The 115,343-nt window shown below is 31.3% G+C and carries 110 protein-coding genes, 12 tRNA genes, 1 pseudogene and 1 other annotated feature (1 of these 124 only partly in view); of the genes and pseudogenes, 100 read left to right on the top strand and 23 right to left on the bottom strand.

Annotated elements, in window-relative coordinates:
* The first annotated feature begins 94 nt into the window (after window positions 1–94).
* From ACWJKP_RS01210 to ACWJKP_RS01230, 5 genes are all read left to right on the top strand, one after another.
* A complete protein-coding gene (locus ACWJKP_RS01210) occupies window positions 95–1,297 on the top strand; it encodes a BaiN/RdsA family NAD(P)/FAD-dependent oxidoreductase (RefSeq protein ID WP_462961377.1) in 1,203 nt (400 codons plus the stop codon).
* Between the two features lie 109 nt (window positions 1,298–1,406).
* On the top strand, window positions 1,407–1,895 hold the full coding sequence (locus tag ACWJKP_RS01215) for a MarR family transcriptional regulator (protein ID WP_165411751.1): 489 nt from the start codon (window positions 1,407–1,409) through the stop codon (window positions 1,893–1,895).
* 83 nt (window positions 1,896–1,978) lie between these two features.
* Window positions 1,979–3,157 (top strand): ArsA family ATPase, encoded by a 1,179-nt coding sequence (locus ACWJKP_RS01220; protein WP_165411750.1) that lies wholly within the window; start codon window positions 1,979–1,981, stop codon window positions 3,155–3,157.
* Window positions 3,158–3,382: a hypothetical protein gene (locus tag ACWJKP_RS01225; RefSeq protein ID WP_165411749.1), complete on the top strand. Its 225-nt coding sequence runs from the start codon at window positions 3,158–3,160 to the stop codon at window positions 3,380–3,382.
* A gap of 19 nt (window positions 3,383–3,401) precedes the next feature.
* Window positions 3,402–4,595, top strand: a complete 1,194-nt coding sequence (locus ACWJKP_RS01230; RefSeq protein ID WP_165411748.1) for an ArsA family ATPase — start codon at window positions 3,402–3,404, stop codon at window positions 4,593–4,595.
* 208 nt (window positions 4,596–4,803) lie between these two features.
* Here the strand turns inward: ACWJKP_RS01230 and ACWJKP_RS01235 are convergent, their stop codons facing one another.
* The 6 genes from ACWJKP_RS01235 to ACWJKP_RS01260 all read right to left on the bottom strand — a co-directional run bounded on the left by ACWJKP_RS01235 (window position 4,804) and on the right by ACWJKP_RS01260 (window position 9,760).
* Entirely contained in the window at window positions 4,804–5,280 is a 477-nt protein-coding gene (locus tag ACWJKP_RS01235) for a GyrI-like domain-containing protein (protein WP_165411747.1), read from the bottom strand.
* Window positions 5,281–5,352: 72 nt separating this feature from the next.
* Window positions 5,353–6,324, bottom strand: a complete 972-nt coding sequence (locus tag ACWJKP_RS01240) for a helix-turn-helix transcriptional regulator (RefSeq protein ID WP_165411746.1) — start codon at window positions 6,322–6,324, stop codon at window positions 5,353–5,355.
* Between the two features lie 33 nt (window positions 6,325–6,357).
* A complete protein-coding gene (locus ACWJKP_RS01245) occupies window positions 6,358–6,774 on the bottom strand; it encodes a YjdF family protein (protein WP_165411745.1) in 417 nt (138 codons plus the stop codon).
* A 334-nt stretch (window positions 6,775–7,108) separates the two neighbouring features.
* Window positions 7,109–7,264 (bottom strand): hypothetical protein, encoded by a 156-nt coding sequence (locus ACWJKP_RS01250; RefSeq protein ID WP_318038341.1) that lies wholly within the window; start codon window positions 7,262–7,264, stop codon window positions 7,109–7,111.
* Window positions 7,265–7,383: 119 nt separating this feature from the next.
* Window positions 7,384–7,908: a PadR family transcriptional regulator gene (locus tag ACWJKP_RS01255; protein WP_165411744.1), complete on the bottom strand. Its 525-nt coding sequence runs from the start codon at window positions 7,906–7,908 to the stop codon at window positions 7,384–7,386.
* A 316-nt stretch (window positions 7,909–8,224) separates the two neighbouring features.
* The gene (locus tag ACWJKP_RS01260) at window positions 8,225–9,760 is read right to left on the bottom strand and encodes a transposase (RefSeq protein ID WP_224578784.1); all 1,536 of its coding nucleotides are present in this window, start codon (window positions 9,758–9,760) and stop codon (window positions 8,225–8,227) included.
* A 269-nt stretch (window positions 9,761–10,029) separates the two neighbouring features.
* Here ACWJKP_RS01260 and ACWJKP_RS01265 point away from each other — a divergent pair, with 269 nt between their 5' ends.
* Complete coding sequence (locus ACWJKP_RS01265) at window positions 10,030–10,935, top strand: pentapeptide repeat-containing protein (protein WP_165412404.1); 906 nt, start codon at window positions 10,030–10,032, stop codon at window positions 10,933–10,935.
* Between the two features lie 481 nt (window positions 10,936–11,416).
* On the opposite strand, the gene ACWJKP_RS01270 is transcribed toward ACWJKP_RS01265, so the two are convergent.
* Window positions 11,417–11,836, bottom strand: coding sequence for a GyrI-like domain-containing protein (locus ACWJKP_RS01270; RefSeq protein WP_165412403.1), 420 nt, complete (start codon window positions 11,834–11,836; stop codon window positions 11,417–11,419).
* Between the two features lie 77 nt (window positions 11,837–11,913).
* Between ACWJKP_RS01270 and ACWJKP_RS01275 the strand changes: the two genes are divergently transcribed.
* From ACWJKP_RS01275 to ACWJKP_RS01310, 8 genes are all read left to right on the top strand, one after another.
* Window positions 11,914–12,675: an ATP-binding cassette domain-containing protein gene (locus ACWJKP_RS01275; RefSeq protein ID WP_165412402.1), complete on the top strand. Its 762-nt coding sequence runs from the start codon at window positions 11,914–11,916 to the stop codon at window positions 12,673–12,675.
* A gap of 159 nt (window positions 12,676–12,834) precedes the next feature.
* Window positions 12,835–13,503 carry a response regulator transcription factor gene (locus ACWJKP_RS01280; RefSeq protein WP_165412401.1) on the top strand — a complete coding sequence of 223 codons (669 nt, stop codon included), beginning with the start codon at window positions 12,835–12,837 and terminating at the stop codon, window positions 13,501–13,503.
* Window positions 13,500–14,534: a sensor histidine kinase gene (locus ACWJKP_RS01285; RefSeq protein ID WP_165412400.1), complete on the top strand. Its 1,035-nt coding sequence runs from the start codon at window positions 13,500–13,502 to the stop codon at window positions 14,532–14,534. Before ACWJKP_RS01280 ends, ACWJKP_RS01285 begins: the two co-directional genes overlap by 4 nt.
* A gap of 94 nt (window positions 14,535–14,628) precedes the next feature.
* Entirely contained in the window at window positions 14,629–15,396 is a 768-nt protein-coding gene (locus tag ACWJKP_RS01290) for an ABC transporter ATP-binding protein (protein WP_165412399.1), read from the top strand.
* A complete protein-coding gene (locus ACWJKP_RS01295) occupies window positions 15,386–17,464 on the top strand; it encodes an FtsX-like permease family protein (RefSeq protein WP_462961378.1) in 2,079 nt (692 codons plus the stop codon). The genes ACWJKP_RS01290 and ACWJKP_RS01295 overlap by 11 nt, the downstream gene beginning before the upstream one ends.
* 368 nt (window positions 17,465–17,832) lie before the next feature.
* The gene (locus ACWJKP_RS01300) at window positions 17,833–19,851 is read left to right on the top strand and encodes a hypothetical protein (RefSeq protein ID WP_165412397.1); all 2,019 of its coding nucleotides are present in this window, start codon (window positions 17,833–17,835) and stop codon (window positions 19,849–19,851) included.
* Window positions 19,852–19,896: 45 nt separating this feature from the next.
* Window positions 19,897–22,104 carry a glycosyl hydrolase family 18 protein gene (locus tag ACWJKP_RS01305; RefSeq protein WP_165412396.1) on the top strand — a complete coding sequence of 736 codons (2,208 nt, stop codon included), beginning with the start codon at window positions 19,897–19,899 and terminating at the stop codon, window positions 22,102–22,104.
* A gap of 106 nt (window positions 22,105–22,210) precedes the next feature.
* Window positions 22,211–24,070, top strand: coding sequence for a glycosyl hydrolase family 18 protein (locus ACWJKP_RS01310; protein WP_165412395.1), 1,860 nt, complete (start codon window positions 22,211–22,213; stop codon window positions 24,068–24,070).
* A gap of 138 nt (window positions 24,071–24,208) precedes the next feature.
* Here the strand turns inward: ACWJKP_RS01310 and ACWJKP_RS01315 are convergent, their stop codons facing one another.
* Window positions 24,209–24,466 carry a response regulator gene (locus ACWJKP_RS01315; protein WP_165412394.1) on the bottom strand — a complete coding sequence of 86 codons (258 nt, stop codon included), beginning with the start codon at window positions 24,464–24,466 and terminating at the stop codon, window positions 24,209–24,211.
* Between the two features lie 226 nt (window positions 24,467–24,692).
* Between ACWJKP_RS01315 and ACWJKP_RS01320 the strand changes: the two genes are divergently transcribed.
* The 8 genes from ACWJKP_RS01320 to ACWJKP_RS01355 all read left to right on the top strand — a co-directional run bounded on the left by ACWJKP_RS01320 (window position 24,693) and on the right by ACWJKP_RS01355 (window position 32,165).
* Window positions 24,693–25,658: a MerR family transcriptional regulator gene (locus ACWJKP_RS01320; RefSeq protein ID WP_165412393.1), complete on the top strand. Its 966-nt coding sequence runs from the start codon at window positions 24,693–24,695 to the stop codon at window positions 25,656–25,658.
* 150 nt (window positions 25,659–25,808) lie between these two features.
* Window positions 25,809–26,507, top strand: coding sequence for a response regulator transcription factor (locus tag ACWJKP_RS01325; RefSeq protein ID WP_165412392.1), 699 nt, complete (start codon window positions 25,809–25,811; stop codon window positions 26,505–26,507).
* A 1-nt stretch (window position 26,508) separates the two neighbouring features.
* Complete coding sequence (locus ACWJKP_RS01330) at window positions 26,509–27,444, top strand: sensor histidine kinase (RefSeq protein ID WP_165412391.1); 936 nt, start codon at window positions 26,509–26,511, stop codon at window positions 27,442–27,444.
* 160 nt (window positions 27,445–27,604) lie between these two features.
* Complete coding sequence (locus ACWJKP_RS01335) at window positions 27,605–28,528, top strand: ABC transporter ATP-binding protein (protein WP_165412390.1); 924 nt, start codon at window positions 27,605–27,607, stop codon at window positions 28,526–28,528.
* Window positions 28,529–28,532: 4 nt separating this feature from the next.
* On the top strand, window positions 28,533–29,216 hold the full coding sequence (locus ACWJKP_RS01340) for an ABC transporter permease (protein WP_462961671.1): 684 nt from the start codon (window positions 28,533–28,535) through the stop codon (window positions 29,214–29,216).
* 194 nt (window positions 29,217–29,410) lie between these two features.
* A complete protein-coding gene (locus tag ACWJKP_RS01345) occupies window positions 29,411–30,112 on the top strand; it encodes an ABC transporter permease (protein WP_165412389.1) in 702 nt (233 codons plus the stop codon).
* A 44-nt stretch (window positions 30,113–30,156) separates the two neighbouring features.
* Window positions 30,157–31,422, top strand: coding sequence for an MFS transporter (locus ACWJKP_RS01350; protein WP_165412388.1), 1,266 nt, complete (start codon window positions 30,157–30,159; stop codon window positions 31,420–31,422).
* A gap of 47 nt (window positions 31,423–31,469) precedes the next feature.
* Window positions 31,470–32,165, top strand: a complete 696-nt coding sequence (locus ACWJKP_RS01355) for an ABC transporter permease (protein ID WP_165412387.1) — start codon at window positions 31,470–31,472, stop codon at window positions 32,163–32,165.
* A 169-nt stretch (window positions 32,166–32,334) separates the two neighbouring features.
* Here the strand turns inward: ACWJKP_RS01355 and ACWJKP_RS01360 are convergent, their stop codons facing one another.
* Entirely contained in the window at window positions 32,335–32,790 is a 456-nt protein-coding gene (locus tag ACWJKP_RS01360) for a YsnF/AvaK domain-containing protein (protein ID WP_224579096.1), read from the bottom strand.
* A gap of 65 nt (window positions 32,791–32,855) precedes the next feature.
* Window positions 32,856–33,305, bottom strand: a complete 450-nt coding sequence (locus ACWJKP_RS01365; protein WP_165412386.1) for a YsnF/AvaK domain-containing protein — start codon at window positions 33,303–33,305, stop codon at window positions 32,856–32,858.
* Between the two features lie 364 nt (window positions 33,306–33,669).
* Between ACWJKP_RS01365 and ACWJKP_RS01370 the strand changes: the two genes are divergently transcribed.
* From ACWJKP_RS01370 to ACWJKP_RS01460, 19 genes and pseudogenes are all read left to right on the top strand, one after another.
* Window positions 33,670–34,377, top strand: coding sequence for a M15 family metallopeptidase (locus ACWJKP_RS01370; RefSeq protein WP_165412385.1), 708 nt, complete (start codon window positions 33,670–33,672; stop codon window positions 34,375–34,377).
* 117 nt (window positions 34,378–34,494) lie between these two features.
* A complete protein-coding gene (locus ACWJKP_RS01375) occupies window positions 34,495–35,205 on the top strand; it encodes a response regulator transcription factor (RefSeq protein ID WP_165412384.1) in 711 nt (236 codons plus the stop codon).
* The gene (locus ACWJKP_RS01380; RefSeq protein ID WP_187351408.1) at window positions 35,183–36,286 is read left to right on the top strand and encodes a sensor histidine kinase; all 1,104 of its coding nucleotides are present in this window, start codon (window positions 35,183–35,185) and stop codon (window positions 36,284–36,286) included. Before ACWJKP_RS01375 ends, ACWJKP_RS01380 begins: the two co-directional genes overlap by 23 nt.
* A gap of 6 nt (window positions 36,287–36,292) precedes the next feature.
* A pseudogene (locus ACWJKP_RS01385) lies at window positions 36,293–36,523 on the top strand (aldo/keto reductase); the annotation flags it as partial.
* Window positions 36,524–37,397: 874 nt separating this feature from the next.
* Window positions 37,398–38,369, top strand: coding sequence for a D-alanyl-D-alanine carboxypeptidase family protein (locus ACWJKP_RS01390; protein ID WP_165412383.1), 972 nt, complete (start codon window positions 37,398–37,400; stop codon window positions 38,367–38,369).
* 180 nt (window positions 38,370–38,549) lie between these two features.
* A complete protein-coding gene (locus tag ACWJKP_RS01395) occupies window positions 38,550–38,693 on the top strand; it encodes a hypothetical protein (RefSeq protein ID WP_165412382.1) in 144 nt (47 codons plus the stop codon).
* 128 nt (window positions 38,694–38,821) lie between these two features.
* Window positions 38,822–39,646 (top strand): glycopeptide resistance accessory protein VanW, encoded by an 825-nt coding sequence (vanW, locus tag ACWJKP_RS01400; protein ID WP_165412381.1) that lies wholly within the window; start codon window positions 38,822–38,824, stop codon window positions 39,644–39,646.
* Between the two features lie 4 nt (window positions 39,647–39,650).
* Window positions 39,651–40,700, top strand: coding sequence for a D-alanine--D-serine ligase VanG (gene vanG / locus ACWJKP_RS01405; protein ID WP_165412380.1), 1,050 nt, complete (start codon window positions 39,651–39,653; stop codon window positions 40,698–40,700).
* Window positions 40,697–41,908, top strand: coding sequence for a serine racemase VanT catalytic subunit (gene vanT / locus ACWJKP_RS01410; RefSeq protein WP_165412379.1), 1,212 nt, complete (start codon window positions 40,697–40,699; stop codon window positions 41,906–41,908). Before vanG ends, vanT begins: the two co-directional genes overlap by 4 nt.
* Before the next feature lie 347 nt (window positions 41,909–42,255).
* On the top strand, window positions 42,256–43,194 hold the full coding sequence (locus ACWJKP_RS01415; RefSeq protein WP_165412378.1) for a polysaccharide deacetylase family protein: 939 nt from the start codon (window positions 42,256–42,258) through the stop codon (window positions 43,192–43,194).
* A gap of 182 nt (window positions 43,195–43,376) precedes the next feature.
* Window positions 43,377–43,517, top strand: a complete 141-nt coding sequence (locus ACWJKP_RS01420; RefSeq protein WP_462961672.1) for a histidine kinase dimerization/phospho-acceptor domain-containing protein — start codon at window positions 43,377–43,379, stop codon at window positions 43,515–43,517.
* A gap of 177 nt (window positions 43,518–43,694) precedes the next feature.
* Entirely contained in the window at window positions 43,695–44,018 is a 324-nt protein-coding gene (locus tag ACWJKP_RS01425; RefSeq protein ID WP_462961379.1) for a sensor histidine kinase, read from the top strand.
* Window positions 44,019–44,086: 68 nt separating this feature from the next.
* On the top strand, window positions 44,087–44,611 hold the full coding sequence (locus tag ACWJKP_RS01430; RefSeq protein ID WP_165412377.1) for a VanZ family protein: 525 nt from the start codon (window positions 44,087–44,089) through the stop codon (window positions 44,609–44,611).
* A 375-nt stretch (window positions 44,612–44,986) separates the two neighbouring features.
* On the top strand, window positions 44,987–46,036 hold the full coding sequence (locus ACWJKP_RS01435; RefSeq protein WP_165412376.1) for a LacI family DNA-binding transcriptional regulator: 1,050 nt from the start codon (window positions 44,987–44,989) through the stop codon (window positions 46,034–46,036).
* A gap of 1 nt (window position 46,037) precedes the next feature.
* Window positions 46,038–46,688, top strand: a complete 651-nt coding sequence (deoC, locus tag ACWJKP_RS01440) for a deoxyribose-phosphate aldolase (RefSeq protein WP_165412375.1) — start codon at window positions 46,038–46,040, stop codon at window positions 46,686–46,688.
* Window positions 46,689–46,756: 68 nt separating this feature from the next.
* Window positions 46,757–48,082, top strand: coding sequence for a pyrimidine-nucleoside phosphorylase (locus ACWJKP_RS01445; protein ID WP_165412374.1), 1,326 nt, complete (start codon window positions 46,757–46,759; stop codon window positions 48,080–48,082).
* A gap of 337 nt (window positions 48,083–48,419) precedes the next feature.
* Window positions 48,420–49,109 carry a response regulator transcription factor gene (locus tag ACWJKP_RS01450; RefSeq protein WP_165412408.1) on the top strand — a complete coding sequence of 230 codons (690 nt, stop codon included), beginning with the start codon at window positions 48,420–48,422 and terminating at the stop codon, window positions 49,107–49,109.
* Window positions 49,102–50,601 carry a HAMP domain-containing sensor histidine kinase gene (locus tag ACWJKP_RS01455; protein ID WP_165412373.1) on the top strand — a complete coding sequence of 500 codons (1,500 nt, stop codon included), beginning with the start codon at window positions 49,102–49,104 and terminating at the stop codon, window positions 50,599–50,601. The genes ACWJKP_RS01450 and ACWJKP_RS01455 overlap by 8 nt, the downstream gene beginning before the upstream one ends.
* Before the next feature lie 159 nt (window positions 50,602–50,760).
* Entirely contained in the window at window positions 50,761–52,125 is a 1,365-nt protein-coding gene (locus tag ACWJKP_RS01460; protein ID WP_165412372.1) for an MATE family efflux transporter, read from the top strand.
* Window positions 52,126–52,251: 126 nt separating this feature from the next.
* Here the strand turns inward: ACWJKP_RS01460 and ACWJKP_RS01465 are convergent, their stop codons facing one another.
* On the bottom strand, window positions 52,252–52,548 hold the full coding sequence (locus ACWJKP_RS01465) for a zinc ribbon domain-containing protein (protein ID WP_165412371.1): 297 nt from the start codon (window positions 52,546–52,548) through the stop codon (window positions 52,252–52,254).
* A gap of 251 nt (window positions 52,549–52,799) precedes the next feature.
* On the opposite strand from ACWJKP_RS01465, the gene ACWJKP_RS01470 reads away from it, so the two are divergent.
* The 5 genes from ACWJKP_RS01470 to ACWJKP_RS01490 all read left to right on the top strand — a co-directional run bounded on the left by ACWJKP_RS01470 (window position 52,800) and on the right by ACWJKP_RS01490 (window position 55,841).
* Window positions 52,800–53,180 (top strand): hypothetical protein, encoded by a 381-nt coding sequence (locus ACWJKP_RS01470; RefSeq protein WP_165412370.1) that lies wholly within the window; start codon window positions 52,800–52,802, stop codon window positions 53,178–53,180.
* Between the two features lie 155 nt (window positions 53,181–53,335).
* Window positions 53,336–53,851: a peptidylprolyl isomerase gene (locus ACWJKP_RS01475; protein ID WP_462961380.1), complete on the top strand. Its 516-nt coding sequence runs from the start codon at window positions 53,336–53,338 to the stop codon at window positions 53,849–53,851.
* A gap of 31 nt (window positions 53,852–53,882) precedes the next feature.
* The gene (locus ACWJKP_RS01480; protein WP_165412368.1) at window positions 53,883–54,260 is read left to right on the top strand and encodes a DUF3783 domain-containing protein; all 378 of its coding nucleotides are present in this window, start codon (window positions 53,883–53,885) and stop codon (window positions 54,258–54,260) included.
* Window positions 54,261–54,472: 212 nt separating this feature from the next.
* Complete coding sequence (locus tag ACWJKP_RS01485; RefSeq protein WP_165412367.1) at window positions 54,473–55,138, top strand: S24 family peptidase; 666 nt, start codon at window positions 54,473–54,475, stop codon at window positions 55,136–55,138.
* A gap of 37 nt (window positions 55,139–55,175) precedes the next feature.
* On the top strand, window positions 55,176–55,841 hold the full coding sequence (locus tag ACWJKP_RS01490; RefSeq protein ID WP_165412366.1) for a phosphatase PAP2 family protein: 666 nt from the start codon (window positions 55,176–55,178) through the stop codon (window positions 55,839–55,841).
* Window positions 55,842–55,890: 49 nt separating this feature from the next.
* On the opposite strand, the gene ACWJKP_RS01495 is transcribed toward ACWJKP_RS01490, so the two are convergent.
* Both ACWJKP_RS01495 and ACWJKP_RS01500 read right to left on the bottom strand, forming a co-directional pair.
* Window positions 55,891–56,829 (bottom strand): radical SAM protein, encoded by a 939-nt coding sequence (locus tag ACWJKP_RS01495; protein WP_165412365.1) that lies wholly within the window; start codon window positions 56,827–56,829, stop codon window positions 55,891–55,893.
* A gap of 70 nt (window positions 56,830–56,899) precedes the next feature.
* Window positions 56,900–57,952, bottom strand: coding sequence for a YkvI family membrane protein (locus ACWJKP_RS01500; RefSeq protein WP_165412407.1), 1,053 nt, complete (start codon window positions 57,950–57,952; stop codon window positions 56,900–56,902).
* Between the two features lie 268 nt (window positions 57,953–58,220).
* On the opposite strand from ACWJKP_RS01500, the gene ACWJKP_RS01505 reads away from it, so the two are divergent.
* The 10 genes from ACWJKP_RS01505 to ACWJKP_RS01550 all read left to right on the top strand — a co-directional run bounded on the left by ACWJKP_RS01505 (window position 58,221) and on the right by ACWJKP_RS01550 (window position 68,049).
* Window positions 58,221–59,297 carry a hypothetical protein gene (locus ACWJKP_RS01505; protein ID WP_462961381.1) on the top strand — a complete coding sequence of 359 codons (1,077 nt, stop codon included), beginning with the start codon at window positions 58,221–58,223 and terminating at the stop codon, window positions 59,295–59,297.
* A 115-nt stretch (window positions 59,298–59,412) separates the two neighbouring features.
* Window positions 59,413–60,351, top strand: a complete 939-nt coding sequence (gene mnmL, locus ACWJKP_RS01510; RefSeq protein WP_263492425.1) for a tRNA modification radical SAM protein MnmL/YtqA — start codon at window positions 59,413–59,415, stop codon at window positions 60,349–60,351.
* A 276-nt stretch (window positions 60,352–60,627) separates the two neighbouring features.
* Complete coding sequence (locus tag ACWJKP_RS01515; RefSeq protein WP_165412362.1) at window positions 60,628–61,737, top strand: ABC transporter ATP-binding protein; 1,110 nt, start codon at window positions 60,628–60,630, stop codon at window positions 61,735–61,737.
* A gap of 13 nt (window positions 61,738–61,750) precedes the next feature.
* Complete coding sequence (locus ACWJKP_RS01520) at window positions 61,751–62,698, top strand: PucR family transcriptional regulator (RefSeq protein ID WP_165412361.1); 948 nt, start codon at window positions 61,751–61,753, stop codon at window positions 62,696–62,698.
* A gap of 397 nt (window positions 62,699–63,095) precedes the next feature.
* Window positions 63,096–64,109 (top strand): CPBP family intramembrane glutamic endopeptidase, encoded by a 1,014-nt coding sequence (locus ACWJKP_RS01525; RefSeq protein WP_462961382.1) that lies wholly within the window; start codon window positions 63,096–63,098, stop codon window positions 64,107–64,109.
* Between the two features lie 61 nt (window positions 64,110–64,170).
* A complete protein-coding gene (locus ACWJKP_RS01530; protein ID WP_165412360.1) occupies window positions 64,171–65,076 on the top strand; it encodes a PhzF family phenazine biosynthesis protein in 906 nt (301 codons plus the stop codon).
* An 86-nt stretch (window positions 65,077–65,162) separates the two neighbouring features.
* The gene (locus ACWJKP_RS01535) at window positions 65,163–65,480 is read left to right on the top strand and encodes a ClbS/DfsB family four-helix bundle protein (protein ID WP_462961673.1); all 318 of its coding nucleotides are present in this window, start codon (window positions 65,163–65,165) and stop codon (window positions 65,478–65,480) included.
* Window positions 65,481–65,507: 27 nt separating this feature from the next.
* Window positions 65,508–66,035: a VanZ family protein gene (locus tag ACWJKP_RS01540; RefSeq protein ID WP_165412359.1), complete on the top strand. Its 528-nt coding sequence runs from the start codon at window positions 65,508–65,510 to the stop codon at window positions 66,033–66,035.
* A 223-nt stretch (window positions 66,036–66,258) separates the two neighbouring features.
* Window positions 66,259–66,963 (top strand): 2-phosphosulfolactate phosphatase family protein, encoded by a 705-nt coding sequence (locus tag ACWJKP_RS01545; protein WP_165412358.1) that lies wholly within the window; start codon window positions 66,259–66,261, stop codon window positions 66,961–66,963.
* A gap of 36 nt (window positions 66,964–66,999) precedes the next feature.
* Window positions 67,000–68,049 carry a TolB-like translocation protein gene (locus ACWJKP_RS01550; protein WP_411955900.1) on the top strand — a complete coding sequence of 350 codons (1,050 nt, stop codon included), beginning with the start codon at window positions 67,000–67,002 and terminating at the stop codon, window positions 68,047–68,049.
* 146 nt (window positions 68,050–68,195) lie between these two features.
* Here ACWJKP_RS01550 and ACWJKP_RS01555 read toward each other — a convergent pair whose 3' ends face one another.
* Window positions 68,196–69,371: a class I SAM-dependent rRNA methyltransferase gene (locus ACWJKP_RS01555; protein WP_165412356.1), complete on the bottom strand. Its 1,176-nt coding sequence runs from the start codon at window positions 69,369–69,371 to the stop codon at window positions 68,196–68,198.
* A 374-nt stretch (window positions 69,372–69,745) separates the two neighbouring features.
* Here ACWJKP_RS01555 and ACWJKP_RS01560 point away from each other — a divergent pair, with 374 nt between their 5' ends.
* Entirely contained in the window at window positions 69,746–71,302 is a 1,557-nt protein-coding gene (locus ACWJKP_RS01560; RefSeq protein WP_165412355.1) for an ABC-F family ATP-binding cassette domain-containing protein, read from the top strand.
* 47 nt (window positions 71,303–71,349) lie between these two features.
* Here ACWJKP_RS01560 and ACWJKP_RS01565 read toward each other — a convergent pair whose 3' ends face one another.
* From ACWJKP_RS01565 to ACWJKP_RS01590, 6 genes are all read right to left on the bottom strand, one after another.
* Window positions 71,350–72,213 carry a hypothetical protein gene (locus ACWJKP_RS01565; protein ID WP_165412354.1) on the bottom strand — a complete coding sequence of 288 codons (864 nt, stop codon included), beginning with the start codon at window positions 72,211–72,213 and terminating at the stop codon, window positions 71,350–71,352.
* Window positions 72,214–72,362: 149 nt separating this feature from the next.
* Entirely contained in the window at window positions 72,363–72,800 is a 438-nt protein-coding gene (locus tag ACWJKP_RS01570) for a hypothetical protein (RefSeq protein ID WP_165412353.1), read from the bottom strand.
* A 167-nt stretch (window positions 72,801–72,967) separates the two neighbouring features.
* The gene (locus ACWJKP_RS01575) at window positions 72,968–73,621 is read right to left on the bottom strand and encodes an HAD family hydrolase (RefSeq protein ID WP_165412352.1); all 654 of its coding nucleotides are present in this window, start codon (window positions 73,619–73,621) and stop codon (window positions 72,968–72,970) included.
* A gap of 60 nt (window positions 73,622–73,681) precedes the next feature.
* Entirely contained in the window at window positions 73,682–74,206 is a 525-nt protein-coding gene (locus tag ACWJKP_RS01580; RefSeq protein ID WP_165412351.1) for a phosphatase PAP2 family protein, read from the bottom strand.
* Between the two features lie 86 nt (window positions 74,207–74,292).
* On the bottom strand, window positions 74,293–75,639 hold the full coding sequence (locus ACWJKP_RS01585) for a [Fe-Fe] hydrogenase large subunit C-terminal domain-containing protein (RefSeq protein WP_165412350.1): 1,347 nt from the start codon (window positions 75,637–75,639) through the stop codon (window positions 74,293–74,295).
* A gap of 169 nt (window positions 75,640–75,808) precedes the next feature.
* Window positions 75,809–75,884, bottom strand: a tRNA-Pro gene (locus tag ACWJKP_RS01590).
* Window positions 75,885–76,223: 339 nt separating this feature from the next.
* Between ACWJKP_RS01590 and ACWJKP_RS01595 the strand changes: the two genes are divergently transcribed.
* Window positions 76,224–76,844, top strand: a complete 621-nt coding sequence (locus ACWJKP_RS01595; RefSeq protein WP_165412349.1) for a LysE/ArgO family amino acid transporter — start codon at window positions 76,224–76,226, stop codon at window positions 76,842–76,844.
* 72 nt (window positions 76,845–76,916) lie between these two features.
* Here ACWJKP_RS01595 and ACWJKP_RS01600 read toward each other — a convergent pair whose 3' ends face one another.
* The gene (locus tag ACWJKP_RS01600; RefSeq protein ID WP_165412348.1) at window positions 76,917–77,240 is read right to left on the bottom strand and encodes a hypothetical protein; all 324 of its coding nucleotides are present in this window, start codon (window positions 77,238–77,240) and stop codon (window positions 76,917–76,919) included.
* A 330-nt stretch (window positions 77,241–77,570) separates the two neighbouring features.
* Here ACWJKP_RS01600 and ACWJKP_RS01605 point away from each other — a divergent pair, with 330 nt between their 5' ends.
* Window positions 77,571–77,915: a hypothetical protein gene (locus ACWJKP_RS01605; protein ID WP_165412347.1), complete on the top strand. Its 345-nt coding sequence runs from the start codon at window positions 77,571–77,573 to the stop codon at window positions 77,913–77,915.
* Window positions 77,916–77,934: 19 nt separating this feature from the next.
* Window positions 77,935–78,366: a hypothetical protein gene (locus tag ACWJKP_RS01610; protein WP_165412346.1), complete on the top strand. Its 432-nt coding sequence runs from the start codon at window positions 77,935–77,937 to the stop codon at window positions 78,364–78,366.
* Window positions 78,367–78,428: 62 nt separating this feature from the next.
* Here the strand turns inward: ACWJKP_RS01610 and ACWJKP_RS01615 are convergent, their stop codons facing one another.
* Window positions 78,429–79,334: a PhzF family phenazine biosynthesis protein gene (locus ACWJKP_RS01615; protein WP_165412345.1), complete on the bottom strand. Its 906-nt coding sequence runs from the start codon at window positions 79,332–79,334 to the stop codon at window positions 78,429–78,431.
* 183 nt (window positions 79,335–79,517) lie between these two features.
* On the bottom strand, window positions 79,518–80,897 hold the full coding sequence (murC, locus tag ACWJKP_RS01620; RefSeq protein WP_165412344.1) for a UDP-N-acetylmuramate--L-alanine ligase: 1,380 nt from the start codon (window positions 80,895–80,897) through the stop codon (window positions 79,518–79,520).
* A gap of 337 nt (window positions 80,898–81,234) precedes the next feature.
* On the opposite strand from murC, the gene purR reads away from it, so the two are divergent.
* The 40 genes from purR to ACWJKP_RS01820 form a co-directional block, all read left to right on the top strand.
* Window positions 81,235–82,056 carry a pur operon repressor gene (gene purR, locus ACWJKP_RS01625; RefSeq protein WP_165412343.1) on the top strand — a complete coding sequence of 274 codons (822 nt, stop codon included), beginning with the start codon at window positions 81,235–81,237 and terminating at the stop codon, window positions 82,054–82,056.
* Window positions 82,057–82,152: 96 nt separating this feature from the next.
* The gene (gene spoVG / locus ACWJKP_RS01630; RefSeq protein ID WP_165412342.1) at window positions 82,153–82,449 is read left to right on the top strand and encodes a septation regulator SpoVG; all 297 of its coding nucleotides are present in this window, start codon (window positions 82,153–82,155) and stop codon (window positions 82,447–82,449) included.
* 166 nt (window positions 82,450–82,615) lie between these two features.
* On the top strand, window positions 82,616–83,986 hold the full coding sequence (gene glmU, locus ACWJKP_RS01635) for a bifunctional UDP-N-acetylglucosamine diphosphorylase/glucosamine-1-phosphate N-acetyltransferase GlmU (protein WP_462961383.1): 1,371 nt from the start codon (window positions 82,616–82,618) through the stop codon (window positions 83,984–83,986).
* Between the two features lie 243 nt (window positions 83,987–84,229).
* The gene (locus ACWJKP_RS01640) at window positions 84,230–85,201 is read left to right on the top strand and encodes a ribose-phosphate diphosphokinase (protein WP_165412340.1); all 972 of its coding nucleotides are present in this window, start codon (window positions 84,230–84,232) and stop codon (window positions 85,199–85,201) included.
* 307 nt (window positions 85,202–85,508) lie between these two features.
* Window positions 85,509–86,195 carry a response regulator transcription factor gene (locus tag ACWJKP_RS01645; RefSeq protein WP_165412339.1) on the top strand — a complete coding sequence of 229 codons (687 nt, stop codon included), beginning with the start codon at window positions 85,509–85,511 and terminating at the stop codon, window positions 86,193–86,195.
* The gene (locus ACWJKP_RS01650) at window positions 86,196–87,617 is read left to right on the top strand and encodes a HAMP domain-containing sensor histidine kinase (protein WP_462961384.1); all 1,422 of its coding nucleotides are present in this window, start codon (window positions 86,196–86,198) and stop codon (window positions 87,615–87,617) included. It begins immediately after the preceding gene.
* Between the two features lie 52 nt (window positions 87,618–87,669).
* The gene (locus ACWJKP_RS01655; RefSeq protein ID WP_462961385.1) at window positions 87,670–88,602 is read left to right on the top strand and encodes a S1C family serine protease; all 933 of its coding nucleotides are present in this window, start codon (window positions 87,670–87,672) and stop codon (window positions 88,600–88,602) included.
* 227 nt (window positions 88,603–88,829) lie between these two features.
* Window positions 88,830–89,393 (top strand): aminoacyl-tRNA hydrolase, encoded by a 564-nt coding sequence (gene pth, locus ACWJKP_RS01660; protein ID WP_165412336.1) that lies wholly within the window; start codon window positions 88,830–88,832, stop codon window positions 89,391–89,393.
* Between the two features lie 56 nt (window positions 89,394–89,449).
* Window positions 89,450–92,971, top strand: a complete 3,522-nt coding sequence (gene mfd / locus ACWJKP_RS01665) for a transcription-repair coupling factor (protein ID WP_165412335.1) — start codon at window positions 89,450–89,452, stop codon at window positions 92,969–92,971.
* Window positions 92,972–93,045: 74 nt separating this feature from the next.
* Entirely contained in the window at window positions 93,046–94,041 is a 996-nt protein-coding gene (locus ACWJKP_RS01670) for a peptidylprolyl isomerase (protein WP_165412334.1), read from the top strand.
* A gap of 246 nt (window positions 94,042–94,287) precedes the next feature.
* Window positions 94,288–94,839, top strand: coding sequence for a stage V sporulation protein T (gene spoVT / locus ACWJKP_RS01675; protein WP_165412333.1), 552 nt, complete (start codon window positions 94,288–94,290; stop codon window positions 94,837–94,839).
* A 156-nt stretch (window positions 94,840–94,995) separates the two neighbouring features.
* On the top strand, window positions 94,996–96,534 hold the full coding sequence (locus ACWJKP_RS01680) for a putative polysaccharide biosynthesis protein (protein WP_224579089.1): 1,539 nt from the start codon (window positions 94,996–94,998) through the stop codon (window positions 96,532–96,534).
* Window positions 96,535–96,548: 14 nt separating this feature from the next.
* Window positions 96,549–97,994 (top strand): bifunctional methyltransferase/pyrophosphohydrolase YabN, encoded by a 1,446-nt coding sequence (gene yabN / locus ACWJKP_RS01685; protein WP_165412331.1) that lies wholly within the window; start codon window positions 96,549–96,551, stop codon window positions 97,992–97,994.
* A gap of 118 nt (window positions 97,995–98,112) precedes the next feature.
* Window positions 98,113–98,388, top strand: coding sequence for an HU family DNA-binding protein (locus ACWJKP_RS01690; protein ID WP_165412330.1), 276 nt, complete (start codon window positions 98,113–98,115; stop codon window positions 98,386–98,388).
* Window positions 98,389–98,493: 105 nt separating this feature from the next.
* Complete coding sequence (locus tag ACWJKP_RS01695) at window positions 98,494–98,754, top strand: RNA-binding S4 domain-containing protein (RefSeq protein WP_165412329.1); 261 nt, start codon at window positions 98,494–98,496, stop codon at window positions 98,752–98,754.
* 145 nt (window positions 98,755–98,899) lie between these two features.
* A complete protein-coding gene (gene yabP, locus ACWJKP_RS01700) occupies window positions 98,900–99,193 on the top strand; it encodes a sporulation protein YabP (RefSeq protein WP_165412328.1) in 294 nt (97 codons plus the stop codon).
* Window positions 99,194–99,200: 7 nt separating this feature from the next.
* Window positions 99,201–99,605 (top strand): spore cortex biosynthesis protein YabQ, encoded by a 405-nt coding sequence (gene yabQ / locus ACWJKP_RS01705; RefSeq protein ID WP_165412327.1) that lies wholly within the window; start codon window positions 99,201–99,203, stop codon window positions 99,603–99,605.
* Window positions 99,606–99,698: 93 nt separating this feature from the next.
* Window positions 99,699–99,971 carry an FtsB family cell division protein gene (locus ACWJKP_RS01710; RefSeq protein WP_165412326.1) on the top strand — a complete coding sequence of 91 codons (273 nt, stop codon included), beginning with the start codon at window positions 99,699–99,701 and terminating at the stop codon, window positions 99,969–99,971.
* 80 nt (window positions 99,972–100,051) lie between these two features.
* A complete protein-coding gene (locus tag ACWJKP_RS01715) occupies window positions 100,052–100,465 on the top strand; it encodes a S1 domain-containing RNA-binding protein (RefSeq protein ID WP_165412325.1) in 414 nt (137 codons plus the stop codon).
* 143 nt (window positions 100,466–100,608) lie between these two features.
* Window positions 100,609–100,697 (top strand) — tRNA-Leu (locus tag ACWJKP_RS01720).
* Between the two features lie 5 nt (window positions 100,698–100,702).
* A tRNA-Met gene (locus ACWJKP_RS01725) sits at window positions 100,703–100,778 on the top strand.
* Window positions 100,779–100,783: 5 nt separating this feature from the next.
* Window positions 100,784–100,860: transfer RNA gene (locus tag ACWJKP_RS01730), tRNA-Met, on the top strand.
* 213 nt (window positions 100,861–101,073) lie between these two features.
* Window positions 101,074–101,149: transfer RNA gene (locus tag ACWJKP_RS01735), tRNA-Met, on the top strand.
* Window positions 101,150–101,307: 158 nt separating this feature from the next.
* Window positions 101,308–101,383 (top strand) — tRNA-Met (locus ACWJKP_RS01740).
* An 83-nt stretch (window positions 101,384–101,466) separates the two neighbouring features.
* Window positions 101,467–101,555 (top strand) — tRNA-Leu (locus tag ACWJKP_RS01745).
* Window positions 101,556–101,560: 5 nt separating this feature from the next.
* Window positions 101,561–101,636: transfer RNA gene (locus ACWJKP_RS01750), tRNA-Met, on the top strand.
* Between the two features lie 72 nt (window positions 101,637–101,708).
* Window positions 101,709–101,797: transfer RNA gene (locus ACWJKP_RS01755), tRNA-Leu, on the top strand.
* A gap of 5 nt (window positions 101,798–101,802) precedes the next feature.
* Window positions 101,803–101,878, top strand: a tRNA-Met gene (locus tag ACWJKP_RS01760).
* A 5-nt stretch (window positions 101,879–101,883) separates the two neighbouring features.
* Window positions 101,884–101,960: transfer RNA gene (locus tag ACWJKP_RS01765), tRNA-Met, on the top strand.
* Between the two features lie 321 nt (window positions 101,961–102,281).
* Window positions 102,282–104,672 (top strand): stage II sporulation protein E, encoded by a 2,391-nt coding sequence (gene spoIIE / locus ACWJKP_RS01770; protein ID WP_165412406.1) that lies wholly within the window; start codon window positions 102,282–102,284, stop codon window positions 104,670–104,672.
* A 400-nt stretch (window positions 104,673–105,072) separates the two neighbouring features.
* On the top strand, window positions 105,073–106,467 hold the full coding sequence (gene tilS, locus ACWJKP_RS01775) for a tRNA lysidine(34) synthetase TilS (protein ID WP_318038340.1): 1,395 nt from the start codon (window positions 105,073–105,075) through the stop codon (window positions 106,465–106,467).
* 2 nt (window positions 106,468–106,469) lie between these two features.
* On the top strand, window positions 106,470–107,006 hold the full coding sequence (hpt, locus tag ACWJKP_RS01780) for a hypoxanthine phosphoribosyltransferase (RefSeq protein ID WP_165412324.1): 537 nt from the start codon (window positions 106,470–106,472) through the stop codon (window positions 107,004–107,006).
* 88 nt (window positions 107,007–107,094) lie between these two features.
* Window positions 107,095–108,930, top strand: coding sequence for an ATP-dependent zinc metalloprotease FtsH (gene ftsH, locus ACWJKP_RS01785; protein ID WP_165412323.1), 1,836 nt, complete (start codon window positions 107,095–107,097; stop codon window positions 108,928–108,930).
* A 416-nt stretch (window positions 108,931–109,346) separates the two neighbouring features.
* Window positions 109,347–110,126, top strand: a complete 780-nt coding sequence (locus ACWJKP_RS01790; RefSeq protein ID WP_165412322.1) for a type III pantothenate kinase — start codon at window positions 109,347–109,349, stop codon at window positions 110,124–110,126.
* A gap of 8 nt (window positions 110,127–110,134) precedes the next feature.
* Window positions 110,135–111,115 (top strand): tRNA dihydrouridine synthase DusB, encoded by a 981-nt coding sequence (gene dusB / locus ACWJKP_RS01795; RefSeq protein ID WP_165412321.1) that lies wholly within the window; start codon window positions 110,135–110,137, stop codon window positions 111,113–111,115.
* Window positions 111,116–111,186: 71 nt separating this feature from the next.
* Window positions 111,187–112,005: a Rossmann-fold NAD(P)-binding domain-containing protein gene (locus ACWJKP_RS01800; protein WP_165412320.1), complete on the top strand. Its 819-nt coding sequence runs from the start codon at window positions 111,187–111,189 to the stop codon at window positions 112,003–112,005.
* Between the two features lie 274 nt (window positions 112,006–112,279).
* Window positions 112,280–112,762 carry a transcription elongation factor GreA gene (gene greA / locus ACWJKP_RS01805; protein ID WP_165412319.1) on the top strand — a complete coding sequence of 161 codons (483 nt, stop codon included), beginning with the start codon at window positions 112,280–112,282 and terminating at the stop codon, window positions 112,760–112,762.
* Between the two features lie 153 nt (window positions 112,763–112,915).
* Entirely contained in the window at window positions 112,916–114,445 is a 1,530-nt protein-coding gene (lysS, locus tag ACWJKP_RS01810) for a lysine--tRNA ligase (RefSeq protein ID WP_165412318.1), read from the top strand.
* Window positions 114,446–114,603: 158 nt separating this feature from the next.
* A tRNA-Asn gene (locus ACWJKP_RS01815) sits at window positions 114,604–114,678 on the top strand.
* 50 nt (window positions 114,679–114,728) lie between these two features.
* Window positions 114,729–114,894, top strand: a binding site (T-box leader).
* A gap of 187 nt (window positions 114,895–115,081) precedes the next feature.
* On the top strand, window positions 115,082–115,343 hold the start of the coding sequence (locus tag ACWJKP_RS01820; protein ID WP_165412317.1) for a glycine--tRNA ligase. Its footprint extends 1,130 nt past the window's final position; the window shows 262 of its 1,392 coding nt (coding positions 1–262); it begins with the start codon at window positions 115,082–115,084; its stop codon lies beyond the right edge, outside the window.

Here is a 115,343-nt window from a genome sequence, read left to right on the forward strand (position 1 = left end):
TATTTTTCAGGGTGAAACTTACGATGAAAATATTATGAGAATTTTAAAAAAGTGTATTAAAGGACTAAAAAATGAAAATTAGTGAGGTGTGTTTATGCTAAAAGTTATTGTTGTCGGAGGAGGACCTGCTGGTATCATGGCAGCTATCAGTGCAGCAAAAAATAGTGAAGTTATATTAATAGAAAGAAACAAAGAAATTGGTGCAAAGCTAAAACTTACGGGTGGAGGCAGATGCAATATTACAAATAATAGAGATATAGAGGAATTTTTTGATAAGATAGTAAGTAATAAGAAATTTCTATATAGCGCTCTTTATACATTTTCAAATAATCAACTTTTAGAATACTTTAAAGGAATTGGATTAGAATATAAGGAGGAGCTTGACCAAAAGATATATACCAAAAGTAATAGGGCCGATGAAGTTATAGAATTACTGAAAAATGATTTAGAAAGAAATAATGTTAAGATTATGTATAACAGTAAGGTTCAAGGGTTGATAGTTGAAGATGGAGAAATTAAGGGTGTAGTAACGGATGATGGCAAGCGGATTTTAGGCGAAAAGGTAATTGTTACAACAGGAGGAAAAAGCTACCCAGATTCTGGTTCAGATGGTTCTATGTTTGAAGTATTAAGTAAATGTGGACACACTATAACACCTTTATACGCAGCATTAATCCCATTAGTTATAAAGGAAGAGTTTGTTAAGAGTTTACAAGGCGTTGCAATGAAGGATGTTGTAGTTTCAGCTAAGATTAAAAAAAAGAGTATAGAAAAGTTTGGCGATATGATATTCACTCATTTTGGAATATCAGGACCAGCAGTGTTAAAGCTTTCATCTTATATAAGTAAAGCCTTAGGAGAGGGAGAAGTACAAGTTACTTTAGATTTTTTAAGAAATAAGTCTAAGGAGGAAATATCAGAGATTATGTGGAGCAATCCAAATAAGACTGTGCTTAATAATTTAAAAGGCATTCTTCCACAAAATTACTTGAAAGAAATATTTGATATGTTAGGAGTAACAGAGGTTAAGATTAATGACTTAAAGAAGACTGATGAGAATAAGATAATTACTTATATGAAGGAAATGAAACTAACAGTTAGAGAAACTTTATCGATTAAAGCAGCTCAAGTAACTTCAGGTGGAGTTAAAGTTAAAGAAATAAATGCTTCAACTATGGAATCAAAACTTATAAAAAATCTTTATTTTGCAGGAGAAGTTATAGATATTGATGCTGAGACAGGTGGATATAATCTTCAAATGGCATTTTCTACAGGATACTTAGCGGGAAGCAATTAAGCACAGAAGGGTACATGTAATATTTTTCATGCAATTTTATTGACAACAAAATACTTCGGTGATAGAATTAAAATATAATTCGTAACAAGAACTAATTCGGAGGAAGTTTATGGATATAAACAAAATAGAGCAAATTATTTTTAATCATATTGATGAGTTTAAGGTTTTGTTTTTTCCAGAACAGTGGAGTGATATATTCTTAGATTTTTCTAAGAATGAAATATTAGCATTATTATTCTTGCATCGAAAAAAGAATGCTAATATGACGGAAATAGCAGAATACATAAATGCTCCATTAAATACTGCCACAGGGGTTATTGCTAGATTAGAAAAAAAGCTGATGGTAGAAAGAATAAGAAGTGCAGAGGATAGAAGAATAGTTTTAATAACCCTTACGGAGGTTGCAAGTACAGTGATTGACAAGGAAAAGGCTGTGATTACGAAATATCTTATTGAGATTTACGGAAAGCTTACCGAGGATGAAATTTCTTCAGCTTTAAGTATTTATAACAAAGTACTGGGAGTTTTTAAGGAAATTAAAAATCCGGTTAAAGAAGATATTCCTGTTAAAAAATTAAGAAAAATAATTATTGAATAGCTCAGTGCACCTGAGTTATTTTAAGAAGAAATACTTCGTTAAAAGAACTATTCGATTAAAGAATTAAAATTAGGAGGGATGATATGAAAAGGATAATTATTTTTACTGGAAAAGGTGGAGTTGGTAAAACAAGCACCGCAGCAGCTCATGCACTTAAGGCTTCAATGGAGGGAATAAAAACTTTAATTGTTAGCACTGATATGGCACATAACTTGAGTGATATTTTTATGCAACAAATAAAAAATGAGCCTACAGAAATAGGTCAAAATTTGTGGGGACTTGAAATTGATCCTAATTATGAAATGGAGAACTATTACGGAAGTATTCAAGCTGCTTTTAAAAAAATGATGGTTTTTAAAGATGAAAAGCAAGCAGAAAGTTTTGAGGATATTGTTGTGTTTCCAGGAATGGAAGAGCTATTTTGCCTTTTGAAAATTAAGGATTTATATGATAACGGTACTTATGACCTAATAATTGTGGATAGTGCACCCACAGGAGAGACCATATCCCTTTTAAAATTTCCAGAGCTTATGAGTTGGTACATGGAGAAATTATTTCCCGTTGGAAAGGTTGCAATGAAAGTGCTCAGACCTATCTCTAAAATAGCATTTAAGATGGAAATGCCTGATAAACAAGCTATGAATGATATTGAAAAACTTTATATAATGCTAACAGATCTTCAAAACTTATTTAAGGATAGAGAGAGTTGTAGTATAAGATTGGTGACAATTCCTGAAAAAATGGTTATTGAAGAGACCAAGAGAAATTACATGTATTTAAATCTTTATAATTTTAATGTAGATGCGATATATATTAATAGGATAATACCCCAGGATATAGGTAATAACTTTTTTAATGAGTGGAAATGTATTCAAAAAAAACACATGGAAGAAATAGATTCAGTATTTTTGAATTTACCAAGGTTTAAAATTAAATGGTACGAGGTAGATATTAATGGAATTCGCGGCTTAGAAAGAATAGTTGTGGATTCTCTAAATGTTAAGGATATATTTAAGGTTCAAAAAATAACCTTTAACGAAAAATTTGAAAAGGTTGAGGGTGGATATAAGCTACAAGTATATGTGCCATTTGGAGAGAAGAAAGACTTAGAGCTGTATGAAACTGGTTCTGATATATCCATAAAAATAGGTAATTTTAAAAGGAATATTCCCTGTCCAAATTCACTGAGAAAGTACTCAATAAGTAAGGCCGATTTTAATGAGGATTACCTATCTATTTATTTTGATGAGAAGGTGGATTAGATGAATGGTAAAATAATTAAAAAATTGATAAGAATAGAAAAACTTAAATATGAGGTTATAAAAGATGTTTTGCCAGAAAAAATCTTGCACAAGCTTAATAACTTTGAGAAGGAAGCAATTATTGTTATTAAGGATATTGGATTGGATCTTATGAATGAGAGTTATGAAAAAGCGGAAGAGGAAGCAAACCAAGAGATTAAAAAGGTTAAAGTAGATTTTTTATAATTGAATTGGAGGGATTAAAATGAGAATTATTTTATATACAGGAAAAGGTGGAGTGGGGAAAACTAGTGTTGCATCAGCCACAGCCTGCCAGATTGCAAAGCAGGGAAAAAAGGTGCTTATAATGAGCACTGATCAGGCTCATAGTCTTTCCGATGCCTTCGGTGTAAAGTTATCGAATACACCTACCCAAATTTCAGAAAATTTAGAAGCTATAGAGGTAGATGCTCTTATTGAAAATGGAACTATTTGGGGAAATATCAAAGGCTATTTAGAAAAATTGATGTTCTTAAAAAATGCAAAAACCATTGAGGTTGAAGAATTACTGGTTTTTCCAGGGTTCGAGGATCTGATTTCCTTACTTAAAATTAAACAGATTAATGATGAAAATAATTATGAGGTGTTAATAGTTGATTGTGCTCCTACTGGCGAAACTATGTCGCTTTTGAAGTTTCCAGAGCTTTTCAAGTGGTGGATGGACAAAGTTTTTCCTATGAAAAGGAAGATAGCAAAAATTGCAAAGCCAATAATTGAGCATACAGTAAAGATTCCGCTTCCTGATGAGAGAACTTTTGATGAAATAGAAATGCTATATAAGAAAATTGATGAACTCCATAAGTTAATGCTCCAAAAGGATAAGGTAAGCCTTAGAATAGTTACGACTCCAGAAAAGATTGTTATCAAGGAAGCTAAAAGAAATTTTTCTTATTTGCATCTCTATGATTTTAATGTAGACGCAATTATTGTTAATAAAATAATTTCAGAAGAGGGAGGGAAAGGATATTTCGAAAAGTGGATGAAGCTTCAAAGTGAAAACCTTAAAGAGATAAGTGAAAGCTTTAGCCCGGTACCAATTTTTAAAACCGAGTTAATGCATAGCGAGGTTAGGAATTATGAGGTCCTATTAAACATGGGAGAGAGTATATTTAGAGAAGTTTCTGCAGAGAAAGTGCTCTTTAAAGACAGAATTTTTGAAATTGAAAAATCAAGTACAGATGAAAGCTATTATTTAAATATAAATATGCCTTTTGTAGATAAAAAAGAATTAAATTTATTCCAAAATGGAGATGGAATTAGTATTTCCATTAAGAATGAAAAACGAAACTTTATACTTCCACAAAAATTACAATCAAAGGAAATCATTAAAGCCAGTTACGAGGATGGGAAATTAAGAATACAATTTGATTTTAGGGAGAAAAGTGATAGCAAAAAGTGAAATATGTTTAGTAGATGTGAGAAGTTCTGATAATCTTAAAATCAATATTTTAGCTAGGGTAGCAGGTATAATTCGTTATATGAGTTATAAAAAATATTACTTAGCGACATTTCAGAAGGGAAGTCTCCCATTTCTATAAGTGGGGTTTACAGACTATAACAAAAAAAACTTCAGTGGGAGTATAAATCTCCTTCTGAAGTCGTTGATATTACAGCACCGCAGGTGATGATTTAATAGGGACACATACGTCAAATTCTCCATTGTTCATAAATCTCTCGTCGTACAATTCTAGTAGGGGTCTACAATCAAATTCATACCCTGAGGCTGGAATTAATTTGGTAAATATATCATTGTAAAATGCACCTAAATTTTTTATAGGTCCACTATAAGTATAAATCATGTACTTACCCTCTGGGACAACCTTTGTTACCATGCCTTCAGGTACATCAGAAAAGCTGTCTACTTCGGCGCAAGCAGTATAGTGAAATCTACCTTCTGGATCCATTCCACAATCTCCATAATCACATATACCATAAGACAGAATGGACTTGCTTTTTTGCTTTATATCTCCACGATTTTTGTTAAATGAGTCCCAAAGGGTAGCAATTTCACCATTACTATTGTTCCCAAAATAAGGTATACCTACAGCCTTAAATCCTTCAAAGATTACTATTTTTTCTTCCATAATTATTACCTCCATCCATTTATTTGATATCACAATTATATCAAGGAATCCATGCCAACAGTATGTCAGGAATTATGTAGCCCTATATAAATTTGAAATTATATTTGTTTTTCTAATTATGTACGATCTAAGTTCTATAGGCTCTAAAACCTCGATTCTATCACTTAAAGGAAAGATTACATTGCAGGCAGTTTGAAAACTTATCATGTCGATATCATAAAACCAATTATCATTAACTTTCATGGAAGAGAGTACATAAAAGCCTTCAAGAGTCTGTTTCTTTTCCTCATAGAATTTAATTTTAACAGGATATGAAGCATGGTTTACTTTAAGGTAGGATTGTCTCACAAATTGAGGCTTACTATTTTCCCAAAACTTTTCCAGGTTAAATTTCTCAGCCATGCTGAAGTTTTCATCTAGCACTTCAATACTTTCAATTCTGCTGCATTTAAAAATTCTAATCTCGTTTTTTAATTCACAAAACGCTACCACATACCAATCAGAATTTTTTACTACCGCACCATAAGGTCTTAGAACTCTTTCGGATACTTCTCCATCAAATTTTTTATAGTGAACTTTTAACTTCTTTAAATTAAGCACTGATTTTTTAATTATATCTACATTCTGATTTTGTACTCGCGTGCCCCACCAAGGTTGCGAATCAATAAAAAACCTTTCCTTAGCTTTAATAATTTCTTCTCTATGTTCTTTTGATACACTATTTTCAAGCTTAATGAAGGCAAGTTTTAGTTGCTGCGACATTTCAGTGTTCTTTTCTGAGTGAATACCCATACCTGAAAGCAATAGATTAACCACATCGCCGCTCGCTAGGTTATTTGAATTGATTTTATAACCCTCAATAAAAGAAAAACCTCCACTGGGACCTGGAATTGATAAAATAGGAATACCTGATTCGCATAATATATCCATATCTCTGTATATAGTTCTTTCTGAGGTTTCAAGTATTTTTGATAAATTTCCGGCTTTCATTATTCCGCGTGTATTAAGCAACATAATAATTCCGAGTAGCCTGTGAAGTCTCATGAAATCACACCCTTATTCTTAATTTTCAACTAATTAGTGGCCACGATGTTTATCTTTCTTATTTTGTTGTCTTAATTTATATTTTAGTTGCCTTTCTTCTTCTTTTTCTTCTTTTGAAACTATTTTTCTTTCTGTTTTAATTAGCTCATGCTGTAGTTGCATAGCAAGTTGAGCTTTCGTACCTGTACCTTTGTTTTCCATTGCTTTCTTTATTTCTCGTTGGTATCTTTTAGGGTTTATCTTTCTTTTTTCAACGGATTCAGTACGTAAGGGATTACTAAACTTTAAATTATAAAAGGTTGTCAATATAAAATCAAACACCTCATAATCTTTTGGTTCAGCCCCAAATACAATCTTAGATACTTCATATTTCCCATCATAAGCCTTCTCAAATACCCCTACCCAAAATACTCCCTCAAAAAATACATTTAAATTAATGCTAATTTCCATTTCATAATTCCTCCTGTTCAGTAGAATTTGCTAAAGAGAATGGACGACCCCAGGAGGGAAGGATACTGCTATCTATAAAACAATAGATAGGTTCGGACTACCAACCGAAACTGTGATTTTATCTCTATTTGAGCGATATTACTTTAGTTTATAGATTGAAAAAAATATTTTAAATCCCTCTTAACGCTCTCACATAAATCATCTCCTAATTTAGTTGTATTTTAAAAAGTTCATTATATATAATGCTATTCATTATCATATGCATTTACCGCTATTGGCAATGCTTGAATTACTATATTACCTACTGCGGGTAATCCAACTAAAACAGCACTTATTATTTCATCTCTTGTAACTCCAAGTGATTTTGCATGTTTAACATGGAAGGTAGTCCGCCGTCAAGTCTTGCCGAAGCTAATACTGCAATATATGCCAACTCCTCTGTTTTTGAATCTAGTTTACTTGTAGCATCTAAATTTTGTACTGTTTCCATCCATATCTTTTGATATTCTGAGCTTCCTTAATAAAAATTTGGAATGAGTTGCTTACTAATGACATATAATTCATTTTCTTCATCCTCCTAAAATAATATATTAAAATACTTGGCGATTTTTAAAAATTATCAATTATAAACTCTTCAAGCCATAAAATCTCAGTATCTACAAATGCTAATGGCCTTTCGAATAATGCTTTTATATGCGGTCTTTGTCGTGCGGTAGGATGCTGGGCATATCTTTTGAGTAAAAATTCTTTTCTCTTAATCAAATTTTCTTTATGAACAGTTAAAGCTTTCATTAATTCTTCTTTTATTATTAAATAAGAGAACAGCATGCCTATATCAAATTCACTTGGGTCACTGTTATATTCACTTATCATCTTGATAATCTGCTCTTTAATAACTAATTTTGTTTCATCATTGATTGAATATACTTTCCTTTTAGGTGAACCATATTCTTTTTCGTATCTTGAAGCTATATACCCATTTTTTTCAAGTTTATTTAAAGAATTATAGATTGAGGAAAATCCGATATTGGTCCAGCCTCTCATATTTTTTTGTTCTATTACAGTTTCAAATTCATACCCATAATAATCTTTGTCACATAAAAGAGATAGAAGTATGACTTCAATCTGTGTCATTTTTTCCCTCCTTTGCTATTCTGACAATAGAATAGCATTATATAAAATCTTTGTCAATATTAGGGGGAACTGGAGCTACCTTACTATTATCTGTAAATAATACAATGTATATGATATACTTTAAAAGTAAAAAATATTTATATTTTGATAGTATAGTCGGAAAACAATAATTAACAATTTCCATATTTAAGTATTAAAAGTGCTTATTTGAATGAAAAGTTATATTTGAATTAATTACGGATATGACAAAAAGACTTTTTTATACACTATTTTAAAAAAGCCGTAGGCTGGTTATTGAATTGAAATTTATTTTAAATTACGCAGCTATATTTTTAAGAGTTGGGAAAATATCGGCAAGGGCTATTAATCTTTCTGATGCCCAAGCATCTATGAAACAGCAAAATGCACCAAGAAATACCCTTGTTATTCTACACCCAACAGAATAAATAATTGCATCTTCAGCATGAAAATTGTTATTTATTCTATCCCAACATCTTTCAGTAGTTGAACGTCTTTTATAAAGAGATTTCCATTGTTTTGAACCTCTTAATATTGGAGTGAAATACCTTGGGTTGTCTAATGTTTTAGTGTAATAAGATTTATTGCTTTTCATAGGACATTTTTCACAGTTTTCACATTGAACTGGGAATAACCATTTATGTCTATATTGTTTACTAATAATTCCCCAATTACGAAGCTGATGTCCACAAACAGTTCCGTGTGGAATAGCATTCTTATCAAGTTTAACAAATTCACTATTTGATGAAGGTTTTGAAGAACGTGAATTTAAATCAATAATAGGATTTATTCCATAATGCATGCATAAAAGATAAAAAGCATTAGCATCATAAGCAGAATCTAAGGCTACAGAATGAAATTTAATTTCAGGATATAAATCCACAAGTTCTTTAAGTGCATAAACGCCAGTAACAGCATCATGGCGTGCCGCGCTAACAAATTTAATATGGATAGGTAGGCTGTAAAAGCTATCACAGGCAGTAAATCCGTGATAGGTATGACCATAGTAATAATGTTCATTAAAGCTATCCCAACCCCAGCTAGCACTGGGGTCGGTAAACTTTCGATAACAGTCACAATGTTCTCCTGGTTTAAGTTTGCAATCACAAACTTTTTTACCGTAAGGCGAAGCCTGTGTTGGCATACAGGTTCCGTCGCCAGCAATATTTAGTTTAGAAGGATCGCCCAAAATACCCATTGATAAAGAAGGAATAACAAATAATTCTTTAAGTATGTTGTTCATTTTGGATTCGCTTCTGTCAAGGAGCTTTGAATTATCATATTTTAAGATTCTTTTAACTAAACGGTCAACTACACCAGACTTGGAGTTATTCATCTTTTGGTTTTTCTTTTGTTTTTTACGTGGTTTACGTTTAATTTTACGCAGTTTGGATTTATTAAGGATCTTATCCTTATGAATCAGCCTATCCATAAAATCATAAAAAGTACCTACACCAGGAATTCGGTCAACATGTATGCCTTCGGCTTTAGAGTCTGAATAGCAAGCGGGTATAAAGCCAGATAAAATTGAATAGAAAGGGTCTGAACGTAATGTTTTTACCCAAGATGATATACTAGTTTCTTTACAATAAGCCATGATAATAAGTGACCTGAGTAATGCTACCGCATCTTTGGGCGGAGCCCCTTGATTAGATTTAGAGTAAGTACTTTCTATTAGAGGGACAATTCCGGTTAGGTCGGTAGACCAGATTTTAGTTATTTGTGAACTACGCTCAAACAAAGTGATTTGTTGATTGGTTTGAATATAGAATTTTTCTAAAAATGTTTCAAGAAAATATTGATATTGAGAATGAGAAACCTTAACAGTTAACATAAAAACACTCCTCGCAAATGAAATAATGTAAAAAAATATACATATTTAATTTTGCGAATTTTTACTAGCTGTCAAGTCTTATTTCACAATGTTTAAGTAAAAAAGATTAAAAGTAATACGAATAGCTTAAATTTTCTAGGTTATTCGTACAATATGAGGCACCACGAATTTTTGAGGTGAAGTTGATTTTTGAGCAAAATGAATCAAGAGTTAGCAGTACCTTAAGAGTTTCCGAGAGTGCACATTTTGATAATATGAGGTGAATTAATATGATATATCCACATGGAAATAAGGATGATAAAGCATTGTCTGAAAATTATAGAGATTCAGTGTCTTTTCTTGACATGAGTCTCCACAATCTGAGAGGTGACTGTGAAAAATGTTTTGGGTTATGCTGTGTTGCACTGTATTTTTCGGCTTCGGAAGGTTTCCCAATAGATAAAGATGCTGGGAAACCTTGCCCAAATCTACAATTGAACTTTAGTTGCTCCGTTCACAAAAGTTTAAGAAAACAGGGACTTAAAGGTTGTACTGCTTATGACTGCTTTGGTGCAGGTCAAAAGGTCGCTCAAGTTACCTATGGTGGTCACGACTGGAGACAAGTCTCAGAATCCTCGAAGCAAATGTTTGAGGTGTTCTTGATTATGAGGCAACTTCATGAAATGCTATGGTATCTTACAGAATCACTTTCACTACAACCTGCCCGTCCTATCCAAAATGAAATTAGTTCCATGCTTAACGAGACAGAACGCCTTACTCATCTCAGCCCCGATTCTCTTATAGAACTAGATGTGGAATCGCACCGAGATGATGTTAATGCACTACTTCTACATACCAGCGAACTGGTGCGAAATAAAGCCCGTGGCAGGCAGAGGACTCCTTCGAAGCGTAATAAAACCAGTACTCGTGGATTAGATTTCTTTGGAGAAGATATTAGAAGGACTAATCTCAGAGGTGCAAATTTGAGAGGAGCATGCCTTATTGCAGCAGATATTAGAGGAGCCGATTTAAGTGGGGCTGACCTTATTGGTGCTGATTTGCGAGATGCTAACATCAGGGGAACTAATCTCAGGGATAGTATCTTTCTTACCCAAGCTCAGATAAACACTGCGAATGGCGATTCCGATACAAAGTTACCGATGTCACTAGTTAGACCAAAATATTGGTCTAAATGATTAAGTACCTAACAAAAAACATATAATTAATTAGAATTAGAAAAAACTTGAAATACCGTATTATTTAAAAATAATATTGGTATTTTTGTGTCATAATATTCTATAAAGTAGTTAGAGAGTAAGTTTACCCCCCCCATCTAACTGGATCTATGAGAGGAGCTAAAAATATGCCTCTAAATAGTCGTATGAAAAAACCAGTATATAATTCTTTCTTAGCTCTAAAAAAGATATTGAAAATAAATCCAATGACCAGGTAGATAATATACTTACCAATGCAAAGATGCCTAAGTTTATATTTAAATTTTGCTGCAAATACAGGATGGAGATCCATGGCTAAGAAAATAAATCTAAAAGCCAAGGATCTTTATAAAAGAATTTATTAAATTTTATGAGTTATCTGGAAAATAAAATAATAAATAATATATAATATATAATGTTGCGACATAAATTCAAATTCAGATTATGCTCATAATCCCCCAGCCTATATCCTTACCACAGGTATTTGTAACTCGGTAAGCCATTCATCTTCGCTTTCTTTGTTCCAAATACCATCGATATAGTTTTCCCGTGGACTGTCACCAATTATATATCCATTCTCTTCAATCCACTTAAGAGCAAATGCATACGCCTTTGCAAGTCCGGCATATGCTCCCTTGTGCATAACGGAAACCGCAGATACACCTTCAATTTTCTTAAATTTAATATTACTAGTTTCTTTACCCATTTTATCTACCGCTTCGCAGAATTCAATGTTAATATCTTTATCTTTGTATTCATTGTCAAGATACTTTATGAAGCAGTACTCAGGCACAGTACATTTTAATTCAGGATTTGCTGCAGCAACCTCTTCTCCGATTGCCGGTATGATCTCAAAATATGAGTCATAACTTGGTACTGTCATCCTCTTTGAATAGACGATTAACGTATTATGTATTTATGTGATAATATTAGGATATAAAATTAGGAAGGATGTTTTATATGCTTAGAATTAAAGGTTTATATAAAGAACAAAAGAATAATGTGATAAGAGATATAGATATTAATATAAACAAAGGTAGTTCCATAAGTATAGAGTGTAGCAATGAAGTAAGTGATTTGCTGGTGAATTTGATTTTAGGAAACGAAACACCAGCCAAAGGTGAAATATATATAGAAGACGTAAGAAACGACCAGTATATTAAAACTAATATTGGTAGTATCGGAGTTGTATTAAGAGAAGAGGATTTTTACGAGAGGATGACTATAGAGGATTATATGAAGTTTTTCTCTAGTCTTCTAGGAGTAAAAGTAGATTATAAAGAGATAATGTTAAAAGTGGGGCTTTTAGACAGTGGGGATATAAAAATAAAAAATTTGAATTATTCTCAAAGAAGAAGATTAAGATTTGCAAGAGAAAGGTTAAAACAGCCAAAGCTTTTAATTTTTCAGGAGCCAATTCTTAATATGGATAGCAATGGAGCTAAAATAATAGTAGAAAACATTGAAGAATTACGATCTGAAGGAACAGCGGTGCTTATAATTTTTTTGATGATACCAATATTTGCAAAATTAAATAAAACATTAACAAGAATAGCGGAATTTTTACCTAATTATAATATGAACCTTATGCTGGAAAAGGTATTTAAAGGTCAAATTATAGGAGTTGAATCTGCCTATGGCATATTTGTAATTTTGGCTTGGATAGTAATTGCTGCTGGTGCTTTTGCTTACATTTATAACAAAAGAGGATTAGATAAGTAAAGTGAAAGTTTTGTGTTTTGGGATTGGGCTTGAAGTTGTATTTAATGCATTTGCAAATTTATAAGAAGGAAAAGCATATTTTGAAGAAGAATATGACAATAGTTTGCAATTAGTATTATAATAAAGCATAGAAGTTAATCTAAGAATAGAGGGTAATAGATGTTTAACATAATGATAATTGAGGATAATGAACAATTGAAAAATGAAATAGCAAGTCTTTTGATATGCAATGGATATTCTGTTATAAAAGCTAATGAATTTAATAATATTCCTAAATTGGTTAAGGAGAGCGATCCTCATCTAATTTTGTTAGATATTTATTTGCCTTATGATGATGGGTTTAAGATATGTACAGAAATACGTAGTTTTTCAACAGTACCAATTATATTTGTTACAAGTAGAAATACTAATATTGACGAGCTTATGAGTATAACATTAGGTGGAGATGATTTTATTACAAAACCATATAATACTCAAATTTTATTAGCTAGGATAAATTCACTTTTAAAAAGAGCCTACCCTAATGAAAAAACAATGGATGTGGTTGAGTATAATGGCATAAGGTTAAATATATTATCTAGCACCATAGAGCACAATGGTAATAAAGTTGATCTTACTAAAAATGAGCTGAAAATACTTCATTACTTATTAAATAACAGAGGCACGATAGTATCTAGAGTAGATATTATGGAGTATTTATGGGATAGTTCATTATTTGTAAATGATAATACTCTTACTGTAAACATTACTAGAATAAGAAATAAATTTGAAGATATTGGAGTTAAGGATTTTATAAAAACTAAAAGAGGACAAGGTTATATAATATGAGTTTAAGTGATTATTTTAAAGGAATAATTAATGTGATACTACTAAATATTATATCACTTGGTACCTTAGTCATATTTCTCTTTAGTGTAGGAAATACTTTTGATACCATAAAAGTTATAGTAGTAATTTGGATTACAGTGACTATAACATTTTTTACATATGAGTATAGGAAAAGAAAATTATATTTTAATAATATCCTAAATACTGTTAATAGATTGGATAAGAGGTATCTTATTAGTGAAGTGATAGAGGTACCACCATATAGTGATTCAGTTCCATACTATATTCTGATGAAAAAGGCTAGTAAATCTATGCGTGAAGAAATATATAAGAGTAAAGTCCAACGTAAAGATTATAAAGAGTATATCGAGCAGTGGATTCATGAAGTAAAGACACCAATATCATCGATCAAGTTAATAGAAGAAAATAATAAGACTAATACTTCTAGAGTAGTTTTAGAAGAATTAGAGAATATAGATAGATTTGTTGAACAGGCTTTATTTTACGCTAGAAGTGAAGAAGTTGAAAAGGATTATCTTATAAAAGAGATTTCTCTAGAGCAATGTGTAAGCCATGTTTTAATAAGAAATAAACAGATATTCATTTCTAGCGGTATAGATATTGAGCTAATAAGCCTAGATAAAAGCATTTATTGTGATAATAAATGGTTAGAGTTTATATTAAATCAAATAATAGTTAATTCAGTAAAGTATAGGACAAAGGATTTTCCAAAGGTTAAAATATATGCAGAAGATATTAAAAATGGTGTTCAGTTAAGCATTGAAGACAACGGTATAGGGATACCATCTAATGAAATTAATCGTGTGTTTGAAAAAGGATTCACAGGAATCAAAGGTAGGCTGAATAACAAATCTACAGGTATAGGATTATATATTTGTAAAAAGTTATGTGACAAGTTAGGTTTAGTAATAACACTAGAATCAAATGAAAATTTATATACCAGGGTAATAATTGCTTTCCCAAAGGGAAGTTTTAGTAACTCAAATTTACTCCTACGCCATAAGGTGTAGGAATTTTTTTGGTGACAAAGTTGTAACATAAAAGTAAGGTTAAATCGAATTAGATGTAGTGGAAATAATGTACAATAATATTGAGGTGATAGTAATGGATAAGATATTAAGTTTGAAAAATGTTGAAAAGTATTATGGTAACAAGGGTAATGTAGTAAAGGCTATTGATGATGTAAGTTTTGATGTTTTTAGAGAAGAGTTTGTTGGGGTTATGGGACCTTCTGGGTCTGGAAAAACCACACTATTAAACATTATAGCAACTATTGATGAAGTTAGTTCAGGATTCATATATATAGATAATAAGGATTTAACAGAGATAAGTAAGAAGGATATTGCAAAGTTTAGGAGAGAGAATCTAGGGTTTATATTTCAGGATTTCAACTTATTAGATACTTTGACTATTCATGAGAACATAGCTTTAGCATTAACAATTAATAGATGTAAAAAGAATGAAATAGATGGAAAAGTAAGTAAAGTTGCTAGAGAATTAGGTATAGAAGATATACTTTTAAAGTACCCATATGAAGTATCGGGAGGCCAAAAGCAACGCTCTGCATGTGCAAGAGCTTTGATAACAAATCCTAAACTTATTTTAGCAGACGAACCAACAGGAGCATTAGATTCAAGAGCTGCTCAGATGCTAATAGAAATGATTTCTCATTTAAATAAGGAATTAGGAGCAACTATTTTAATGGTAACGCATGATTCATTTACAGCGAGCTATTGCGAGAGGATTCTATTTATTAAAGACGGTAAAATTTTTACGGAACTCGTTAAGGGAGAAAATACACGTAAGCAATTTTTAAATCAAATCTTAGATGTGGTTGCACTACTAGGAGGTGACATAAGAGATGTACGTTAGGCTAGCAATTAATAATGCAAAACGGTCTATTAAGGATTATTTAATTTACTTTATTACAATAACATTATGTGTAAGCTTATTCTATGCATTTACATCAATGTCAAGCTCAAGCTATGAATTAATAACAGAGGATTCTCTTAATTTTGAACTGTTAAAGCAAATATTGAAATATTCCACATATATAGTTACAGCTTTATTAGTACTACTTATAGGATATGTAAACAAATATATGATAAAAAGACGGCAGAAGGAATTTGCTACATATATATTGCTTGGAACTGAGCAGAAAAGCGTCGCATTAATGTTTTTTATAGAAATGCTAATAATTGGAATTGGTTCGATTGTATTAGGGGTTTTTATAGGTACATTATTTTCACAAGTAGTTACTGCAGTAGTTCTCATGACTGCGAAGCAAGATATAATTTTCTCTTTTAAATTATATATGGATACTGTAATTATAACATTCATATTTTTTATAGCTATGTTTTGTATTATTGGATTTTTTAATATGAAAGCTTTGGGGAAAGTTAAGATTATTGATATGATAAATGCACAAAAGAAAACAGAGTTTCAGTTTAAAAGAAGTAAGATAGTATATGTAAGTATATTTATTGTAGCAATAGTACTATATAGTGTTTGTGGATATTGTTCTTATGAGATTTTAAAAACTACAGTTACAAAAGGTGATAAAGCAATTTATATATCAATAGCATTAATAGGGTATATTATAGGAACGTATGCATTGTTTTATTCATTAGCTTATATAATTATTGCTGTTAAGGATAAGTGGATAAATTTTAAATATGAATATACAAACTTATTTTTAATAGGGGCTATAGTTTCAAAAATAAAAACAGCACCTATTTTAATGGCCACAATTTCAATAACATTTTTAGGAGCTGCATTAAGCTTTACACTAACTTTACTGATGTCACAATGGACTTTAGGATTTCTAGATTATAGAGTCCCTTATGATATTTTCATAAACAATGATTATTCTATGATTACAGATACAAGTGATATAGCTAAAATAAGTGATTTACCTAAAATGAATTATAAGAAAATAATAGAGCATCTAAATAATGATGGCTATAATATAGATGATTACTGTCAGGCAGAGAAATATTTCTTGAATATTGATGATTTCAAGGTGAGAGATAAAGGAAAAACGCCTATGTTAGCGATTAGCTTAAGTGATTATAATAAGCTAAGGAAAATGATGGGATATGAGAAAGTAACATTAAATAATAATGAGTTTACCATGCAATGGGCGAAACTGATAGAAGATACTGATATTGGAAATTATATAAAAGAAAATTCTACTATTACTATAGATGGTAATAACTTGAAGATTAGCTCAAATTCATACTATAAAGAGTCTATTGGAGAAGGTATATATAACGGCAATACAAATGCTCTGGTAGTACTGCCTGATGAATGGTGTAAAGAATTAAATTTAGCGGGCACTGATTTTTTCGCAAATACAAAAGAGAAGATTAGTTATGATAAGGCATTAAGCTTAGAAAAACAGTATGTACCACAATGGTTTAAGGAAAACTATAGTAAGGTACTAAGTGAATATAACAAAGATAATAGTCGAGCTTTTTATCCGATTTTTACTAGAGTAAAAGTAGCTGAAGTTAGTGAGATATTAAATGCTACACTAGCAATGAGAATACTAGGAATGTATTTAGGAACAGTTTTATTAATGATTAGTTTAACAGTTCTTGCACTGCAGCAGTTATCAGACTCTATTGAGCATAAAGAAAGATTTAAAACACTAAAGAAATTAGGAATAGACAATAATGAAATCAATAAGATAATATTAAAACAAATAGCATTGTACTTTATTATGCCAATATCAGTAGCCGTAATAGGGTTTGTAATATTTATGTATAATGTTGCAAACATAGGCAGTAAAGTAATAAGCCTTTATGTAGGGGATAGTGTATTTGTATTTAATATAGGTATATCATTGGCGATAATTTTAATTATCTATATATGCTATTTTGTTGCAACCTATTATACATTTAAGAGGAACGTTAAGGGTAGAAGTAAGTCTTGTTAAAGGGTTATTAAAATAACTAATAAATAACTAAAGTTAGAAGTAGGTGTCAGGAATCTGTAAGGTGTTTACAGGAGAATGATACTCTACTTTTAATTTTTTTAAAATAAAAGTTAAAACCTAGTGGGAAAACTGCTCCTGGCAGGATAATAGAGCTAATGTAAATTTTTCAAAAGATTTGCTCCACTATACTCCATGTTTAAACCATTATTGACCATTAATTCAAAAAAAACATCGTTTTAAGTATTAAATCCTAAAAGAAAATGGGAAATAATGAAAAATGTCTAAAAACAGGGAGCGATTTTGGTTGAAACCTGACCTGCTATCATGACATAATAATGGTAATAAATACATATATAAGGGAGAAAAAAATGAAAAGAGGAATTAATAAAAACTCATGCCTATCAGTAATTATAGTAATGTTGTTTTTTATTACTATGATTCCAGCAAAAATTACTTTTGCGTCAGCAGCAGATGCACCAGGGGTAGCATCATTATCTCATGATCAATGGTCAGGTGATTTAGATGGTAATTACAATATTACATTAAGTATGTGGCATGGAAATAATGGGACAAGCTACAAACTTTATGAAAAGATAGGAGGATTAAGTGAATTTAAGGTGGTTGACGAGGGGGATTTAACTGATAACACACCAGCAGCACAATCTAAAGCGATTAGTATTAAAGGAAGAACAATTCCTGCAACATATTTTTATTATGTCGAATTAATTAATAGTTTTGGGAAATCAAAAAGTAATGTAATTGAAGTTTCCGTTGGAACAGCGAATGAAAGTAAAATACTAATTGAGGGCATTGATGGAGATTCTCAAGCGCTTCAAGCAGTAATTACACAGGGTACAAATAAATATAAAGTAGTTAATAATAATACAAAGGAGCCACAATATAGCGTGAAAATAAGTAATTCATCAGTACTTAAAGCGACTATAGACAATGATGGTAATTTAACATTAGAAGGACTTGCGGCTGGAAGAAGTGGACTTCAAATCCATGAAGCAAGCACAAATGAAACTAGATACATAGGAGTAAAAATTAAAGAGGCTAATGGTGACTTACCAGGTATGCCTAAGTATTTATCTTTAGGACAAGTCTCAGAGGATAAAAAAGGAGATTTAGATTTTTGGAAAGATATAGATATAGATAATACAAATAAGAGAATGGATGTTAGATATATATATATAAATGGGGGACCTCTAGCTAATGGGTGGAGGGAGTGGACAACTGTTGATGGAGATAGGGCTAAGAATTATATTAAAGAAAGTTTAAAGCTTGGAATAATTCCATTCTTTGTTTACTATAATATTCCCGATAGCGGAGAAAACTATGAATTAGATTTAGCCCATATCAATAGTAAGGAATATATGGAAGCTTATTTCAAAAATTTAAAATTCTTTTTGGATATATGTGTTGAATATGGACAAGGCGAAACTATAGGAATGGTATTTGAACCAGATTTCTTAGGATATATGATGCAACAATCTAAGAAAAAACCAAATGAAATATCAGCTTTAGTTGAAGCCGCTTATTCATCGGGTGTGCTACAAAAGGGTGTAGACCCAGAGTTTAATAATACGGTGGAAGGCCTTGTTACTTCTATAAACTATACTGTTAATAAATATTATCCTAAAGCATATAATGGATGGCAATTTAATACATGGGCTTATGAAAACGGAGAAATACCAGGACAAGGCTTAATGCATTTAACTGAAAGAGATGGATGGGCAGCGGGAAGACAACAAATTGAAGCAGTGGCGAAAGAGACTGCTGAATATTATTTAGCAGCTGGAATTACAAGCTATGATGCAGAATTTATTTCTATAGATAAGTATGGATTAGATGGAGGTGTTTGCGAAACAGGAGCAGCTGTAAATCCAAAATCTTCTAAATGGTTTTGGAATGCAGACCTTTGGAATAATTACCTGTTATATACAAAAACCCTTCATGAAACTACAAAAAAGCCGGTTATATTATGGCAGATTCCTGTGGGACATATTAATGGAACTGTTGAAAACAGTCCATATACCGGCAAACCATTTGAAACTTTAACTAACAAGGATACGACAGGTGAAGATTCAGCACCATCATTCTTCTTTGGAGATACATTTAAAGCTGGAAATTCTGATAGAGTAGATTATTTTGCTTCAAATGGGGCTAATGATCCTGATATAAAGAGGCAAGGTGACACTATTACTTGGGGAAGTCATATGGGTGAAGCTAGAGATGCGGGAGTAGTATCAATGTTGTTTGGTGCTGGTGTTAATTCTAGTACTGATGCAGTTGGATCACCACCTACTGAAGATTATTGGTGGATTACAAAAGCGCAACAATATTATAAAAACCCAGTTTATTTAAATAAAACTGTAAATCAATAACTTTTATGTAGTGTAAATTTTATAAAAAATAAGGAGGCGTAATAAGTGAAAGTAATCAAATTTAAAAAGGCAATGGCAGCAATTATGGTATCTGTTTTTGCAGTTAGTACATTTGCAACACCGGCGAAGGCAGTTACAAGCGATGAAAAGAGGAAAGACTTAGAAAGAAAGGTTGTTGGATATTTTCCAGAATGGGCTTACAAAAGTGAAGTTCAAGGTAATTTCGATGTAGCTGATTTACAATGGGATTCTTTAACACATATCCAATATTCATTTGCAATGGTTGGAGAAGACCATAAAATTGGATTTGGAGATAAAAAAGCAGCTATAGAAGAGGATTTCGCAGATCATAAATTAGAGCATAATGGGAAGGAGGTAAAGTTGGATCCAAATCTACCATATAAAGGTCACTTTAATGTATTACAACAAATGAAAAAACAATATCCAGATGTAGATTTATTAATATCTGTAGGTGGATGGACAGGAACTAGAGGTTTTTATAAAATGATAGATACAGATTCTGGGATTAACACATTTGCTGATTCTTGTGTTGACTTTATTAGAAAATATGGGTTTGATGGCGTGGATATTGATTTCGAATATCCATCATCAGTAGCTACATCTGGGAATCCTGCGGATGCAGATTTATCAGAACCAAGAAGAGCTGTATTAAATGAAAGATACAACGTTTTAATGAAAACGTTAAGAGAAAAATTAGATGCAGCTTCAAAAGCAGACAATGAAAAATATTTATTAACTGCAGCAGTTACCGCTTCATCTTGGGTGCTTGGTGGAGTTTCAGATAATAGATATGCAAGTTATTTAGATTTTCTAAGTATAATGTCATATGATTTTCATGGTGGATGGAATGAATATGTTGAAAACTTAGCAAATATCTACCCAGATGCAGCTGATAATGAAACTACTGGAATGGCGATGCCGACTCTTAATATGGATTGGGCATACAAGTTCTATAGAGGGGTGCTTCCTCCAGAAAAGATTTTAATGGGAATTCCATACTATACAAGAGGTTGGGAAAACGTACAAGGTGGGAATGGTTCAGGTTTACATGGTAAAAGTAAAACACCTGCCGCAGGAAAGTACAACCTTTGGGGAGATGATGATAATAAAGAGGGAACTCCGGACCCCGCTGGCACTAATCCATTATGGCATGTATTAAACCTTATGGAAAAAGATCCTAACTTGAAAATTCACTGGGACGATGTTGGTAAGGTGCCATATGTGTGGCAAGGAGATAAAAAAGTATTTTTATCTTTCGAAAACGAACAATCAATAGATGAAAGAGTTAAGTACATTGAAGATAAAAACTTAGGTGGGGCTTTAATCTGGGTTATGAATGGTGACTATGGTGTTAATCCTAACTATGTTAAAGGTTCAGATAAGACAAACGAAGGTAAATATACTTTCGGGGATACATTAACTAAAAATCTGAAAAGTCGATTAGATAAAATGGGAAATTGTAAAGAAACAAAAGAAGATATTGGAGATGCTCAAGCAATCGATGTTAAAGTTGATACTATTACTAAATATGATCATCCAAATGGAGAAACCGTATTCACAGTAACTAACAATACTGGAGCAACGATTCCTAAGGGATGGGAGATTCAATTTGATATACCTAAATCTGCTTTATACGTTGGAGCGGAAGGAGGAGCTGGAACTGTTACAGAAGTTGGCGATTTCTATAGAGTAAACTTAAAAACATCTGGTTGGACTGATATTCCAAATGGTGGAACAGCATCAGTTAAGGCTAAGATGAAGTTATGTTTCGCGGGAGTCAGAAATATAAAGATTAATGGGAAGATTCCTGCTAGTCAACCGGTTAATGGTAATCATCTTCCTTCACTTAAAGGTGTTAAAGATCAAGCTATAGTAGAAGGGTCATCTTTTAATATTATGAATGGTATTTCTGCAAATGATGTAGAAGATGGAGATATAACTAGTAGTATAGCTGTATCAGGTGAAGTTGATACAAAAAAGGTTGGAACTTATACAGTAAAATATAGTATTACAGATAAGGCTGGAATGGTAGATAAAAAAGATGCAAAAATATATGTTATTCCTAAAGTTCATTCAAATGCAGCTATTTGGGATGCCGGAACTTTATATACAAATGGACAAGAAGTAGTATATGAAGGTAAGATTTATGAAAATATTTCGTGGTGGACACCTGCTGGAACATTACCAACGAGTGTGTCACATTACAAAGTTATTGTTGATTTATCACTGTAAAGTAATTCAAATAGTGAGAATATCATTGATATATATGACTTAGTTATAGTAGTAAAAGATATGTAATTAAATGAAAAAGTTAAATTTATTAAGGGGGAGAAAAATTATGTCAAAAGAGAAATTATTAAAAAATATCAAATCAGTAATAGCATTAGCTGCAATTGCCACGTTAACAATGACAAGTGTTGTACCAGCAGCTACAGTTAATAATTTAGCAGCACCACCACAGGAGGTCGAGCAAAAAGCATCTACTTCTAAACTTCGTAATGTTATGTATTATGGAGATTGGTCAATTTGGGGAGGAGAAGGAAACTTTTTTCCTAAAGATATACCGGTAGATAAACTAACACATTTGAATCTTGCATTCATGGACTTTACTAAAGATGGTGAATTGGTATTTTGTGATAAGGACGCTAATATTGGACATCCGCTAGGAAATGCAGGTGTTACGTATGGAGATATTAATGGTGGTATCATAAATGAATACCAATCTTTAAGAGAGAAAAATCCGAATTTAAAAATTGGTACATCTTTAGGTGGATGGTCTAAATCAAATAATTTTACATGGGTAGCTAGGAATCCACAAACTAGAGCTAAGTTTATTAAAAATGTATTAGATTTTATGGAGTATGCTAATTTAGATTTCGTAGATTTTGATTGGGAATATCCAGGCGAAGTTAGAGCGGCAGACAAGGTTGATAACAAAAATGATATGGGTAATCCCGATTCAATTCCGGCAGATAAAGAAAATTATATAACGATGCTTAAAGAATTCAGAGTAGCATTAGATGCAAAGGAAAAAATATTAGATAAGAAATATGAGATGTCTGCAGCGTTACCAATGGCGCATGAAAAAACTAATGTTGGTATTAATGTTAACGAAATGTTTAAAATATTAGATTTTGGCAACATTATGACTTATGATGCAGCAGGTGCATGGTCAGATACAAGTGGTCATCAAACTGCTCTTTATGATAATCCTAATGATCCGTTTGCAGGAAAAGGATTCACAGTTGATTCAAGTATTAAGAAATATATTGAACTTGGAGCACCATCAGAAAAATTAGTTATAGGTGCTGCATATTACACTAGAGGCTGGGAAAAAGTTTCAAATGATGTACCAGATAAAAATCTTCCAGGTTTATTTGGAAAAGCAACTCAAATAAACAAAGATTCAGATGGAACGCTTTCTTATGGCGCTACCAATTATGCTCCGGTAAAATCAGGAGACGGTGGTCGTAACAGTGGAGTTTGGGGATGGAGAAATCAAGATGAGTTAAAAGTTAAATATCCAGGAATAAAAGAATATTGGGATGATACTGCAAAAGCACCATACATGTACAATGAAAAGACAGGAGCGTTCTTCACTTATGATAACCCAAGATCAATTGCAGAAAAAACTAAGTATGTTAAGGATAATAACTTAGGTGGGATGATTGCATGGATGGCATCTCAAGATAAGCAAACAGATTCAACTAAGAGAGATGAGTTAACAAAAGCAACTAAAGAAGGTTTATTTGGGAAAGATGAATTACCTACTTATAAAATAGTTCAACCGAAAGTATATGCAAAAGCTTCAGTTACTTCAAGCAAACCAGCATGGGGAAATGGAGGCGCTTTATCTATTGATTTAAAAAATGATTGTAAAATAGAAACAAGCGGCCAAACTATACAACTTACAGAAACAGCTGCAAAAACTTTAAAGCATACTAAATTATATATAAAAACTAATGGAGTTAAAATTACTGGAGGAGAATATCCAGCACCAGCAGTTAAAGAAGAAAATGGATACTATGTCCTTTCATTTGATGGGTCAGAGCAAAAACTTATAAATCCAGGGGCTTCAATAAAGTTTAATTTGAAAACTGATAAAGTATTAAATGGATTAGACGGAATAGTAAGTATTGAAATGACACAAAGAATGTATGCAAATGGTCCAGAATTCAGTAGAGTTACTTTATACTAAGGTGCTGGAGTTGGTGGAACAACAGAACTAGAAACACCCATGGACAGCTTGAAAAAAAGCAAACTAACTAAATAGAAGTAGGGGGTCAAGAAGCTGTAAAGTGCTTACAGGATGAATGACTCCCTACTTTTATTTGTTTTAAAAATGGGAGTATAATAAAATGAAACAAAGATTATAGGTATTTGATATTTCGCGAATCTTATTACAAAAGTAAAATCCATCAAAGTAAGGTAGATTTACATCCATAATAACCAAATTAGGATTTTTTCTAGCAAACTCTGCAGTTATCTTATCAAAGTTATCCACAGGCATTGCATCAAAACCCCACTTTATCAACATTTCATTCATATTAGTGCACAGTGATTTATCGTCTTCAACTATCATTATCTTATACATTTTTTACACCCCTAAAATAAGGTGAAACATCAATGGTTAGTTTCGCCTAATATTATATAGAATAAAAATCTGAAAATTTCCAGTAAAATTTGCCTTGTTTAGTATAATTGTAACATTAATAATAATGAGGGTAAATCTCTAGATTATTTAACAATACTATAAAAAGCATTGACATGTACCTTACTGTCAGGTTTAAAATTGAATTATTATAAGGGAGGGTTGACTCATGAATATAAAAGATGCTGCTGAAAAAACTGGATTAACGAAAAGGGCAATAAAGTATTACGAAGGTGAAGGGTTAATTATGCCTTTAAAAAATATTCAAAATAACTATAGAGAGTACACTTGTCAAGATGTCATAAAGCTTAATTTAATAGGGGCGCTTAGAGTAGTGGGTATTCCCATTGCACAAATCAAAACTGTGATTTCTGGCAACAAAAGTATTCCTGAAGTTATGGCGCAAGCGCTTTCTAGAATAGATAAAGATATTGAAAATTTAGAGAAAAGTAGATTAATTATTTTAAATATTATAGAGAAAAATTTAACTGATTATGATAGTGCGGGAGAACATATAAAGCTGCTTAGGGAAACATTAGAATTGTCCATAGGTGAAAAGAAAGAATATATTTCAAATGCTCTTAGTAGAATATTCCCAGGAATATTTGGTGAAAGTCTTATTATGAACTTTGAACCATTTTTGAATATTGTTATTGATAACGAGGGAAAAAGAAGAGTGTGGTTAAAACTTGTGGAGGAATTGGATGAAATAAATACCGAAGAATTTTTTTTGGATAATAACTATTTTAAGGAACTTGAAAATAAGCTTGAAAATGAAGGTATTTCAGAAGAAGATAAGAGAAGACATTTGGCTGGCATTGAAAATATAATAAATTATGATAAAGCATACATTAAAGGGTATATAAAAAGGATTAAGGACAGTTACCTATTGTTAAAAGAAGATGAAAAAGAAAAGAAACAAGTGAACGAATTCGGTTCATTTTGCGATGATTATTCTAAAGAATTTGGGCGTTTTCACACGAAATTTAGTGAATATTTGACTATTCTTAATGAAGATTATAAAAAATATATAGAAAACATGATAAAAATGACTGTTGAACTAAATAAAAAGATGGAAGACGAAACAGGGATGAATGTAAATGAGTTTACTGAAAGATATATTATAGAAAAATAAATATTTTACATAATCAAATTAGGTGTTAGTCATTGTATTTTCTATTGAAAGAGAGAACAATGAATGTGTAAATTTACAGGTATTTATTTACACTGATAACTAAGTTATAATAAAGTTATAAATATTTATAAAAAAAGAGGTGTCACTTTTATGGAAAATAGAATTCTACTTGTTGAAGATGATATAGCTATTAGTGAAATGGTTGAGAATTACCTAATAAAAGAAGGTTTTAACATAACTACTGCTTTCAATGGGGAAGAAGGGGTAGGTAAGTTTTTAAATAATTCCTTTGATTTAATTGTTCTTGATATAATGATGCCAAGGCTTGATGGAATGGAAGTTATGAAAATTGTCAGAGAAACAAGCTTAATACCTATTTTAATTATGTCAGCAAAGGACAGTGATGTAGATACGGCTGTAGGACTGGGACTCGGTGCTGATGACTATATCACAAAGCCTTTTTCAATGATAGAGCTTTGTGCAAGAATTAAGGCAGGGATAAGACGTGCCAATCAATATGCTAAAAACGATAAGAAAGAAGAAGCGACTATTATTAATGTTAACCACCTTACTGTTAATTTGAAAAACTATTCAGTTACTAAAAAGGGTGTAAATCTACAGCTGACTTCAAAAGAATTTGATATTTTAAGACTATTCATTTCGAATCCAAATAGAGTTTTTACTAAAGCGCAAATCTACAGTTTTGTTTGGAATGATGAATATTTTGGAGATGAGAATGTTATAAATGTGCATATGAGAAGATTAAGAGAGAAAATAGAGGACAATCCTTCAGAGCCTAAATATCTTAAAACCTTATGGGGCATAGGCTACAAATTAGGAGAATTTTAAAATGATTATTTTTTTATTAATAGTAATAGTTATTTTATTAGGTATCATTTACATTCATCATAAATCCAAAAAACATAGAAGTGACAATTTAAAGTACATTCATGAAAAGTTAAACAATATTATAAAAAGCAACACCAGTGAAAAGCTTTTAGTCTTTACTGACGATAAAGAGATTATACCCATTTTAATAGAGATTAATAAGGTTTTAGAACATAATCAAAAAATACTAGCAGATTATTTGAAGGCTGAAATAACAATGAAGAAAATGCTTTCAAATATCTCTCATGATTTAAAAACACCACTTACAGTGGTGCTTGGGTATATTGAAACAATAAAACTGGACAGCAATATAAGCAGCGAAGAAAGAAATTTCTTATTAACAAAGGTTGAAAATAAAACAAAAGAAGTGATGAAGCTCATTAATAAGTTCTTTGACTTAGCAAAGCTAGAGTCAGGGGACACGGATATACCACTAACAAGAATTAATATGAATGAGGTTTGTAGAAAAAACATATTAGCTTTTTATGATATTTTAACAAGCAAAGGATTTGAAGTTATTATTGATATCCCAAAAAACAATATTTATTGTCTAGGAAATGAAGAGGCGCTAGATAGAATTATAAATAATTTCATTTCAAATGCCATTAAATATGGAAATGATGGAAGGGTTTTAGGATTAACACTTAGAAGTGATGAGGAGTATGTATATGTAGAGGTTTGGGATAAGGGCAAAGGCATTAGTGAAACGCATCAAGATAGGGTTTTTGAAAGGATGTACACCCTTGAGGATTCAAGAAATAAACTGTATCAAGGCAGTGGCCTTGGTCTTACAATAACTAAAAGACTTGTAGAAAAATTAGAGGGAGAGATAATCCTCGAGAGCAAACCTTATGAGAAAACGTCGTTTATTTTTAAATTAAAAAGAATAACCTATTAATGATCATGAAAAGCGAGGTGTCCTGTCTATAGTGCCATTATAAAGATAGGGCACCTTTTTTTTAGAAAAGACTTAAGAATTTTGTAAGATTTAAGTAATAAAAAAGAGAAGTTCAATTGCTACAATAGAAATATAGAAAGTGGTTGAAGGGGGAGACAAAATGGAATATATACTAAAAACTAGTAATTTGACTAAAACATATAATGGCAAAGAAGTGGTAGCAAATGTGAATATGAATATTAAAAAGGGTGAAATTTATGGATTTCTAGGACCAAATGGTGCAGGTAAAACAACAATTATGAAGATAATGACAAATCTAGTTAAGCCTACAAGTGGTGAAGTTGAAATTTTCGGCGAAAAGCTTACAGATACTTCTTATGAGGTTTTAAAAAGGCTTGGTTCTATCATTGAATATCCCGTGTTTTATGAAAGGCTTACAGCCAGAGAAAATTTGGAGATTCACTGTGGGTACATGGGTTACCACGATAAGGGAGCAATTGATAAAGCGATAGATCTTGTAAATCTAAAAAATATTGATAATAAACTAGTTAAAGATTTTTCTCTTGGTATGAAGCAAAGGCTTGGAATTGCAAGAGCAATCACAACCAAGCCAGAATTATTAATACTAGACGAACCTATCAATGGACTTGACCCAATAGGCATTAAGGATTTAAGAAATTTATTTAAAATGTTGAGTAAGGAGTACGGAATAACTATATTGTTATCTAGTCATAGTTTAGGAGAAATTGAGCAAATAGCGGATACCATAGGAGTTATAAATAGTGGTAGATTAATAGAAGAAGTTTCTATGCAAAGCATCAGAGAAAGTAATACAGAATATATAGAACTGGTTACTAAAGATTACAAAAAAGCGTCGTATATTTTATCAAACAATCTTAATATATCCAATTTTAAAGTTCTGGATATTGGTGTAATAAGGATATATGAAGCTACAGTACCACAAAGCATTATATCTAAAACCTTAGTTTTAAATGATGTTATCATTGAAGAAATAACTAAGAAAAACAGTTCATTAGAAGAACACTTCTTAAACTTGTTAAATGGAGGGGACATAAATTCTTAAATTAATAAAATTAGAAATGAAAAAGAGTAAGGTATGGCGAAATATAAAAGGGGTTATAATCGCAAATATAGTTATAATAGCGCTGCTCGCAGTAATGATTTTTTCAACAAAAAATGAAGGCGGTGTAGAGTTTACTAGCATCCCCTTTACTTTTTCATTTGTTGATGGCATGGTAAAAGGTACTTTTATAATATTTGCTTCAGTGCTTATTGCTAGGTTCATAATTGAAGAATATAAAAGCAATACAATTACGGTATTGTTTATGTATCCTATAAGTAGAAAAAAGTTGATTATAGCTAAACTACTTATTGTGGTAGTATTCACTTTTATTTCTACAGTTTTATCTAATATTTTTATAGATTTTGTTTTATGTATTGTTAATAAGTTTTATAACTTTACGCCTGACAAATTAACCAGCTCATTAATAATGAGTAACTTTATGACTATTGGTATTAATGCTTTAGCATCTAGCGGTATGGGACTGATTCCTCTATATTTTGGAATGAGAAAAAAATCAGTACCTGTTACAATAGTATCTTCAATATTAATAGTATCTATTGTATGTGGCGATAGGGGCGGTCATTCATTAAGTAATAGTATTGCAATATCAATAGCGCTTTCTATTATAGGGGTATTTATTGCGTATCTATCTATAAGGAATATAGAACATGTAGATGTTATTAAATAATATTTAGCAAATTTGTATATTGGGGGAGGAATAACTGAAGTTGAAACTTCTTGCATTTATCAATGATGGGAAGGGTAAGTACAGTAATGAGTACAGGTTGTTAGAAGGAACTTGATTAAGGAACCGCAAGTAGATTTAGAGGTATGAAAAATGGTAAATACACTTTTAAAATTTATTAAATGGAGGTGACATAAATGCTTAAATTAATGAAATTAGAAATGAAAAAGGTTAAGATGGCGGGATATATAAAAGGAGCAATAATCGCAAATATAATTATAATAGCGATTTTAGTAGCAATGATTTTTGTATCAAAAAATGTAGGGGAAATAGAAATAGAGTTTACTAGCCTTCATTTTACTTTTACAATGGTTGATAGCGTGGTAAAAGCTATTTTTACAATATTTGCTTCAGTGCTCATTGCTAGGTTCATCATTGAAGAATATAAAAGTAATACAATTACGGTATTATTTATGTATCCTATAAACAGAAAAAAGTTGATTATGGCTAAACTACTTATTGTGGTACTATTCACTTTTATAGCTACAGTTTTATCTAATATTTTTATAGATTTTGTTTTATGCATTATTAATAACTTTCATAACTTTACGCCTGATAAATTAACTAGCTCCACAATAATAAGTAATTTTATTATTATTGGTATTAATGCTTTAGCTTCTACCGGTATGGGACTAATTCCTATATATTTTGGAATGAGGAAAAAATCAGTACCTGCTACAATATTATCCGGAATATTAATAGTATCTGTTGTATGCTCTGATATGGGAGGCCACTCACTAAGTAACATTGTTGCAATACCAATAGCACTTTCTATTATAGGAGTATTTATTGCATATCTATCTATAAGGAATATAGAACATGTAGATGTTATTAAATAATATTTAACGAATTTGTATATTGGGTAAAATTGGGGGAGAAATAAATGAACTTGAAACCTCTTAGAGAAAAAAACTTTATAGTATTAATGTTTGGTAAATTTATATCATTAATAGGAAGTACAATGCAGACATTTGCATTGTCATTATATGTTCTAAATGTAACAGGATCGGCAACAAAATTTGCTGCAGTAACAGCAGTTGGAATAATACCTAGAGTAATTCTTGGACCAATAGCAGGAGTATTTGCAGATTGGTTCGACAGAAAAAAATTAATAGTATATGCAGATATTATATCTGGGATTATAATAGGAATTTACTGGATTGTATATAAACTTAATGGTTGTATATCATTAACAAGTATATATGTCTTAGCAATTATTATGGCTGTAATTAATTCAGTATTTTTACCAGCGATAAGTACAATTATACCAAGTATTGTAGAAAATGATGATTTAGTAGAGGCTAATGGAGTAGATTCTTTTATACTTACTGTTGGGAATGTATTGGCACCTATTTTAGCAGGGATACTATTTTCAATATACGGGTTAATAGGAATATTATTGGTTAATTCAGTAAGCTTTATTCTGTCTGGAGTAAGCGAAATGTTTATAATTATTCCTAAGTTGAGTGTAAAATCCAATAAATTAAGTGTAAAATCTTTTTTAACTGATTTTGGTGAGGGGATTGCATTTATAAAGCAGAAAAAATTGATTTTAACTATTATTACGTTAGCATTATTTATAAACTTTATTTTATATCCTATATTTGGTTTAGGTATAACATATATATCAAAAGAAATATTTAAAATAACTGATTTTCAGTATGGAATACTGCAATCAACTTTATTTGCAGCTTTGCTCATTTCCACGGTTGTGGTTGGGAAAATAAGTAAAGTGATTAAGCCTGGTAAAATTATTTTTTTAAGCATTTTTAGTTCAGCATTAGTAACTGGAGTAATTGCAGTAATATCTACTTCCGCTTATGTTAATTTGTTTAGTAGTAACATTATACCCTATATAAGTATTATTATAGCAGGTTGCATCATTGGCATGATAATGAACATTGCAAGTATAACAGTAATTACAATAATTCAGAAAGAAGTGCCTTTATCAATGATGGGAAGGGTAAGTGCAGTAATGAGTGCAGGTTGTATGGCAGCCATCCCAATTGGACAGATGATATTTGGAATTTTTTTTGATACATTAGAAGCATGGGCATGTGTCACCATAGGTTCACTAATGTTACTTATAATTATTTTAGCATTTAGAAGTAAATTGATTAAGGAGCCGCCAGTGGATTTAGAGGTATGAAAAATGAGAAATACACTTTTTAAATTTATTAAATGGAGATGATATGAGTGTTTAAATTAATGAAATTAGAAATGAAAAAGGTTAAAATAGGGGGATATATAAAAGGAGCCATAATCGCAAACATAGTTATAATAGCTATATTCGCAATGACAATTGTTGTATCAAAAAATGTAGGGGACATAGACTTCACTAGCCTTCCTTTTACTTTTTCAATGGTTGATACCACGGTAAAAGCTACTTTTATAATATTTGCTTCAGTGCTTATTGCCAGGTTCATAATTGAAGAATATAAGAGCAATACAATTACGGTATTGTTTATGTATCCTATAAGTAGAAAAAAATTGATTATGGCTAAATTACTTATTGTTGTATTATTCACCTTTATATCTATAGTTTTATCTAATATCTTTATAGATTTTGTTTTATGCATTATTAATAACTTTTACAATTTTACGCCTGATAAATTAACCAGTTCCACAATAATAAGGAGTTTTATGACTATTGGCATTAATGCTTTAGCTTCTACCGGTATGGGATTAATCCCTTTATATTTTGGAATGAGAAAAAAATCAGTACCTGCTACAATAGTATCCGCAATATTAATAGTATCTATTGTATGCTCCGGTAACGGGAAGTACACATTAAGTAATATTATTGCAATACCAATAGCACTCTCTATTGTAGGAGGATTTATTGCGTATCTATCTATAAGGAATATAGAACATGTAGATGTTATTAAATAAGTATTGGATTAAAAAATATGGAAACAACCATCACAGTGAGTTTTCAATAACACGGTGATGGTTTAATTTGTAGATTCTAGAGATATTCATCCTAATATACTTATGTGGATATTTTCAATCTTTGAAAAAGTAACATAAAATTTAGAAATTAAAAGCGCTTTAAACTTAATTAGTCTTTAATTCTTAGGGAGCCAGATATCTTAACCTTAGCTTCTTCTCTTTTTAATGTTGCTTCAATGATTTTTATATCTTGTATCTTCTGTTTATATATGGATACATCTTCTAAAGTAACTTTGTGCTTTGTAAATTCGATACTTTCTTCACTAAGAGGGATGCGTATTACTTCTGTATGCATATCTTTGTGTTTTGTAGTAATATCTGCAGGAATTGTATGTTCTATTACAAGCTCTACGAGTTTAACGGGCACAGTAAAACTTTTTTGTAGCGTAGAAGACTCTCTATAAATCTTAACATCTCCTGTTTGCATCCACTCTTTAGAGATATCAAGTTGTTCTTCTTTAATTTTAAGGGTAACATTTTTATTAGGGTCACATATGCTTTGTTTCAAAGCAGCTACTTTTGGCATATATTTACCGTTTTTGTTTTCTGTGGAATCCTTTGCCATGCTTTTTCCCTCCACTTATCTTGAAAAACACCTCACGAGTCATTAGTGAGGTGTTTTCTAATTTATTATTTTTGATCGGTTCCATTGTCAATTATATTGACATCACCAATTTTATTTATTCGAGCTTCTTCTCGTTTAAGGGTCTCATCTATATGCACTGTATTTTCAATTTCGTGTTTATGAGCTGAAATTTCACCTGTTATTACTGTATGTTTACCTACATTAACTTTCTCCTCACTTACAGGAATGTTAATGGTTTCTTCACTAGTAATAGGAGAATCACTTGCTTCATTGTTTAAGGTTCTTCTTTCAATTACTACTTCTTCACGTGTTACGGGTACTTCAACTTTTTTATGTTCTTCTAAAATTTCCTTACTAATTTCTACATCACCTTTTTGTACTCTGCTTTTCGAAATATCAAGCTCTTCTTTGCGCAGACTAAGGTTTGCGGTATCATCAGTAGTTTTTTTGACAGCGGAATCACCTTTTTCAAAAAATCCATCAAGTATGCTCATATATAATACCTCCATTAATTAATAATTTTAATTCATTAATATATTGTCCTTTAAAGAAATATATTATCCTAAAGATTTGTATGTAATGATTGATTCAATAAATACTAAAATGTTTAAATTAACCATTTTTTATTGTTTACTTATACATTATAATGAAGCTTGAAGGTGTAGCTGTATTCTACATAAAGATAATCATACCGTAATCTTAAGAAATCTTAAGGTTTAATTACAATTTTCTTAAACTCCTTTTTGTAATATAATAAAGTAAGGAATATGCATTTTACTTTGTTGAAAAATTTCAAATAAAATAAATGTGTTATTTACTTGAAATTAAGTTTTAAAAGTAAATAAGGAGGAGTTTAAGATGAAGAAGAAAATTGGAGTGATTTTGATTTTAGGAATTGTATGCTTAATATATATAAACAGCAAATATGGTAGTATAAAAGTTATAGGGGATGTAATTGAAAGGAACGATTATATTGAAGCTATTAAAGATATATCTAATGACAATAGCAATGTAGATGATGGTGATTTAATGTTAGTGAACAGAGGAAATACCTTGGATAAGGATTATGTTCCACATAATTTAAAAGTTGTAAATGTTAAAATTTATCCTAACGTGTCAAATGAAGAAATGCTGATGAAAGGGAATGCGGGGGATGCACTTAAAAGGCTATTTCGAAAAGGTGAAGAGGAGGGGATTATACTTTATGCGTTATCTGGTTATAGGTCTTATGCAACTCAAAAAGAGTTATATGAAAATAGTATTAAAATAAGAGGAAAAGGGTATACATATAAGTATGTGGCAACGGCAGGTAAAAGTGAGCATCAATTAGGGTTAGCAATGGATATAACTAATGCTGAAAAGAGTACAGGTTTTGAAAACACTAAAGAAGGTAAATGGCTTCAAGAGAATGCTTATAAATTTGGATTTATAATAAGATATGGAAAAGGAAAAGAAGATATTACAGGTTATAATTATGAACCTTGGCATGTAAGGTATGTAGGTGTTGAGAATTCAGAGAAAATTTACTCAAAAGATATTACTTTGGAGGAGTTTTTAGAATATTAAACAATCAAAGCATGTTTGGTATGATATTACCTGTGTTTTTAGTAAATGAATTTGGAATACGCTCAGAAGTTATATATTGAACAAAATGCTATCTGAACAAATAAATGGAGTGATTATATGGGTAAAAATATATTAGTTGTAGATGATGATAAAGAAATAGTTAATTTAATTGAAATATATTTAACCAATGAAGGACATAATATTTACAAAGCGTATGATGGTGAACAAGCTTTGCAGGTTATAGATAATTATAATATAAATCTTATAATACTAGATATAATGATGCCTAAAATTGATGGTATAGAAGTGTGTAACAAAGTTCGTGAGAAGCTTAATATACCTATAATTATGTTAAGTGCTAAAAATCAAGATTCAGATAAAATAAAAGGGTTATTGTCAGGAGCTGATGATTATATGGTAAAACCATTTAATCCTTTAGAGCTTATGGTTAGAGTTAAGTCTATATTTAGAAGAATTTACGAATTCGATAAAAATAGCGATCAATTAAAAGATAGAGATAATATAGTTATAGGACCACTTAAAATTAAAAAATCCACTCATCAGGTAGAAGTATATAATAAGATTATTGCGTTAACTTCTACAGAATTTGAAATATTACACGTCTTAGCTAATAATCCAGGGAGAGTTTTTAGTGCAGAAGAGATATTTCAAAGAGTTTGGAAGGAAAAATATTATCAATCTAATAATACAGTTATGACTCACATGAGTAAATTAAGAGATAAGCTTGATGAGGTTTTAGGTGGTGAGAAACTTATTCATACTATATGGGGAGTAGGGTATAAAATTGAAAAGAAAACTTATATATAAATTAGAGTTAAAAGTAGTTTTTAATATATTACTTGCTTTTCTATTATCAGCATTAACAATGGCAGTAATGTATATTATGTGGAAGTTTTTTTTGGCAATATGTGCAATGTATTCACAACAATTTTTAGATGAAATTTATAAGGCAAGGCTACATTACGATTTTATAAAGATAGCAATTGCACTATGGATAATAATTTTTATAAGTTATTCGCATTTATTGATTTACAAGAAGATTAAGTACTTTGTAGAAGTCGATGAACATATTAAAGCCATAGCAGAGGGTAGGATAGATAAAAAGATACCAGAACAATCGAAAGCAGAGCTAGGGAAAACAGCTAAAAATATGAATGAAATAATAGAAAAATTAAATAAATCGATAGAGGAAGAGCGGAGAGCAGAACAAACAAAGTATGAATTAATAACAAATGTATCTCATGATTTACGTACTCCATTAACATCAATACTAGGGTATCTTGAACTCATAGATAAGGATAAATATAAAGATGAAGTTGAACTTAGATATTATGTAAATATTGCCTATGAAAAATCAAAACGATTGAATAATTTAATCAATGATTTATTTCAGTATACTATAATGAGAAATAGTACTTTAAAATTAAATAAAGAATTAATAAACGTAATTGAACTTTTAAATCAAGTAGCATTGGAATTTAGGCCACAGTTTAGAAAAGTAGATATTGAGTGTAGGACATATTTTTCGGAGGATAAACTCTTAATAGTGGCTGATGCAGTTAAAATGGCTAGGGCATTTGAAAATCTAATTTCTAATGGTATGAACTATGGTAGTGGGACTGAGTATATTGACATATGTACTAGGAAAGAAAATAATAGTGCGGTTATAGAGATAATTAATTATGGTGAGCCAATACCAAGTATAGATGTACCTTTTATTTTTGAAAGGTTCTATAGAGTTGAAAAATCACGTTCAGGATTTACTGGAGGTTCAGGATTAGGTCTTGCTATAACCAAAAGTATAATAGAGCTTCATGAAGGTGAAATTTTTGTTGAAAGCGATTATGAGAGAACTGCTTTTATAATTAAATTGCCCTTGGGTAGTTAATAAGGTGATAAATTCCCAGAGCTAAACAATAAAATAAATGAAATTGCAGCTACTAGAGGTGTATCAAATACAGCAATTGCAATTGCTTGGATTCTAAGGCATCCTGCTAAAATCCAGCCATTAGTGGGTACAACAAACCAAAAGCGTTTAAAGGATATTTGTAAGGCCTCGCAGGTTAAACTAACAAGGATTGAGTGGTATGATATATATAGGGCAGCAGGTAATAAGCTTCCATAAATAGCTGATATAAGAGTAATAAAGTGAATTACCTAAGGCTGGTATAGGTTAATTCACATCTGTAGCTATTAATATAAAAGCATCTTAGGCTACAGGTATTTAATGAATATAACAAGTTGAAAAATATCTTCTTTATACAATTGCAGTAAGTTTATCAATTGAAATAATACAGTTAGTTTTTAGTTTAGGTTCTTGGATATTGATGAGATTATATTAAATGTTTTAGGATCAATTTTAGGATTTTGGGTATATAAAGTAATATATAAAATGGTAAAAAAATTTAGAAGTTACCGCAAAATTCTTAATAAAGTCAATTTATGACTGCAGAATAAATATCCAAATAAAAAGGCTACATTCTCTTTAAGATAATTTAAAGGAATGTAGCCTTTTTATTTTTTTAATGGAGCGGTTGTTTATAATATGAGAATTGGAACCAAAGCTTTGTAATAATATTTCTTAATAAATTGTAATCTTAAGAAATCTTAAGAATTAATTACAATTTTCTTAAACTCCTTTTGGTAATATTAGAAATAGGATAGTGAAGAAGGTAATGTACAAGCTTTGAAAGAGTAAATATGTTTTGAACATGATAATAAACTAGGTGCAGAGATGTGGAAAAGTAACATCCAGGTGAGATATATATTTTGAGGGTAAGGCGAGATATGTAAAAATTACTATGTATATACCATAAAATAAACAGATTATTAAAGTAGCAATCCTTTAAATGGTTAAAAGGATGAGTCTTAAAATGTTAAATTAAGGAGTCTATAATTTTACTCCTGTAAAACGTGATGAATAAATAATACATAAGAGAAGAAAAGTGCAATCTTCTGTGATTAAACAAAACCAGCACAAAATAAGGAGATGTTTTATTATGCTTAAAAAACCTAAGAAGAAAACAAAAGTAATTTTTTTGTCATTATTATTGATGGTTGTCATTGTCCTTCTCGTATATAAATCTATTACTATCATTGGAGGCCGATCTTTACATGATAAGAGTGGCGATAATAAAACCACGCTGAGGCCCTCGGTAATGATAGCATCTGACCCATCTATTTCTATATCTTCAAATAATCTGAATAGTCCTCATGCGATTCTGGTCTGCTTAAATGATCACACTATCATGATGCAGAAAAAGAGTGAAGAAAAAATTCATCCTGCGTCTTTGACCAAAATAATTACCGCAATTGTTGCAATAGAAAATTTGTCAAATTTGCAGGAAAAAATAGAACTCCCTAATTCTATGTTTCAAAAGCTGTACAATGCAGATGCTTCAATGGCCGGCTTCTTACCGAATGAGCAAGTCAGTGCAATTGACCTGCTATACGGGGCGCTGCTACCAAGTGGCGCGGAGTGTTCTATTGGGCTTGCCGACAAAATTGCTGGTTCAGAGCAGAACTTTGTAAAGATGATGAACCAAAAGGCGGCAGAGCTCGGTATGAATAACACCCATTTTGACAATGCGACTGGACTTGACGATAAAAATCACTATACAACGGTTAAGGATATGACTATAATTCTTAGCTATGCACTTAAAAATGATACATTCCGTAAGATTTTCACTTCTTCCAACTATTCAACCCAATCCACGAATAAGCACCCTGATGGGATAACATTTAACAGTACAATGTTTGAAAAACTTAACGGTTCAAATATTGGTGGCGGAAAAATTTTAGGAGGAAAAACTGGGTATACCGATAAGGCTGGTCTATGCCTCGCAAGTCTCGCTAAAGTAGGCGGGAAAGAATATATTTTGATTACAGTCGGTGCTAAGGGAAATCACAAATCTGAGCAGTACAATATTACCGATGCATTAACAGTGTACAACAACTTAGGAAAAAAATAAGATTCCCATAAAAACTTATTAACAACACTACTCGTATAATGATTACCTAATTTATAATATGATAAATGCAGGATACTGTATGTTGTATTTAAATATAATTACTGTAAATTGAATGTAGGTATGGCCCCTTCAAGTAATCCAAAGGTAAGCTTAATAGTTACTATAGAGGAACCAAACTCAATGAAATATTATGCGGGACAGACAGCAGTACCAGCAGCACGTAAGCTATTTTCAGATTTGTTTTCAATAATGAATATATCTCCATATCATGCAAATGATAAAATTAACAAAAATGCTACAAAAAAAATTAAAACTATTGTTTAATTATATTGCTTAATAAATTGTAATCTTAAGAAATCTTAAGATTTAATTACAATTTTCTTAAACTAATTTTTGTAATATTAGAGAGTAAGGAAAAGATATTACAAAAAATAGATGGAAGGATAGATTATATGACACGAAAGAGAATTACGCAGATATTTCCATTTTTATTGCCGCTTAGAAAAATGCAAAGAAAAAATTTCTTCTACATACATATGTATTTTGATAAAAACAGCTATGCGAAAACGAAAGAAGATAATGCATTACCCTACAAGGTATTCGAAGCAGGGTCTTTGTTGATAAACGACAACAGTGGATTTGATTTACAATATCAAATTAATAAAGTATATAACCTAAAACTTGCCGCCAAAACAGTTAACAATATTTTAATACAACCTGGAGAAACCTTTTCCTTTTGGCAACTTGTCAAATCAGCCGACCGTTATGAAAATTATAAAGATGGATTAGTCTTACAGGATGGAAAAATAGTAGGGGCGTATGGTGGTGGACTTTGTCAATTAAGTAATTTAGTTTTTTGGTTGCTGATTCACACCCCACTTACAATTGTAGAGCGACATACCCACGATATTAAAACATTTTCATCAGAAGCAAGTGATAATCCCGAAGCTACGGATGCTACTGTCAGCGAGGGATGGTTGGATTTAAAGGTTAAAAATGAGACAAATTCCATATTCCAAATAAAGATTACATTCGATGACAGCTATATGCAAGGTTGTATTTTGACAAATAAAGAGCTAGATTTCACGTACGAAATATTTGATCGAGATATATCCTATTATAGAAAAGGGTGCAATGTATTTCAGCAGGTATCTATTTATCAAAGAAAGTCAGATGAAAAATTACAACAGTTTTACGATAGTCTTCTTTATAACAATATATGTGAAATAGGATATCAGTTACATGATGATATAGAAATTATAGAAAAAGGAGAATAATACAATGAAAAAGAAAACAATTGCAATCATATTTGGGGGATGTTCTAGCGAATATGAGGTTTCTTTACAATCTGCTTATTCTGTTATTATAAGCCTTAATCTGGAATATTACGATGTAATTCTAATCGGTATTACGCGGTCGGGAGTTTGGATGAGATATGATGGTTCACCGGAGCAAATTCGTGACAATACATGGATGGATATTGGGGCCTGTGTTCCGGCTATTATTTCACCTGATCGGCATATTCATGGGATGCTTGAGTTTTATGATGATAAGATAATTGCGACCAGAATTGATGTGGTTTTTCCCGTCCTTCATGGAAAAAACGGTGAGGACGGAACAGTACAAGGTTTATTGACGATGGCTGGTATCCCTTTTGTAGGATGCGGCACGTTGAGTTCAGCAATGTGCATGGACAAAGACATTGCCCATAAAATCGTGCATTTGGCCGGAGTAAAAACGCCTCCATCAATTTTGCTGAGATCTAAGATTTCCGATGCAGAACTGATGGAGCGGATTGTTCCCTTAAAATTTCCAATGTTTGTTAAACCCGTAAGTGGAGGGTCCTCTCTTGGCATCACAAAGGTTTCGCAAGGGAGCGAACTTCAAGTTGCGATCGCTGTCGCCTTTCAGTATGACAATAAGATCCTTATAGAGGAAGCAATCAATGGATTCGAAGTTGGTTGCGCTGTCCTTGGCAATGATTCACTTACTATTGGAGAGGTGGATGAGATAGAACTGTCGAATGGGTTTAATGATTATATCGAAAAATACACCCCGAAAACCTCCCAAATTCATATGCCTGCCCGCATTGACGCAGATATGGCTGTGCGTATCAAGCGGACATCTGTCATAATTTATCAGGCGCTGCGATGTTCCGGATTTGCACGGGTAGACCTATTTTTAACACCGGATAGAGATATCATTTTTAATGAAGTCAATACCATTCCCGGGTTTACTTCTCATAGCCGCTATCCCAATATGCTTAAAGGAATTGGTATGACTTTTGATAAAATTGTAGATTCCCTAATAATGCTGGAGATGAGACGATGAGGACACTGACATTAGACCCTAAAGATACTGCGAACCTTAGCAGTATGATTTTGAAAAAAACGAAAAGAATGGAATTTAATTCAAAACAGACACATATGGACAGAGCGTGGATTGAAATCAATTTAACCAACTTAAAACATAATGTGAAAGCCTTAAGTGAGGTTCTTTCAGATGGATGCGAATTGATGGCTGTTGTGAAAGCCAATGCCTATGGGCACGGCGATGCGGAGGTAGCAGCCAATCTAAACCAATTGGGCGTTAAATCTTTCGCTGTTGCCACAATAGACGAGGCTATCCATTTGCGGATGCACGGAATTAAAGGCAATATACTGATTTTAGGTTATACCTCACCGAAGAGGTCTAGAGAAATGCTTTGTTACAATTTGATGCAGACGATAACTGATTATGACCACGCAAAACAGCTTAATATGTTCGGAAAACTTATACAGGTTCACATCAAAATTGATACTGGTATGCATCGTTTGGGTGAACGCTGCAACAACACGATGGAGGTTGATAAAATCCTGCGATGCGAGAATTTAAAGGTTTGTGGAATTTTTACTCATCTATGCGTCGCAGATAGCACAAAAGCAGATGATACTGAATTTACCATAAATCAATTTCATAGTTTTTATGCACTGTTGCATCGGCTTGAGAAACTTGGGCATACATTACCTAAAATTCACATTCAAAGCAGTTATGGGGTCTTAAACTATCCAGAACTCCAATGCGATTATGTCAGAATCGGAGATGCACTATACGGTGCATTAAGTTCGCCCGATAATAAAACAAGAATGCAGATAGATTTGCAACCTGTTCTGGCTTTAAAAGCGAGAATTGTACTCGTAAAAACAATTTATACAGGAGAAAGTGTCAGCTATGGCCGTCAATTTATTGCACAAAGGGAGACACGCGTTGCCATTCTTCCTATAGGTTTTGCAGATGGCCTGCCGAGAAGCCTTTCCTGTGGAGTGGGTTATGTCTTGATTCATGGCTGTTGCGCACCAACAATTGGTCGGATTTGTATGGATCAACTCATGGTCGATGTCACCGATATTCCTGATGTTACGAAAAATGAAATTGCTACATTGATTGGTTGTGATGGCCCAGAGAAAATTACAGCACAACAATTAGCTAAAAATGCTGGGACAATTGCCAGTGAACTGCTAAGTCGTTTAGGAGGTCGGTTGAAAAGGGTAATTTTATGAATCTGCAAAAATTTACAAGTAATTACAATTGAAATTAATATAATTATTTAAAAAAAAGGAATAGTACATAAATGTACGTTATAAACAAAGCAAGGATCAAAATGGCTAAGCAGTTTCAGTACACTTAGAAAATAATAATGTATGCATAACATTTATTGATCATGAAAATAATTTTACTTCTGAACCAGAATTTGAACCTATGAAATAATAGGGAAATGCTGAGAAGAAGCCCGAGCCGTTATTGATATTCTGTACGAGAATGGGAAGCTTTGGGGGTCCATTTTAATTGTCCCTGTGAGAACTAAAGCGATAAAATTCATAACTAGATTATATAAGGAGGAAAAATAATGCAAATAACACAAATGATAAGAAGAAATAAGAGAAAGAAAAAAGGCCTTGTAACAATAAAGAATATTTTAATATTATCCTTAATTATTGGAAGTTTTTCTGGGGGTTATAAGGTATATAATCATTTTTATAATAAAGATGGACAAGCTAGTAGGGTAGAAATAGTTAAGGATGTTGAAGAAACTAAACCTAAAAATGAAGTTAGTACAACGGATAGAGGTCTTATCAAGGGGTCAAATGTGAACGAAAAAGGGGATAAGTATACCTATGATATTTCAAAATTAAAGGGTTTAATGAGTAGTAAGAAAGATGGTAAAAAAATGGTTTTTCTTACTTTTGATGATGGGCCATCTGTCACGGTGACTTCTAAAATATTGGATGTATTAAATGAAGAAGAAGTGAAAGCAACTTTCTTTTTAATTGGGAAAAGCGTAGAAGCTGATGAAAAAAGTAAGCAGATAGTAAAAAGAGCTTTTGAAGATGGTCATGCCTTAGGAAATCATACATATAGCCACGATTTAAAAAAGATATATCCTGGGAATAAGATTGATATAGGAACCTACATGAATGAAGTTAATGAAACTAATGAGGTAATAAGAGGAATTATTGGACAAGATTTTCATACAAGAGTTCTGAGAATGCCAGGTGGATATATGTCTAGAAAATACTATAATGACCCTAATTTGGATGAGTTTAGTGCTAGATTAAAGGAAAACGATATGTATGAGATTGATTGGAATGCCTATGATTTTGATTCAGAGGGGGAAAGGAAAACTGCAGATGAAATATTCGAGTTAACAAAAGCATCTATAGGAACTACTGAAAAGGTAGTCCTTTTGATGCATGATACATATGGTAAGGAAGAAACGGCTAAGGCATTACCTAGAATCATAAGATATTTAAAAGAAAAAGGATATGAATTTAGAACATTGAAATAGGGCTAAAATTCATTTAGTAGCTAAAAAAAAGCTAAGAAAAATTATTAATCTTCCGTACCTTTTTCAATATCTAATAGTCCGCTTATTTTAGTGTATAGAACATCATATCGATTAGCTTCCATGCACCATTAAATAAATCAATAGAGGAAGATCGGAGATCCGGACAAACAAAGTATGAATTAATAACAAATGTATCTCATGATTTACGTACTCCATTAACATCAATACTAGGGTATCTTGAACTCATAGATAAGGATAAATATAAAGATGAAGTTGAACTTAGATATTATGTAAATATTGCCTATGAAAATCAAAACGATTGAATAATTTAATCAATGATTTATTTCAGTATACTATAATGGGGAATAGTACTTTAAAATTAAATAAAGAATCAATAAACGTAATTGAACCTATAAATCAAATGGTATTGGAATTTAGGCTATAGTTTAGAAAAGCAGATATAGAGTAGGACATATTTTTCGGAGGATAAACTCTTAATAGTGGCTGATGCAGTTAAAATGGCTAGGGCATTTGAAAATCTAATTTCTAATGGCATGAACTATGGTAGTGGGACTGAGTATATTGACATATGTACTAGGAAAGAAAATAATAGTGCGGTTATAGAAATAATTAATTATGGTGAGCCAATACCAAGTATAGATGTACCTTTTATTTTTGAAAGGTTCTATAGAGTTGAAAAATCACGTTCAGGATTAGGTCTTGCTATAACCAAAAGTATAATAGAGATTCATGAAGGTGAAATTTTTGTTGAAAGCAATTATCAGAGAACTGCTTTTATAATTAAATTGCCCTTGGATAGTTAATATAGTTTGAAAATTTATAAACTGAACGTCAGAGAATAAGCAGGGATGAAATAAGAAATGGAGGTATTATGAATAAACGAGAGAGAATTAAAACAGTCTTTTTATATGGTGTTTTCATTTGTTACATACTTTTATTAAGTAAAATATTGTTGTTATCAAGAATTTCGCATTTGGAGCATAGGTCAATCAATCTCATTCCTTTTTATAGTATAATGGAATATATATCTGGCAGTTCTGCGAATATAAAAGCATTTGCTTTTGGTAATGTGGGTGGCAATATAGTTATTTTTATTCCACTTGGTACATATTTGTCATTATTCAAAAATGATAAAAGAGTAATAACCAATTTGTTGTTTATATTTATAGTGAGTTTGTTTGTTGAAATCATTCAGGGGCTTTTAGGCATTGGAGCATCAGACATTGATGATATATTTCTAAATTGTTTGGGTGGATTGATTGGTATTTTAGGGTATAAGTTTTTATTGTGTATATTACGAGATGATAAAAAAGTACATACTGCAATCACAATACTATCTGCCATCGGATTACCTTGTATATTATATTATTTATTCATGGTGAGAATGAGATTCTGAATATCTTTATTGCCTATTCCTTTCCATCATATTATTTAATACTGGCATGTCTGTTATATTTTTACATACAGCATCCAAAAGGTGGATTAAAGACTATTTCATAAAGTATACTTTTTGAAATAGTCCTTAGGCGTTTGTTTTGTGTACCAAAAGTACATCTTATTTATTCTGACATATTCCAAATGGTGACTACATGTTTTGAAAGACAAACATAGAGTTATAAAATTCATAAAAATGTCGAATAAATCCTATTGAAATTTACATAACCTTGCAGTATACTAAATGTGAAAGCGGTAACATATTTCAGAAAATTGAGTCTTAAGGGTATTTATTTAGAATTTTACAATCGTTTTCCTGAAAGTGAGGATGGCTAAAATGACAGTGACAATAAGTGATATTGCGCAAAAGTCTAAAGTATCACATGCAACAGTGTCAAGAGTGTTAAACAATTCAGGTTATGTAAAAGATGAAACAAGAAAAAAAGTTCAAAAGGTAATAAAAGATCTAAATTATACACCTAGTGCTATAGCTAGAAGCCTATCCAAAAGTAAAACTAATACTATTGGAGTTATAGTTCCTGATATAAACAATTTGTTTTTTGGGGAGATTATTAAAGGTGTAACTGAAATTGCGGATGAACATAATCTAAATATAATTCTTTGTGATACTGATGAGAATAAAGATAAGGAACTAAAAGCTATTAATGTTCTTAGGCAGCAAAGGATTCAAGGACTCCTTATAACTCCAACGTTCTACAAAGATTCAGGTAATAGTGAAAACTTAAATGCTCTTAAAAGCTTAGAAATTCCAATAATTTTAATTGATGGGCATGTTGAGTATCTTGATTTTAGTGGAGTTTTTATAGATCATATAAAAGGGGCTTATGCTGGAACAACTACTTTAATAGAAGCAGGTCACACAAAAATTGCTATAATTACAGGAAATATGAATTCTAGACCTGCAAAAGAACGATTGCTAGGATATGAAAAAGCATTAGAAGCTAATAATATTCCTGTAGCAAAGGAATATATTTTTTATGGTGACTACAAATATGAAACTGCTTATGAAATCACAAAGCAAATATTGAAAATGGATAATAGACCTACTGCTATTTTTGTAAGTAGTAATACCATGATTTTGGGATGCATAAAAGCTTTTTATGAAGAAAAAATAGATGTACCGCGTGATATGGCGATTATTGGGTTTGATAAGCTTGATATGTTAAATATAATAGGGATGAACATTAGTTTTATTAATGGGCCATCTATTGAACTTGGCAGAATTGGTATGAGAATGTTATTAGAAAATTTAAATAGTAACAAGCCTACCGAAATTAAAAGAGTAACTATTTTGCCAGAGATTCTCTTAAAAGGATCAGAAAAGTATATAGAAAATAATTTTATAAAAAATAAAGGAGAAGATTAATATGAGAATAGAACAATATATAGACCATACACTATTAAAACAAGAAGCCTGCGAGGACCAAATTATAAAAGTTTGTTCTGAAGCTAAAGAATACGGATTTGCTTCAGTATGTGCTAATGCATATTACGCATCACTTGTAAGAAAAGAATTAGAAGGAAGTAACGTAAAAACTTGTATCGTTGTTGGTTTTCCACTGGGAGCTACAACAAAAGAAGTAAAAGCATTTGAAGCAAAACAAGCAATTGAAAATGGTGCGCAGGAAATAGATATGGTAGTTAATGTTGGTGCTATAAAATCAAACAAGTTTGATGTAGTAAAAGATGAAATTAAAGCAGTAGTTGGTGCTTGTAAAGGATACGCACTAGTAAAGGTAATAATAGAAACTTGTCTTTTAACAGATGCACAAAAAGTTAGGGTATGTCAAATAGCTAAAGAAGCTGGAGCGGACTTCGTAAAAACTTCAACAGGATTTTCAACGGGTGGAGCAACAATTCATGATGTAAAATTAATGAGAGAGACTGTAGGAGCAGAAATGGGAGTTAAAGCGTCTGGAGCAGTAAGGACAGCTGAAGATGCAAAAGCTGTTATTGAAGCAGGCGCTAGTAGAGTAGGAGCTAGTAGTTCTATAGCAATAGTCCAGGGATTTAAATAGTCAAATTATAATTATTAAATTTGAAGACGTATAAATATATTTAAAATGAATAATTAGGGGTGAGTAGTATGAGAATGAATGATTTAATAATAAAAAAAAGAAATGGCAACGAACTTACTACAGAAGAAATTAATTTTTTTGTTGGCGGATATACAGATGGAACTATCCCGGATTATCAAGTTTCAGCATTGCTTATGGCTATATACTTTCAAAAAATGAATAAGAGAGAAACTAAAGATTTAACAATGGCAATGGTGAATAGTGGTGAAACTATTGATTTATCGTCTATTGAAGGTGTAAAGGTTGATAAGCATAGTACTGGTGGTGTAGGTGATACAACTACTTTAATTCTTGGGCCTATTGTTGCAGCAGCAGGCGTGCCAGTTGCTAAAATGTCAGGAAGAGGACTCGGACATACTGGTGGAACTATTGACAAGCTAGAATCTGTTGAAGGCTTCTCAGTTGCCATGTCAATTGAAAAGTTTATGCAAAATGTAAACAAAGCCAAAATTGCTATAGGTGGTCAAACTGCTGATTTAGCACCAGCAGACAAGAAACTATATGCACTTCGTGATGTTACCGGGACTGTTGATAATATGTCTTTAATTGCAGGAAGTATAATGAGTAAAAAAATAGCTTCTGGAGCAGATGCCATAGTACTCGATGTAAAAACAGGTAGTGGTGCATTTATGAAAAATGAGGATGATGCCTTTGAACTTGCAAGAGAGATGGTTGATATAGGAACTAATGTAGGTAGAAATACTATTGGTGTAATAACTGATATGGACCAACCATTAGGTTACGCAGTTGGTAATGCTTTAGAAGTAAAAGAAGCTATAGATACATTAAAAGGTGAAGGTCCAGAAGATCTTACAGAACTTTGTTTAACCTTAGGGGCACATATGCTTGTATTAGGAGGAAAAGCAACGGATGCGCAGCAGGCGAGAAAAGTGCTTGTGGATATTATAAAATCAGGAAAAGGTATCCAGAAATTAAGAGAACTTGTAGTATCACAAGGTGGGAATCCAGCTTACGTAGATGATCCATCTATATTCCCAGTGCCAGCTATTATAGAGCCCATTATATCAATCCATGAAGGCTATGTGAAAGGAATAAAAGCTGACGACATAGGAAAGGCTGCTTTAGTTTTAGGGGCTGGGCGTGAAACTAAAGAAAGCAAAATAGATTTATCAGTGGGAATTGTTCTTCATAAGAAAATCGGAGATTTTGTAAACAAGGGTGAGGCTATTGCAACTGTTTATGCAAGTAGTGTTGAAAAACAAAAATTATCTGTAAAAATGATATTAGATGCGTATGAAATAGTACAAGAAAAAATAATAGCTAAGTCATTAATCAAAGGTATTGTTACGAAAGACGGTACGACAAGATTTTAACGACATTTCAGAAGGAAAGTCTCCCACATATATAAGTGGGAGTTACATACCCTAACAAATAGAAAACTTCAGTGGGAGTATAAATCTCCTTCTGAAGTCGTTAATATTGCAGCTCCGCAGGAGATGATTTAATAAAGTAAAGAATAGAGGGGGAATACCCTCTATTCTTTTTTCATTAGAAATTATATAATTTACATTATTTTAGCAGGCTGAGAAAGGTATATATTATGGAAAATGCATTTGAGCGAGCACCAGTAATATATACTTTTTTATTTTTTTATTTGAGTTGAAGCGCAGTTTAGAGGTACAATGTATATAAGCTGGGGGGAGATACATGATGAATATTCTAATTGTAGAAGATGAACAGGATATTAGAGAATTGCTAGAGATTCATTTATCAAAAGAAGGGTATCAAATTTTCACAGCAGAAGATGGTATGCAAGCTTTAAATATATTTGAAAATAAAGATATAGATATTGCACTACTTGATGTTATGATTCCGAAAATTGATGGATTCAAGGTTTTAAAAAAGATTAGGGAAACTAGCGAAATACCGGTGATTTTTATTACTGCAAGAGAAGAAGAGTCGGATAAAATCCTTGGTCTTGGACTAGGGGCTGATGATTATGTATTAAAACCTTTTAGTCCCATTGAAATAATTGCACGAGTTAAGGCTCAGCTACGACGGTATTATAAATATTCTAATAAAACTTATAAAACTGGAATAATAATTGGAGAGTTGATGCTAGACAAGGAAAGTTGTATTATTTATAAAAACAATATAGAGATAGTTTTAAATCCAAAGGAATATAGGCTGCTTGGGTTTATTTTAGAGAATCCAGGAAAGGTATACACCAAAAAACAGTTATATGAAATAGTTTGGGGTGATACATATTATGGAGATTCTAATACTATTATGGTGCATATAAGCCATATTAGAGAGAAAATTGAAGACGATCCTAAAAATCCTAAATATTTAAAAACAATAAGAGGTATAGGATATAAAATGGAGAAGAACCATGATTAATAGAAATAAATTAAAAAAGATAGCAACATATTTTAAAAGTAAGAAGATGGAAACTCAATTATTTAAAAATTACATTTTATTTTTGGCTATTATAATTGCAATATTTATGCTAGCCATGGGTGCTTTATTTTTTTACATTTCTATTGATTATGTTGATCCATCAACGGATAAGGCTACAGCACAGTATATGATAAAACAAAATTATAAGGATATTAATGTAACGAATTTTATAAAACATAAGGGATATGTTGAAGTGCTTGATAAAAACCTAGTTATTGTGATGGAAAATGGAAGTAACCATAAAGCAGGATTTAAGTACTCACTAGATTATTATAATGATATGATTACTAATAATTTAAAAGATGGTTATTTTTATTCTAGTAAATATGGCGAAAATAAAGACTTTATTTTAATAACTGCTATGCCTGACAGTATTTTTGACGCATATACCTGGGGGCTTGAACATAAAGAGCAAATAGAAGAAGCCACTAAACCTAAAAATACAAGACATATTTTTTTAAATATATTTCCCTTTATAATATTTATATTTTTAATATCTACAATGGTACTTTATTCTAAACTTACATCAAGGATTTTTGTTAAACCATTAAAAAAACTATTACAAGGGGTTAATACTATAAAAAATGGAGAATATTCAGCGCGAGTTGAAATTAATTCTTTGAATGAAATAGGTCAACTAAAAGATGCTTTTAATCTAATGGCTGAAAAAATACAGCAAGAAAAGCTACTAAAGAAAAAAGCGGAACATAACAGGAAGAGGATGATTCTTGATATATCTCATGATTTAAAAAATCCATTAACAAGTATATTGGGGTATTCAGAATTCTTATTAGAAAATGAGGACATCTCATCAGAAGATAAAAATAAGTTATTAAAAGTTATTAATAATAATAGTAGACGAGCAAATGACTTAATTCAAGATCTTTTTGAATTTTCTCGTGTTGAAAGTACGGAATATAAATTAGATATAGGAAATCATGATGTAGGCGAGTTTTTAAGAGAACTTATTGCCGGGTATGTTCCAATGATGGAGCAAAAAGGTGTTCAATATGAATTTGATATTACCGAAGATGAAGTTGAAATACCGTTTGATAGAAAAAATTTAGATAGAGCTATAAGTAACATTATACTAAATAGTATTAAATACAATGGTCCAGGGATTACTATTAGTATCAAGCTGTTAATAGATGATGGCACGGCTGTAATTATTATTGAAGATGATGGAGTAGGAATATCTAAGGAATTTGAAGGAGATATTTTTGAGCCTTTTGTTAGAGTAGACTCTACGAGAAACTCTAAAAATGGTGGTACAGGACTTGGACTTGCAATATCAAAGGCAATAATTGAAAAGCATGGAGGAAGTATATATTTAGGGCACGATATAGATAAAGGTTGCAAATTTATAATTAAATTAAAGGGGTACGGAGATAATGCATCGACGACTTCAGAAGGAGATTTATACTCCTTCTGAAGTTTTTTATTTGTTATAGTCCGTAACCCCATCTTATAGAAGAGGAGGACTTTCCTTCTAAAATATCGTTAAACTAATTTGTAATATTATATACTTTTTTGTATTAATGATAGCTTTTGTGATAAGATTATATAATTATACATACGAGGAGGAGATTTTTTGGATAGCTCAAAACAATTAGGAGAGGAAAATATAGGTAAATTACTTATGAGGTTTTCAATTCCTGCCATTATAGGAATGCTAGTTAATGGTTTATATAATGTTGTAGATAGAATATTTATAGGAAGAGGAATAGGAAAACTTGCACTATCAGGAGTTACAGTTACATTTCCTATTGCTATTATGATTATGGCGTTTGCAATGCTTGTGGGAATTGGAAGCGCCGCACTTATATCTATTAAACTTGGACAACAAAAAAAAGAAGAGGCAGAACATATCTTAGGAAATGCCTTTACTCTTCTTATTATACTTTCAATTGTAGTAACTATTTTAGGGCTTATATTTTTAGAACCCCTGTTACTTAAAATTGGAGCGAGTAAAGATATATTGCCATATGCTAAGGAATACATAACAATAATACTTATAGGCGGAATATTTCAAAGTGTAGGATTTGGACTGAATAATATAATAAGGTCTGAGGGTAACCCGCGAGCAGCTATGGTTACAATGTTGATTGGGGGAGTATTAAATACAATTTTAGATCCAATTTTTATTTTTGTTTTTCATATGGGAACTAGAGGTGCAGCTATTGCAACTATTCTTTCTCAGGCTGTAAGTATGATATGGGTATTATCCTATTTCTTTGGTGGGAATAGTGTGCTAAAAATACGCTGTAAAAATTTAAAATTAGATGCTAAGGTTGTAAAAAGCATTTTTGCTATAGGTATGTCGCCATTTTCAATGCAACTTGCTGCAAGTATAGTGTCTATTATTTCTAATAGAAGTTTAGTTAAATATGGTGGGGACATGGCACTCGGAGCCATGGGAGTTATTATGAGTGTGGTGATGATGGTGTTAATGCCTACTTTCGGAATTAACCAAGGGTGTCAACCAATTATCGGATACAATTATGGATCAAAAAACTATGGACGAGTAAAACATGCCCTAAGATTAGCAATAATCGCAGCTACAACTATTACTACAACTGGATTTATAATTATACAGGTATTTCCAAAACAAATTATAAGTTTGTTTAATAAGGATCCAGAACTAATAGTAATAGGTAGCCATGGCATTAGAATATACCTGTTTATGCTCCCTATAATAGGATTTCAAATAGTTAGTTCGAACTACTTCCAAGCTATAGGTAAAGCTAAAATATCCATATTTTTAGGATTAAGCAGACAAGTAATACTCCTCATACCATTACTATTTATTCTGCCAAGGTTCTTTGGATTAGATGGTGTATGGTTATCGGGACCTAGTTCAGATGCATTAGCTTCAATTATAACAGCCGTGTTTATTTTTGTAGAGATAAGACATTTAAATAAACTACATGCTGAAGGCATGGATGTAATTACATAACAGGGTACGTTAAAATAAATAACAAATATTTTCATGCGCAAAACAAAGTATATATTACGTATAATGCATTGAAATTAGTAGTTCATAGCGAAATGAATGCATTAATAGTAATATATACTTTTTTATTTATTTTTTATTATCAATTTTATTGAGCTTTTTTTCTAGATTTTTTATTCGGGCTTCTATTTTTTTTAATGTCTTACAATAATCTAAAAGGGAGTCATCAATGTGATTATTAGTTTTAAAAATTGCGTACAGTTCTTTTCCTATATCTTTGTAGAGATCTTCCATACTGTTCTCTTCAGAATGGATTTTATATTTAAGTTTTGATATTTCAATAAAATATTCAGACTTGTTTGATATAATATCTAAACTATTGCTTATTGAATCTTTAATTTTGTCCAAATTGGGTGCGGAAGGCATAATATTCCTCCTTTTTATGGGGCAGTCTGAATTTAATGCATAGACTTAATAATATATTATTTAATATAATGTGTATTTGTGACTAAAAAACATGAAGATGTTACATATTTTATTTTGAATTAAGTATAGCAATATCATGACTATAAGAATAGACTAAACTATACAAAGAACAACAGAAATAAGGTGATAAAATCAGAGTATTTCAATTAAAAAATAATAATGAACACCATATAGGTCAGGATATATTTAATATGGAAATTGAAGAAGCAAAAAAAATTAATTGTATAATTATCAATAATCCAGTTCAAAGTGATTGTTTATGTATTATAAATCATCTAGTATGTAAATCCGAAGAAAATAAAAATATCGCACATTTAATCATTGCAAATGAGGATAAACAGTTAGAAAATATAACTAACTTTGGTAGTTTAAACATTGGATATGAATACAATATAGCGGAGGCTTACGGAAACTTAGAAATAGATACAGTAAATATTGAAAAAGATCGAGAGGTAGACATGCTAGATGAACATTTTCTAATAATACTTCCTGGAGGTAACATTCATATAAAATTAGAGAACCCTCAAGAAAAAATGATTTTGCAAATAAGTGTCGGTCATCAAGTTATTTAACTTTTTACAAGGCTCATCATCTAAAAAAATAACTAGGGGAGTTACTAGTTATTTTTTTAGATTACTAAATATACGGCTTATATATAAAAATTAGTAAATAACATAAAATGTGATATAATTTATAATGAATACATAATAGAAGGAGAGATAAATATATGAATCCAATAGTAACAATTAATATGGAAAATGGAAAAGTAATAAAGGCTGAATTGTTCCCAGAAGTTGCACCTAACACGGTAAATAATTTTATAAGTCTTATAAACAAGGGATTTTATAACGGACTTACTTTTCATAGGGTAATTCCAGGATTTATGATTCAAGGTGGCTGCCCTGAGGGAACAGGTGTTGGTGGACCAGATTATTCAATAAAAGGTGAGTTTTCTTCTAATAAATTTAAAAATGATTTAAAGCATTCAGTTGGTGTTCTATCAATGGCTAGATCTAATGATTCAGATTCAGCAGGAAGCCAGTTTTTTGTTATGGTAGCTAATTCTTATCATTTAGATGGAAGTTATGCAGCTTTTGGAAAAGTAACTGAGGGTATGGAGCATGCTTTAGAAATAGCTAAGGTAGAAAGAGATTTTAGAGATATGCCACTTAAGGTACAAAGAATAAAAAGCATGAGCGTTGATACTTTAGGAATTGAGTATGATCAGCCAAAAAAAATGTAATAAAAATATTAAATTGTAGGGGGTATATATTGTGGAGTTTATTAATGAAAAACTTATCCTTGCATATGGACTAAACGAGGATGAAGAAGAAAAACTTAATAGTTTACTATCAAAACAAAATATGTTACCTTGCAAAGTAATTGAGAAAAATATGGGCAATGTAACAATTAAAGAAGTATTAGAGAATATAGAAAGTGAAAAAAATAAAATCGAACTACCCCACGAAAAATTACTTCTATTTAATAGTTATAAAGACAAGGAACTGTATGATTTAATTGATAGTATAAGGCAAATTAAAAGCAGTGATACTATACTAGCCGCTGTAACACCAACATCTATGAACTGGACGGTTAATTATCTTATGCAACATCTAATTGAAGAAAGAGAAGCCTATAGAAAAATGGAATAAGGCATGTGGCACAAAATATAAATCTTCTGCAAGATAGCAGGAGATTTATATTTTAGGGAAAATTATTCAACGACATTTCAGCTCCGCAGGAGATGATTTAACAACATTTCAGGAGGAAAGTCGCCCACTTCTACAAGTGGGAGTATAAATATCCTTCTGAAGTCGTTAATCCAGCTCCGCAGGAGATGATTTAATTGGAAGGGTGGAGAATTATGAGCAGAGCAGGAGATAGAATTAAAGAGGTAAGAGAATCAAAAGCGATAAGTCAAAAACAATTAGGTAAAAAAATCGGAGTTTCTGAAAATTTTATTAATGAAGTTGAAATGGGAAAAAAGATTATAAACGAGAAATTTTTAGAAAAAATATCTAAAATCTTAGGGGAAGAAATTGAAGATACATCTGTATCATTTCAAGCCGCTGAGTATGTAGAAGAAAGAAAACCAAAGCTCGAAAGACCTAGCGTGGGAAAAGTAAACGAGGTATGGAATGATGCGTTTAGCTCAGTGTTAAAAGATGTTTCTATTTATAAATATGATTTAGCTAAAGCAATAGGTGTAAAACAAATGCCAATAATATCAAATAAAGTAGAAGGATATGCTCAAGATAAAGTATTGTTTTTAGAAATAGAGAATGACGATATGCTTGGGTTTAGAATTTGTAGTGGGGACATTGCTTTTGCTCATTTGACACATGAAATAGAAAATAATGCTATTTCGCTAGTGGATTACAATGGAGAAAGAGTGTTAAGACAAATAAAAAAATTAGATAGTAATAAAATATTGTTAATAAGCAATAGAGTTTCATTAAGAACTGATACAGTTAAACATAATGACATTAAGATAATTGCAAGGTTAGATAGAGTAGAGTTTAAGGTATAAAATATAGCTTTTATTAAGGCGGGAAGGAGGAGATAAAATGGAACAACTACAAAAGAAGGTAGCGCTACAAGAATGGAAGGATATTATTAAAAGAGGCCTACTGGGACTAAGTATACCATTAATAAGTATGACATATCCAATGTTAAACCAATATAGAGGAGATACTAACGACCTATTTACTTTTGTAGATAAACTCATCCCCTTTAATAAATTTTTTATATTACCTTATATATCTTGGTATATATTTATAGCAATTTTTGCGACTATCCTATGTATAGTAGATAAAGGAAGGTATCTAAAGCTACTTATAACTTTAAATATGGGTATGATTACATGTTATATAATATATTATGTTTACCCAACGTGTGTTCCAAGGCCCATGATAACAGGAACGGATTTCTTTAGTAATTTGGTTTTAAGTTTATACATGGCTGATAATCCTTATAACTGTTTTCCAAGCATTCATGTTTTAAATTCAGTGTTAGTAGCTTTATATATTTATGAATCGGAAAAGGTTTTTAAATCTATTAAAATAATCTGTGTTATTGCAGCTGTTTTTATAATTCTATCTACTATGTTTATAAAGCAACATTATTTTGTAGATGTGCTTGCAGGCATAATATTCGCTTGTGTATTGTATTTTTCTTTTAAGAATCTAAAGTTTGATTTTAATAAAGATCAAAGCGCAATCTATATAGAATGATTATATGCTAAAAGGTCCCCATGATTAAAATCATGGGGACCTTTTAGCATTATACTCCGCTTAAATCAAAGTCAGGTACGAAAGTCGAAGATGAGCTTTCGCTTTCTTGAATAAAGCACTTGGTGATGCCTAGGTTTAAGCAGTACTCAATTAGAGCATCATAATGATTAGGGTTTACTTTCTTGTTTATTTCAGGATAATTAATTGCGACTTGCATAGGGGTATATTGATTCATTAAGCTGATATATACTGAATCATTAAAGGTGCTATATATAAAATCTATTATTTTCTTAGAATCAAATAATAAGCCTGGTAGCATAAGGTGCCTAATGATTACTCCCTTTTGAATTATCCCATCAGCATCAAATTTGACTTCTCCTACTTGCGAAACCATTTCAGTAATAGCGGCGGAAGCTACAATAAAATAATTAGGCGCTTTTGAATATTTAATAGCATATTTATTGCTACAATATTTTAAGTCTGGTAAATAAACATCAATAAACCCTCGAAGCATTTTAATGGTATCTATATTTTCATAGCCACTTGAATTATAGAGAATAGGAATATTAAGGCCTTTATTTTTAGCAAGTTTCAAGGCTTCTATTATTTGGGGTACATAGTGAGTAGGGGTAACTAAATTTATATTAAGGGCCCCTCTTTCCTGCTGCTCCAAAAAAATTTCACTAAGGCGATATATAGATACCGTTTTCCCAGCATCTTCACGGCTTATCTTATGATTCTGACAAAATACACATTTCAGATTACAATTGGAAAAGAATACAGTTCCAGAGCCATTTACGCCAGAAATACAGGGTTCTTCCCAGTGATGCAGGGAAGCTTTAGCTATTTTTACATCATTAGAAGCTCTACAAAAGCCAAATTCTCCACCTAATCTATTAACAAAACATTTCCTAGGACATAAATTGCATTTTTTTAACAAGTTTAAAAAATATGAACTATCTAATTCTCTAGTGCCTTTATTAATCATCTTTATCTCCTTGTTTTATAATTTAAATCTTTAGAATATATAAGAACTGTACAGCGCAATATATATAATGTCAATTCTGTTTTTTAGAAGTTTTTCTATAAAATAGAATACATTGAATCAAAAAAATAAAACTTATTGCACCGAAGCCAGGATAAAGGACTTTAATTAAATTTTTAAAGCCAATTTGAGAAATAGGCAAAGATATAATAAGTATTAATATGACCGCTTTTTTATAAGAAATATTAAACTTCTTCTCAAGGGTCTTGCCTACGCTATATATATTAGAAACTTCAGTTGAAAACATTTCACAAAAAATTACACAAAGCAGAAGAATCTGCATTAGTGTGCCAAAACGGTTTGTAATATATAGAAGTGGAATTTCATATTTAAAAATTTGAGGAATGTTTAATAAAAGCATCACATTAACAAAATAACATAATATGGTTAAAACTATAGCGCCTATTATAACTCCGGGAATAAGAATACGTTTATGTTTTACTTCTTGACTTATTGGGACTAGAACACCACTACAGGATAGCATGTTATAACTGGCATAGAGCACGGCTGAAAAAAACCATTGAACAGGGACAATTTGGGTTTTATAAGAGGGGATTTGTTTTATATAGGAAGCGCTTACTATATCTTTGTAGAATACTAAATACAAAACAAATATAGTTACAATGATTGTAGTAAGAGCAGGTACTATAAAGGAATTTATCGTTATTAATCCTTTGGTATCTTTAAGTAAAGTATATAAAGAGATTACAGACATAAGTAAAATTCCTACCCATTTTGAAACACCAAAATATTGATGAAGAAGCGCACCGCTTCCAGCTAATATTATGGAGGCTCCACTAATTAAGAAAAAACTTGTGAAAACATCGGTAATTACACCAAAAAAACCGGGGCTTATAAGGGTTATAAGCTCAGTATAGGAGCTTAATTTATGTTTTAGGCTAATAGAAATTATAATAGAACTTATTAAAATATAGATTAAACCACATATGAGGATTCCCCAGAAGCTCATATACCCATAAGTACTGAAAAATTGAGTTATTTCCTGACCGGAAGCAAGGCCTGCACCAACTATTGTTCCGATAAATACAGCTGAAATTTGAAACATTTGACCAATTGTTTTTTTCAAAAAATCTCCCCCACAAAATTATTAAATTAATAGTCATACTTAAATAAGATGATTGTCTTTCTAAATATATGTGCATTGTTTAATAATAAATAATGATTTTAATAATAAATGATGATTTTATAAATTAAAAATTTATTTAGAGGGAAACTATAATTAGCATAATGAATTTAATTTTATAAATCCTAAGTATAAAAGTAATTATAATTTCCATAATTAAATTAAAATTGGATTAAAGGGAGTGAAAATATTGAAAAAAATTTTAAGTTGTTTGTTAATAGCGTGTTGTATTTTGTCTTTTACATCATGTTCAAAAAAAGAGAATAAAGAAAAGCCAAAAGTTAATGCTTTTGAAATTAAAACTGCAACTAATGTAGTTGAGAGTTATATGAATTTCATAATGAAGGAAGATTATGAAAATGGTAAAAAACTATATAGTAAGGAATTGTCTGAAAAAGTTTCTAATATGCCAATTAGTGATATGAAGATAAAAGGTTATAAGGTTACAGAAAGCAATGAGGTTGGTAGAAGCGGGGTTTTTAAGGTTAGAGTTACAAGAACATCGATGGATAGCTCTCAGTCATGCCTTGATGAATATTCTATTAGAATTGTTAAAGATGGGGCTGAATATAAAATAAGCGAAATAACCAATACACCACAAAATGAAGCTTTTGTGGAGGACATGGGTATTAGATTTAGAGATAAAAAAAATGTAAAAACCAATTTAATTATTGATAAAGCAGGGTTTCCTAAATATGTATATTCGAAAGATGATGGAGCACGATTATATAAAGTAGTGGTGCCTATAAAAGAATTCAGCTCCATAAATTTCAGTTATGAAGGAGATAAACTTGCAGTTAGTACTTATAACAAAAACTCATTTATTGGTATTGTTAACATTGATCAATCTCTAGCAGTTCAGGGAAGTGCTACAAATCCAACTGAGGAGTCCCCGCAAGGTGGAGGATCTGGTGAAATAGCCAAGGAAAAACCAATTGGAAAGGAATTAATTTCAATAGATTTATTGATTGATTGTAAAGTAGAATTTATGACATTCTCCTTAGATGAAAAATTTTTGATTGTACAGTATAATAAGGAAAAAAAGGGCAAATACATTAGAGTTTATAATGTAGATAATGGAGAGATGATTCCTGTTAATTTTGAAAAAGACTATCCTATAGAAAAAGTTCAAATAGTATTTTCTTCTTTTGGTGAGGATACTATGACTTATGAAGTAATGCCTAAACCAAATGTTAACAGTCCAGAAGCAGATATAATTGGTAAATGGAAACTTGATTTAAAGACTTTTACCGTAGATAAATTATAAATAATGCACTGTTCATAGACTATAAGGTATAATTGATATAGGGCTTGAATCTTCAAATAACTAACTAGTCTTACGACTAGTTAGTTTATTTAAATGGTCTTTAAATAAAGAAAGGATGATATTAGTGCAGAAAATATGGAGTGACAAAAGATATCACAGTTTAAATTATTTTTTAAGGGACAAGTTCGGTAATAAGGTTTTTAAAATTGCTTTGGACGCTGGATTTTCTTGTCCAAATAGAGATGGGACTATTAGTAGTGGAGGGTGTTTGTTTTGTAGCGAAAGGGGCTCAGGAGATTTTGCTGGGAATAGGGATTTTTCTATTACAAAGCAATTTGAAGATATAAAGGTTATGATGAATAAAAAATGGAAAACAGGGAAATACATTGCTTATTTTCAGGCTTATACAAATACTTATGCAAATATCGATGTATTAAGAGAAAAATATGAGGAGGCAGTATCACAAGAAGGAGTGGTGGCTCTTGCTATAGCTACAAGGCCTGATTGTTTAGACGATGCGGTATTAGATCTTATAGAGGAATATTCTAATAGAGTATACACATGGGTAGAACTAGGGCTTCAAACTAGTAGTGATGAAAGCGCAAAAATTATTAATCGGGGATATAAATTAGTGAGATTTGAGGAGGCTCTAAGTGAGCTTAATAAGAGAAACATTGATGTGGTGGTGCATACCATTTTTGGGCTTCCTGGAGAGAGTAGGGAGGACATGCTAAAAACCATAGACTACGTGGCACATAAAAATATAAAGGGTATAAAAATGCATCTACTTCATCTTATGGAAGATACCCCTATGGTTAGCCTTTACAAACAAGAAAAGCTGAAGTTTTTGCAGCAAGATGAGTATATAGATATAATTTGTACGTCAATTACTATGCTTCCACCTAATATGGTTATTCATAGATTAACAGGCGACGCACCAAGGGAGTTACTAATAGGTCCTATGTGGAGTTTGAAAAAATGGGAAGTTTTAAATGGAATAGATAACAGATTAAAGGAATTAGATTTATATCAAGGCAAAAATTTTAAGAATTAGGGTTTGACGACATTTCAGAAGGAAAGTCTCCCACTTTTATGAGTGGGAGTTACATACAATAACAAAGAGAAACTTCAGTGGGAGTATAAATCTCCTTCTGAAGTCGTCAATGCATCTTCTGTGAAGATGTTGCAGCACCGCAGGTGATAATTTAATAAAGGGTCAGTTGTGTCTTTCTACAAATTAACTTTACAATTTTTGTGTGTTTTGCAAATAGATAAATAACTTTTAAAGGTTTAATATATATATATAGAAACATATAGGGGGGTATATATTATGTCAAATTTATCATTAAGACACATATACAAGGTTTATACAGGGAATGTAACAGCGGTTAAAGATTTTAATCTTGAAATAGAAGATAAAGAATTTATAGTTTTTGTAGGACCATCTGGTTGTGGTAAATCAACAACTTTGAGAATGATAGCAGGTCTTGAAGAGATATCACAAGGGGAAATATATATTGGAGATAAATTAGTAAATGATGTGGCACCCAAAGATAGAGATATAGCAATGGTTTTCCAAAACTATGCATTGTACCCTCATATGACTGTATATGATAACATGGCATTTGGATTAAAATTAAGAAAAATGCCAAAGGATCAAATAAAACAAAAGGTTACTGATGTAGCTAAAACCCTTGATATAGAACATTTGCTTGATAGAAAACCAAAGGCATTGTCAGGTGGACAAAGGCAAAGAGTAGCGCTTGGACGAGCTATAGTAAGAAGTCCAAAGGTATTCTTAATGGACGAGCCACTATCGAATTTAGATGCTAAACTTAGAGTTCAAATGAGAACAGAAATAGCAAAACTCCATCATAAACTTCAAACAACTTTTGTATACGTAACGCATGATCAAACAGAAGCTATGACTATGGGGACAAGAATAGTTGTAATGAAAGATGGATTAGTGCAACAAGTAGATACTCCTCATAACATATATGAACATCCAGTTAATATGTTTGTTGCTGGGTTTATAGGAAGTCCTCAAATGAACTTTATGGAAGCTAAGGTTTTAGAAAAATATGGTGAAGTTGTGCTTTCTTTCGATAATGAAACTATAATATTACCGAAAGATAAGGCAGAAGCTGTAAAAGAAAAAGACTATATAGGCAAAATTGTTATAATGGGAATTAGACCAGAAGATATTGATGACGGTATTGACTTTATTGAAAAAAATAAAAATTCAGTTATAGAAGCCAAAGTTGACGTTACGGAGCTTATGGGTGCGGAGACTAATATTTATTTGTCAAAAGGGAATACAAGTATTGTAGCTAGAGTAAATGGATCGTCCAAAGCTATAGTTGGAGAAAAAATTAAGATTGCTTTAGATACTAATAAAATTCATATATTTGATAAAGAAACGGAGAACACGATAATATAGGGGGAAACGTACTATGTACAATTTTACTGAATTCCTGAAGGATTTAAGTCACTCTTCAAACATACCATTTGATATAGTTACCGAAGATGGGATTGCTTTATATATTAGTGACTTAAATATTGAAAATTCAAATATAACTAACTTTACTATTATGCTTGGACGAGTTAAAGGCATAATAAGTTTAGAGAAGAAGTATGAAAATTGTACATTCTTACTTAAATATGTTATTGAAAATAAATATACCCAGCATTTTTTAACTAAAGAACAAGCAGTTATTGATATTTTAGAAAATAGAGAAATTTCTATTTATAATATTAATTACAGTTTACCTTTTCTCAAAGATGGGTGTTATATCATATTAATAAGTTCAGATGGAAGTAATTATGAATCTCTCAACATAATAAAACAAATATATGATAAAGAACCAGTTGTAAGTTTAATATATAATGATAGTATTATTGTAATTGGTGACTTTGCTGAAATACAAGAACATACAGAAAGTATAAAGGAATCCATATCATCAGATTTGTATTGTAAATGTTATCTAAGTTATGGAGATAGAGCTTATGATATAAACGAGTTTAAAAAAGCTTATAATGATGCTGTTCAATGTATGCAGCTAGGGAAAAAATTTGATATAAAAGATCATATATTTAGTTATAATAAAATGTTGTTTGAGAAAATCGTCTATAACATAGACATAAAAATTAAGCAGGAACTTTTATATATGTTAAAAGACAAATTCGATGCTTTCGATGGTGAAATGATAGCAACTATTGAGCAATTTGTAAATTGTGGTCTTAATATTAGTGATGCTGCTAGGAAACTATATGTTCATAGGAATACCCTGATCTATAGATTGGATAAGATTAAGAAAGAAACAAATTTTGATATTAGGAACTTTAAAGATGCATCTGTATTTCTTATAGCCTTTTTAATATGGAAAGAAAATAAGGAATAGGGCATGGGGAATTTTTTTCTTAGAGTATGCTATAACGAAAAGTATATATTACTGGAATGCGTTCACATCGCTAAGTACTTCTAAAATTTATTTTATTTGCATATGCTAAAAATAAAATAAATTGTGAATTACTAAGGCTTGTTCAAACGCATTCTGCGTAATATATACTTTCGTTAGCATTTTCTAAGAAAAAAGAGCTTATCTCAAAAAGAGCAAAAGCGCTGTAATTATAAGTTTTAAAAGAAAGATTAAATTATCATATAAAGACTTCAGAAGGAGATTTATACTCCACTGAAGTTTTCTTTTTTGCTATGGTAAATAGTGGTATAATGTTTGTAGCAGTTTGGTGGGAATAAAAGCTAATTATTTAAAAATAATTTATGGAGGGGGAGATTTTATGGACACAAATTTGACTAAAATTAAAAATGAAATATTAGCATTCTTATTAGCTACTTTTTCAATTACATCTGGTATGGGTCTAATAATGTTTTTTGTTTATAAACATATTGATGCGAGTGGTGTCCAAGCATTTGCTATAGTACAGATGCTTTATCCTGCGTTAGCGGCTATTGGGATAAGAATTTATTATGAAAAAAATAGTATTCCTCAGGGATTAATGGATTTCTTTACGTTCTATATTATTTTTAGTGTTTTATGTATCATTATTTTAGTTGTTGGAGTTTTTGCTTTTCCGGGACATGTATCAATTGTTATAAATACACTAGTAATTATAGCTAGTATATTTGCTTTTACTATAATAATGATTAACGGAGATAATCGTTTTGAAAAAATTAGTATGGTTTTTAAAAAGAACTTTAAGACTGTTATACTATTAGGTTTATTGTATATTGGACTTAAATTAATTATAGTTATGTTTGGTGGACTTGTTGATGGTAATTTATCTGAAATACTAAAAAAGACTATGATGCGTATTGCTTTACTTACTATTATTGTACCAATTGGTGTTGTTTCATCTTTTATAATATTTTTTGGAGAAGAACTGGGATGGAGAGAATACTTACAGCCAAAACTACAAATTTTATTTGGTAAAAAACTTGGCGTTATTATATTAGGATTTATATGGGGAGTATGGCATTTGCCACTTTGCTTTATGTTATATAGCCCAGCAACCCCTATTTACTGTGTAATATCTCATATTTTCTATTGTATTCTTCTTGGTATTTTCCTTGGGTTTGTCTATATGAAAACTAGAAACCTTTGGTCAGTTATAATTATTCATTTAATTAATAATAGTATGATTATTAATGAAAGTAGCGCCTATGACACAGTGATAACATCAAAATATTTAGTGTTAGGTTTAATATTTTGTGCTATTGTATTCCTACCTTTTCTATTTACTAAAGAGTATAAGGGTAAGATGACTAAGGAAGAATTTAAAAATTTATTATAAAATTTTAACGACATTTCAGAAGTATAATATTGCAAATTGATAAAAGGGGAGTAAAACATAAATGGATGTAATGAAAAAGTTTTGCGTAATAAATAGCTTTACATATAAAGGACGAGGGGGGAATGCCGCAGCTGTATTTATTCATCAAGGTGAGTTAGAAGATTATGTTATGCAAAATATTGCTCGTCAACTTAATTTAGTCGAAACGGTGTATATTACCGAAGGTGATGAAGATGGAATAGATTTTGATATTAGGTATTTTACTCCAGATAATGAAGTCAAAATTGCAGGTCACCCTACAGTTGCTGCATTTATTGCACTTAGAAAAGCAGGGAAATTAAGTCCAATAATAAAAGATAAATATTTGATTAAGACAAAAGATGGAATAAAAGAAGTTAATATCGAGGAGCAGGATAATGACATTGTTGTTAAATTGAAACAAGAAACTGTCAAGTTTGGAGTAATTATTGAGGAAAAGCATAAAATAGCTAAAGTTTTAGGAATTAATGATGATGACATAATGGATGATTTACCACTGCAATGTATGAATACTGGATTAGGCCACTTAGTTGTACCAATAAAATCTTTAGATGGATTAATGAATGTTAAAAGGAACATAAGTCAATTAAAACATCTATGTAATTTTATTGGTGTAAGAGAGGTGCAAGTGTTTTGTTTTGAAACTAAAGATGACTCATTTAATATTCATACAAGAAATATATGCCCAAGAGAGGGGATTGAAGATGCGGCATGCGGCATTGGAAATGCAGCAGTGGGTGCGTATTTGTTAAAGAATCATTATACTGATAGAAGAAATATATCAATAAAAGCTGAACAGGGATATATAGTAAAAGTCCCGTGTGCAATTGATATATATGCCTATAGAGAGAATGATGATATTATGGTGAAAGTTGGAGGTACAGGTAAAGTAATAATTCAAGGTGATTTTGTTGTAAGTAATATCTAAGTAATTGAGATATTACTTATGATTATCAAGGCATATAATTTAATGGGAAATAATAGTGATATATTTATATAGATTAACATATTGTTATCACGCCAACTCCGAACTATAAATGGAATGATTTGGGTGGGTTATATGAAAGTTTTTATAAACAATACAAGGGATATACTCTCAAAGAGTTATGCACTATGTTTATAAAGGCAGAACAGCAAATTATTGAAATGATTAACAGTTATACAGATGTCGAATTATTTCAGCAAAGCGAAAGAAAGTGGTCCTCATCAACTCCATATAATCGGTCAATGTGGAAATGGTTTCACATCAATACTGTTGCACCGTTCAAGTCCTTCAGAACAGAAATACGAAAGTGGAAAATATGTAAGGTGAACAAAAGATTATTCATATAATCTGTAATCAAGAAGGGAGAAATAAATATGTTACATACTTATTTACAAAATGGGATATTTGCATTTCATTATTCCATACGTATAGCATTAATTGTTTTCTGTGTATTTAATGGTATAAAATCCTTAGTTAAAAGAAAGCTTGAATTTAAACCACTTGGCATGTTATGCGAGTTCGCATGGATTCTTACAGTTCTTGTGATTTTGAACATCACTGGTATTATCGGTGGTAATTTCGGAACAACCTCAATATCTGATGGAAATGTACAGTTCAGTTTTGTCTTATTTGAAGAAGGATTATCTCCGGCAATTTTGTTAAATATAATACTATTTATCCCTTTTGGGTTCTTTTCAGCGATTGTTTTCAAAAAACTTAGGGATAAATGGATTTATGGAGTTTTAATAGGTCTCACATTCTCAGTAATGATCGAATTTCTCCAAACTTTTACTGGCCGTTTTGTGGAATTAGATGATGTACTAATGAATACAGTCGGAACATTCATAGGGTATGAAATATGGTTTTGGTTGTCAAAATTCAAGCCAAGACAAAAGAAATAAAAATGATTATCGTTGTGGAGACTATGCGTATAATCTTTAGTACGTAGGGTTCGTATTAGATGTCACAAATAATAAAGAGTTATGACGTTTTTATTTATAACGGACATATAAATGAACTTTATACGGTTACTTAATCCTAAACTGTTATATAAAATAGAAATATGTACTATAATTATATCAGCGACACATAAGACAAAAAGAATTATTGGGGGAGGAAAAACATATGAAAATAGATATAATAATTTCTGCGGATGATATAAAAAAAGAAAAAATAGCAAATAAAACAGTGGTAGTAATAGATATGCTTAGGGCAACTAGTGTAATAACTACTGCGATAAACAACGGATGCAAAGGCGTAATTCCTGTTTTAACAGTTGACGCGGCAGCTGAGATTGTGCGAAATAGCAAAGAAGAGTTTATGCTTGGTGGAGAGAGGAATGCATTAAAAATAGAAGGGTTTCACTATTCCAATTCTCCATTAGAATACACTAGAGACACTATAGAAGGCAAAACTCTTGTTATGACTACAACTAATGGTACTAAAGCTATAAAAGGCTGCGTGGGTGCAAGCAACATCTTAATAGGGGCAATGATTAATGCTAAGGCTACTGCAAATAGAATAGTATCTTTAAATAATGATGTAGTAATAGTCAATGCTGGAACTTACGGTGAATTTTCTATAGATGATTTCTTATGCAGTGGGTACATAATTGATTGTGTGTTAAAAGAAATAGAAGTAGAACTTTCAGATATTGCTGTAACTTCACATTATATTTATAAGAATAATGAAGATATTCATGGTTTTATAAAATATGCAAGTCATTATAAAAGGATCACACAGTTAGGATTAGAAGCAGATTTAGAATACTGTTGCAAAAAAGATATTATAGATATTGTTCCAGAATATAAGGATGGGATTATAGTTTAAGAAAATGTTATCAAGAATTTAGGGGGCAATTGGTTGGTGAAAAATAGTTATAAAATTGTGATTTTTAGTTTATTGGTAGTTATGTTAGTTGGATATATTCTAATCAATAAAATTACTGCTAAAAAAAATGAGCCATGTGAATCATCACAAGATAAACTAATTATATCTACTTTTTCCATGAATAATAAAGGTAGTATATTATCGTTGGATGTTAAAAGTAAAATTGAGAAATATCTTATAACTGATAGACAGGTATGTATTACTGGTGATTTATATAAGGATAGTTCTAAAATAGTCTATGTAGATACTTTAAATGATTATGATCCTTGGCAAATTTATTTGCATAATTTAAAGGATAATAAAAATTTCCAAGTTACAGATAATAAGTCTGGAAAAGCTCATCCCAGAGTTTCGGATGATAATTCAATATTTTTTTTAAATGCTCCTCATGGAATAGTTAAGGTTGCTAAAATAAAAATTGAAACAAAATCATATGACATAATTGACAATACTGATTCAGATAGAGAAGTAGATACTTTTAGCATTAAACATAATAATTTGCTTATATCAACCTGTTCGAATAGCTTAAGATTAAATAGTTGGAAAAAAAATGAAGGACAACTAAAACCATTGATTCATACTATTTTTAAAGTAAATTCAAATGGAAATAAATTAAGCAAAATTGCTACGATAAAAGCTTCACTAGTAGATTCGCTTTCATATAATTCTAATTATAAAAAGGTTCTTATCGGTGGTTCTGATATAAATGAAAATCATGGGGTTGGTATATATGAGTTGTCTTTAGATACAGGGCATTTAACTACTATATTAACAGATAGCACTTTAGCGAATGATAACAATTCAATTGTAAGTAAAATTGCATATCCTGCTTTAGTAGAAATGTCCAAAGATGACAGCCTTGTATATTTTACTGGAGTGCCTAAAAATAGCAAAGAAGTAATGATAAGTGAAATACTCTGCTATCCAACGGCTATATTTAGTTATAATATAAATTCCAAAGAGTTAAAAAACATATTTAATCCTAAAGTTTCAAGTTTTATTTTTGATATGAATATTAAATATTAGTATGGATTTCTCCATAGTGACCTTGCACCAGGGTGCTTTGCAATAAGAAGAGCAGAAAAGATTAGAATTTCTTAATGAAATTTCATGTTTCAAGCTCATATTGCAAGCCACACAGGAGAAAGTTCATAGGGCGAACTCTTATTTTTTTAAACTACTTGGAATATGTAGAATTTCAAGTAGTAGGATTCATCAGAATTCCATAGTATTGGATGGTCTGATGCTTGAGTTCTAAACTCAACTTGTCTAAGTGTTCTTTTAGCATCTAATGCTGCATCGGCTATTGTATCTCTAAATATATCAGGGTACATAAAATGAGAGCAAGAGCAAGTTACAAAATACCCGCCCGGTTTAACCAATTTAATACCACGTAGGTTAATTTCCTTATATCCGCGTGTTGCGCCGTCTATAGTAGAACGTGACTTTGAAAAGGCTGGGGGATCAAGTATTACTACGTCATATTGTCTTTTTTCTCTTGACCATTCTCTTAATACATCAAAGGCATTATGGCATTCAAATTTAACAGTATCGGAAAGCCCGTTAAGCTCTGCATTTTTTCTGCAACAATCTACTGCATATTCAGAAATATCTACTCCAAGTACACTTTTAGCCCCGGCTATACCTGCATTAAGCGCAAAGGAACCTGTGTGGGTAAAACAATCCAAAACATCAGCATCTTTGCATAATCTGTGGATAGCTGCTCTGTTTTCCTTTTGATCTAGGAAAAATCCGGTTTTTTGACCATTTGCAATATCTACATAATACTTAACTCCATTTTCAATAATTTCTATATCGGTATCGAAGGGTTCGGTTAAGAATCCTGTTGTTTTCTCCATCCCTTCAAGCTCGCGAACTCTAGCGTCACTTCTTTCATAGACACCCTTTGCACTGTATTCCTGCATTAGTAAATTAACAACTATATCTTTATATTTGTCGATTCCTAGTGCTAAAGATTGAATAACATAATAGTCTTCATACTTATCTATAATCATTCCAGGTACAAAATCTGCTTCTCCAAACAAGAATCTACAGCTAGAAGTATCTATAACGGTTTGTCTATATTTCCATGCAGCGGCAAGTTTTTTTCTGAAAAACTCTTCATCTATTTCTTCGTGAATATCTCTTGTCATTATTCTTATGGCAATTTTAGAAACGTCATTTATGAAACCTTTCCCTATAAACTCCTGTCTAAAATTGTACACCTCAATTATATCTCCATTTTCATATTCACCATCAAAGTTTTCGATTTCATTTGCATATATCCAAAGGTGTCCATTTTCTGAATTTCTGCCTTTACCTTTATATAAGTAAAATTTGCAAGCCATTTTAAATTCCTCCTGTGTTATTTAAGGAGACATAACAATTTATAATTATTATGTCTCTTATATTTTTTATAGTTAAAACAATCTTTAATAAAATATTAAGCTATTTATCTATAGTAGTATACCACACTGAATTAATTTGTAATATAAGATCCATAAAATTGTTTTGACATAAAGACAATTATAAATTACACTAGTATATGTGTCATTTTTCAATGCACACTCGAATTAAGCATATTTAGATAAAATTGGACGTATTTTCTTTGCATGGGAATCTATATACAACATCTAATTATTAAGAGCAAATAGATATATAACTAGAAATAGTTTTAAAATTATAAATATATAAAATCATACTATAGTAAGGAGAAATACAAATGAGTAGATTGGTAGTAAAAAATATGAGCCATGGATTTGGTGATAGAGTAATATTTGAAGATGTATCTTTTAGATTACTTAAAGGGGAGCACATAGCACTTATAGGTGCTAATGGAGAGGGTAAATCAACATTTATGAATATTATTACAGGTTCGCTTATGCCAGATGAGGGCGATGTTGAATGGTCAAGTAGCGTAAGAGTGGGATACATGGATCAGCATACGGTTTTGGAAAAGGGAAGAACTATTAGAGAAGTTTTAAGGGATGCTTTTAAATATCTTTTTGACTTAGAAGATGAAATGCTTAGTGTAACAGAAAAAATGGGCGAGGCATCACCTGAGGAACTAGAAAAATTACTAGATAGAATGGGAACAATACAAGATCAGCTCGATAATAATGGATTTTATGGTATTGATTCTAAAATAGATGAGGTAGCTGTTGGAATTGGACTTAAAGATGTTGGCCTTGAAAATGATGTTGCAGATTTAAGCGGAGGACAAAGGACGAAAATTCTTCTTGCAAAACTTTTATTAGAGGCTCCAGATGTTCTACTACTTGATGAGCCTACTAACTTTTTGGATGAGCAGCATGTAGAGTGGCTTAAGAGATATCTTCAAAATTATGAAAATGCATTTATCTTAATATCCCATGATATTGAATTTCTAGACGGCGTAATTAATATAATATATCATGTGGAAAATAAAAAACTAACTAGATATATAGGTTCATATAACGAATTTTTGAGAGTTCATGATGCTAAAAAGAAGCAAATGGAAGCTGATTATGAAAGACAACAAAAAGAAATTACCAAACTAGAGATTTTTGTTGCTAAAAATAAATCAAGGGCTTCTACAAGTGGTATGGCAAAATCAAGACAAAAGAAATTAGATAAAATTGATAAAATGGAAATTACAAAAGATAAACCAAAGCCACAATTTGATTTTAAATCTGCAAGAGCTTCAGGGAAGATATTATTTAAAACTGTGGATTTAGTTACTGGATATGATAGTCCATTATCCAAACCATTAAATTTATATATGGAAAGAGGACAAAAAATTGCTTTAGTTGGGGCTAATGGTGTTGGAAAAACAACATTGTTAAAGAGTCTTATGGGTGATATCAAGGCTGTTTCAGGGCATACAAACGTAGGAGATTATCAATATATAGGATACTATGAACAAGAAATAAAGGGAGTCAATCGAAATAATTGTATTGAAGAATTTTGGCAAGAATTCCCTAGTTTCACTCAGGGTCAGGTAAGATCTGCGCTTGCTAAGTGTGGACTTACTACAAAGCATATTGAAAGTAGAATTACTGTGCTTAGTGGTGGAGAGCAAGCAAAGGTAAGACTTGCGAAGCTTCTAAACAGGGAAACTAATATATTGATTTTAGACGAACCTACGAATCACTTAGATGTAGATGCTAAAGAAGAGCTCAAGAGGGCCCTAAAAGAATATACAGGAAGTATACTTATAGTTTGTCATGAACCAGAATTCTATCAAGATGTAGTAACTGATGTATGGAACTGTGAAGAATGGACAACTAAAATCGTATAGTTTACATTAAAAAGAGCTAGAATAATTTCTAGCTCTTTTTATATATATCACTTTTTTAAAACTTCTAATCCTAGGTCTAGAATATTTGCAAATAATGATAATGTATTAGTATTTGGAATAACATTATTTTTAACATCTAATAATTTTCCAAGCCCATAACCCGTGCATATGCTAACAGTAGGGAAATCAATTTCACCGAGGTTACAAATAATATCAGTTTCGTTTAATTTTATTTTAGTTGTTTCATCAATAGGTTCTAGTAAGATATAAAGTCTTGTATCACAGTTATATCTTAGAACTTTTAAAGTATCACTTAGTAGGATTTCTTTAGGTTTAGTGTTAATATCATACTTTGAAGTAGCTGAAGCAATGTTATTTATAACAAAATAATAAATATTTCTTTTGTAGTTTACTTTATCTTTAAATTCTTGTAATCTTTCTAAATTTAACTTTATATCTACTGAGATTTCATCATCTTGTAAATTGTTAAAACTTTCTTTTATGTAAGTTAATTCTTCTTTTCCATCAAGTTCTCTAGCTAGGATATCCATACAGTTATCATAAATATCTTGAAATGAACTAAATGGTAAGGAATATTTTATATTATCTAAGACAAGGTAGACCTTGAATTTAGCAGATTTATTACTACTTTTAGATGAATAATTAACTTCAACTAATAAGAGTTCATGGAGTAGCTCTGTATCAAGTGTTATTTTCTGAATTCCTTTACTAAATTGTAGAATGTAATTCTCATTAGTAGATAAGCTTTGTGTATGTTGATTTATTATATAAGTACTTTTAAAACCAGCTTCAGTAATTTCACCAACTCTCAATGAACTTTTTATTGAAAGTTTTTTTAAATTTATATATGGTCTATTTGTACATAGGTTGCTTTTAGATATTATTCTCATATTAAACCCCTTTAGTTCTAACAAGATTGTTAGTTTGATTTATAAATTATAACATAATTAGCATTCTGAAAATGAAAAAACTAATTACTGATGGAAATAAAGATTAATTTTAAAAGGCATATATTTTATCGATATATGCCTTTTGTTTTTTAAGTAGGAATCTCCTCTTGGTGACTAACAGTGTCGTCCAGGGTAATTATGTTATCTTTTTTTATCCATCCTTTATTGTTAATGGTGGTCTGAGAGTTTATAGAAACTTCATACCATGAAATATCAAAAATATCAGCGGAATCTTGAATCTCTACGGTCGTACTTTTAACTATATTAGATAGAACAGGTGAAATTTCAATAGGACTTAAATACAAACTACAACTCTCTTTTATAGTTCCGCTTTTAAAAAGAGGTAGTTTGTATTTTATTACAATAGGACCCTCAGCACAACGTGAAGTTTCAATTTTTGATTTGAATTCTCTATTTTGCCTAGAGATAATCTTTAGCTGGGTTTTTTGAGTCGATAACTTTAGGTCCATAATATAATAATAAACACCAAAGCATATCAAAAGAATAGAAAAAAGAAAAATGAGCAATAGTATCTCTCCTTGTAAATTACTACTTTTAGATAATGATATATTAATATGATAGAGTTTAATCGGCAAGTTTGTGCATATGTTAAATAGTTATATTTATTCTTAGTATATTCTATTCGATAGAAAACAAAAACATTCACAAAAAAACTCATGTATACACATGAGTCTTAAATCGCTGTAGTTAACTCGTTATATCCTATTATATACATATCTGCATGATTATCAATATCGTCCCTTTGTTCTTTGGAGAAATCATCATAGACACCGACTACTCTCATTCCGGCGGATTTTGCACCTTTAACTGCAGGAAGTATATCTTCAAATACAATGCATTCCTCTGGGATTACGCCTAATTTTTCAGCGGCAAGTAAATATACATCTGGAAAGTCTTTCCCGCGAGATACTTCATCAGTTAGAGTTATGCAGTCAAAATAATGGTATATATTATTAGCATGTAGTGCAGCTTCTAACAAAAATTTACTATTACTTGTAGCGAGTCCAATTTTTATATTCAGGGTTTTAAGTAAAGATAAAAACTCAACTACACCGGGCTTTAGTTTTACATTATTAAGATACTCCTCATGGGCATAATCGTTCCATTCATTTTTAATTTCGTCTATAGTATCTAATATACCGAAATTATTTTTAAAATATGCCGCAGTCTCATTGAAGCTAAGGTGCTCTATTTGGGTTTTTAGATTTTTAGGTAAATCTATATTTCTGCTTCTAAAATAATTTTTATCTATTCTATCCCAAACCCACATAGAGTCTATTAGGGTTCCGTCTAAATCGAAAATTGCAGCTTTAATATTTTTTAGCATTTAATCACCTCTTATATAAGTATAACAGGTCGAAATGTAATTAAATACTAGGATTTAAAATTAAAAGAATCTGTAAGTAAGAAAAGAACAAGTACTTCCGATAAAAATACCCATAATAACATCGGTAGGATAATGAACGCCTATGTAAATTCTAGAAATTCCTACACAACAAGCTATGGGTATAGTTATAAACCCAAATATAGGGAAATATAAAGCTATTATTATAGCTAATGAAAATGCACCAGTAGTATGACCTGACGGAAAGGAGTATTTATCTATGCCTATTTTTTTTATGTTCAAGTTTGGAACTGTTATAAAAGGTCTTAATCTAGTAACGCTTACTTTGAGAATCTTACCAATGCCAGTGCTGATTGTTATAGAAATCATAGCTTTAATAGCTATGGTGTGAACAATAGTACTATTAAATAGAAAAGCAAGGGTACAGAATATAAACATAAAAGAAAAAGAACCTAAGTAAGTCATAATTGGCATTATAATATCTAAAAACCTACACTTCCAAGAATTATTTATAATTCTAAGCAGGCTAATATCTTTATCGCTTATATATTCAAGTAATCCTTTCATAAAACCCCCCTTTGAATGCAAAAAAATATATTAATTACTGAGTATTATACCATATTTTAATTTGCATTTATATTGCAAAATATTATCTAAAATTCTCTGTTGAATATTTTGGTTTTGTTTTTATCTTTAAAATCATCAACAGTATTAATTCCAATTCTACTTAGAATTTCGTTCATACAATCACTATCTAAGGAAGTTTTAATTTTTGAACTTTCTGCAAACTTATCCACTCTACGTTTTCCGCAGCTTGCGTCAATCAAAGCTTTAGGCCCTCCAACACAACCACCAACACAACCCATACCTTCTATAAAATTTGCATTAACCTCTACATTTTGAGCTGTAGTAAGTAGTTTTTTACATTCTTTTACACCGTTTCCTTGGATAGCATTTAATAAATGATATTTTTCAGGAAATAATTTTTCTATAACGTCTCCAATTGCTATAGATACTCCTCCTGTCCTAGCGTAAAGCCTGCCGCCTCTGGAAGCATACTCACTGGATACAGCTTGTGGAAGTTTTTCTGGGTCGATGTTTAATATATCAAAAATAGCCTTAAGTTCTGAGAATGTAAGAACAAAATCAATATCACCTAAAAGGTCTTTTTCCTTAGCTTCACCCTTTTTTGCAATGCAGGGACCTATAAAGACTACTTTGCAGTTAGGGTTTAATTTCTTCAAAATTCTACCAGAGGCAATCATAGGAGATACAGAGGGAGATACATACTTCACTAAATCGTGGTAAATCTTTTTTACCATCCCTACCCACATAGGACAACAGCAAGAGGTGATCATTAAATCTTCTTTTGTTTTAATGTGCTCATCAAATTCTACGGATTCTTTCAATGTAAGCATATCTGCAAAAAAAGCAACTTCAACCATATCTGTAAACCCCATTTTTTTAAAAGCGGTTCTAAGATTATTTATATTAACATTTTCTCCAAATTGACCAGTAATGGCAGGGGCTACAGCTGCTATTACTTTCGAATCTCCTCTTAATAAATTTAAAAGAGGAATAAACTCTACCTTGTCCATTAAGGCACCATTCGGACATGCTTCTACGCAAAAACCACAGTCTGTGCATTTATCATTGTCAATATAAGTAGTATTACTTTTATTATCTATTAATATGGCATCAAAAGGGCAGGAAGCTTGACATTTTGTCTTTCCAGGCTTATCTGTACAATCCATAGTGCAGCCTTTGATTTTATTTACAATTTTATAATTTGATTCATAAGAAAGGATAGCTTTATTTAAATCATCTATGTAATTATGAGAAAAGTCTACTTCAACTCCGCAAAGTGAGGAAATTACGGAGCCTAACTCAGTTTTATTAATATTATCCTTAGACAGTAATTCCTGTACTTTGTTTTCAAAATTATCTTCATAATAGGATTTAGCTAGGGATTTAAAAATTTCATTATACATTTTATTCAAAATAATCACTCCTAAGTTGTTATTAGATATGTAATGACTTTAGCATATTATCTACAAAAAATAATAAAATAGTAGGCTATTATCTATTTTGTCAAAAATGACGAGTTTTATACACACTAACGAATAAAAATTTATAATAAAAAAAGAGTTGTCATTAGACAACTCTTTTTGGTCGGGGTGACAGGGATTGAACCTGCGACCTCATGGTCCCAAACCACGCGCGCTCCCAGCTGCGCTACACCCCGAAGACAACTTAATTATACAAAACAAATGCATAAATGTCAACAAAATTGGTAAATGTTTTTGAAAATATAAAACATGAAATATGTAAGTTATAAATTCTACTTGCTGACAACACTAGTTATTATATAAAACAAATGCATAAATGTCAACAGTTTGTTTTTGTTTTATATAACTGGATCTTGCCACAATTTTCTGAAAACATTATTGCATTTAAAATTTTTATAGATTACAATTAAGTTCAAATTGTAATCTATAAAAATTAATAATCTCACATAAATAGAGGTGCAGATAAAGAGGTAATTTTTGAGTGATAAGGATATATATGAGTTAGGGGGAACGGAATGTATAAATATATAATACAAGGCTTACTCTTAGGTTTTGCATACGTAGCGCCCATTGGTACACAAAACATATTTGTAATAAATACGGCTATACGAAAAAGTAGACTAAGGGCATATCAAGTTGCGTTTATTACTATATTTTTTGATATATCACTTGCGCTCTCATGCTTTTTAGGTGTAGGGGCGCTTATGGAAAGGTTTAAACTTTTAAAGATACTTATTCTTTTACTAGGGAGTGTAGCAGTAATCTACATTGGAGTAGGTCTCGTGAGACAAGTACCAGAAGTTGAATCGGGAGAAACTGTGGATGTGAATAAATCATTTATAAAAATAGTATGGACATGTTTTGCAGTAACCTGGCTAAATCCCCAGGCTCTAGTTGATGGTTCCTTATTATTGGGTGGGATGAGAGCTTCACTTCCAGTAAACATGTCAAGCTACTTTATTATAGGGGTATGCTTAGCGTCCTTCATTTGGTTTACCTCATTAGCAACTATTATTTCGCTATTTAAAGGGAAGTTTAACATTAAAGTTATTAAAATAATAAACTTAGTATGTGGTATAGTCATAATATTATATGGATTTAAATTAGCATATTCTTTTGTTAAATTAATTATTTAGGGAATGTGTAAAAGAAGAGAGCGGCTTTTAGGATGATATAAAAACAATATTATCCTAAAAGCTGCTTTATATTTATTTATTTTTGCCATTCTTTTCTTTATCACCGGCGCCTCTAGTAGGTACAGTAGACATAACAAAACCTACAAGGATTGATAATAAGGCAGGAGCTAGTATGTTAATATATACTATATATCGTGTTTTGTATAAAACTAGAGCTATGAGAGATGTTACTAGTGCGGTAGATACAAAAATAATAATTATGAATTTTGCGAAAGAACTCATGAATTTCTCATACAATCGGTGACGAGTTGGCCCACTTATAATACTTCTAAATAGAAAATATGAAGCAAAGATTATTACGACATCTACTATAGCTGAAACTAGAAAATTTTTCATTATATATACCTCCAAAACATTTTTTCATATCTAGTGTTACCAAAGACTAATGTTTATACGCAATATAATTATAAATATTGAAATTTAAATATGAGTGTTTACATTAGTAGATTATTTTGGTAGTACAAAATTTAGTTGCTTTAAAATGTAAAAAAATGAAAAATAAATTAGGGGATATTATGTTGAAAATTACAGAAATAGTTTTTTGAAATATATAGATGGTTTTAGGATTATTAGATAAAGGTAATATTGTGACCGGTAGAGAATATATAATTGATAAAGATACTTATGAAATAGCCTAATACTAATATCTTTTATTGGAGGTGCCATATGATTTATGAAAAAAGCAATTTGAAAATAATAGGCGATTTCGCAGTAAAGGAAATACAAAAGGATGAATATAACGTTGATTTAATAATCAAAGTGGAGTATCGGTGCGTAAATTTATATTTTGAAAATCTGCCTAAGTACATAAAGTCTAGAATACAATTTCCATCCGTTAAAAGTATATTTATTAGATTTTGTAATATAGAAGATAATAATATATGTACAGTGCATTTTTTAAGTGATAGTGGAATCCATTCCACTATGGCAAATTTTGAAATAGATTATAGTGAAATATATATGGAAGTAACAGATAAAGAATTTTTCGTGGAGCTGAAAATACACAAATAGTATCTTAGGAGGGAAGCAATTGAAAGAAATTAAATTTAGTAGAGTAACAAAAAAAATGGCTATGAAGCAAGGTGCATTCAGCATTTTAATGAGCTTTGCATTATTAATAGGAGTCATAGGATCATTTGTTCGTGGAAGAACCGGAATTGCGGGAATATTTTTAATGGTGACATTTGTATCTATAGGATTTTCAATATCTTTTATTATAAAACTTAGAAAACTAGAAAATTTAAATTATTTAAAATTTGAAAAGGATAGATTTGAACTTAATAGTAACTTTGCGTCAAAGGGTAAGATTATTATGTTTAATGATATAAGTAAGGTTGCAATAACAAAAAAATATATCGCAATAAAAGTAGGTAAAAAGCCATATAATATCCTTCTTCAACATATTGAACCTGAAAGCGTTAAGGCAGTAGAACAACTTTTCATGAGATATAATAGAAAGTAAAAAAGCTCATATCCTTATTTTAGTATAAGGATATGAGCTTTAATTTTTTTAATTTATGTAGCTTAAATAAGCCCTTCCATAACAATGACCGATTTACCCCCAACCTTTACTGTTAAGTTTTCTTTGCTTCCTTCTAATCTTACGATTATTTTACTAGGTCTATTCATATAGTAGCCTTGTTCACAGATTATAGTTATATTATCTTCAAATTTAAGCACATCATTTTTTACTAGATAGGCACCAAGTGCCCCATTAGAAGTTCCTGTGGCAGATTCTTCATTTATGCCAGCAGCGGGACCAAAGTTTCTACAAGATAGAGTGGAGGAGTCTTCTTCAGTTTCAAGCGTAAAGGCATGTACCCCAATAATATTTAGATTATTGCTATATTCAGTTAATCTAGTATAGTTTGGATTTAGGGATTTTAATGCAGACAAACTTTTGACCGGAAGCATAATGTCTGTAAGGCCGGTAGATACAGCTTGAGGAATGAGGCTATACCCGGATATTCCTATATCACGTGCATTGATACCCATGATTTGTGCAAGTTCATATGTATTTGCAACATCAAAAACAAATTTTGGTTTAGCTTGAGTCATCATTACACTATCGATTTTATTATCTTTAAAATAAAGTTCAACTGGTAAAATACCGGCCTTTGTTTTTTGTTTTACAATTTTAACATTATCAGTTCCAGTAATAATACCTTTTGAAGCTAAAGAAAAAAAAGAACCAATTGTAGCATGACCACATAAGTCTACTTCTTGGGTAGGTGTAAAAAATCTTACCTCATAATCTGCTTCCTCATCTTTCATAGGAAAAACAAAGGCAGTTTCCGATAAATTCATTTCTCGGGCGATATTCAACATATCGTTATAATTTAATCCAATAGCGTTAGGTACTACACCGGCTGGATTACCACCGAAGGGCAGATCTGAGAAGGCATCTACTTGGTAAATAATTTTTTTCATAAAGAACACATTCCTTTCTAAGGTTAATTTTAAATATATTTTCAGGATTACATTCCTAATATAGTGGTTGTAGACAAACACATAAATAAAAAATAAGTCTACATCTGAAAGACGTAGACTTAAGCCTTAAGTATTATGGATTATTTTATAATTTCATAAAAATACTTTGATAAATATAAACAATTATTTTAGGTACATTTCTCCTATTTTAACGATGTCTCCTGCACCCATTGTAAGAAGAATATCTCCTTCTTTTAAATTATTGTTAAGATGATCAACAATTTCATCAAAGCTATGAAGATTTATGCAATTTACACTTTTCTCTCTTATTCTATCTCCAAGCATATTTGAACTTATTACTCCAGTATCTTTTTCCCTGGCAGCATAAATATCTGCTAGTATTAAATTATCCATATCATAAAAAGAATCTGAAAAATCTTCAAATAAGCTTAATGTTCTTGAATAAGTATGGGGTTGGAAAACACAATAAATTTTATTATGAGGATAATTTTTTGTAGCACTTAACGTTGCTTTAATTTCTGTAGGATGGTGGGCATAATCGTCAATAACAGTTACGCCATTTTTAATCCCCTTTAACTCAAATCTCCTATGTGTACCCTTGAAACTAGAAAGGCCGCGCGTAATTGAGTTTTCAGAAAAATTAAGGATTAGTGCGGTGCCTATACTTGCAAGAGCATTTAGAACATTATGCCGCCCGGGTACATTAAGATTTATTTGAAATAATCTGTGACCCTCTTTGTATACATCAAAGGTGGCACAACCTAATTCATTATAACTAATATCTTTTGCCTTAAGAATTCCGTTATTTATTCCGTAAGTAAGTATGCTGCAGTTGTAATTATGATTATGGAGGATAGTTTTAACATTTTCATCTTCCACATTCGCAACTAAATAGCCTTCTTTTGGTATAATATTAATGAATTTTATGAAGGTATCTTTAATGTGATTTATGTCTTTATAGTAATCTAGGTGATCCGCATCTATGTTTAATATTGTTCCTATATAGGGAAAAAACTTTAAGAATGATGCTTTATACTCACAGGCTTCTGTAATAAAATAGTCGCTATTTCCAGCTAAAACATTACCTCCGATAGCATCTAATTCTCCACCCACGAGTATTGTAGGGTCTACATCCTCTTTTAAAATGATGTGGGCAAGCATTGAAGTGGTAGTAGTCTTACCATGTGTACCCGCTACTGCAACATTATATTTGTGACCTTTCATAATTTGACCTAAAAATTCAGCCCTATCTATTAAAGGAATGTTTAACTCTTTAGCCTTAATGTATTCTGGATTTTCAGGAGAAATAGCAGCAGTGTAAACTACTAAGTCTGCAGTATTTATGTTATCACCATTATGGCCTATATAAATTTGAACACCTTTTTCTTTAAGTTTGTTTGTGATATGTGATGAATTCATATCAGACCCAGAGACTGTATAGTTATTTTTTATGAGTATTTCAGCAAGACCACTCATACTTATACCACCGATTCCTATGAAATGAACTTTTTTGTTTTTATCTCTTATAAAATCAAAAGACATTATATCAACTCCTTAAAAATGATTATGACTATTTAGTATATGCAAATTGCATTAGTATTGATTATAACAAATAAATGTATATTATGTACGTCTTAATTATATACAAAAATACAAAAAAACTAAACACATTATAGAATAATATTTTTTGAAAATGCCTTGCATCAAATTATAAAGCTTAAAAGATGTCAACAAGTTTTCGCACGTAAAGTAACTAAATCTCTTGAAATTAGTTATTAGGCATTGTAATAAAGATAAAAAAGATTTACAATTAAAATACGAATGATAGTAAGAATTTTACAAAGTAAAATTCGTAAAATAAAGATATGGGTGAGATATTATGAATAAATATAGTAGAAATCAAAGAGTTACAGGTATTACTAAAATATTAACAGAAAATCCTAATAAGACAATTAATCTAAAGATCTTTACGGAATTATTTAATGCAGCTAAATCCACAATTAGCGAAGATATTGTTATTGTTCGTGAAACTTTAAGTGAGTTATCTATGGGAAGAGTGGAATCGGTGGCAGGCGCAGCTGGTGGAGTAAAATATATTTGCGGAGTCTCAAGGCAAGAAGGTATAACATTTGCAGAAAAATTATGTGAAATTTTAACACAGAAGGACAGGGTGATACCAGGAAACTTTATATATATGACTGATATTATGTATAATCCAGAAATAGTGCACAAAGCAGGAGTAATCCTTGCATCTGCGTTTAGTGAGTTAGACATAGACTATGTTGTAACAGTCGAGACTAAAGGGATACCACTTGCGTATGAAGTGGCAAAAATGCTTGGTGTTCAATTAGTTATTGTAAGGCATGATCCGAAGGTTACTGAGGGCAGTACTGTTAGTATCAACTATGTATCTGGATCTAGTAACAGAATTCAAACTATGTCTCTTTCAAGAAAGTCTATAAAAAAACAGAGCAAATGTATTTTTATAGATGACTTTATGAAAGCTGGAGGCACTGCAACAGGTATAATTAATTTGCTTAAAGAATTCGAAAGTGAACTTTTAGGTATTGGAGTTCTCGTTGATAATATTCAAAGCGGTCATAAATTAATAGCAGAATACATATCGATTATTCAGTTTAAAGGAATAAACGAGGAAGGTAACTCTGAGTTAACTCCATCAAAAAACTTTGAAAAAGTGTAATATTCAAAAGATTTAATTTTTATTTACAATTTAAGAAGGAAAAACCCAAGTTATAGAGAAATAGTATAACTATAACGCAACTTGGAGGTGGAGTGTATGGAAATCACAGACGTTAGAATTAGGAAAATAGCTACAGAGGGGAAAATGAAGGCGATTATATCAATAACTTTTGACAATGAATTTGTTGTTCATGATATTAAAGTGATAGAAGGTCAAAGTGGACTTTTTATTGCTATGCCAAGTAGGAAAACTCCAGATGGGGAATTCAAGGACATAGCACACCCAATAAATACTCAAACAAGAGAGAAGATTCAATCAGCTATATTGGATGAGTATGAAAAAGTAAAAAATGAAAAACCAGTAGAAGAGGTAGAAGAAAATTTAGAGGTATAAAAAAGGGGGTTACCCCTTTTTATTTTATAAAGAAAATATTAAAAACGGCCAAGGTTGGTTGCAATTAAATGTTATATAAAATATAATATAAGAAGTGTTTTAATTGAAGAAAAGATAAAATAAAATGTGTAAATATGTCGAATTAATATATAAAGAGGTGTTTAATTTGTATAAATGCGCTATAATATTAGCTGCAGGTCAAGGAAAAAGAATGAATTCTAATATGCCTAAGGTTGTACATAAGGTTTGTGGTAAAGAAATGATAAACCATGTTATTGACATTATGAGAAAGGCAGATATTGAAATGGTTGATGTGGTAATTGGAAAAGGAGCCGCGCAGGTTAAAAAAGTATCAGAAGATAGAAAAATTAATTACTCTGTCCAAGAAGATCAGTTAGGCACAGGACATGCAGTAATGTGTGCTAAAGAGTTCCTAAGCGGGAACGAAGGTACGGTAGCAATATTTGTTGGAGATGGTCCACTAATTACTGAATGTACAGTTAGGAGACTATTAGATTATCATGAAAAAGGTGATTTTAAAGCGACTATATTAACTTCAAGTATGGCTGAGCCTGCAAAGTATGGTAGAATAATTAGGGATGAAAATGGTGAGGTTAAAAAAATTGTTGAGTTTAAAGATTGTACAAAAGAAGAAGTATTAGTTAAAGAAGTAAATTCAGGAATGTATTGCTTTAGCATAAAAGAATTACTTAATAGTTTAGATAGATTAAATAATAATAATGCTCAAGAGGAATACTATTTAACAGATGTTATTAGTATATTAAAGGAGCAAGGGTTTAAGGTTGGAGCTTTTGATGTGCCAGTTGAAGAAATTACTGCAGTTAATTCAAAGGTAGAGCTTGCAGATGCAGAAGCGATTATGAGAAAAAGAATAAATAGAAAACATATGGAAAATGGAGTTACAATAATTGACCCTAATAATACATACATAGATTCAGAAGTTACAATAGGAAAAGATACTACTATATATCCAGGGAATATTTTGAAGGGTAAGACTATTATTAAAGAAGACTGTGTTCTTTACCCTAATAATAGAATTGCGGATAGCATTATAGGAAACGGAGTTTCAGTTCAAAGTTCTGTAGTAATTGAAAGCCAGATAGGCGATCAAACTACTGTTGGACCTTTTGCGTACATTAGACCAGAAAGCAATATAGGTAAACATGCTAGAATAGGAGATTTTGTTGAAATTAAAAAATCAACTATTGGAGATAATACAAAGGTATCTCATCTTACTTATATTGGTGATGCGGAGGTAGGAAGTGGATGTAATTTTGGCTGCGGAACTGTAGTTGTAAATTATGATGGAAAAGCAAAATACAAAACTATAATAGGCAATAATACGTTTATAGGATGCAATACTAACCTAGTAGCACCTGTAAAGGTTAATGATAACGCGTACATTGCGGCTGGTTCTACAATTACAAATGAGGTACCTAAAAATGCTTTGGCAATAGCTAGAGCAAGGCAAAAAAATATTGAAAATTGGGTAGTGAAATCAGGACATAGCAAATAAAATAACAAGCATACAATTAATAAGTAAATTATAAAGGGAGGTGTAAAACTGATTTTTTCAGCAGAATGTGTATATAAAAACTACTAAAGGCGCATTGAATGGTATGTAAGATTTTAATGTGAGAGTATTAACCCTAGTAGTTGAGTCTCGTTATGCTGACGTTCTATTTAGTGTATAGAATGAAAATTTATATGAATCGTATTAAAATATGATTTGTTATGATTTTAGGAATCAGAACTACATATGATAAACCACGGAAAGAATATTAAAATTTTTACGGGCAACTCAAATCCTAAATTAGCCGCAGATATAGCTGACATACTAGGATTACCAATTGGAGCTTCAGAAGTAGGAACTTTTAGTGATGGAGAAATATCTGTTAATATACATGAAACTGTCAGGGGCGCAGATGTATTTGTTGTTCAATCGACTAATGCACCAGTAAACGATAATTTAATGGAATTACTTATTATGATTGATGCATTTAAGAGAGCTTCAGCAGGAAGAATAACTGCGGTTATACCATATTATGGATATGCAAGGCAGGATAGAAAAGCAAAAGCTAGAGATCCAATTACAGCAAAACTTGTGGCAGATATTATAACAACTGCAGGAGCAGATAGAGTACTTACTATGGATTTACACGCAGCTCAAATACAAGGATATTTTAATATTCCTGTTGATAATATGACCGGGACACCTATACTTGCAAAATACTACATCAAGAATGGATTTAAAGATAGGGACGATGTAGTTGTAGTTGCACCAGATCTTGGAAGCGTTGCTAGGTCTAGAAAATTTGCAGATAAGCTACATGCATCAATAGCGATAATTGATAAGAGAAGACCAAAAGCTAATGTTGCAGAAATTATGAATGTTATAGGTGACATTAAGGGGAAAACTTGTATCATGATGGATGACATGATAGACACTGCGGGAACAATAACTAATGGAGCGAATGCTTTAGTTAAACTCGGAGCAAAAGATGTTTATGCTTGTTGCAGTCATGGCGTATTATCGGGGCCTGCTATTCAAAGAATAAATGATTCGGTAATAAAAGAATTGATAATATTAAATACAATTGATATGCCAGAAGGTAAACAATGCGAAAAATTCACTACATTATCTGTAGCGCCAATTTTAGCGGAGGCTATAAAGAGAATATATGAGGATGTTTCGGTAAGTAAATTATTCGAGGAAGATTCCAGTTTATAATACATATTTTAAAATAGTGATGCTCTATTATTTTTATAATTGGGCATCGCTATTTTTTTATAATGTGGATTTATATAATAACGGGATAGTAAGTATACTATATAGACTCAGTATTTATGTAGAATATTTAAATTATTATCGGAAGTGGTGAATAATTTGTAACATTTAATGAAAACTAATAACTTATCATTAAAGTATGATAAATTATTAATAAGATAAATTAGCATGTTGACTAGTTATTTTTTAAAGATGAATGATAGAAAAAAATAGAGGGAAAAAATAGAGGAAATAATTTGGAGGTACTGATATGGAAGGAACTATAGGGAAAATACTAATAGTTGATGATGATAAAAATATTGCTGAGGTAATTAAAATGTATCTTGAGAATTCAGGATATGCAACAAAAGTAGCATATGATGGCAGGGCTGCACAGGAAGCATTTTTAAGTTATAAACCAGATTTGGTGCTTTTAGACATAATGTTACCGTATATTGATGGAATCGATGTTTTGAAATGGATAAGAAAAGAGAACGAAACACCGGTTATTATGCTTACTGCCAAAGGGGAAACATTTGATAAGGTATTGGGGCTAGAACTTGGAGCGGATGACTATGTAGTTAAGCCTTTTGAGCCAAAAGAAATAATTGCAAGAGTGAAAGCTGTGCTTAGGCGTTATAACTTAGATAAAGGTGGTAAAGAGGTTTTAAATTTTGAGGATCTAGAAATTGATATTAATTCTTATAATGTTACATATAAAGGCTCAGAGGTGAAAATGCCACCTAAAGAATTTGAACTAGTACATTATTTAGCTCTTAATAAGAATAGAGTTTTCACAAGGCAACAACTCTTATGTGAGGTTTGGGGATACGATTATCCAGGAGACTCTAGAACAGTGGATGTGCATGTTAAAAGGGTAAGAGAAAAGCTTCAAGGAGGGCCAAATTGGCAAATCGAGACTGTTTGGGGAGTGGGATACAAATTTGAGGTGAAATAGATGTTTAAAAGAGGGCTGTTTTTTAAGATGTTAGCCACCTATACTATTATAATTTCAATGAGTTTAATAATTATTGCCTCTTTTTTGTCTTATTGGTTCCAAAATTATTTTTTCGAGCAAAGAAAAGAACAATTTTTGGATAAGTCATATATGATACAAGGGCTTGCTATGAAATATATGGCTGGGGATGCTACTTCGGAAAAATTAAATGACGTAATGACAATCATTGCTGAGTATATAAAATCCGATATTTGGCTTACAGATAGCTACGGTTGTGTTTATTTGGTATCTAATAAAGAGCATAAGGAGTTTATGGGAAAACAGGTTTTTGCTGAGCAACTAGATCAGCTTAGGCTTGGGCATACGTTTGAGATTACAGGCCCTTATGCTGGAATATTTGATAACACGGTAAGAGTTTACGGTACGCCAATAAGAACTGAGGCGGGCACTTTTAAGGGAGCTATAATATTATGCAACTCAATTGAAGAATTAAGCCAATCTTTAAAACGTGTTTATGAAATAATTTGGATATCTGCAATTTTTGCAATAATATTCTCTTGTATAGTTATATATTATTTTTCTCAAAAAATAATTATAAAGCCTTTAGCAGAGATTAATTCAGTAGCTAAGAAGATATCTAATGGGGATGTTTATAAGAGGGTTTATTTAAAATCTAATGATGAAATAGGAGAACTCGCTCAATCATTTAATTTTATGGCTGATTCTGTAGAAAAAAACGAGAAAAATAGACGCGAATTCATATCCAATGTATCGCACGAGATTAGATCTCCTATAACATCAATTAAGGGGTTTATTGGTGGGATACTAGATGGGGTAATTCCAGAGGAAAAGGAAAAATACTACTTATCTATTGCCTATGAGGAAATTCAAAGACTAACAAGGCTTGTAAATGACTTATTAGATATGTCTGCAATTGAAGCTGGGGAGTTTAGTTTGAAGATTATGGAAGTGGATATTAATGAAATCATTAGACTTACAGTTATAAAAAATGAAACAAAAATTAAAGAGAAAAAGGTCTCTGTAGATGTATGCTTTGATGAAGATAATTTATTTGTAGCAGGAGACAAAGATAGATTAGTACAAGTGATTACAAATCTATTGGACAATGCAATAAAATATGTAAGTGATGGTGGGAAAATAAAGATTAGTTCAAAATCTAAAGGAAGAAATGCATTAATATCTGTGTTCAATGCTGGTCCGCAAATAGCTGAGGAAGATTTATTGCATATTTGGGATAGGTTTTATAAAGCGGATAAATCAAGAACAGCAAAAGATAGTACTGGACTTGGATTATCTATAGTTAGAAATATAATAACTCAATTACAGGGTGATATATGGGTTGAAAATAAGGGCAATGGTGTTTATTTTACTTTTACATTAACGAAAGTGAATAATTTATAATGAAATAAAATTTATATAATATAGATATGACCAGTAGGGAGGGGATGATGCTATGTATAATAAGGATAACTATGAATCTTGTAATGAAGTAAGAGATGCTTTGTGGAAGAATGCAGATTTTGGCAAGGACATCTTTAGCGAAATTAAATTTAGAAAAAACAACAAGAAAAATTATTTCAAGACATTTTTAAAAGTAATTAGTTTTATGCTGATAGCAGCCCTATCTGGGGGGATTACAGCCCAGTATATAATTAATAAGGGGAAAGTACCAAAAGTGACTAGTAGCAATTTAAATTCAGGTGTAAGAGAAAACGATAATATTCAAGAGGCAGATGATAATCCTATTTCACAAGTTGCACAAAAGGTAGCACCATCAGTAGTTGGCATTAGTAGTAAAGCAGAAGAATTGTGGGATACACCAGAAGGCAATGGTTCAGGGATTATATTTAAAAGTGATGGATATATTATTACTAATTATCATGTAATTAAAGGTGCGACAAAAATAAAAGTGAAACTGAGCAATGATAATATTTTGAAAGCAACAGTTGTAGGCACGGATGTTATATCTGATTTGGCGGTTATAAAAGTTGAAGCTAGTAACTTGCCTATTGCAAAATTTGGCGATTCATCAAAGGTTAAAATTGGTGATATAGCTATTGCAATTGGTAATCCACTAGGAAAACAGTTTTTAGGAACGGTTACTGCGGGTATTATAAGCGCACTGGATAAAAGAATTAATATTGTTGATAAAAAAACAGGTGAACAGACTATCTATAAAGTAATACAAACTGATGCAGATATAAATCCAGGGAATAGTGGTGGGGCGTTATGCAATATCTATGGAGAAGTTATTGGTATAAATAGTTTGAAGATTGATTCATCCAGTGAAACTTACGGAATGGGGTTTGCTATTAATATAAATGAAGCTAAAGAAGTTATTAATGATTTGATGACTCATGGTAAAGTTATTAGACCACTAAAATAGCTTAATTAAGGTTAATAATATAATCTTAGCAGTTATATAGGTCAGGCATAGCATACTACTAGTTATTTTTAAAGATAAATTATAATAAAAGAATGAATTATATGGTAATTTTTATGTAAAGTTGTGGATTAAAATACTTTTTTAGTATAATATTATAAATAAGGCATATGAAAAAATAATTATGTGGTAGACATAAGGCTTAAACATAATAATATTTGGGGGTAATAATGTATTTGGTAGTTGGACTAGGAAATCCAGGAAATGAATATAGGTATACAAGACATAATGTAGGATTTGATGTAATAAATTTAATGGCAGAGAAGTATAATACTTCAATTAATAGGATAAAATTTAAAGGAGTATGTGGAGAAATAATCATATCAGGGGAAAAAGTTATTCTTTTAAAACCTAGTACATATATGAATTTAAGTGGAGAAAGTGTGCGCGAAGCAGCTTCTTTTTATAAGATTCCAAATGAAAATATCATCATAATGTATGATGATATTAGTTTGGATGCAGGTAAATTAAGAATACGAAGTAAGGGTAGTGCTGGTGGACATAACGGGATAAAAAGTATTATAGCTAACATGTCGTCCGACATATTTCTAAGAATAAAAATAGGCGTAGGACAACCGGAAAAGGCGCTAATACCTCATGTTTTAGGGCGATTTTCTAAAGAAGACCGGGTGCTTGTAGAAAAGACTTTTGAGGCTAGTATAAAAGCTGTTCAAACGATAATAGCAAAAGGATATACGGAGGCTATGAATCAGTTTAATGGATTTAATGCTTAAATAAAAACATTATTGGAAGATTATCTATATTTATGGAGTGAGTGAGAGGTGTTAACGTGAGACTGAGTGGGCTTATGAAGCCTTTGAAAGAGAGTAATCAATTTAAAAGTATATTAAGCAATATAGAAGAGAAAATATATCCAATTGGTGTATATGGACTTTCGGAATCAGCTAAGAACTATTTAGTGAATGGTGTGTACGAGCAATTAGATAAATCTATATTGATTTTAACGCATAGTGATGTAGAGGCTAAAAATATTTACGAAGACTTATCTTTTTATGCAAATGATGTGTACTATTTTCCAACTAGAGAAATGGGATTTTATAATGCGGATGCTGTATCTGGCGACTTGAGATGGGAAAGACTTAAAGTAATGAAAAAAATTACTGAAAGCGGTAAAAAAATAATAATTACTTGTATTGAGGCTTTGGCAGCGACTTACATGCCTATAGATTTGCTCCGAAAATATATTTTCAAATTAGCTGTAGGGGGCAATTTAAATTTAAATGCTTTTTCGGAAGAATTAATTGAATGTGGGTATGAAAGGGTAGAAAGAGTAGATACTAAAGGTCAATTTTCAATAAGGGGAGGAATTATAGATTTATATCCCCCTATTTCTGCGTTACCTTTTAGGATAGAACTCTATGACGACGAAATAGATTCTATAAGGACATTCAATAGTGAAACTCAGAGGAGTATTGATAAGGTATCCGAAATAGATATATTTCCAGCAAAGGAAATGATATTAACCCAGGAAATTAGGGAAAAAGGGTATAACAAAATAAAGGAAGACCTAATCAATGTGGTAGGTAGCTTTAACAAGAAAAAAGATAAAGAAATTATAAAAAAAATAACTTCATTAGTTGATATTAATTTGGAATCACTTAAAGAAACGTGGAGTTTTAAAGATGTTGATAGCTATATGCCTTACTTTTATGATAATGTATCTTCTTTTTTAGATTATATGAAGGGATCATTTATAGTAGTTGATGATTCACAAAGGTGCCTAGGTAAACTAGATAGCGTGTATTTCGAATTTGAAGAAAATTACGAGAATTTTTTAAGACGAGGAAGTATACTGCCTAAACAAGCAGAAATTTTAATTGATAAGCAATATATATATGAAGAGTTAGAGAACGTAGAAGTTATTACAATAAACGCTATTGCTAAAAGCACAACAGTTCTTAAGCCAAGGGACATAGTGTCTTTTTCTCAAATTACCAATTATGATTACCATGGCCAATTAGACATGCTTATTGAGGATATAAAGGACAAAAAAAGTAAAGGATACAAGATCGTAATTCTTTCTGGTACAAGAACTAGAGGGGAGAAATTAATAGATATACTTAGGGATAGAGGCATTGAAAGTGTCTATAAAGACAGTATTTCTCAAATTGAGTTTGGAGAAGTGGTTGTAACCTTTGGTAATCAATTAAAGGGCTTTGAGTATCCGCAGCTGAAATTATGTGTTATTTCCGATAAAGAGGTTTTTGGTGGATCAAAAAGAAAAGCTACTAGTCGTTCTAGTAAAAAGGGAGTAAGTAAACTTAAAAGCTTTACAGAACTTAAATTAGGAGACTACGTTGTTCACGTAAATCATGGAATAGGCGTATACAAAGGAATTAAGCAATTGGAAGTTCATGGGCATAAAAGAGATTACTTGCAACTGAGTTATAATGGTTGTGATAACCTCTATGTTCCGGTAGAACAATTAGATTTAGTACAAAAGTATATTGGAAGTGAAGGCAAAGCTCCAAAGATTAGCAAATTAGGTGGGCTAGAATGGGTTAAGGCTAAGAATAAAGTTAAAAACTCTATTGCAGATATTGCAGAGGACTTGGTAAAACTTTATGCAGCAAGGGCTACACTTAAGGGCCACCGATATAGCAAGGATACTGTATGGCAAAAACAGTTTGAAGAAGAATTCCCATTTGAAGAAACTCCAGATCAAATAATAGCAATTGAAGAAATCAAAAAAGATATGGAATCGGATAAACCAATGGATAGATTGATATGTGGTGATGTTGGGTATGGAAAAACAGAAGTAGCCGTTAGAGCGGCATTTAAAGCGGTTATGGATGGAAAGCAAGTAGCGTTCTTAGTACCAACTACTATACTAGCTGAGCAACATTATAAAAATCTTACCAAAAGATTTTCAGACTTTCCAGTAAAGGTTGAAATGGTAAGTAGATTTAGGACCCCTGCTGAGCAAAAAGTTGTCATTAAGGCGACAAAAGAAGGAAACGTAGATATATTAATAGGAACGCACAGGATAATTCAGCAAGATGTAAAATTTAAAGACCTAGGGGTATTGATTATAGATGAGGAACAACGATTTGGTGTTACTCATAAGGAAAAAATAAAAAGTCTAAGAAAAAATATAGACGTGATTACGCTAACAGCTACTCCAATTCCAAGGACATTGCATATGTCGCTTACTGGAGTGCGCGACATAAGTGTAATTGAAACTCCACCAGAGGAGCGGTATCCAATACAAACCTATGTGGTAGAATTTAACGATCAATTAATAAGGGATGCGATGCTGCGAGAACTAAATAGAAAGGGGCAAGTTTTCTTTGTGTACAATAGAGTAGAAACTATCAAAGAAATGGCAGCATTTATAGGAAAGCTAGTTCCTGAAGCTAGAGTGTGTATTGCGCATGGGCAAATGACAGAAAGAGAATTAGAATCTATTATGATAGATTTTATGGAGAACAAGTATGATATATTGATGTGTACAACTATTATTGAGACGGGAATAGATATTCAAAATACAAATACAATTATAATTTACGATGCAGATAAGATGGGACTTTCTCAGCTTTACCAATTAAGAGGTAGGGTTGGTCGATCAAATAGAATAGCTTATGCATATCTTACTTATAAAAAAGATAAGGTGTTAACAGAGGTTGCTGAAAAAAGACTTAAAGCAATTAAGGATTTTACGGAGCTAGGGTCAGGTTTTAAAATCGCAATGAGAGATCTCGAAATCAGGGGTGCTGGAAATATGATGGGCGGTGCTCAACATGGTCATATGGCTGCGGTAGGCTATGATTTATACTGTAGGATGCTCGAAGACACAGTGAAAAAAATAAGAGGCGATATAGAAATGGAGCCTATTGAAACTTCTGTTGAAATTAAAATAGATGCGTATATTCCTAGTACTTATATTGAAGATGAGTCGCAGAAAATTGAAATTTACAAGAAAATTGCGGCTATTGATTGTAACGAGGATATGGTAGATATACAAGAGGAAATAGAAGATAGGTTTTCAGACATACCATCAAGTGTTGTAAGTCTTATGAATATCGCTTATCTTAGGTGTATATCAAGCAAGGTGGGGATAATAGAAATCAAAGAGGTAAAGGAGGAGATAATATTACAATTTGATAGTAGCGAAAGAATAAATCAAAAATTAGTTAAAGCCTTGATTAGTAAATATAATAGAAGTATTGTATTTAAATTAGGGAATAAGCCTGCCTTTGCATACAAGATTAAAAATTTAAACAAAGAAGAGGTGATTGCAAATCTCATAGAGATTGTGAATCATATAAAAAGTATAGTTGAAATAAAGTAAAATTGTGTTAAAATTAATGGGTATCGTAACAGAGCTTTACACGGCGATATTACATATAGAATGGGGGAAATATAATGAAAAACGTAAAAAAAATAATTGGCGCGGCTTTAATAACTATATTAGCTACATCATTAAATGGTTGTAATATGATTGAAAAAACACCTAAGGGCATTGCTAAAAGTGTAGTTGCGAAGGCTTTCGATGCTAAAATAACTAAAGGACAGGTTGACGAACAATTAGTAGGTGTTATTAAACAATTTGAAACGCAGTATGGAGCAAATTATAAAGCTAATGCTGAGGCTATGGCAGAATTAACAAAGCAAAAACAGCAAGTAGTAGAAGGTATGATTACTGAAAAAATTGTGGATTATAAGGCGAAAGAGTTAAAATTAATGCCTACCGAAGCTAAATTAAATGAAGAAACAAATAAGCAATTAGCAGAAATTAAGAAAAGTTTAGGAACAGATGCGAAATATAAAGAGGCTTTAGCACAAACAAGCCTTACAGAAGAATCTCTAAAAGCAAGGATAAAGCCAAGTATTATTCAAGATGCACTATTCACTGAAGTTACAAAAAATGTTAAAGTTACTGAGGCACAGGAAAAAGCATATTACGATGCTAATCCAAACCAGTTTACAGAAAAACCGAATACAATTCATGCAGCTCATATTTTAGTAGCAACAGAACCGGAAGCTATAGCCATTAAGAAACGTTTAGACGCTGGTGAAGATTTTGCGAAAGTCGCAAAAGAAAAAGGTACAGATGGAACTAAGGACAATGGTGGAGATTTAGGAGATGTAGAGTATAATGATGCTCAAATGGATAAAACCTTTATGGCAGCAGCTATTGCTTTGCCAAAAGGTAAAATCTCAGCACCTGTTAAAACTCAATATGGATGGCATATAATAAAGACTATAGAAAAAAAAGAATACCCTGTAAAGAAATTTACAGCTGTTAAGGCAGAAGTAGAAAAAACGCTTATAACACAGGGAAAAGAAAGTGCATGGACAGAGGCTATGACAAAATGGAAAAAAGAAGCGAATATAAAGCAATATCCGAAAAATCTATAGCATTTTAATGACATTTCAGAAGGAAAGCCCCCCACTTCTATAAGTGGGAGTATAAATCTACTTCTGAAGTCGTTAATATTGCAGCTCCGCAGGAGACGATTTAATGTATAAAGAATACCTTTAATATGGAGGTATTCTTTATTTTTATTTAAACATTTGCAAATGTGCATAAAAATTCAAGTTTAGAAAGATAATAATAAAGCTAGTATATTATATAAAACTTTATATAAGGAGGGAATTATTTAAATGAAAGCAACCGGAATAGTAAGACGTATAGATGATTTGGGAAGGGTTGTTATACCTAAAGAAATAAGAAGAACACTGAGAATACGAGAAGGAGACCCACTAGAAATATTTACTGATAGAGAAGGTGGAGTTATTTTAAAGAAATATTCACCTATAGGTGAATTAAGTGAATTTTCTAGAGAATATGCTGATTCATTACAACAAAATATAGGAAACATAATAATTATATGCGATAAAGACAACATAATATCTGTAAGTGGTTGTCCTAAAAAAGAGTATGTAGATAAAAAAATTAGCAATGAATTAGAAAAAGTAATGGAAAATAGAAAGGCTGCTGTATTAGGTGAAGGTTCAGAAAAAGTTATATCACTGTATGATGATGAAATGGAAAATAAATACCATGCTCAAGTAATTGCGCCTATAATAGCAGAAGGGGACGCAATTGGAGCAGTAATAATAATATCTACAGAGCTAGAAGCTAAATTTGGAAACTTAGAGTTAAAGCTAGCTGAAACTGCAGCCTCTTTTCTAGGAAAACAAATGGAACAATAAACCTAAAAGTATATATTACTCAGCGAAGTGAAACATATTTGCAGTAATATATACTTTTGTTTTTTGAAGTATTAGTAATAATAAGCCCTTAAATCAAATATTCATAATTAGAGAATGTAATTCTTACATACACCACGGGAATATAAGGAGGTTATTATGAAGAAACATTCATTGATAAAGGGGACTATTATACTTGGGATGGCAGGAATATTTGCTAGATTTTTAGGGTTGTTTTTTAGAATTCCAATACAAGCACTTATAAAAGATGAGGGGATGGGATACTACCAGATGTCTTATCCATTGTATATGATGTTTGTAGCAGTAGCTTCAGGTGTGCCCATTGCTATGTCTAAGATTATTGCGGAGATGACCGCTAAAAATGATCAGGAGGGAGCGCACCAAGTCTTAAGACAAACACTTGTTTTAATGATTATATTAGGCGGAGCAGCTACTGCGCTTATGTTAATGTTTGCAAGGCCTATTATATCAATGCTTAAATGGGATCCTAAATCATATTACTCTTTTTTGGTAATTGCTATAGCTCCAATTTTTGTTTCCGTTATGTGTACTTTTAAAGGCTTCTTTCAAGGGCTACAAAATGTTAGACCCACTGCTGTTTCGCAAATAGTAGAACAGTTTGGAAGAGTTGTCGCTGGAGTTTTATTTGCATATTTATTGTTTCCAAAGGGAATTGAATATGCGGCTGCAGGAGCGGCCCTTGGAACCCTTGTTGGTGCAATTATGGGAAGTATATACTTGTTTTTAACTTACACTAAAATGAAAAAAGGGCAGTCAGTAAGGAAAAAAACAAAGCACAAGCATATTTTAGCTGATTTAAGCAAGGCTGCATTACCAATATCTTTGGGTGCTGCAGTTGGGACGGTTATGGCATTGATAGATTCTATGTTAGTACCGCAGCAACTTCTAAAAGCTGGATTTTCGCAAACACAATCTGCTGTAATGTATGGTCAGCTGACTGGGAAGGTGTTTACATTGATGAATGTACCTTTGGCTCTTTCAATGGCTCTGTGCACATCTCTAGTGCCTATAATTGCTGAAGCGTTTTATTTAGGAAGAAGCGGGGAACTTATTAAAAGAGTAGATATGGCGGTGAAATTATCTAATGTTATCTCGCTGCCGTCTTCTTTAGGGATGTTTTTTATGGCTTATCCTATAATGAATTTGGTTTTTATGAAAGATGCGGCCGGATATGAAATACTACAATATATATCAATATGCATACCTTTTGTAATTCTAACGCAAACCAGCACTGCGATACTTCAAGGCATAGGCAATTATATGAAGCCTGTATACAATTTGGCATTAGGGTGCATCGTAAAGGTTATTATAACGTACGTATTAGTTTCGCTTCCATTTGTAAATATCTATGGGGCAGTTATAGGAACCATTTTAGGATATGTTACAAGTTGTTTATTAAATATGCACGATCTAAAGAGAAATTTAAATATAAAAATCAACCGTGTAGACTCTTTTGTAAAACCAGCTATTGCTGCTATTATAATGATAGTTGCAGTTGTATTTAGTAACGCTAATGTCTATAATTATACAAGGAGCAGTGGATTATCTTGTTTAATATCCATATTAATAGGCGTTATTGTTTATTTAATATTTGTTTTTTTGCTTAGAATATTTGAATATGAGGAAATTAAAAAGAAAGTTTTAAAGCAAAAATAAAGGAGTGGAAGCTAATGATTAAAATAGTGGGATTGGGTCCTGGGTCAGTAGAATCACTAACTGTAGGAACACTTGAAATTCTTAAAGGTGGTAAAAAGATTTATTTAAGAACAGAAAGGCACCCTACTGTGGATTACCTAAAATCGATATGTATAAAATTTGAAACCTATGATGATAGATATGAAGAATATAATAGTTTTGATGATGTGTATAGGGATATTGCAGAAGATCTTATTAAGAAACACGAAATGTATGGAGATATCGTATATGGAGTTCCAGGTCACCCGCTTGTGGCAGAAACTTCTGTTAAACTTTTAATAAAGCTTTGTGAAAAAAACAAAATAGATATAGAAATTCTTCCCGCGGTTAGCTTTATAGATGCAGTGATTCAAAGCTTAAAACTAGATCCTATTGAAGGACTAAAAATAATAGATGCCTTTGATATAAAAAATCAAGTTTTAGATAAAAGGGTAGGACTTTTAATAACCCAAGTTTATAACGTTTCTATAGCTTCGGACGTAAAACTTGCTTTGCTTGAGTATTACAAAGATGATATGGAGATTTGTTTTGTTAGAGCTGCAGGTATAAAAGGGTTAGAAAGTATAAGGAAAATTAACTTATATGAATTAGATAGACAAAAGGATATAGACTATCTTACCTCAATTTATATACCAAAAGAATTAGAGGCTACAAAAGATTTTCACGATTTAATTCAAGTTATGGACACATTGAGGGCTGAAAATGGATGTGCATGGGATAGACAGCAAACTCATGAATCTTTGAAAACATATCTTATTGAAGAATGTTATGAGGTTATAGAAGCCATAGAAGACAATGATGAAGATAATATTATTGAGGAACTAGGTGATGTATTACTACAGGTTGTATTTCATGCACAAATAGGAAAAGAAGAGGGATATTTTAATATAAATGATGTTATTTGCGGCATCACAAATAAGATGATAAACAGGCATCCTCATATTTTTAAAGTTCGTGAAGGTAAAAATTGTAAAGAGATTTTAGAAAGTTGGGAAAATATTAAGATTGAAGAAAGAGGGTTTAAGAGTTATACGGATACGCTAAAGCATGTTCCGAAAAACCTGCCAGGGTTAATGAGGGCAGACAAGGTTCAGCAAAAAGCAGCAAAAGTAGGTTTTGACTCTGACTGCATTGAACTTGCTATGGGAAAGGTTCTAGAAGAATTACAGGAAGTAAGAGATGTATATAAAGGTAATAATAGGGTAAAAATAGTAGAAGAAGTGGGAGATTTGGTGTTTTCTACTGTAAATGTTGCTAGACTACTTGACATAGACCCTGAATTTGCAGTAAATTATACTATAGATAAATTTATCAATCGCTTTGCGTACATAGAAGAAAGTGCAAGGAATAAGTATTTAGATTTAAAGAACATGACACTTACTGAAATGGACGAATTATGGAACGAATCTAAAAGACGATAAATTTATTTGTAAATAAAAATTAGGCTAAAAGAAGGAATTTCAAAATCAGTGAAGAATATGCTATTTAATAGTATAATCACTACTAAGTAATGTACTCAATAACAAGGAGGCAACAAAAGTGAATAAATCAGAATTAATAACAAGCATATCAGAAAAATCAAGTTTATCAAAAAAAGATGCAGAAGCAGCTCTAAAAGGTATTATAGAAAGCATTGAAGAAACATTAGAAAAAGGTGAAAAAGTCCAATTGGTTGGATTCGGAACTTTTGAAACAAGAGCAAGAGCAGCTAGAATGGGTAGAAACCCAAGAACAAAGGAAGAAATTCAAATTGCAGCATCAACAGTTCCAGTATTTAAAGCTGGTAAAGAATTTAAAGATATAGTTAACAAATAATATTATTATGATGTGAAAAACCTGGATGTATATCTAGGTTTTTTATTTTAAAAACTTTAGTTGAATTATTGAATGGGTAAAGAACATTAAAAAGGGGAAGTATAAATGAGATTAGATAAATATTTAAAAGTGTCAAGAATTATAAAGAGAAGAACCATTGCAAAAGAAGCTTGTGAGAATGGCAGAGTTTCTATAAATGATAAAGTGGCAAAAGCAGGAACTGTAGTAGGCGAGAGTGATATTATAGAAATTAAATTTGCGAATCAAATTTTAAAAGCTAAAATTATAAATATTGCAGAGCATGTGACAAAAGAGAGTGCAAAAGAAATGTATGAAATAATTTCAGGAAGAGAAGACAAAGAATAAATGTTGCTAAATACAATTCTTAATTAAGCTTAATAAGCATATATATTTTATAGGAATACAATTGTATGTCATTAATTAAGAATTGAGAATAAGATTAGCTTCTTAATTCCCAATTTTTTAGAGCAAAACTAATAAGGGGGATATTATGGAAGTGAAGAAAGAAATAAAAATAGAAGATAAGAAAAGCAGTTTAATGCTTGAAAACAGAAAAAAATTAACTGTTAACGGAGTTGTAGAGGTTATAAATTTTAATGAAAGCCAAATATTATTGAATACAGATGTTGGAACAATGATAGTAAAAGGACAAGAATTAAAGATGAACAAGTTGGATGTTCAAAATGGGGATGTTATAATAACTGGGCAAGTGGATTCTTTTGTGTATACTAGCGACAAAAGTAAAGAAAAAAAAGATAGCATAATATCAAGATTGTTTAGGTAGAAGAATTATGATAATTTCGTTGATAGGCCAAGTTAATCTTATAATTTTCAGTTTGCTAGCAGGAATAATAACTGGAGTATTTTTTGATATATATAGATTGATAAGGGGATTTGAAAATCCTAACAAGGTGCTGACTATAATACAGGATTTGTTATTTTGGACATTAACTTCTATAGTGGTTTTTATATTTTTGATGTATACTAATAAAGGGTACATAAACTTTTATGTGTATGTATGTTTAATATTAGGAGTATACTTATATTTGAAACTATTAAGTGGAGTATTTATAAGGGTACAATATAAATTAATAATATTCAATGGGAAAGTATTTAGGGTTGTAAGGAATGCTATTTTATACCCAGCAAATTTGTTAGTTTATAAGCTCAAAATAAAAAAAAAAGATAAATTATGAAGAAATAGCTTGAAGAAATGTGGAATACAAATTAGAATAGGTTTATGAAGCGTAAACAATACTCATTCCATTGAAAGGAAAAGGGTATCGGATATGAAAAAAAAATTTAGTATTAAAAGTGCCGTATTAGTTTTTGCTATGATGTATGTATGTTATCTTTTAATTCAGCAACAATCAATTATGAGCAGACAAAAGAAAGAACTGCAAAAGTATAATGTTGAATTACAAAAGAAAAAAGAACAAAAAAAAGTATTACAGGATGAAGTAGAGTTATCTAAAACTGACAAATATATAGAAAAATTAGCAAGAGAAATATTAGGTCTTGTTAAAGAAGGTGAAACTCCTGTTATGGATAATAAAAACTAAATGCTATAATTATTGTTACGCTTATTATTAAATTAATATATAAAATAAAAACATAATTTTTAAGGAGGAGTATTTTTAATATGACCTTAATGGCTGGAAGTATTGTAGAAGGTAAAGTAGTAAATATCACCAATTTTGGTGCGTTTGTAGAAGTGGAGGGTAAGACAGGATTAGTGCATATATCTGAGGTTTCAGATACATTCGTTAAAAATGTTAATGATCATCTAAAAGAAAATGATATAGTAAAAGTTAAAGTAATCTCTGTAGATGATAATGGGAAAATAAGTTTATCAATAAAACAAGCTGGAGCGCCTAAAAAATCTATTAAACCTATGGAAATAGATTGGGAAAAGGAAAAAAGCAAAGCAAATGCAAGTGGATTTGAAGATATAATGACTAAATTTCTAAAAGATAGTGAAGAAAGATTTCAAGATGTTAAAAAACATCAAGAAGGAAAAGGAAGAGGTTACAGTAAAAAAACTTCAAGCTATTAGTAAATCTGTAGGAACTAAGTATTTAGTTCCTATTTTAACAAAAAAAAGTTATTGACAACGGTTTATACATCATATATAATAAAACATGTTGCCAAGAGGTAGCGTTTTCTAACGCTACAAGTAAGTATACTGCAAGTAAGTATGCTGGAGTGGCGGAACTGGCAGACGCACAGGACTTAAAATCCTGCGGTGGTTAAACACCGTACCGGTTCGATTCCGGTCTTCAGCACCAAATATCGCGGGATGGAGCAGTTGGTAGCTCGTCGGGCTCATAACCCGAAGGTCGTAGGTTCAAGTCCTACTCCCGCAACCAACTATGGCGGAATAGCTCAGCTGGCTAGAGCATTCGGTTCATACCCGAAGGGTCGTAGGTTCAAGTCCTATTTCCGCTACCACTTTGGCATATGATGAGTTTAAAAACATAATATGTTTTTTATAAAAAACTATTGACATATGTAGCGAATTAGTATAACATTAAAAATGATTTTAAGAAACTTATTTAACAGTAATAGTAAGCTGGTATGAAAAAATAAATAGACATATAGAACTTAAAATAATGTGATAGTTAAATATTATATCAATTAAAGTTTAGTCTTTAGCATTAATATCGCGGGATGGAGCAGTTGGTAGCTCGTCGGGCTCATAACCCGAAGGTCGTAGGTTCAAGTCCTACTCACGCAACCAATGAGTTTTAAATCACTCATTATTTCAGCTAAATAAGATTCTAAATATAATTAGCTAAAAGCAAACAAGTTAAAGTAAAAAAACTAAAAAATGCGTAGGATATGAAATTATGAAGAGTTAATGCCGTATTAATTCAAATTTATTCTTAAATACAATATCGCGGGATGGAGCAGTTGGTAGCTCGTTGGGCTCATAACCCAAAGGTCGTAGGTTCAAGTCCTACTCCCGCAACCAATAAGTTTTAAATTACTTAATACGTAAGTTAAATAAGATTTCATAACAGGTAAGTTAAAAGCAAGTATACTGCAAGTAAATAAGCTGGAGTGGCGGAACTGGCAGACGCACAGGACTTAAAATCCTGCGGTGGTTAAACACCGTACCGGTTCGATTCCGGTCTTCAGCACCAAATATCGCGGGATGGAGCAGTTGGTAGCTCGTTGGGCTCATAACCCAAAGGTCGTAGGTTCAAGTCCTACTCCCGCAACCAATAAGTTTTAGATTATTTAGAACGTAAGTAAAATAAAACTTCATAACAAGTATACTGCAAGTAAGTAAATAAGCTGGAGTGGCGGAACTGGCAGACGCACAGGACTTAAAATCCTGCGGTGGTTAAACACCGTACCGGTTCGATTCCGGTCTTCAGCACCAAATATCGCGGGATGGAGCAGTTGGTAGCTCGTCGGGCTCATAACCCGAAGGTCGTAGGTTCAAGTCCTACTCCCGCAACCAACTATGGCGGAATAGCTCAGCTGGCTAGAGCATTCGGTTCATACCCGAAGGGTCGTAGGTTCAAGTCCTATTTCCGCTACCATAACTCACAATTTATATTGTGAGTTATTTTTTATTTTCTGGAAAACTATAAAACATAAGCTATAATGTGCAAAAACATATAAGTATAAATTTCTCGAATATACAATGCCATGAAGTGACAAGCTTCATTTAATATTTTAAAACCTACTATATTAATATGGTAGGTTTTTTTATATTATAGGGAATTGTAAAAATGAAATGTAAAAAATATACAAATTATTGTCTCATAAAAAACATACGAGCACCCCATCTTATGACATTTATTTCCAAGGGACGTTGCTATAATGGAGTCCTAATGATTAAAGGGTGGGTGATTTTTAATATGCAATACGGGATTGATATATTTCCATATGAAAGACTTAGAAAGATAAAAGATGAAGTAAAAAAGAAAAATGCATTAAATACTAATTTAATTATTACAGGAATTGTTTATTTTGCGATAAGCTTATTAATAAGTAGGGTCCTGCTTCTTAATAACACTGCCCCATTTGGAATAGCTTTCTTAATAGCTACAATATTTGTAAATAATCATAGAATTTCAATAATTACAGCCAGTGGTACATTTTTAGGCTATATTACTTTAAATGGTAGTGCAAAGAATATACCATCATATTTAATAGTAATAGTTACAATTGCTTTTTTGAGTCATGTTTTCAACAAAATAAAATCAAAAACTAAAGTTTTAGCTAGCATGTTTGCTATTATTATATTTGAGTTGTTTACCTATAATTTCTTCATAACCCGGGTAAGTGGGTTAATGGCTTTTTTAAATTCATTTTTTCTAGTTTTATGTATCTTCCCATTATATTTTATTCTGGACTATAGTCTTTTATGCTTTAAGGAGATTAAAACAAAACATATATTTTCGAATGAAGAAATAATAAGTATGTCAATTATAAGCTCTTTAATTATAGCAGGTACTTGGGGACTAAGTATATTTGCCATATCAATTACGAATATTTTAGGCCTGGCATTTGTTATAATAATAGCTTACATTAACGGAAGTGGAGCTGGTGCTGCATCAGGGATTTCCATGGGTATTATTGTAGGAATGTCTTCTGAAAATATGATTGTGTTTATAGGAATGTATGGTGTTTGTGGCTTAATAACGGGTGTTTTTAAAGAAACTGGAAAGATTTTAAGTGCAACATCTTATTTAGTAGCCTTTTCAATAATAAAAATATATTGTATTACGGGATCTGATTTTATGATATTTGAAGCTTTTGTAGCTGCTGTAATATTTTTGCTAATACCACAAAAAGTTTATAGCGAATTATCCACAGAATTTAATTCCGATAAAAAAAAGCAAAATGTAGAACAGGGGTATATAAATAAAATTAAAGATACATTTGTAGGAAGGCTAAATAATTTTTCAGATGTACTTTCTAATATGTCAGATATATTAAATAATTTAGTGGATAATGAAAAATTGGCGATGAAAGGTAAAAGCAGCGCGTTGGTTGAAAATCTTGCAGACAGGGTGTGTAGTAATTGTAATATGAAGTCTATGTGTTGGAAAAGGGAATTACATTATACATATGCAGCATTTGAAGAATTAATTCAAAATTTTGAGAGGAAGAATAATAGCGTACCGGAAGAAATTGAAAGAAAATGTATAAAGAGAACCGCCATACTTAAAAATACAGAAGATATTGTTAATAAGCACATTATAAATGAAATGTGGAGAACGAGACTTAGTGAAGGCAGAGAGCTTTTAGCAAATCAGATTAGTAATATGGCGGGTTCTGTAGGAGAAATTGTTGAAGATTTTAATTCTGAAATTCAAATAAATACTTCTATGGAAAAACTTATATGTAGAGCCTTAGATAAAAATAGAGTTAAGCACAATGATCTTATGTGTTTGAATGATAAGCTTGGACGATTGAGTATTAAATTGTCACTTAACGCTTGCAGCGGAAGGCAAATGTGTGTAAAGGATTTATTGCCTATTATAAATGGGGTCACAGGCAAGTGCATGTGTGTTAGTGATGAGGGGTGTAATATAAATCCGAAGACTAATATATGTAAGGTAACTATTGAAGAAACACCTAAGTTTCATGTGGTGTCTAATGTGGCTAGGCAGTGTAAAGATGGTGAAAGGTCCAATGGAGATAGCTATAGCTTTGGTAAGCTTCCTGATGGAAGTTATATGTCAATTATTAGTGATGGCATGGGATCAGGACCTCAAGCGGGTAGAGAGAGCGAGGCTGCGGTTGAATTAATAGAAAAGTTTACATCAGCAGGTTTTAGTAAAATTACGGCTATTAACACTGTGAATTCAATAATGACATTGAGATTTTCCGAAGAAGAAAAATTTTCAACTATAGATTTAAGCAGCATAGACTTATACACTGGGGAAATTGATTTCTTAAAAGTGGGGGCAGTTGCAACTTTTCTGAAATCGGGTGAAAGTTTAGAAATTATAAAATCAAAATCTCTTCCTATTGGTGTTTTAGATAAAGCAGATATAGATATACAGCAAATGGAATTAAAAAATGGAGATATTATGGTTATGCTTAGTGATGGGGTATTAGATTACAATGATGAAAATGTAGGGAGGGTAGATTGGGTAGTTGATTATCTAGGTAAAAATAATTGCAACAATCCCAAGGATTTAGCTGAAGGGTTGCTCTCAGAAGCAAAAAAATTAAGTGGCAATAGAGTAAAAGATGATATGACAGTTCTTGTTTCAAAGATATATAGTCTATACTAAATGTATTTTATAAAAGAAAAAATCTTAATGCCCTGTAGATTGAGAAAAAAATAGGGAATATATAATAAAAGAAATTAAAAAATGGAGAAAGTATTTATGGGGGTAAGAACCTCTTTTATATTCTTCATTTTTCCCATTTTTAACGACATTTCAGAAGGGAAGTCTCTCATTTCTATAAGTGGGAGTTACACGCCCTAACAAATAGAAAACTTCAGTGGGAGTTTAAATCTCCTTCTGAAGTCATTAATATCGCAGCGACCCAGGAGATGATTTAAAGGGATGTCTAAAAAAATGGAAAATATATATTACTAAATGATATAGTAATATGATATAGTGATATGGTATTAAAAAAATATAAACCTCCAAAAAACAGAAAACATTTTAAAAATAAATTTGGGAAGTGAAAATTTTGTCAGAAACAGTTATGGACTTTATAAAAGAGAATTCAATGTTTGATAAGGGAGATAAGGTTATAGTTGCATTTTCTGGTGGACCTGACTCCACGTGTTTGCTCTATATTTTAAACAACTTTAAGGAAGAACTTGGGATTACACTTATTGGTGCACATCTAAACCATTGTCTTAGAGGAGATGAGTCTGATAAAGATCAGGAATATGCAAAAGAAATTTGTGAGAGTTTGAATATAGATTTTTATAGTGAAAAAGTGGATGTACATAGAATTTCAAAGGAAAAGAATTTATCTTGTGAAATGGCAGGACGAGAAGCCAGATATGGATATTTCGAGAAACTTATGGTTAAATTAAATGCTAATAAAGTCGCTTTGGCACATAATGCTAATGATCAAGCTGAAACTATTTTAATGAGGATAATGAGAGGAACGGGTATCGAGGGTATAGTAGGAATAAGACCTGTCCGCGACAAAATATATGTAAGACCCATACTTCGTCTTAGTAGAAAAAAAATAGAGAAATATTGTTTAAGTAATAATATCAATCCAAGAATAGATAAATCGAATTTAGAAAATATTTATGCGAGAAATAAGGTAAGATTAGAATTGATTCCATATATGGAAGAAAATTTTAACAAAGATATAATTAAAACATTAAATCGATTATCAACTATTGTAAAAAAAGACAATGAGTATTTGGAAAATATTTCTGAAAAAGAGTATAAAAAGCATTGTGAGATAGGTCAGCAAAGGGTTATAATAAATAAGGCAGCTTTTGCGGAGCATGAAGCGATTTTAAGTAGGATTATTAGGAGTGCTTTGCTTGCGGTGAATCATAATTTATATAATTTTGAAAAAGTTCATATATATAGTATTATAGAACTTCAAAGACATGGAACAGGTAAAAGTATAATGCTACCTCAGAATATAATAGTTGAAAACTGTTATGGGAATATACATATATATATTTATGTAAAAGCTACTGAAGCTAATAACAATCAGTACTCTCTAAATATAAATCAGGAAAACTTTATTCATTCTTTAAATAAAGTAGTAAAAATTGATGTTAATCCTAAGCTACAATTTACAGAATTTAAAGAAAATGATTGTATTAAGTATTTTGACTATGATAAAATTAAGAAACCAATAATATTTAGGTATAGAAAAGATGGGGATAGATTCATTCCACTAGGTATGAAGGGTAGTAAAAAGATTAAGGATTTGTTTATAGATTTGAAAATACCTAAAGCCCAAAGAAATGCAATACCGTTAATATGTTTTGGGGATAATATAGGTTGGGTAGTTGGATATAGGGTTAGCGAAAAATTCAAGGTTACAAAGGATACTAAAAATATATTGCAGATTAGAATTGGAAGAGAGGAATAAGAATGAACAATGATATTAAAGAGGTAGTATACAGCGAAGATCAATTAAGAGATAAAATTAGGCAAATGGGCGCAAGAATAAGTAAGGATTATTTAGGCAAAGAGCTTATACTAATTGGTATTTTAAAAGGATCAGTCATATTTATGTCAGATTTAGTAAAGCAAATTACAATACCATGTAAAATGGATTTTATGGCAGTTACAAGCTATGGGAATTCCACTAAAACTTCAGGGGTTGTAAAGATCTTAAAGGATTTAGACTTTGAAATTGAGGGAAAGGATGTATTAATAGTAGAGGATATTATAGATTCTGGAGTTACACTTAAATATCTAATGAAGTTACTATCTGCAAGGAAACCTAATAGTTTAGAAATTATATGCTTACTGAATAAACCAGAAAGAAGAACGGCCAATATAGATGTTAAATATTTAGGTTACGATGTACCAGATTACTTCCTTGTAGGATTTGGCCTGGACTATGCAGAGAAATATAGAAATTTACCATTTATAGGAATACTTAAAGAAGAAATTTATAAGTAAATGTGTATAAAATAATATATATATTATTGTCAACTGCTTTTTAATGTGATAAAATTTTAAAGTGAATAAAAAGAAAGGGGGGTTTCTAATGAAGAAAATTTCTAGTGCATCAATCTGGATCGTAGTGTTTGTACTTGTGATTTATGCAGCACTAACCGTACTTGATAGTAGCAAAGATGTTAGCCAAATCAGCGTTAATAAATTCCAAGAATATTGGATTAAAAAAGATATTAAAACTGTTCAGGTAAAAGAAGATAAAACAGTATCAGGAGAACTAAAGAACGGAACACGATATGAAACTATAGTCCCATTGACGAGATTGCTTCAAGTTATGGACCAAAACCCAAATGCAAGCGTTACAGAAACATACTTAAAGCCAGCTAGTATGCCAATGTGGTTAAATGTCTTGCCAACACTCCTTATAATTTTAATGTTAGTGGCCTTTTGGTTTATGTATATGCAGCAATCGCAAGGTGGCGGCGGTGGAGGTAATAGAGGTGTAATGAATTTTGGTAAAAGTAGAGCCAAAATAGCAACGCCAGATAAGAAGAAAGTTACATTTGATGATGTAGCTGGTGAAGATGAAGAAAAGGAAGAACTTGCAGAAGTTGTGGATTTCTTAAAACAACCTAAAAGATACCTAGAAGCAGGTGCAAGAATTCCTAAAGGTATTCTTCTTATAGGACCACCGGGTACAGGTAAGACTTTACTTGCGAGAGCAGTATCAGGAGAAGCAGGAGTTCCATTTTATAGTATATCAGGTTCGGAATTTGTAGAGATGTTTGTAGGTGTTGGAGCTTCAAGAGTAAGAGATTTATTTGAACAAGCGAAAAAAAGTGCTCCTTGTATAATATTTATTGATGAAATTGATGCAGTAGGTAGACAAAGAGGAGCTGGCGTTGGCGGTGGTCATGATGAAAGAGAGCAAACCCTAAATCAGCTATTAGTTGAGATGGATGGATTTGGTGTAAATGAAGGCATAATTATGATAGCCGCAACAAATAGACCAGACATACTTGATCCTGCTCTTTTGAGACCAGGCAGATTTGATAGACATATATTAGTGGGTGCGCCTGATGTTAAAGGAAGAGAAGAAATTCTAAAGGTACATTCCAAAGGTAAACATTTAGCAGAAGAAGTAAAACTTGATGTATTAGCTAAAAGGACACCTGGGTTCACTGGTGCAGACCTTGAGAATTTAATGAACGAAGCTGCACTGCTTACAGTTAGAAATAAAAAAACAGTTATAGAAATGAAAGAGCTTGATGAAGCGGTAACTAGGGTTATTGCTGGACCGGAAAAGAAGAGTAAAGTTATCAGTGAAAAAGATAGAAAATTAACAGCATATCATGAAGCAGGGCATGCTGTAGTAATGAAATATTCTCCATTGTCTGATCCGATTCATCAAATAAGTATTATACCAAGAGGAATGGCAGGTGGGTACACAATGCATCTACCTGAAGAGGATACTGCTTATACTTCAAAACTAAAACTTAAAGATGAAATGGTCGGGTTATTAGGCGGTAGAGTTGCTGAAAAATTAGTATTAAAAGATATTAGCACAGGTGCTAAGAATGATATTGATAGAGCATCGGCTATTGCAAGAAAGATGGTTATGGAATATGGTATGAGTGATGAACTCGGACCAATATCTTTTGGTAATGATCATAATGAAGTATTCCTTGGAAGAGATTTAGGCAAAAGTAGAAACTTTAGTGAAGAAATAGCTAATAAAATAGATTCAGAAGTTAAGATGCTTATCGATGAAGCTTATGGAAAAGCTGAAAAAATTCTTGCTGAAAATGCAAGTAAACTTCATGCAGTGGCTCAAGAACTGTTGTTAAAAGAAAAACTCGAAGGCGTGGATTTTGAGGCTATAATGGCTAAAACAGATTCAGGTGAGATTGATTTAACAAAGATTTAACTTGGTAAAAGACATACAGTGAGTTAGCTGTATGTCTTTTTTATATCATGTAACCAGTAAAGAGAGGCCATTCTAACAGATAGTTTATATTATTGCGATTTACCAAGAAACTTACTGTAATTATATACCAACATTTGATGAGAATTGTGGTATAATATATAGAATTAGCGTTATAGATGTAACTTTCACCGTAACCGTTAATATTGCAGCGACCCAGGAGTTTATTTAATTAAACAAAACTTCTTATAAAGATTTAACTTGACAAATATGTTCAAATTGTTAAAATTAGATTGTTAAATTAGGAACGGTTGAAATTAATATTTTATAATATTGGATATATTATTTTTGTGTTTTTATAATGGCAAAAATATAAAACGACTTGCAAGTTGTTTTAAATTATATAGGTGGTGTATAAAGTGATTTTAGTTTTAGATGTTGGAAATACTAATACTGTTTTAGGCGTTTTTAAGGAAAAGGAGTTAATTGTAGAGTGGAGAATATCTACTGATGCAAAAAAAACTGCTGACGAGTACGGAATTCAAGCAATGCAATTATTTAATCAGAGAAATATAAAAACAGAACATATTAAAGGCGTAATAATTTCCTCGGTTGTTCCCAATAGTATGTATTCACTAGAACATATGATAAGAAAATATTTCGATTTGAAACCAATGGTAGTAGGACCGGGGATTAAGACTGGAATAAATGTAAAATATGATAATCCTAAAGAAGTAGGTGCGGATAGAATTGTTAATGCTGTTTCAGCTCATGAAATTTATAAAAGATCATTAATACTAATAGATTTTGGTACAGCTACAACCTTCTGTGCTATAAGCAAAGAGGCTAATTACTTAGGTGGAACTATATGTCCTGGTATTAAAATAGCTTCTGAAGCACTATTTGAGAGAGCGGCAAAGCTACCTCGGGTGGAGCTTGTAAAACCAGAAACAGTTATATGTAAAAATACTGTTGAAAGCATGCAGTCTGGAATAATATATGGATATATTGGTCAAGTAGATTATATTGTTAATAAAATGAAAAGTGAAATGCTTAGTATGGGAGAAGAAGAGCCTTTTGTAGTAGCTACAGGTGGACTTTCAAAACTAATAACCAAAGAGTCTTCTGCTATTGATGAGTTTCATCCGAATTTAACCTTAGAAGGCCTTAGAATGATTTATGAGAAGAATAGGGAATAGGTGATTTAATGAAAATATCAAATATTAACTTTGAAAACGATGTTTTTTTAGCCCCTATGGCAGGAATTACAGATATTGCTTTTAGAGGGTTGTGCAAAGAATTAGGGTGTGGTCTACTATATACTGAAATGGTAAGTGCTAAAGGGTTATATTATGGAAGTGACAATACAGAATCACTTATGCGAATTTCGGGTCAAGAGAAACCTGTAGCCGTTCAGATATTTGGTAATGATCCTAAGATTATGGCTAGTTCCTGTGAAATTTTCAACGCAAGAAGCGATATATGTATGGTTGATGTAAATATGGGGTGTCCTGTTCATAAAATAGTGAAAAATGGAGAGGGATCAGCTTTGATGAAAAATCCTAAACTAGCGGCGCAAATAATAAAAGAAATGAAAAAGGTTTCAACAAAGCCTGTGACAGTGAAGTTTAGAAAGGGATTTGATTCAAATAATGTTAATGCTATAGAATTTGCTAAATATATGGAGGATGCAGGGATAGATGCTATTGCAGTGCATGGCAGGACTCGCGAACAAATGTATGAAGGCAAGGCTGATTGGGATATTATAAGGGCTGTAAAAGAAAATGTTAAAGTACCAGTAATAGGTAATGGGGACATATTTTCCGTAGAGGATGCTGTCAAAATAAAGGAAATGACTAATTGTGATGCTATAATGATTGCAAGAGGGTCTAGGGGTAACCCATGGATTTTTAGAGAGATTAAGCAGGCAATAAACGGAGAAAAAGTTATATACCCTACTCCTGAAGAAAAAATAGATATGTGTATAAGGCATTTAAATTTAGCTGTAAAATATTATGAAGAAATTAAGGCTGTTAGAGAAATGAGGAAACATACAGCCTGGTATATCAAAGGGCTTAACAACTGTGCTGAAATTAAGAATGAAATTAATACTAAAAATACTTATGATGAGGTAAAGCAGGTACTTTTGGTTTATAAGAATTATTTGAAGACCATAGAAGTAATTTAAAATTAAAACGGGAATTTATATAATTAACACTGAATAAGATAATAGTACATTAATGTATAAGGTGCAGATGTATGAAGCCAATTTTATGTATAACTTCAAATATAGATAATTTATATAATGAATTTGGATTTTTAAGTAAAATTAAAGATAAACTAAAGATGAAAGTAATAAGTAATGAATACATTAAAGAATTAGATATTAAAGTTACGAGTGTAAGGATGCCACCTAATTTTAATAGAAAAGCATATTTAAACAATTTAACTTATGCTAAAAAAATATGTAAATGTAGTGAAGTGCAATTATCGCCAAAAACACTGAGGCCTATGGATTATAATTATTTTAATGAATTTCAAAAGCGATTCTTAGCTTTTAGTGTTATAAAAAGCATGCGACTTATGATTAGAATGAGAAACAAAAGTTTGAAAAATTGCTGCATTGTTATATATGATGCTGTAGAAATAATAAACTATAATATTATTGTGGAATTAGCAAAGCATTGCAAGTATATTGTATTTTTATCGCATGATTTGGTAAAAGCTAGAAAGCTTGCAGATTATATTATCGCTAATTTTGGTGTATCGCCTATTGTTACAGATGATGAACTATATGCTATTAAAATAGCCGATTTTATTGTTTCATCTAAAGATTATGAATTCGGTGATGGGAAATTAGTCTGGTTCTTAGATAATAGTATAAGCACGTCAAAAAATATTATAGCTGTAAATGATGTAAGTTATAATGTGCCTTGGAAAACTTTTAAAGGAGATTTTTCTATCGAACTTTTAGGATCGATATTATGTCAAATGCAAGAAAGTGACATTGAAAAAGCTCTTAAGTATAATGGTATCTATCTTAAAGAAATAAAATTCAACAATAATGTAATATATTAGACTATTTTGTTCGTAACATATTGACAATAGTAACGCTCTGATTTATAATGGCTAAATGGTTACATGTATTGTTATTCTAAGAATAAATCTTAGAACCGATAATTTATCAATTTGAACTAATAGTCTTATATTATATAAATTATATGAAATTACTATATTCCGAGTAAAACAGTATTGTAGTTGGGGTGTAATATGCTAGGGTATTGTTAGTTTATAGTGAATTTTATGGATGTTTACTAATTTATTTAATAAAAATTAAAAAGGGGAGAAATAAATGAGCGTACCAAAACAATATGTAATGACCTATGAGGGAATTACGAAATTAGAGGGAGAATTAGAATTTCTTAAGACTGTCAAGAGAAAAGATATTACTGAAAAAATAAAGGTAGCACTTGGGTATGGGGACTTAACCGAAAACTCAGAGTACGATGAAGCTAAAAATGAACAAGCATTTGTTGAAGGTAGAATAATACAATTGGAAAATATGCTTAGAAATGCAAGTGTTATAGATGAAAACGATATTGAAATAGATGTAGTAAGTATAGGATCTATAGTTAAGGTTAAGGATTATGAGTTTGATGAAGAAGTTGAGTTTTATATAGTGGGTTCAGCAGAAGCAGATCCAATGATAAATAAAATATCGAATGAGTCGCCAGTTGGATGTGCACTCGTTGGTAAGAAATCAGGAGCAATTATAGAAGTTACAGTTCCAGATGGTGTTGGTAGGTATGAAGTATTGGAAGTGCGACGTGGGTAATTGTTTAAAAATTATTTGATTTTTATAGAACATAGGGGTACTTAACAATTTATAATTGGTAGGTGCCCTAAAGAAATATATACATAGAAGAAATATGGCAGAATAAATGATTAGTAATTATTTTCTGACCTGGGGAAAACAGGAGGGATATTAATGTCAAACGAAAAAAATAATGAAGAAAAAAGCGAAGAGAAAAACTTGCATGAACTTGAATCTAAATATAATGAACAGGTAACCATAAGACGACGAAAATTATCTGCCTTAAAAGAAGAAGGCAAAGATCCATTCGATGTGTACAAAGTTGAAAGAACTCATACATCACAAGAAGTTAAAGAAAATTTTGAGAAATTAGAAGGCGCTCAGGTTATTGTAGCAGGTAGACTTATGTCTAAAAGAGTTCATGGTAAGGCTGGTTTTTCTGATATTCATGATAGATATGGTAAAATACAACTATACATAAAAATAGATGATGTAGGCGAAGAAAAATTAAAAGAATATAAAAGTTTTGACATAGGAGATTTTGTAAGCATAACTGGTACACCTTTTGTTACAAAAACTGGTGAGATATCACTACATATAGTAGATTTTCAGCTTATAGCGAAGGCTCTAAAACCACTTCCAGAAAAATGGCACGGATTAAAAGATCCTGATTTAAGATTTAGGCAAAGAGAAGTAGATATAATAATGAACCCACAAGTAAGAGATACGTTTATGAAGAGAATATCAATAATTAAATATATCCGAGAATACTTAGATAACAAAGGATTTTTAGAAGTTGAAACTCCGATTTTATCCACAGTAGCAGGAGGAGCCGCAGCAAGACCATTTAGTACTCATCATAATGCGCTTGATATTGAGATGTATCTTAGAATTGCAACAGAGTTATATTTAAAAAGACTTATTGTTGCTGGTTTTGAAAAGGTATATGACATGGGTAAAAACTTTAGAAACGAAGGAACAGATATAAGACATAATCCAGAGTTTACAATGATAGAATTATATGAAGCTTATGCAGATTATAATGATATGATGGAAATTACGGAAAATATGATAGCTTACGTTTGTGAAAAGGTTCATGGAACTATGAAAGTAAATTATCAAGGAACTGAAATAGATTTTACACCACCATGGAGAAGAATTACTATGGTAGATGCAGTAAGAGAATATTCAGGTGTGGACTTTGATAAAATAACTACTAATGAAGAAGCTAGGGTTATAGCTAAAGAAAAGCATTTACAATTTAAAAAAGAATTAGAAAATTGCTCAAAAGCAGATATATTAAATGAATTATTTGAAGTATATGTGGAAGAAAAACTAATTCAACCAACATTCTTATGTGATTACCCTGTAGAAATATCACCTCTTACAAAGAAGAAGAGAGGGAATGAAGAGTTTACAGAGAGATTTGAAGGCTTTGTGTTTGGAAGAGAAGTGTGTAATGCATACTCAGAGTTAAATGATCCAGTAGTTCAAAGAGAGAGATTTATGCAACAAGCAAAGGAAAGAGAACTGGGTGATGATGAGGCTTATTTAATAGATGAAGAATTTATGAGCGCATTAGAAACAGGAATGCCACCAACAGGAGGCCTGGGTATAGGAATTGATAGAATGGTAATGTTCTTAACGGACTCTTATTCAATAAGAGATGTTATCCTATTCCCTACAATGAAACCAATTCAGTAATTTAAAAAAATGAAAGGGATATTTTAGTTAATCTAAAACATCCTTTTTATTTTTTTAGCGTAATCATCAGTACTTAAAATCATGAAATTTAAATAAAAAAGAAAAAACTATTGAATTTTTAATGGTATATGTTATAATGTTGTTGTAAGCAATAATAATCCGCGATAGCTCAACGGTGGAGCACTCGGCTGTTAACCGATAGGTTGAAGGTTCAAATCCTTTTCGCGGAGCCATTTTTTATTTTTGGAACTCAATATTATGAAAAATCTAATGTATAATAAAATAATTCACTGTGATAAAGAAGAGTAGTAGTAGTACTTCATAAGAGAGGTTGTGGCTGGTGTAAACAATCAAAGTATTATTGTGAAAGGAACTTTTGAGTGTATAGAACTTAAAGTAGGGCATGTGCCAATAAGGGTGGAACCGCGGAAATAATTTTCGTCCCTTGGGGTATAGTCTTTTTTTTGTACGTAAAATAAAACAGCATGCCTTTATGCTGGTGCGATGAATTGAATTGGTTATATTTGGGGCAAACAGGAAAGAATACAAGATATAATATTAATATATTTGTAATGACCATTGAGAAGTATATAAAACGAGATATCATTAGATTATAAAAAAATAGGAGGGATTAATATGACAGTTGAAAAAAGTATGGATAAAATAGTTGCGTTATGCAAAAACAGAGGGTTCGTATTCCCGGGATCTGATATATATGGAGGGCTCGCTAATTCGTGGGATTATGGTCCCCTGGGAGTTGAATTTAAAAACAATGTTAAAAAAGCCTGGTGGAAAAAATTTGTTCAAGAAAGTCCATATAATGTAGGCGTAGACTGCGCTATACTTATGAATCCGGAAGTATGGGTTGCGACGGGTCACGTTGGAGGATTTTCAGATC

It is taken from the genome of Clostridium sp. CM037 (genome assembly GCF_055081095.1).

Bases quoted from the DNA above. Each gene is read 5' to 3' on its own strand.
- ACWJKP_RS01465 (WP_165412371.1), bottom strand. From the start codon at position 52,548: ATGCCTTCCGCACCCAATTTGGACAAAATTAAAGATTCAATAAGCAAT.
- ACWJKP_RS01230 (WP_165411748.1), top strand. From the start codon at position 3,402: ATGAGAATTATTTTATATACAGGAAAAGGTGGAGTGGGGAAAACTAGT.
- ACWJKP_RS01295 (WP_462961378.1), top strand. From the start codon at position 15,386: ATGTACGTTAGGCTAGCAATTAATAATGCAAAACGGTCTATTAAGGAT.
- spoIIE (WP_165412406.1), top strand. From the start codon at position 102,282: ATGCAATACGGGATTGATATATTTCCATATGAAAGACTTAGAAAGATA.
- ACWJKP_RS01210 (WP_462961377.1), top strand. From the start codon at position 95: ATGCTAAAAGTTATTGTTGTCGGAGGAGGACCTGCTGGTATCATGGCA.
- ACWJKP_RS01220 (WP_165411750.1), top strand. From the start codon at position 1,979: ATGAAAAGGATAATTATTTTTACTGGAAAAGGTGGAGTTGGTAAAACA.
- ACWJKP_RS01485 (WP_165412367.1), top strand. From the start codon at position 54,473: ATGAGCAGAGCAGGAGATAGAATTAAAGAGGTAAGAGAATCAAAAGCG.
- ACWJKP_RS01415 (WP_165412378.1), top strand. From the start codon at position 42,256: ATGCAAATAACACAAATGATAAGAAGAAATAAGAGAAAGAAAAAAGGC.
- ACWJKP_RS01300 (WP_165412397.1), top strand. From the start codon at position 17,833: ATGAAAAGAGGAATTAATAAAAACTCATGCCTATCAGTAATTATAGTA.
- ACWJKP_RS01245 (WP_165411745.1), bottom strand. From the start codon at position 6,774: ATGGAAATTAGCATTAATTTAAATGTATTTTTTGAGGGAGTATTTTGG.
- lysS (WP_165412318.1), top strand. From the start codon at position 112,916: ATGTCAAACGAAAAAAATAATGAAGAAAAAAGCGAAGAGAAAAACTTG.
- ACWJKP_RS01545 (WP_165412358.1), top strand. From the start codon at position 66,259: ATGAAAATAGATATAATAATTTCTGCGGATGATATAAAAAAAGAAAAA.
- ACWJKP_RS01670 (WP_165412334.1), top strand. From the start codon at position 93,046: ATGAAAAACGTAAAAAAAATAATTGGCGCGGCTTTAATAACTATATTA.
- ACWJKP_RS01595 (WP_165412349.1), top strand. From the start codon at position 76,224: ATGTATAAATATATAATACAAGGCTTACTCTTAGGTTTTGCATACGTA.
- ACWJKP_RS01640 (WP_165412340.1), top strand. From the start codon at position 84,230: ATGATAAACCACGGAAAGAATATTAAAATTTTTACGGGCAACTCAAAT.
- deoC (WP_165412375.1), top strand. From the start codon at position 46,038: ATGAGAATAGAACAATATATAGACCATACACTATTAAAACAAGAAGCC.
- ACWJKP_RS01350 (WP_165412388.1), top strand. From the start codon at position 30,157: ATGAACTTGAAACCTCTTAGAGAAAAAAACTTTATAGTATTAATGTTT.
- ACWJKP_RS01265 (WP_165412404.1), top strand. From the start codon at position 10,030: ATGATATATCCACATGGAAATAAGGATGATAAAGCATTGTCTGAAAAT.
- ACWJKP_RS01275 (WP_165412402.1), top strand. From the start codon at position 11,914: ATGCTTAGAATTAAAGGTTTATATAAAGAACAAAAGAATAATGTGATA.
- ACWJKP_RS01360 (WP_224579096.1), bottom strand. From the start codon at position 32,790: ATGGCAAAGGATTCCACAGAAAACAAAAACGGTAAATATATGCCAAAA.
- ACWJKP_RS01715 (WP_165412325.1), top strand. From the start codon at position 100,052: ATGACCTTAATGGCTGGAAGTATTGTAGAAGGTAAAGTAGTAAATATC.
- ftsH (WP_165412323.1), top strand. From the start codon at position 107,095: ATGAAGAAAATTTCTAGTGCATCAATCTGGATCGTAGTGTTTGTACTT.
- ACWJKP_RS01540 (WP_165412359.1), top strand. From the start codon at position 65,508: ATGTTACATACTTATTTACAAAATGGGATATTTGCATTTCATTATTCC.
- ACWJKP_RS01255 (WP_165411744.1), bottom strand. From the start codon at position 7,908: ATGACACAGATTGAAGTCATACTTCTATCTCTTTTATGTGACAAAGAT.
- hpt (WP_165412324.1), top strand. From the start codon at position 106,470: ATGAACAATGATATTAAAGAGGTAGTATACAGCGAAGATCAATTAAGA.
- ACWJKP_RS01565 (WP_165412354.1), bottom strand. From the start codon at position 72,213: ATGAGAATAATATCTAAAAGCAACCTATGTACAAATAGACCATATATA.
- ACWJKP_RS01600 (WP_165412348.1), bottom strand. From the start codon at position 77,240: ATGAAAAATTTTCTAGTTTCAGCTATAGTAGATGTCGTAATAATCTTT.
- yabP (WP_165412328.1), top strand. From the start codon at position 98,900: ATGGAAGTGAAGAAAGAAATAAAAATAGAAGATAAGAAAAGCAGTTTA.
- ACWJKP_RS01605 (WP_165412347.1), top strand. From the start codon at position 77,571: ATGATTTATGAAAAAAGCAATTTGAAAATAATAGGCGATTTCGCAGTA.
- ACWJKP_RS01520 (WP_165412361.1), top strand. From the start codon at position 61,751: ATGTACAATTTTACTGAATTCCTGAAGGATTTAAGTCACTCTTCAAAC.
- ACWJKP_RS01435 (WP_165412376.1), top strand. From the start codon at position 44,987: ATGACAGTGACAATAAGTGATATTGCGCAAAAGTCTAAAGTATCACAT.
- spoVG (WP_165412342.1), top strand. From the start codon at position 82,153: ATGGAAATCACAGACGTTAGAATTAGGAAAATAGCTACAGAGGGGAAA.
- pth (WP_165412336.1), top strand. From the start codon at position 88,830: ATGTATTTGGTAGTTGGACTAGGAAATCCAGGAAATGAATATAGGTAT.
- purR (WP_165412343.1), top strand. From the start codon at position 81,235: ATGAATAAATATAGTAGAAATCAAAGAGTTACAGGTATTACTAAAATA.
- ACWJKP_RS01290 (WP_165412399.1), top strand. From the start codon at position 14,629: ATGGATAAGATATTAAGTTTGAAAAATGTTGAAAAGTATTATGGTAAC.
- ACWJKP_RS01335 (WP_165412390.1), top strand. From the start codon at position 27,605: ATGGAATATATACTAAAAACTAGTAATTTGACTAAAACATATAATGGC.
- vanG (WP_165412380.1), top strand. From the start codon at position 39,651: ATGAAAAAGAAAACAATTGCAATCATATTTGGGGGATGTTCTAGCGAA.
- ACWJKP_RS01445 (WP_165412374.1), top strand. From the start codon at position 46,757: ATGAGAATGAATGATTTAATAATAAAAAAAAGAAATGGCAACGAACTT.
- ACWJKP_RS01495 (WP_165412365.1), bottom strand. From the start codon at position 56,829: ATGATTAATAAAGGCACTAGAGAATTAGATAGTTCATATTTTTTAAAC.
- ACWJKP_RS01395 (WP_165412382.1), top strand. From the start codon at position 38,550: ATGAAATATTATGCGGGACAGACAGCAGTACCAGCAGCACGTAAGCTA.
- ACWJKP_RS01490 (WP_165412366.1), top strand. From the start codon at position 55,176: ATGGAACAACTACAAAAGAAGGTAGCGCTACAAGAATGGAAGGATATT.
- ACWJKP_RS01225 (WP_165411749.1), top strand. From the start codon at position 3,158: ATGAATGGTAAAATAATTAAAAAATTGATAAGAATAGAAAAACTTAAA.
- spoVT (WP_165412333.1), top strand. From the start codon at position 94,288: ATGAAAGCAACCGGAATAGTAAGACGTATAGATGATTTGGGAAGGGTT.
- ACWJKP_RS01285 (WP_165412400.1), top strand. From the start codon at position 13,500: ATGAGTTTAAGTGATTATTTTAAAGGAATAATTAATGTGATACTACTA.
- ACWJKP_RS01370 (WP_165412385.1), top strand. From the start codon at position 33,670: ATGAAGAAGAAAATTGGAGTGATTTTGATTTTAGGAATTGTATGCTTA.
- ACWJKP_RS01215 (WP_165411751.1), top strand. From the start codon at position 1,407: ATGGATATAAACAAAATAGAGCAAATTATTTTTAATCATATTGATGAG.
- ACWJKP_RS01475 (WP_462961380.1), top strand. From the start codon at position 53,336: ATGAATCCAATAGTAACAATTAATATGGAAAATGGAAAAGTAATAAAG.
- ACWJKP_RS01345 (WP_165412389.1), top strand. From the start codon at position 29,411: ATGCTTAAATTAATGAAATTAGAAATGAAAAAGGTTAAGATGGCGGGA.
- ACWJKP_RS01645 (WP_165412339.1), top strand. From the start codon at position 85,509: ATGGAAGGAACTATAGGGAAAATACTAATAGTTGATGATGATAAAAAT.
- ACWJKP_RS01235 (WP_165411747.1), bottom strand. From the start codon at position 5,280: ATGGAAGAAAAAATAGTAATCTTTGAAGGATTTAAGGCTGTAGGTATA.
- murC (WP_165412344.1), bottom strand. From the start codon at position 80,897: ATGTCTTTTGATTTTATAAGAGATAAAAACAAAAAAGTTCATTTCATA.
- ACWJKP_RS01325 (WP_165412392.1), top strand. From the start codon at position 25,809: ATGGAAAATAGAATTCTACTTGTTGAAGATGATATAGCTATTAGTGAA.
- ACWJKP_RS01365 (WP_165412386.1), bottom strand. From the start codon at position 33,305: ATGAGCATACTTGATGGATTTTTTGAAAAAGGTGATTCCGCTGTCAAA.
- greA (WP_165412319.1), top strand. From the start codon at position 112,280: ATGAGCGTACCAAAACAATATGTAATGACCTATGAGGGAATTACGAAA.
- ACWJKP_RS01450 (WP_165412408.1), top strand. From the start codon at position 48,420: ATGAATATTCTAATTGTAGAAGATGAACAGGATATTAGAGAATTGCTA.
- ACWJKP_RS01270 (WP_165412403.1), bottom strand. From the start codon at position 11,836: ATGACAGTACCAAGTTATGACTCATATTTTGAGATCATACCGGCAATC.
- ACWJKP_RS01615 (WP_165412345.1), bottom strand. From the start codon at position 79,334: ATGAAAAAAATTATTTACCAAGTAGATGCCTTCTCAGATCTGCCCTTC.
- vanW (WP_165412381.1), top strand. From the start codon at position 38,822: ATGACACGAAAGAGAATTACGCAGATATTTCCATTTTTATTGCCGCTT.
- ACWJKP_RS01680 (WP_224579089.1), top strand. From the start codon at position 94,996: ATGAAGAAACATTCATTGATAAAGGGGACTATTATACTTGGGATGGCA.
- ACWJKP_RS01525 (WP_462961382.1), top strand. From the start codon at position 63,096: ATGGACACAAATTTGACTAAAATTAAAAATGAAATATTAGCATTCTTA.
- ACWJKP_RS01240 (WP_165411746.1), bottom strand. From the start codon at position 6,324: ATGAGACTTCACAGGCTACTCGGAATTATTATGTTGCTTAATACACGC.
- ACWJKP_RS01260 (WP_224578784.1), bottom strand. From the start codon at position 9,760: ATGTTAACTGTTAAGGTTTCTCATTCTCAATATCAATATTTTCTTGAA.
- vanT (WP_165412379.1), top strand. From the start codon at position 40,697: ATGAGGACACTGACATTAGACCCTAAAGATACTGCGAACCTTAGCAGT.
- ACWJKP_RS01575 (WP_165412352.1), bottom strand. From the start codon at position 73,621: ATGCTAAAAAATATTAAAGCTGCAATTTTCGATTTAGACGGAACCCTA.
- ACWJKP_RS01320 (WP_165412393.1), top strand. From the start codon at position 24,693: ATGAATATAAAAGATGCTGCTGAAAAAACTGGATTAACGAAAAGGGCA.
- ACWJKP_RS01560 (WP_165412355.1), top strand. From the start codon at position 69,746: ATGAGTAGATTGGTAGTAAAAAATATGAGCCATGGATTTGGTGATAGA.
- ACWJKP_RS01250 (WP_318038341.1), bottom strand. From the start codon at position 7,264: ATGGAAACAGTACAAAATTTAGATGCTACAAGTAAACTAGATTCAAAA.
- ACWJKP_RS01655 (WP_462961385.1), top strand. From the start codon at position 87,670: ATGTATAATAAGGATAACTATGAATCTTGTAATGAAGTAAGAGATGCT.
- ACWJKP_RS01530 (WP_165412360.1), top strand. From the start codon at position 64,171: ATGGATGTAATGAAAAAGTTTTGCGTAATAAATAGCTTTACATATAAA.
- ACWJKP_RS01555 (WP_165412356.1), bottom strand. From the start codon at position 69,371: ATGGCTTGCAAATTTTACTTATATAAAGGTAAAGGCAGAAATTCAGAA.
- ACWJKP_RS01650 (WP_462961384.1), top strand. From the start codon at position 86,196: ATGTTTAAAAGAGGGCTGTTTTTTAAGATGTTAGCCACCTATACTATT.
- ACWJKP_RS01515 (WP_165412362.1), top strand. From the start codon at position 60,628: ATGTCAAATTTATCATTAAGACACATATACAAGGTTTATACAGGGAAT.
- ACWJKP_RS01580 (WP_165412351.1), bottom strand. From the start codon at position 74,206: ATGAAAGGATTACTTGAATATATAAGCGATAAAGATATTAGCCTGCTT.
- ACWJKP_RS01375 (WP_165412384.1), top strand. From the start codon at position 34,495: ATGGGTAAAAATATATTAGTTGTAGATGATGATAAAGAAATAGTTAAT.
- yabN (WP_165412331.1), top strand. From the start codon at position 96,549: ATGATTAAAATAGTGGGATTGGGTCCTGGGTCAGTAGAATCACTAACT.
- yabQ (WP_165412327.1), top strand. From the start codon at position 99,201: ATGATAATTTCGTTGATAGGCCAAGTTAATCTTATAATTTTCAGTTTG.
- ACWJKP_RS01330 (WP_165412391.1), top strand. From the start codon at position 26,509: ATGATTATTTTTTTATTAATAGTAATAGTTATTTTATTAGGTATCATT.
- ACWJKP_RS01390 (WP_165412383.1), top strand. From the start codon at position 37,398: ATGCTTAAAAAACCTAAGAAGAAAACAAAAGTAATTTTTTTGTCATTA.
- ACWJKP_RS01430 (WP_165412377.1), top strand. From the start codon at position 44,087: ATGAATAAACGAGAGAGAATTAAAACAGTCTTTTTATATGGTGTTTTC.
- ACWJKP_RS01710 (WP_165412326.1), top strand. From the start codon at position 99,699: ATGAAAAAAAAATTTAGTATTAAAAGTGCCGTATTAGTTTTTGCTATG.
- ACWJKP_RS01500 (WP_165412407.1), bottom strand. From the start codon at position 57,952: ATGTTTCAAATTTCAGCTGTATTTATCGGAACAATAGTTGGTGCAGGC.
- mnmL (WP_263492425.1), top strand. From the start codon at position 59,413: ATGATATTAGTGCAGAAAATATGGAGTGACAAAAGATATCACAGTTTA.
- ACWJKP_RS01280 (WP_165412401.1), top strand. From the start codon at position 12,835: ATGTTTAACATAATGATAATTGAGGATAATGAACAATTGAAAAATGAA.
- ACWJKP_RS01315 (WP_165412394.1), bottom strand. From the start codon at position 24,466: ATGTATAAGATAATGATAGTTGAAGACGATAAATCACTGTGCACTAAT.
- ACWJKP_RS01470 (WP_165412370.1), top strand. From the start codon at position 52,800: ATGGAAATTGAAGAAGCAAAAAAAATTAATTGTATAATTATCAATAAT.
- ACWJKP_RS01455 (WP_165412373.1), top strand. From the start codon at position 49,102: ATGATTAATAGAAATAAATTAAAAAAGATAGCAACATATTTTAAAAGT.
- ACWJKP_RS01695 (WP_165412329.1), top strand. From the start codon at position 98,494: ATGAGATTAGATAAATATTTAAAAGTGTCAAGAATTATAAAGAGAAGA.
- ACWJKP_RS01310 (WP_165412395.1), top strand. From the start codon at position 22,211: ATGTCAAAAGAGAAATTATTAAAAAATATCAAATCAGTAATAGCATTA.
- ACWJKP_RS01800 (WP_165412320.1), top strand. From the start codon at position 111,187: ATGAAGCCAATTTTATGTATAACTTCAAATATAGATAATTTATATAAT.
- dusB (WP_165412321.1), top strand. From the start codon at position 110,135: ATGAAAATATCAAATATTAACTTTGAAAACGATGTTTTTTTAGCCCCT.